Origin of the sequence: Campylobacter sp. (assembly GCF_052170435.1) — a bacterium.
In the GTDB taxonomy this organism is placed as follows: Bacteria; Campylobacterota; Campylobacteria; order Campylobacterales; family Campylobacteraceae; genus Campylobacter_A.
On sequence record NZ_JBQNAN010000002.1, the window covers coordinates 1 to 114433 of the forward strand.

112 protein-coding genes, 1 tRNA gene and 1 pseudogene are annotated in these 114433 nt (G+C 47.6%); 56 read left to right on the top strand and 58 right to left on the bottom strand.

Annotation, left to right across the window (positions count from 1 at the left end):
• Positions 1–236, top strand: a 236-nt coding sequence (locus ACTTJF_RS01450; RefSeq protein ID WP_442550445.1) for a hypothetical protein, incomplete at its 5' end; no start/stop codon positions are given.
• Positions 237–248: 12 nt separating this feature from the next.
• Here the strand turns inward: ACTTJF_RS01450 and ACTTJF_RS01455 are convergent.
• From ACTTJF_RS01455 to dapB, 3 genes are all read right to left on the bottom strand, one after another.
• Positions 249–325 (bottom strand) — tRNA-Met (locus ACTTJF_RS01455).
• A gap of 271 nt (positions 326–596) precedes the next feature.
• Positions 597–1934, bottom strand: coding sequence for an amidophosphoribosyltransferase (purF, locus tag ACTTJF_RS01460; protein ID WP_442550446.1), 1338 nt, complete (start codon positions 1932–1934; stop codon positions 597–599).
• Positions 1935–2242: 308 nt separating this feature from the next.
• Positions 2243–3010, bottom strand: coding sequence for a 4-hydroxy-tetrahydrodipicolinate reductase (gene dapB, locus ACTTJF_RS01465; RefSeq protein WP_442550447.1), 768 nt, complete (start codon positions 3008–3010; stop codon positions 2243–2245).
• A gap of 142 nt (positions 3011–3152) precedes the next feature.
• Between dapB and ACTTJF_RS01470 the strand changes: the two genes are divergently transcribed.
• A complete protein-coding gene (locus tag ACTTJF_RS01470) occupies positions 3153–5996 on the top strand; it encodes a M16 family metallopeptidase (protein WP_442550448.1) in 2844 nt (947 codons plus the stop codon).
• 175 nt (positions 5997–6171) lie between these two features.
• Here the strand turns inward: ACTTJF_RS01470 and ACTTJF_RS01475 are convergent, their stop codons facing one another.
• The 21 genes from ACTTJF_RS01475 to mqnP form a co-directional block, all read right to left on the bottom strand.
• Positions 6172–7473: an ankyrin repeat domain-containing protein gene (locus ACTTJF_RS01475; protein ID WP_442550449.1), complete on the bottom strand. Its 1302-nt coding sequence runs from the start codon at positions 7471–7473 to the stop codon at positions 6172–6174.
• 191 nt (positions 7474–7664) lie between these two features.
• Positions 7665–8603: an NAD(P)/FAD-dependent oxidoreductase gene (locus ACTTJF_RS01480; protein WP_442550450.1), complete on the bottom strand. Its 939-nt coding sequence runs from the start codon at positions 8601–8603 to the stop codon at positions 7665–7667.
• Between the two features lie 10 nt (positions 8604–8613).
• Complete coding sequence (locus tag ACTTJF_RS01485) at positions 8614–9063, bottom strand: hypothetical protein (protein ID WP_298086619.1); 450 nt, start codon at positions 9061–9063, stop codon at positions 8614–8616.
• Complete coding sequence (gene trxA, locus ACTTJF_RS01490; protein ID WP_009495082.1) at positions 9063–9377, bottom strand: thioredoxin; 315 nt, start codon at positions 9375–9377, stop codon at positions 9063–9065. Before trxA ends, ACTTJF_RS01485 begins: the two co-directional genes overlap by 1 nt.
• A 70-nt stretch (positions 9378–9447) precedes the next feature.
• Positions 9448–9786: a YraN family protein gene (locus ACTTJF_RS01495; protein WP_314991081.1), complete on the bottom strand. Its 339-nt coding sequence runs from the start codon at positions 9784–9786 to the stop codon at positions 9448–9450.
• Positions 9787–9789: 3 nt separating this feature from the next.
• Positions 9790–11052, bottom strand: a complete 1263-nt coding sequence (locus ACTTJF_RS01500) for a homoserine dehydrogenase (RefSeq protein WP_442550451.1) — start codon at positions 11050–11052, stop codon at positions 9790–9792.
• A complete protein-coding gene (locus tag ACTTJF_RS01505; RefSeq protein ID WP_442550452.1) occupies positions 11049–12257 on the bottom strand; it encodes an LL-diaminopimelate aminotransferase in 1209 nt (402 codons plus the stop codon). The genes ACTTJF_RS01500 and ACTTJF_RS01505 overlap by 4 nt, the downstream gene beginning before the upstream one ends.
• 10 nt (positions 12258–12267) lie before the next feature.
• Entirely contained in the window at positions 12268–13065 is a 798-nt protein-coding gene (locus tag ACTTJF_RS01510; RefSeq protein WP_442550453.1) for a hypothetical protein, read from the bottom strand.
• A complete protein-coding gene (locus ACTTJF_RS01515; protein WP_442550454.1) occupies positions 13059–14072 on the bottom strand; it encodes a phosphatidylglycerophosphate synthase in 1014 nt (337 codons plus the stop codon). The genes ACTTJF_RS01510 and ACTTJF_RS01515 overlap by 7 nt, the downstream gene beginning before the upstream one ends.
• Positions 14065–14745 carry a 23S rRNA (guanosine(2251)-2'-O)-methyltransferase RlmB gene (gene rlmB, locus ACTTJF_RS01520; protein ID WP_442550455.1) on the bottom strand — a complete coding sequence of 227 codons (681 nt, stop codon included), beginning with the start codon at positions 14743–14745 and terminating at the stop codon, positions 14065–14067. The genes ACTTJF_RS01515 and rlmB overlap by 8 nt, the downstream gene beginning before the upstream one ends.
• An 81-nt stretch (positions 14746–14826) precedes the next feature.
• Positions 14827–15639 carry a 16S rRNA (cytidine(1402)-2'-O)-methyltransferase gene (rsmI, locus tag ACTTJF_RS01525; RefSeq protein WP_442550456.1) on the bottom strand — a complete coding sequence of 271 codons (813 nt, stop codon included), beginning with the start codon at positions 15637–15639 and terminating at the stop codon, positions 14827–14829.
• Positions 15640–15643: 4 nt separating this feature from the next.
• A complete protein-coding gene (rpmE, locus tag ACTTJF_RS01530; protein WP_002947184.1) occupies positions 15644–15844 on the bottom strand; it encodes a 50S ribosomal protein L31 in 201 nt (66 codons plus the stop codon).
• 83 nt (positions 15845–15927) lie between these two features.
• Positions 15928–16584 (bottom strand): 16S rRNA (uracil(1498)-N(3))-methyltransferase, encoded by a 657-nt coding sequence (locus ACTTJF_RS01535; RefSeq protein WP_442550457.1) that lies wholly within the window; start codon positions 16582–16584, stop codon positions 15928–15930.
• On the bottom strand, positions 16581–16994 hold the full coding sequence (locus tag ACTTJF_RS01540; RefSeq protein ID WP_442550458.1) for a hypothetical protein: 414 nt from the start codon (positions 16992–16994) through the stop codon (positions 16581–16583). Before ACTTJF_RS01540 ends, ACTTJF_RS01535 begins: the two co-directional genes overlap by 4 nt.
• Positions 16991–17173: a hypothetical protein gene (locus tag ACTTJF_RS01545; protein ID WP_122872841.1), complete on the bottom strand. Its 183-nt coding sequence runs from the start codon at positions 17171–17173 to the stop codon at positions 16991–16993. Before ACTTJF_RS01545 ends, ACTTJF_RS01540 begins: the two co-directional genes overlap by 4 nt.
• Before the next feature lie 5 nt (positions 17174–17178).
• Positions 17179–17760, bottom strand: coding sequence for a 6-pyruvoyl trahydropterin synthase family protein (locus ACTTJF_RS01550; protein WP_442550459.1), 582 nt, complete (start codon positions 17758–17760; stop codon positions 17179–17181).
• A 71-nt stretch (positions 17761–17831) separates the two neighbouring features.
• Positions 17832–18596, bottom strand: coding sequence for a 7-carboxy-7-deazaguanine synthase QueE (locus ACTTJF_RS01555; protein ID WP_442550460.1), 765 nt, complete (start codon positions 18594–18596; stop codon positions 17832–17834).
• A 206-nt stretch (positions 18597–18802) separates the two neighbouring features.
• Positions 18803–19771 (bottom strand): GTP 3',8-cyclase MoaA, encoded by a 969-nt coding sequence (gene moaA, locus ACTTJF_RS01560; RefSeq protein WP_442550461.1) that lies wholly within the window; start codon positions 19769–19771, stop codon positions 18803–18805.
• A gap of 141 nt (positions 19772–19912) precedes the next feature.
• Positions 19913–20425, bottom strand: a complete 513-nt coding sequence (locus tag ACTTJF_RS01565; protein ID WP_442550462.1) for a DUF6115 domain-containing protein — start codon at positions 20423–20425, stop codon at positions 19913–19915.
• On the bottom strand, positions 20418–20936 hold the full coding sequence (locus ACTTJF_RS01570; RefSeq protein ID WP_314704012.1) for a hypothetical protein: 519 nt from the start codon (positions 20934–20936) through the stop codon (positions 20418–20420). The genes ACTTJF_RS01565 and ACTTJF_RS01570 overlap by 8 nt, the downstream gene beginning before the upstream one ends.
• Positions 20933–21799, bottom strand: a complete 867-nt coding sequence (gene mqnP, locus ACTTJF_RS01575) for a menaquinone biosynthesis prenyltransferase MqnP (RefSeq protein ID WP_442550463.1) — start codon at positions 21797–21799, stop codon at positions 20933–20935. The genes ACTTJF_RS01570 and mqnP overlap by 4 nt, the downstream gene beginning before the upstream one ends.
• A gap of 90 nt (positions 21800–21889) precedes the next feature.
• Here mqnP and miaA point away from each other — a divergent pair, with 90 nt between their 5' ends.
• The 9 genes from miaA (at position 21890) to ACTTJF_RS01620 (ending at position 32940) form a co-directional block, all read left to right on the top strand.
• On the top strand, positions 21890–22780 hold the full coding sequence (miaA, locus tag ACTTJF_RS01580; protein ID WP_442550464.1) for a tRNA (adenosine(37)-N6)-dimethylallyltransferase MiaA: 891 nt from the start codon (positions 21890–21892) through the stop codon (positions 22778–22780).
• A 530-nt stretch (positions 22781–23310) separates the two neighbouring features.
• Positions 23311–24387 carry an epoxyqueuosine reductase QueH gene (locus ACTTJF_RS01585; protein ID WP_442550465.1) on the top strand — a complete coding sequence of 359 codons (1077 nt, stop codon included), beginning with the start codon at positions 23311–23313 and terminating at the stop codon, positions 24385–24387.
• Positions 24388–24525: 138 nt separating this feature from the next.
• On the top strand, positions 24526–24972 hold the full coding sequence (fabZ, locus tag ACTTJF_RS01590; protein WP_122872832.1) for a 3-hydroxyacyl-ACP dehydratase FabZ: 447 nt from the start codon (positions 24526–24528) through the stop codon (positions 24970–24972).
• A gap of 10 nt (positions 24973–24982) precedes the next feature.
• Positions 24983–25771 (top strand): acyl-ACP--UDP-N-acetylglucosamine O-acyltransferase, encoded by a 789-nt coding sequence (gene lpxA / locus ACTTJF_RS01595; RefSeq protein WP_442550466.1) that lies wholly within the window; start codon positions 24983–24985, stop codon positions 25769–25771.
• Positions 25771–27003, top strand: a complete 1233-nt coding sequence (gene clpX, locus ACTTJF_RS01600) for an ATP-dependent Clp protease ATP-binding subunit ClpX (protein WP_442550467.1) — start codon at positions 25771–25773, stop codon at positions 27001–27003. Before lpxA ends, clpX begins: the two co-directional genes overlap by 1 nt.
• Before the next feature lie 8 nt (positions 27004–27011).
• Complete coding sequence (locus ACTTJF_RS01605) at positions 27012–28049, top strand: rod shape-determining protein (RefSeq protein WP_185898027.1); 1038 nt, start codon at positions 27012–27014, stop codon at positions 28047–28049.
• Positions 28039–28794, top strand: coding sequence for a rod shape-determining protein MreC (gene mreC, locus ACTTJF_RS01610; protein ID WP_442550468.1), 756 nt, complete (start codon positions 28039–28041; stop codon positions 28792–28794). The genes ACTTJF_RS01605 and mreC overlap by 11 nt, the downstream gene beginning before the upstream one ends.
• Positions 28794–32087: a carbamoyl-phosphate synthase large subunit gene (carB, locus tag ACTTJF_RS01615; RefSeq protein WP_442550469.1), complete on the top strand. Its 3294-nt coding sequence runs from the start codon at positions 28794–28796 to the stop codon at positions 32085–32087. Before mreC ends, carB begins: the two co-directional genes overlap by 1 nt.
• A gap of 220 nt (positions 32088–32307) precedes the next feature.
• Positions 32308–32940, top strand: coding sequence for a hypothetical protein (locus ACTTJF_RS01620; protein WP_442550470.1), 633 nt, complete (start codon positions 32308–32310; stop codon positions 32938–32940).
• 88 nt (positions 32941–33028) lie between these two features.
• Here the strand turns inward: ACTTJF_RS01620 and ACTTJF_RS01625 are convergent, their stop codons facing one another.
• Entirely contained in the window at positions 33029–33688 is a 660-nt protein-coding gene (locus ACTTJF_RS01625) for a hypothetical protein (RefSeq protein ID WP_442550471.1), read from the bottom strand.
• A gap of 148 nt (positions 33689–33836) precedes the next feature.
• Between ACTTJF_RS01625 and ACTTJF_RS01630 the strand changes: the two genes are divergently transcribed.
• Together ACTTJF_RS01630 and ACTTJF_RS01635 are read left to right on the top strand one after the other, a co-directional pair.
• Entirely contained in the window at positions 33837–34736 is a 900-nt protein-coding gene (locus tag ACTTJF_RS01630) for a DMT family transporter (protein WP_442550472.1), read from the top strand.
• 13 nt (positions 34737–34749) lie between these two features.
• The gene (locus ACTTJF_RS01635) at positions 34750–35172 is read left to right on the top strand and encodes a Sua5/YciO/YrdC/YwlC family protein (RefSeq protein WP_442550473.1); all 423 of its coding nucleotides are present in this window, start codon (positions 34750–34752) and stop codon (positions 35170–35172) included.
• A gap of 16 nt (positions 35173–35188) precedes the next feature.
• On the opposite strand, the gene ACTTJF_RS01640 is transcribed toward ACTTJF_RS01635, so the two are convergent.
• Positions 35189–35851 carry a tRNA threonylcarbamoyladenosine dehydratase gene (locus tag ACTTJF_RS01640; protein ID WP_442550474.1) on the bottom strand — a complete coding sequence of 221 codons (663 nt, stop codon included), beginning with the start codon at positions 35849–35851 and terminating at the stop codon, positions 35189–35191.
• A complete protein-coding gene (gene surE, locus ACTTJF_RS01645; RefSeq protein WP_442550475.1) occupies positions 35848–36630 on the bottom strand; it encodes a 5'/3'-nucleotidase SurE in 783 nt (260 codons plus the stop codon). The genes ACTTJF_RS01640 and surE overlap by 4 nt, the downstream gene beginning before the upstream one ends.
• A gap of 392 nt (positions 36631–37022) precedes the next feature.
• On the opposite strand from surE, the gene nrfH reads away from it, so the two are divergent.
• From nrfH to ACTTJF_RS01765, 24 genes are all read left to right on the top strand, one after another.
• The gene (gene nrfH, locus ACTTJF_RS01650) at positions 37023–37544 is read left to right on the top strand and encodes a cytochrome c nitrite reductase small subunit (RefSeq protein ID WP_442550476.1); all 522 of its coding nucleotides are present in this window, start codon (positions 37023–37025) and stop codon (positions 37542–37544) included.
• Between the two features lie 19 nt (positions 37545–37563).
• Positions 37564–39270, top strand: coding sequence for an ammonia-forming cytochrome c nitrite reductase subunit c552 (locus ACTTJF_RS01655; RefSeq protein ID WP_442550477.1), 1707 nt, complete (start codon positions 37564–37566; stop codon positions 39268–39270).
• Positions 39271–39422: 152 nt separating this feature from the next.
• Positions 39423–39869, top strand: a complete 447-nt coding sequence (locus tag ACTTJF_RS01660) for a lysozyme inhibitor LprI family protein (RefSeq protein ID WP_442550478.1) — start codon at positions 39423–39425, stop codon at positions 39867–39869.
• Entirely contained in the window at positions 39866–40897 is a 1032-nt protein-coding gene (gene lpxB, locus ACTTJF_RS01665) for a lipid-A-disaccharide synthase (protein ID WP_442550479.1), read from the top strand. Before ACTTJF_RS01660 ends, lpxB begins: the two co-directional genes overlap by 4 nt.
• 3 nt (positions 40898–40900) lie before the next feature.
• On the top strand, positions 40901–41383 hold the full coding sequence (gene greA / locus ACTTJF_RS01670) for a transcription elongation factor GreA (RefSeq protein WP_122868651.1): 483 nt from the start codon (positions 40901–40903) through the stop codon (positions 41381–41383).
• 5 nt (positions 41384–41388) lie between these two features.
• Positions 41389–41547 carry a hypothetical protein gene (locus tag ACTTJF_RS01675; protein ID WP_442550480.1) on the top strand — a complete coding sequence of 53 codons (159 nt, stop codon included), beginning with the start codon at positions 41389–41391 and terminating at the stop codon, positions 41545–41547.
• Positions 41540–42280, top strand: coding sequence for a UDP-2,3-diacylglucosamine diphosphatase (locus ACTTJF_RS01680; RefSeq protein ID WP_442550481.1), 741 nt, complete (start codon positions 41540–41542; stop codon positions 42278–42280). Before ACTTJF_RS01675 ends, ACTTJF_RS01680 begins: the two co-directional genes overlap by 8 nt.
• Position 42281: 1 nt before the next feature.
• Complete coding sequence (locus ACTTJF_RS01685) at positions 42282–43223, top strand: chemotaxis protein (protein WP_314071321.1); 942 nt, start codon at positions 42282–42284, stop codon at positions 43221–43223.
• Between the two features lie 10 nt (positions 43224–43233).
• Positions 43234–45594: a hybrid sensor histidine kinase/response regulator gene (locus tag ACTTJF_RS01690; RefSeq protein ID WP_442550482.1), complete on the top strand. Its 2361-nt coding sequence runs from the start codon at positions 43234–43236 to the stop codon at positions 45592–45594.
• 3 nt (positions 45595–45597) lie between these two features.
• A complete protein-coding gene (locus tag ACTTJF_RS01695; RefSeq protein WP_122863207.1) occupies positions 45598–46095 on the top strand; it encodes a chemotaxis protein CheW in 498 nt (165 codons plus the stop codon).
• 8 nt (positions 46096–46103) lie between these two features.
• The gene (gene serB, locus ACTTJF_RS01700; RefSeq protein ID WP_442550483.1) at positions 46104–46727 is read left to right on the top strand and encodes a phosphoserine phosphatase SerB; all 624 of its coding nucleotides are present in this window, start codon (positions 46104–46106) and stop codon (positions 46725–46727) included.
• A 13-nt stretch (positions 46728–46740) separates the two neighbouring features.
• Entirely contained in the window at positions 46741–47736 is a 996-nt protein-coding gene (locus tag ACTTJF_RS01705) for a transaldolase (RefSeq protein WP_442550484.1), read from the top strand.
• Between the two features lie 13 nt (positions 47737–47749).
• Positions 47750–50113, top strand: coding sequence for a type IV pilus twitching motility protein PilT (locus ACTTJF_RS01710; protein ID WP_442550485.1), 2364 nt, complete (start codon positions 47750–47752; stop codon positions 50111–50113).
• Positions 50114–50171: 58 nt separating this feature from the next.
• On the top strand, positions 50172–50708 hold the full coding sequence (locus tag ACTTJF_RS01715; protein WP_442550486.1) for a 50S ribosomal protein L25/general stress protein Ctc: 537 nt from the start codon (positions 50172–50174) through the stop codon (positions 50706–50708).
• A gap of 8 nt (positions 50709–50716) precedes the next feature.
• A complete protein-coding gene (gene pth / locus ACTTJF_RS01720; RefSeq protein ID WP_002947280.1) occupies positions 50717–51277 on the top strand; it encodes an aminoacyl-tRNA hydrolase in 561 nt (186 codons plus the stop codon).
• 331 nt (positions 51278–51608) lie between these two features.
• Positions 51609–52670, top strand: a complete 1062-nt coding sequence (locus ACTTJF_RS01725; RefSeq protein WP_442550487.1) for an LptF/LptG family permease — start codon at positions 51609–51611, stop codon at positions 52668–52670.
• 55 nt (positions 52671–52725) lie between these two features.
• Entirely contained in the window at positions 52726–53967 is a 1242-nt protein-coding gene (gene lysA, locus ACTTJF_RS01730; RefSeq protein WP_442550488.1) for a diaminopimelate decarboxylase, read from the top strand.
• 9 nt (positions 53968–53976) lie between these two features.
• Positions 53977–55053: a prephenate dehydratase gene (gene pheA / locus ACTTJF_RS01735; RefSeq protein WP_442550489.1), complete on the top strand. Its 1077-nt coding sequence runs from the start codon at positions 53977–53979 to the stop codon at positions 55051–55053.
• Between the two features lies 1 nt (position 55054).
• Positions 55055–56155: a histidinol-phosphate transaminase gene (gene hisC, locus ACTTJF_RS01740; protein ID WP_442550490.1), complete on the top strand. Its 1101-nt coding sequence runs from the start codon at positions 55055–55057 to the stop codon at positions 56153–56155.
• A complete protein-coding gene (fliF, locus tag ACTTJF_RS01745; protein ID WP_442550491.1) occupies positions 56156–57850 on the top strand; it encodes a flagellar basal-body MS-ring/collar protein FliF in 1695 nt (564 codons plus the stop codon).
• A complete protein-coding gene (gene fliG, locus ACTTJF_RS01750) occupies positions 57850–58881 on the top strand; it encodes a flagellar motor switch protein FliG (protein WP_002952357.1) in 1032 nt (343 codons plus the stop codon). The genes fliF and fliG overlap by 1 nt, the downstream gene beginning before the upstream one ends.
• Entirely contained in the window at positions 58878–59693 is an 816-nt protein-coding gene (gene fliH, locus ACTTJF_RS01755; protein WP_442550492.1) for a flagellar assembly protein FliH, read from the top strand. Before fliG ends, fliH begins: the two co-directional genes overlap by 4 nt.
• Entirely contained in the window at positions 59693–61540 is a 1848-nt protein-coding gene (gene dxs, locus ACTTJF_RS01760) for a 1-deoxy-D-xylulose-5-phosphate synthase (protein WP_442550531.1), read from the top strand. The genes fliH and dxs overlap by 1 nt, the downstream gene beginning before the upstream one ends.
• Before the next feature lie 853 nt (positions 61541–62393).
• Positions 62394–62804 (top strand): Fur family transcriptional regulator, encoded by a 411-nt coding sequence (locus ACTTJF_RS01765; protein WP_002952362.1) that lies wholly within the window; start codon positions 62394–62396, stop codon positions 62802–62804.
• Positions 62805–63019: 215 nt separating this feature from the next.
• On the opposite strand, the gene ACTTJF_RS01770 is transcribed toward ACTTJF_RS01765, so the two are convergent.
• From ACTTJF_RS01770 to ACTTJF_RS01805, 8 genes are all read right to left on the bottom strand, one after another.
• Positions 63020–63700 (bottom strand): tyrosine-protein phosphatase, encoded by a 681-nt coding sequence (locus ACTTJF_RS01770; protein ID WP_442550493.1) that lies wholly within the window; start codon positions 63698–63700, stop codon positions 63020–63022.
• Between the two features lie 391 nt (positions 63701–64091).
• Complete coding sequence (locus ACTTJF_RS01775) at positions 64092–64550, bottom strand: DIP1984 family protein (RefSeq protein WP_442550494.1); 459 nt, start codon at positions 64548–64550, stop codon at positions 64092–64094.
• Between the two features lie 18 nt (positions 64551–64568).
• Entirely contained in the window at positions 64569–65249 is a 681-nt protein-coding gene (locus ACTTJF_RS01780; RefSeq protein ID WP_442550495.1) for a DUF799 domain-containing protein, read from the bottom strand.
• The gene (locus tag ACTTJF_RS01785; protein ID WP_442550496.1) at positions 65239–65793 is read right to left on the bottom strand and encodes a DUF4810 domain-containing protein; all 555 of its coding nucleotides are present in this window, start codon (positions 65791–65793) and stop codon (positions 65239–65241) included. The genes ACTTJF_RS01780 and ACTTJF_RS01785 overlap by 11 nt, the downstream gene beginning before the upstream one ends.
• A gap of 9 nt (positions 65794–65802) precedes the next feature.
• A complete protein-coding gene (locus tag ACTTJF_RS01790; protein WP_346745557.1) occupies positions 65803–66471 on the bottom strand; it encodes a CsgG/HfaB family protein in 669 nt (222 codons plus the stop codon).
• Positions 66472–66576: 105 nt separating this feature from the next.
• Positions 66577–67740: an exodeoxyribonuclease VII large subunit gene (gene xseA / locus ACTTJF_RS01795; RefSeq protein ID WP_442550497.1), complete on the bottom strand. Its 1164-nt coding sequence runs from the start codon at positions 67738–67740 to the stop codon at positions 66577–66579.
• Positions 67734–68450, bottom strand: coding sequence for a bifunctional demethylmenaquinone methyltransferase/2-methoxy-6-polyprenyl-1,4-benzoquinol methylase UbiE (gene ubiE, locus ACTTJF_RS01800; RefSeq protein WP_442550498.1), 717 nt, complete (start codon positions 68448–68450; stop codon positions 67734–67736). Before ubiE ends, xseA begins: the two co-directional genes overlap by 7 nt.
• Before the next feature lie 9 nt (positions 68451–68459).
• A complete protein-coding gene (locus ACTTJF_RS01805; RefSeq protein WP_442550499.1) occupies positions 68460–69878 on the bottom strand; it encodes a CHAD domain-containing protein in 1419 nt (472 codons plus the stop codon).
• A gap of 143 nt (positions 69879–70021) precedes the next feature.
• Here ACTTJF_RS01805 and serC point away from each other — a divergent pair, with 143 nt between their 5' ends.
• Together serC and ACTTJF_RS01815 are read left to right on the top strand one after the other, a co-directional pair.
• Positions 70022–71098 carry a 3-phosphoserine/phosphohydroxythreonine transaminase gene (gene serC, locus ACTTJF_RS01810; RefSeq protein ID WP_442550500.1) on the top strand — a complete coding sequence of 359 codons (1077 nt, stop codon included), beginning with the start codon at positions 70022–70024 and terminating at the stop codon, positions 71096–71098.
• Positions 71099–71355: 257 nt separating this feature from the next.
• Positions 71356–72153 (top strand): hypothetical protein, encoded by a 798-nt coding sequence (locus ACTTJF_RS01815; protein WP_442550501.1) that lies wholly within the window; start codon positions 71356–71358, stop codon positions 72151–72153.
• Between the two features lie 134 nt (positions 72154–72287).
• Here ACTTJF_RS01815 and ACTTJF_RS01820 read toward each other — a convergent pair.
• From ACTTJF_RS01820 to ACTTJF_RS01850, 7 genes and pseudogenes are all read right to left on the bottom strand, one after another.
• A pseudogene (locus tag ACTTJF_RS01820) lies at positions 72288–73522 on the bottom strand (DUF2920 family protein).
• 143 nt (positions 73523–73665) lie between these two features.
• Complete coding sequence (locus ACTTJF_RS01825) at positions 73666–74625, bottom strand: beta-ketoacyl-ACP synthase III (protein ID WP_442550502.1); 960 nt, start codon at positions 74623–74625, stop codon at positions 73666–73668.
• A gap of 19 nt (positions 74626–74644) precedes the next feature.
• Positions 74645–75634, bottom strand: a complete 990-nt coding sequence (plsX, locus tag ACTTJF_RS01830) for a phosphate acyltransferase PlsX (protein WP_442550503.1) — start codon at positions 75632–75634, stop codon at positions 74645–74647.
• A gap of 5 nt (positions 75635–75639) precedes the next feature.
• Positions 75640–75786, bottom strand: coding sequence for a 50S ribosomal protein L32 (gene rpmF / locus ACTTJF_RS01835; protein WP_002943740.1), 147 nt, complete (start codon positions 75784–75786; stop codon positions 75640–75642).
• 11 nt (positions 75787–75797) lie between these two features.
• Positions 75798–76154 carry a YceD family protein gene (locus tag ACTTJF_RS01840; RefSeq protein WP_442550504.1) on the bottom strand — a complete coding sequence of 119 codons (357 nt, stop codon included), beginning with the start codon at positions 76152–76154 and terminating at the stop codon, positions 75798–75800.
• 14 nt (positions 76155–76168) lie between these two features.
• On the bottom strand, positions 76169–76582 hold the full coding sequence (gene ndk / locus ACTTJF_RS01845) for a nucleoside-diphosphate kinase (protein WP_122863180.1): 414 nt from the start codon (positions 76580–76582) through the stop codon (positions 76169–76171).
• Positions 76583–76677: 95 nt separating this feature from the next.
• On the bottom strand, positions 76678–76962 hold the full coding sequence (locus ACTTJF_RS01850) for a DUF362 domain-containing protein (RefSeq protein WP_442550505.1): 285 nt from the start codon (positions 76960–76962) through the stop codon (positions 76678–76680).
• A 165-nt stretch (positions 76963–77127) separates the two neighbouring features.
• Here ACTTJF_RS01850 and ACTTJF_RS01855 point away from each other — a divergent pair, with 165 nt between their 5' ends.
• From ACTTJF_RS01855 to ACTTJF_RS01890, 8 genes are all read left to right on the top strand, one after another.
• Positions 77128–77727, top strand: coding sequence for a peroxiredoxin (locus ACTTJF_RS01855; protein ID WP_002947343.1), 600 nt, complete (start codon positions 77128–77130; stop codon positions 77725–77727).
• 158 nt (positions 77728–77885) lie between these two features.
• Positions 77886–78608 (top strand): PilZ domain-containing protein, encoded by a 723-nt coding sequence (locus tag ACTTJF_RS01860; protein ID WP_442550506.1) that lies wholly within the window; start codon positions 77886–77888, stop codon positions 78606–78608.
• Positions 78609–78748: 140 nt separating this feature from the next.
• A complete protein-coding gene (locus ACTTJF_RS01865; RefSeq protein ID WP_442550507.1) occupies positions 78749–81058 on the top strand; it encodes an ATP-binding protein in 2310 nt (769 codons plus the stop codon).
• A 327-nt stretch (positions 81059–81385) separates the two neighbouring features.
• Complete coding sequence (gene plsY, locus ACTTJF_RS01870) at positions 81386–82000, top strand: glycerol-3-phosphate 1-O-acyltransferase PlsY (RefSeq protein ID WP_122872772.1); 615 nt, start codon at positions 81386–81388, stop codon at positions 81998–82000.
• Entirely contained in the window at positions 81997–82311 is a 315-nt protein-coding gene (locus tag ACTTJF_RS01875; protein WP_442550508.1) for a dihydroneopterin aldolase, read from the top strand. Before plsY ends, ACTTJF_RS01875 begins: the two co-directional genes overlap by 4 nt.
• Positions 82312–82384: 73 nt before the next feature.
• Positions 82385–83056 carry a homeostatic response regulator transcription factor HsrA gene (hsrA, locus tag ACTTJF_RS01880; RefSeq protein ID WP_002947350.1) on the top strand — a complete coding sequence of 224 codons (672 nt, stop codon included), beginning with the start codon at positions 82385–82387 and terminating at the stop codon, positions 83054–83056.
• Positions 83057–83094: 38 nt separating this feature from the next.
• Positions 83095–84324, top strand: coding sequence for a sensor histidine kinase (locus ACTTJF_RS01885; protein ID WP_442550532.1), 1230 nt, complete (start codon positions 83095–83097; stop codon positions 84322–84324).
• Positions 84325–85773, top strand: a complete 1449-nt coding sequence (locus tag ACTTJF_RS01890) for a Ppx/GppA phosphatase family protein (RefSeq protein WP_442550509.1) — start codon at positions 84325–84327, stop codon at positions 85771–85773.
• An 81-nt stretch (positions 85774–85854) separates the two neighbouring features.
• Here ACTTJF_RS01890 and ACTTJF_RS01895 read toward each other — a convergent pair whose 3' ends face one another.
• The 9 genes from ACTTJF_RS01895 to ACTTJF_RS01935 all read right to left on the bottom strand — a co-directional run bounded on the left by ACTTJF_RS01895 (position 85855) and on the right by ACTTJF_RS01935 (position 94665).
• Positions 85855–86793, bottom strand: a complete 939-nt coding sequence (locus tag ACTTJF_RS01895) for an excinuclease ABC subunit A (RefSeq protein ID WP_442550510.1) — start codon at positions 86791–86793, stop codon at positions 85855–85857.
• A complete protein-coding gene (fliN, locus tag ACTTJF_RS01900) occupies positions 86790–87086 on the bottom strand; it encodes a flagellar motor switch protein FliN (RefSeq protein WP_034957998.1) in 297 nt (98 codons plus the stop codon). Before fliN ends, ACTTJF_RS01895 begins: the two co-directional genes overlap by 4 nt.
• 56 nt (positions 87087–87142) lie before the next feature.
• Positions 87143–87556: a chemotaxis protein CheX gene (locus ACTTJF_RS01905; protein WP_442550533.1), complete on the bottom strand. Its 414-nt coding sequence runs from the start codon at positions 87554–87556 to the stop codon at positions 87143–87145.
• A 65-nt stretch (positions 87557–87621) separates the two neighbouring features.
• Positions 87622–88371, bottom strand: coding sequence for a tryptophan synthase subunit alpha (gene trpA, locus ACTTJF_RS01910; protein WP_442550511.1), 750 nt, complete (start codon positions 88369–88371; stop codon positions 87622–87624).
• On the bottom strand, positions 88364–89545 hold the full coding sequence (gene trpB, locus ACTTJF_RS01915) for a tryptophan synthase subunit beta (protein WP_295144072.1): 1182 nt from the start codon (positions 89543–89545) through the stop codon (positions 88364–88366). Before trpB ends, trpA begins: the two co-directional genes overlap by 8 nt.
• A gap of 176 nt (positions 89546–89721) precedes the next feature.
• Positions 89722–90321: a phosphoribosylanthranilate isomerase gene (locus tag ACTTJF_RS01920; RefSeq protein WP_442550512.1), complete on the bottom strand. Its 600-nt coding sequence runs from the start codon at positions 90319–90321 to the stop codon at positions 89722–89724.
• Positions 90318–91931 carry an anthranilate phosphoribosyltransferase gene (trpD, locus tag ACTTJF_RS01925; protein WP_442550513.1) on the bottom strand — a complete coding sequence of 538 codons (1614 nt, stop codon included), beginning with the start codon at positions 91929–91931 and terminating at the stop codon, positions 90318–90320. The genes ACTTJF_RS01920 and trpD overlap by 4 nt, the downstream gene beginning before the upstream one ends.
• Before the next feature lie 355 nt (positions 91932–92286).
• Positions 92287–93654 carry an anthranilate synthase component I family protein gene (locus tag ACTTJF_RS01930; RefSeq protein WP_442550514.1) on the bottom strand — a complete coding sequence of 456 codons (1368 nt, stop codon included), beginning with the start codon at positions 93652–93654 and terminating at the stop codon, positions 92287–92289.
• A gap of 570 nt (positions 93655–94224) precedes the next feature.
• A complete protein-coding gene (locus ACTTJF_RS01935; protein ID WP_442550515.1) occupies positions 94225–94665 on the bottom strand; it encodes a DUF302 domain-containing protein in 441 nt (146 codons plus the stop codon).
• 70 nt (positions 94666–94735) lie between these two features.
• On the opposite strand from ACTTJF_RS01935, the gene ACTTJF_RS01940 reads away from it, so the two are divergent.
• Positions 94736–94903: a hypothetical protein gene (locus ACTTJF_RS01940; protein WP_442550516.1), complete on the top strand. Its 168-nt coding sequence runs from the start codon at positions 94736–94738 to the stop codon at positions 94901–94903.
• 33 nt (positions 94904–94936) lie between these two features.
• Here ACTTJF_RS01940 and ACTTJF_RS01945 read toward each other — a convergent pair whose 3' ends face one another.
• Positions 94937–95098, bottom strand: coding sequence for a hypothetical protein (locus tag ACTTJF_RS01945; protein ID WP_442550517.1), 162 nt, complete (start codon positions 95096–95098; stop codon positions 94937–94939).
• Positions 95099–95175: 77 nt separating this feature from the next.
• Here ACTTJF_RS01945 and ACTTJF_RS01950 point away from each other — a divergent pair, with 77 nt between their 5' ends.
• A complete protein-coding gene (locus tag ACTTJF_RS01950) occupies positions 95176–95928 on the top strand; it encodes a sulfite exporter TauE/SafE family protein (RefSeq protein WP_442550518.1) in 753 nt (250 codons plus the stop codon).
• A gap of 171 nt (positions 95929–96099) precedes the next feature.
• Here ACTTJF_RS01950 and ACTTJF_RS01955 read toward each other — a convergent pair whose 3' ends face one another.
• Together ACTTJF_RS01955 and ACTTJF_RS01960 are read right to left on the bottom strand one after the other, a co-directional pair.
• Positions 96100–97686 (bottom strand): methyltransferase domain-containing protein, encoded by a 1587-nt coding sequence (locus ACTTJF_RS01955; protein ID WP_442550519.1) that lies wholly within the window; start codon positions 97684–97686, stop codon positions 96100–96102.
• Between the two features lie 92 nt (positions 97687–97778).
• Positions 97779–99437, bottom strand: a complete 1659-nt coding sequence (locus tag ACTTJF_RS01960) for an SLC13 family permease (protein WP_442550520.1) — start codon at positions 99435–99437, stop codon at positions 97779–97781.
• A 175-nt stretch (positions 99438–99612) separates the two neighbouring features.
• Here ACTTJF_RS01960 and uvrA point away from each other — a divergent pair, with 175 nt between their 5' ends.
• From uvrA to ACTTJF_RS01975, 3 genes are all read left to right on the top strand, one after another.
• Positions 99613–102468, top strand: coding sequence for an excinuclease ABC subunit UvrA (gene uvrA / locus ACTTJF_RS01965; protein WP_442550521.1), 2856 nt, complete (start codon positions 99613–99615; stop codon positions 102466–102468).
• Positions 102469–102541: 73 nt separating this feature from the next.
• Positions 102542–102820, top strand: coding sequence for a hypothetical protein (locus ACTTJF_RS01970; protein ID WP_442550522.1), 279 nt, complete (start codon positions 102542–102544; stop codon positions 102818–102820).
• A gap of 93 nt (positions 102821–102913) precedes the next feature.
• Entirely contained in the window at positions 102914–103354 is a 441-nt protein-coding gene (locus ACTTJF_RS01975; RefSeq protein ID WP_442550523.1) for a pyrimidine dimer DNA glycosylase/endonuclease V, read from the top strand.
• A gap of 445 nt (positions 103355–103799) precedes the next feature.
• Here the strand turns inward: ACTTJF_RS01975 and ACTTJF_RS01980 are convergent, their stop codons facing one another.
• On the bottom strand, positions 103800–105428 hold the full coding sequence (locus ACTTJF_RS01980) for a formate--tetrahydrofolate ligase (protein WP_442550524.1): 1629 nt from the start codon (positions 105426–105428) through the stop codon (positions 103800–103802).
• A 121-nt stretch (positions 105429–105549) separates the two neighbouring features.
• On the opposite strand from ACTTJF_RS01980, the gene ACTTJF_RS01985 reads away from it, so the two are divergent.
• Together ACTTJF_RS01985 and ACTTJF_RS01990 are read left to right on the top strand one after the other, a co-directional pair.
• On the top strand, positions 105550–105699 hold the full coding sequence (locus ACTTJF_RS01985) for a hypothetical protein (protein ID WP_442550525.1): 150 nt from the start codon (positions 105550–105552) through the stop codon (positions 105697–105699).
• Positions 105689–106147 (top strand): DJ-1/PfpI family protein, encoded by a 459-nt coding sequence (locus ACTTJF_RS01990; protein WP_442550526.1) that lies wholly within the window; start codon positions 105689–105691, stop codon positions 106145–106147. Before ACTTJF_RS01985 ends, ACTTJF_RS01990 begins: the two co-directional genes overlap by 11 nt.
• A gap of 117 nt (positions 106148–106264) precedes the next feature.
• On the opposite strand, the gene ACTTJF_RS01995 is transcribed toward ACTTJF_RS01990, so the two are convergent.
• Genes ACTTJF_RS01995 through ACTTJF_RS02005 form a run of 3 tightly spaced genes read right to left on the bottom strand, consistent with a single transcriptional unit; the run spans position 106265 to position 109145 of the window.
• The gene (locus ACTTJF_RS01995) at positions 106265–106600 is read right to left on the bottom strand and encodes a hypothetical protein (RefSeq protein ID WP_122863445.1); all 336 of its coding nucleotides are present in this window, start codon (positions 106598–106600) and stop codon (positions 106265–106267) included.
• 29 nt (positions 106601–106629) lie between these two features.
• Positions 106630–108555 (bottom strand): hypothetical protein, encoded by a 1926-nt coding sequence (locus ACTTJF_RS02000; protein WP_442550527.1) that lies wholly within the window; start codon positions 108553–108555, stop codon positions 106630–106632.
• A gap of 20 nt (positions 108556–108575) precedes the next feature.
• Positions 108576–109145, bottom strand: coding sequence for a YcxB family protein (locus ACTTJF_RS02005; protein ID WP_442550528.1), 570 nt, complete (start codon positions 109143–109145; stop codon positions 108576–108578).
• A gap of 225 nt (positions 109146–109370) precedes the next feature.
• Here ACTTJF_RS02005 and ACTTJF_RS02010 point away from each other — a divergent pair, with 225 nt between their 5' ends.
• Both ACTTJF_RS02010 and polA read left to right on the top strand, forming a co-directional pair.
• Complete coding sequence (locus tag ACTTJF_RS02010; protein WP_442550529.1) at positions 109371–111824, top strand: molybdopterin-dependent oxidoreductase; 2454 nt, start codon at positions 109371–109373, stop codon at positions 111822–111824.
• A 205-nt stretch (positions 111825–112029) separates the two neighbouring features.
• On the top strand, positions 112030–114433 hold a 2404-nt coding region (gene polA / locus ACTTJF_RS02015; protein WP_442550530.1), incomplete at its 3' end, for a DNA polymerase I.

Below are 114433 nucleotides of genomic sequence, written 5' to 3' on the forward strand. Positions count from 1 at the left end.
ATACCTCAATACCTCAATACCTCAATACCTCAATACCTCAATACCTCAATACCTCTCCCATACTAAATGTACCACTAAAAATGCAACAAAGAAAAACAAAAGCAATTTTATATGAATGTTTTTGTAAAATAGCAGGTTTTAAAAAACTGTACCACTTTTTATCAAAAGTGTACCATAGTTTAAGAAAAAATTCAAAGAAAGGGAAACTGCAAAAGAGGCGGTTTAAATACCGATAAATAGGGCATTTATGGTGTCACGGGGGAGACTTGAACTCCCGACCTCCGGCTTATGAGACCAGCGCTCTAACCAGCTGAGCTACCGTGACGTTAAAGTTCGCAATTATATTCAACGTTTGCTTATATATTGATAAAATATTTTCATTTTTGCGCAGTAGGGCGCCCAAAAGTCAAATTTTCAAATTTAAATTTGCGATTTTCGGGCACAAATTTGTCAAATTTAAATCAACAAAAATCCAAATTTGAGGCAAAAGTGCCAAAAACAAAAATTCGAATTTTCAAGGTGCGGGTTTTGCTGCTCAAATTTGGCGAGTTCAAATTCGCCAAAATATGTCAAATTTGAAACGGCAAAGGCCAATTTTACTTGATAAAATAATCCCCGTCAAAGCTAACCAGCGAGTACTTGCGCTCGCTACCGATGCTGCTAACTAGCTCGTTCACGTCCAAAAACTCGAGGCTGTCCGCGCCGATATATTCACACACCTCTTCGGGCGTTTTGTTTGCGCTGATGAGTTCCTCGAAGCTCGGAGTGTCGATGCCGTAGCGCTCGGGGTATTTTAGCTCGGGGCAAGCGACCTTAAAGTGTATTTCTCTCGCGCCCGCGTGACGTAGCAGCTCGACGATTTTTTTAGAGGTCGTGCCGCGCACGATGCTATCATCCACGACGACCACGCTTTTGCCTTTGAGCAGGCTCGCCATCGGGTTTAGTTTGAGTTTGACCTTGAGGTTGCGCATCTCTTGCGTCGGTTCGATGAAAGTGCGGCCAACGTAGTGGTTGCGCACGATAGCTAGCTCAAACGGTATCCCGCTGGCGTTTGAGTAGCCTAGCGCCGCCGGCGTGCCGCTATCTGGTACCGGCACGACGAAGTCCGCGTTGATTTTGCTTTTTTTGGCTAGCGTTTCGCCCATTTTTTTGCGTACTTCGTAGACGCTTTTGCCCTCGATGACGCTATCGGGGCGCGCGAAATAAATATACTCAAACGCGCAAACCCTAGGCTCGGCTTCAAAAAGGCGCACGCTCTCAAACTCGCTTTTGCCCTGTTCAAAAACCAGCATCTCGCCGGGCTCCACGTCGCGGACGAAGGTCGCTCCCACCAAATCAAACGCGCAAGTCTCACTAGCTACGATGTAGCCGCCTTCTTTTAGGCGTCCTAGCGAGAGCGGTCTCACGCCCCAGCGGTCGCGGATGGCGAAAATTTTATGGCGCGACTGGATGAGTAGGCAGTAGGCGCCTTTGATCTGCTTTAGCGCCGAGACAATGCGGTCTTGTAGGTGTTCGCTGTGGCTTCTAGCGATGAGATGGACGATGTTTTCGGTATCCATGTTGCTCTGAAATATCGCGCCCTCGGCGATCAGCGCCTCGCGGACTTCGTCTTTGTTTACGAGGTTGCCGTTGTGCACGACCGAGATCGAGCCTAGCGCGTAGTTTGCCGCGATTGGCTGGGCATCGGCGGCGGAGCTTTTGCCTGCGGTGGCGTAGCGGTTATGTCCGATCGCCATATCGCCTTTTAGCGTCTCAAAGCTCTTTTTATTAAAGACCTCCGTCACGAGCCCGCGACCCTTGACGGTTTCGATGTGCCCCTCGTCGCATGCGCTGATGCCGCTTGCTTCCTGGCCTCGGTGTTGCATCGCAAATAGCGCGTAGTATGCCGTTCGCGCAGCGTCTTTAGAATTTATTACTCCAACTATCGCACACATTTTAATTTTTCCTTTTTTAGGCTCGTCTCGCGAGTGCTTTTTGCGGAGCTTGAAATTTTCGCCCTGCGACAGACTACATGTCTAGTCTTGGACGAAAATTTCTGCGCAACCTCAAAAATCATCTCGCGATACTTTGCCTCTCATGCTAAAATTTAATTATCAAAAATTTGAACGCAAAATGATAAGGCGCAGGATTTTTCGCTTAATTAAGGCGAAATTTAATTTTTAAGCGTAGGCTAACCGTGCGGGTTGCCGAGCTTGAAAATTAAATTTCAACGCAAAGTAAGTAGAAAAAGCCAAGCCGCCTATCATAGCCCTAGGCAATCATCTATCCCGTACAACCCGCTTTGCTGTCCTGCAACCCAAATAGCCGCCTTTATCGCGCCTTTGGCAAAGGTCGCGCGGCTAGTTGCGGTGTGATTTAGCTCGATAAACTCGCTGTCGTTGTAAAATCCGACCGTATGCCTGCCCACGACATCGCCGCCTCGCACGGCTAGGATCGCGATCTCGTCCTTGCTGCGAGCTCCGACTAGCCCGTCTCTACCGGTCACCAAAACGTCTTTTAGATTTAGCCCTCTAGCCGCCGCTACGCGCTCGCCAAGCGTTAGCGCAGTGCCGCTTGGAGCGTCTTTTTTGTGTCTGTGGTGCTGCTCGACGATCTCGGCGTCAAATTCGCGCAAAGCCTTTGACGCAAGCGCCGTCAATCGGTTTAAAACCGCGACGCCAAGGCTCATGTTGGTAGCATAAAGTATCGGCATCGCCGCGCTTGCTAACTTTAGCAGGTTCGCGCCGTCCTCGCCAAGACCCGTCGTACCGATGACTAGCGGTTTTGGGTCGGTGCGGGCGTAGTTTAGCAGGTTTATCGCGCCCTCTTTGATCGTAAAGTCGATAACGACGTCGCAGTTTGCAAAAAGCTCGTCAAATTTATCCGTGAGGATGACGCCATCAGGCAACGCAAAATCAAGCGGCTCTATCGTATAAGCCGCGCTAAGCTTTGCGTTTGGCTCGTTTTTTAGGCACTCGATGATCATACGTCCCATTTTGCCGCTTGCGCCGTGGATTCCTATTTTTACCAAAATTTATCCTTTAAAATTTGGGCTAAATTTAGCATAAATTTTATAAAAAATAAATTTAGCACGGCCGCCGTCTTCGCCGCGCGCGGGCAAAAATATTAAAAATCGCGCTATATAATCGGCTTTTTAAATTTAAAGGACGACGATGAGGAAAATTTTATTTTTATTTCTAGCCGTTTTTGCGGCGAGCGTTTTTGCTAAACAAGCGCCGATAGCGCAGGCTGCCAAAACGCGGCAGGCGGACGCAAATTTGAGCGCGTTAAATTTGACGGCAAAAGATAAAAACGCGCAAAAGCTAAATTTGACCCAAGACCCCGCTATATCGAGCGGCGAGCTAGCCAACGGCCTAAAATACTACGTCAAAGAGAACAAGCAGCCCACAAATTCGGCATATTTTTACCTAGTCGTAAACATCGGCTCGACCGATGAGCGCGAAAACGAGCTTGGGCTTGCGCACTTTACCGAGCACATGGCGTTTAACGGCAGCCGCGAGTTTAACAAAAACGAGCTGGTTAAAAAGCTAGAGAGCCTCGGAGTGGCATTTGGCGCGGATCTAAACGCGCAGACTAGCTACGATCAGACTAGCTATCTGCTAGAAATCCACGTAAACGAGCAAAATTTAAAGGACGTTTTTCGCGTTTTTCGCGACTGGATCGACGGCGTGAGCTTTGATGCGGCAGAGCTAGATAAAGAGCGCGGCATCATCGTCGAGGAGGAGCGCGCCAGAAACACGCCCGCGTATAGATTTTACATCAAAAACCGCGTGCCCGAGCTTTACGGCGATAGCATCTACGCCAAAAGGTCGCCCATCGGCGATATGAATATCGTAAAAAACGTCGACGTAGCGACTATAAAGGGCTTTTATGACAGGACGTATCAGCCTAGATTTATGAAATTTATCGCGGTCGGAGACTTTGATAAAAAGCGCATCGAGGAGATGATAAGGCAAAGCTTTAGCTCGGCTAAAAACACGAACGACTATGCGAGCCCGGGTAAAACTATCCCTATAAAAAGCGGCTTTAGCGTAAATAACTACGACTCGGCAGAGATCGGGCTAAACTCGCTAAATTTGATCTTCGCGCAAAAGTACAAATTTGACGGCGAGATCCAAAGGCTCAGGCAAAATTTGCTCGTAAACTACATCTCAGACCTAGTCGCCATGATATACGAGCAGCGAAATTTAGCCCTGCGCGGGCGATTTTACTCGCCGATAATCGAAGACCAAAACGTGCTTTACGCCTTTGAGATAAACGCCGTCGAGGATGATTTTAGCGGCGCGCTTAGCGATCTGGCGAGCGTTTTAAAGGGCGTAGAAAAATTCGGCTTTAGCCGGGCTGACTTTGAAAGCGCGAAAAAAGATTTTATAAACTCGGCTAAAAACGCCTATCTGCAAGCGGGCAACAAGCGCTCGAGCGCGGTCGCGGCAAATATCGAGGAGACGACTAGGATCGGCGGCGTGCTGCTAGGCGACAAGGACTTGCGCGACCTTACTTTGGCGCTGCTTGAGGACATTAGCCTTGAGGACGTAAACGCCGAATTTAGGCGGATACTGGCCATCGACGCAAAAAATCTAAACGTAATTAGCGCCAAAGGGGCGAAGCTAAACGAGGCTAAATTTGATCAAATTTGGGCGGAGGCAAAGCCATACGATACGCTAGCCGCAAAGCAGGCAAAGAGCGAGCTTTTCGACTACGGCGCGCTAAATCCTAAAAATTTCGTCTCCAAAAAGCATAACGAGAAGCTTGATTTTTATATTTACGAGCTGCCAAACGGCGCGCGCGTGGCATTTAAGGAGATAAAAACCAAAAAAGACGTCGTCTGGCTAAGCGCGGTTAGTCGCGGCGGTACGTCGAATTTGCCAAAACCAAAGCAGGGCGCGCTAGCAGTAGAGGTCTCAAACGAGAGTGGGGCGGGGGAGTTTAGCAACTACGATCTGGCTAAAATCCTAAGCGGCAAGCAGCTAAGCTATAGCAAATTTATCGATCAGCTTTCGCAAGGATACAGCGCAAGCTCGGCTAGTGCGGACTTTGAGTGGCTTTTGCGCGCGCTATTTTTGGAGTTTAGCGAGCCTAGATTTGACGAAAATGCGCTAAAAAAGACGAAAATAAACGAGCTTGAAAAGCTGGAAAAAACCAAAAATCTGCCCGAGCGTAAATTTCGCGACGAATTTGCGAGATTTTTCTACGAAAACAACCCGCGAACGAACCCGCTCGAGGCCGCGGACATAAACGAGCTGCAGATGAACGACGTAAAAAAGATAGTGAAAGAGAAATTTACCAACGCGGCTTCGTATGATTTTATCGTGGTCGGCGATCTAAATTTGACTGCGGCCGAGCCGCTTTTGCAAAAATATCTGGCAAATTTACCCGCACGCGCACAGCGTGAAAGCTTCGTAGATGACGGCGTGAGGACGATCGCGGACGAGCGGGAGTTTAAACGAAACTACCAAACCACGCAGCGAAGCGACGCCGCGATGATAATGAAAAATGAAAACGTGAAGTATTCGCGCCCGGAGTTACTACGCGTAAATGCCCTATCTGCGGTGCTTTCGATGATGCTACGCGAGGACGTGCGCGAGGACCGCGGGCAGGTCTACGGCCTGGGCGTGCATATGAATCTCGCAAAATATCCGTACGAAAGCTTCACCGCGCATTTTGGTTTTACGGCTGCGCCTGATAACGTAAACGCCGTGCTGGGCGAGATAAAATCAAACGTCGCCGAGCTAAAAGGCGGCGCGGACGTCAAACGCTATCTGCAAAATTTCAAAAAATCTGCGCTCGTAAAGATGCGCCAATCCTACGTTCAGGGCGAGTTTTGGACGCGCGCGCTCATGCGCGAGCTGGTTTTTGGCGATGAGATTTTAAGCCTTGACGAGTACGAAAACGCGGTAAATGCGCTCACCGAGCAGGACGTGAAAGACGCGGCGAAGCTCTATCTGGACGAGAAAAACGTCGTGATAAGCGTGAATAATCCCGCCTCGGCGAAGTAAATTTAAGCCTCGGCGGCAAATTTGATTTGCTACCCGGGCGACGAGTAAAATTTGGCTTTAGATTCGGCTGGGAGCTGTTAAATTTGAAGCTAAATTTAACCCTCGCCAAACGAAATTTGAGTTAAACTCGCTCAAATTTAACTCAAATTTCCCCTGACATTTTATCTCCTTTTATCTATTTGCTTTGTAAATTTGAGTTTGAGTCTGATTTACTAGAGTTGCTATCTATGTAAATCACCTGAGCCATACCACTTTCGGCTCTACCTATGGCGCTCTTGATCCCGTCTTGCTTTTCCATTTCATTTGCCCATTTGATAAAAGCCCTAATGTCTTTAAACGTAGCATTTTGATCAGGGCAATGCGGATTATAGAAATTTATTTCTTTGTCAAATTCTTCTATCTTTTTCGGGTCTATCGGCTTTGGTTTGTATTGTAAAAGGCCGTCTTCATATAGTAACGAATAAGGAGCATATTTGTATTTATTATTGGTCCTTTGTATCTTTTCTTCGGCCTCTTCGTCTCTGCCTTGATTCATTTTATAGATATAGTTTTCTTTATAATCAATTAATCCCTTGCGCTTTTTATAGCACTCCTCATACGCCTTCTTTAGCTCCTCTTTAGTGGGCTGCCCTACGACGTCGTATTTTAAAAGAAGCTCTAGCATGGGTTCGTAGTTTGGTATAGTATCTAGCACGGCATAATACGAGTACTTAAAAGGCGAACTACCGTCTCTTAGACCGGGAAACGAGGATGGTCTATTTCGAAATTTCGGTTTATATCCGCTAGCAAGAGCAAGCTCTGCCATTTCTACGTAGCTATGACTTACTATATATCCCATAGGTTCGTCCGCATCTTTTGATTCCTTGTTAACTTGATAGTTGTCTTCGAATATTATCTTTACGTCGTCTCCGTCTATAATAAGCTTTTTGATGTTGTTATAAAACGGAGGATCTATGTAGTACTGTACCGCCTTTACTTCGTCAAATTTAACCCCACTATCAAGCAGCAGCTTAGCAGTCTTTGTAGAGTTGTTTTCTATAGCGTAGGCTAGGGGCGAGAGTTTGTAGTTATCTTTCGCGTGAGCGTTTGCGCCCATATCTATAAGCCTTTTTGCCGTGACTTCGTCGTCGTAAAAGCTAGCGTACATCAAAGGAGTAACGCCGTCTATTAGTGGAGAGTCTACGCTAATGTTATTATCTTGCATAAATTTTAAAATTTGATCCGTTTGCTTTGATTTTAAAAGCTTGCGGAAATTTTCAGCAAATGCGTCGTCCTTTATCTGCTTATCTATATCCCAGTATCTAAAAGCAAAATCGTCCACTTCTTCTTGCGTTACGTATTTGCTTAGCTCCGAACCCGGGATTATCTTAGTATCGGCGGTAACGACGAAGCGGGTGGGGCCGGATAGTTTTTCGTAAATAAAATTTACGAAAACGATGAGGCAAAGAGCGGTGAAGCTAAGTGCGAGTTTGTTCAAATTTATGCCTTAAGTCAAATTTGCGAAATATTAGCCAAAGGGCGGTTAAATTTGAGTGAAATTTGGATGGGAAATTTGGAAAATGCGGGGAAAATAAATCAAGGCAAATTCGGCTAAATTCGATAAATTTGGGAAAAATTTGAAGTAAAAGAAAAAATTTAGCCGAAAAACTCGGCTAAATTTGAGAAATCTTAGTGCAGGCTCTCGATGTAGCTAAGCGCGCTAAGGGCCGCTACTGCGCCGTCTCCTGCGGCCACGATGACTTGTTTTGGCGCGTCTTTTCTGATGTCGCCTGCGGCAAATAGTCCAGGCACGCTAGTTTGCATTTTTAGATCGACACTCACTTGGCCGCCTGCCTCCATATCGCACAAGAACTCGCCGTTTTCTTGGCGAAGGACGTCGTTGTTTACGTTAAGTCCGACGAATACGAAAACGCCCGGCACTTTTAGATCGCGCTCGCCCTCTTTCGTATTTATGATTAGGCCGGCAAGGCCCGCTTTGTCGCCGTAAGCTTGCTTGATCGTAGCGCTCGTGATAAACTCGATTTTGGCGTTAGCGCGAGCCTTTTGCAGCGTGACGGGAGCGGCGCGAAACTCGTCTCTGCGGTGGATGACGTAGACGCGCGAGCAGATGTTGGCTAGATATAGCGCCTCCTCGATCGCCGTGTCGCCGCCGCCTAGGACAGCTACTTCTTTGTTTTTATAGAAAAATCCGTCGCAAGTCGCGCAGGTGCTCACGCCTCTGCCGAAAAACTCGTCCTCGCCCGCAAAGCCCGCGCGGCGCGGAGTGGAGCCTGTGGCTACGATAACTGCTTTGGCCTGCTCTTCTTTGCCGCCTTCAAGCTTGACCGTGAAGCTACCGCCTGAATTTTTTACCACGCGCTCAACGCCCGCCATCTCGTGCTTTAGGCCAAAATGCGTGCACTGCGCGACCCACGTGCTCATGAAGTCGATGCCGCTCTCGCCCGGCGCTTTTTGGCCCGGATAGTTTTCTATCTCGGAGCTGCTCGTAATCTGGCCGCCGGGCATTCCTTTTTCAAACATTACGACGTTTTTTAATCCGCCTCTGGTGGCGTAAAGTCCCGCGCTAAGTCCGGCAGGACCGCCTCCGATGATCGCTAAATCTAACATATTTTTTCCTTTAAATTTTATTTATTTTCGAATCTTGTTTATAAATGCCGCCCTTTTGCGCCTTTAGCTCCACGCTAGCTGGCAAAGCCGTGATATTTAGGACGTGCATCAGCTTTAAAATCGTATTTATATCCGAAGCGACGAAATTTATATTTCCCTCGCTTGGCGCGCGTTTTTGGAGCAAGTCCACGGCTACGATTTTTAAATCCTTATTCGAAGTTTTTAAAATTTCTCTCCAGTTTGATTGGTTGGAGCTAAAAACCACGAGTAAAAATTTGTCGTCTTGCGGCGCGAAAATTTGAGCCTGCTCATAAAAAACCAGCTCGTTAAAATTTACGAATTTATACTGCGAAAATCTGTAATTATTGTAAGCAAATACGCCTGCTACCAGCGCTGCACCGATAAAAGACGCAAAAACGGAGGTGAGAGGAAGCAGGCTTCCTCCTCGTCTAAAAACCATTAAAGAAGCGAATTTATCTTATCGGCTATGGCTTGTTTTGATTGTGCGCCGACCATTTGCTCTACGACTTCGCCGTTTTTGAAAAATAGAAGCGTAGGGATCGAGCGGATGCCGAATTCTACGGCTAGGTCTTGCACCTCGTCGGTGTTTACTTTGCAAATTTTAGCTTTGCCCTCAAACTCCTCGGCTAGCTCGTCGATGACCGGAGCAAGCATGCGGCAAGGTCCGCACCAAGGCGCCCAAAAATCTACTAGCGCGACGCCCTCTTTAGCGACGTCGAAATTCGCAGTCGTTAGTTCTACGTATTTTCCCATTTTATTCTCCTTTTTAAAGATAGTTGTAATTATACACGAAAGTATTTAAATTTTAGCTAAATAAGAATTTTTACAAACTAATATTTTCTATCCACTTTATCTCGCTCTTTTTTATCGCGATCAAATCGACCTGAAAATCGGCATTTGCACCGTTTTGTAGCAGATAAAAGTCGATAGTTTTTAAAATTTTATTAAATTTAGCGGGCGTGAGACGGTACTCCGCCTCGTAGTCGCCTTGCGTAGCTTTGATTTCGACGAAGCGCAAAACGCCGTCTTTTTTAGCGATGACGTCGATCTCGCCGAATTTGGAACTAAAATTTCTAGCGAGTATCTCGCAGCCGTTTTTTAGCAAAAACTCGCAAGCCAATTCCTCCGAACTTTTGCCGAAAAGATACGCTCTAAGCCCCAAATTTTACTCTTCTATCCTCATCATAAAAGGCTTTTCTTTTACGAACTCTTGCTCTTGCAAAATTTCCATAGTGCGCCTCACGTCCTTTTCTACGCTCGTGTGCGTCGTAAAAAATAGCGTCGCATACGGACTTTCGTCCTTTGGTTTTTGTAGTAGGCTATCGATAGAGAGATTGTTTTCGCTCATTAAATTCGTGATTTTAGCCAGTACGCCGACCTTGTCCTCGACTCTAAGCCTAAAATAATACTTCGTGCAAATTTCGCTCGGATCTAGGAGTCCCAGCGCATTTATCTCAAACGGCGCTTTGTAGCCTAACATCGGAGATTTGCCGTCTCTAGCGATGTCGATCAGATCGCTGATGACCGAGCTTGCAGTCGCCGGACCGCCAGCACCCGGACCGTAAAACATCGTCTCTCCGACCGCGTCGCCCACTACGCTCACGGCGTTTGTCACGCCGTCTGTTTTAGCTATCATTTTATCTTTGGGCACTAGCGCCGGATGTACGCGCAGCTCGACCTTGTCGCCGGTTTTTTTGGCGATGGCGAGTAGTTTGATGACGTACTCGAAGTCGTTGGCGAAAAATATATCCTCGGGCGTTATGCCTTCGATGCCTTCTATCAGGATGTCTTCGGGGTTGCCGTGCACGCCGTATGCGATGCTAGCTAGGATCAGTAGCTTATGCGCCGCATCAAAGCCTCCGACGTCAAAGGTTGGATCGGCCTCGGCGTATCCTAGCTCTTGCGCTTTTTTTAGCGCGTCCGCGAAATTTGAACCCTTGCTCATCATTGAGGTTAAGATGTAGTTGCTCGTGCCGTTTAAAATCCCGTTGATGCTTAGGATGTGGTTGGCGCTAAGACCCTCGCGAAGAGCTCTGATGATAGGTATGCCGCCCGCGACGCTAGCTTCAAAACCAAACGGCGTGTTTTGCGCCAAATTTTGCAAGGCGTAACGGTGATAGGCTAGTAGCGCTTTGTTTGCCGTTACGACGGCTTTTTTACGCTCTAAAATTTTACTAACGATCCTAAACGGCTCCTCTACGCCGCCCATAAGTTCGACGAAAACGTCGATATCCTCACGCTCTAGGACGCTATCTATATCGTCCGTGAGAGGGATGGCGACGTCTCTTTTTTTGCTTAAATTTCTAACGACGCCGATAACCGGAACTATCTCCTCGCCGCATCTTGCCGCGATTAGTTTTTTGTTTTGGAGTAAAATTTTAGCTACGGCTTCTCCGACCGTGCCGACGCCTAAAATGGCTATATTCATGCAAATTCTTTCAGATATTTTTTGACGTTTCTCGCCGCTTGGCGGATACGGTTTTCGTTCTCTATAAGAGCAAGGCGCACGTAGTCGTTTCCGCCCTCGCCAAAGCCGATACCGGGACTCACCGCGACGCTTGCTTTGGTTAGTAGCTGCTTTGAAAACTCGAGGCTGCCGATGTTTCCTACTTGCGGCGGGATTTTCGCCCAGATAAACATACTAGCGCTTGGCTTATGCATTTCCCAGCCGGCGCTTGCAAAGGCTTCTAGCATCACGTCGCGGCGTTTTTCGTAAATTTGGCGGATGTCCTCGACGCAGCTTTGATCGCCGTCTAGCGCGACGGTTGCTGAGACTTGGATCGGGGTAAACATGCCGTAATCGACCCATGATTTTATCTTTTTAAGCGCGGCGCAAAGTCGCTTGTTTCCGCATAAAAATCCGACGCGCCAGCCGGCCATATTGTAGCTTTTTGATAGCGTGTAGCACTCGACGGCGACGTCTTTTGCGCCTTCTACTTCAAATATGCTCGGCGTCTTGTAGCCGTCAAAAGTAAGGTCCGCGTAGGCGATGTCGGAGATCACGTAAAAACGCTCTTGTTTACTCATCGCGACTAATCGCTCGTAGAAGCTCTTTTGCACGGTTACGGTCGTAGGATTGTGCGGGAAATTTACGACGACGTATTTAGGTTTCGGCGAGCTTGAGCGGATAGTATGAAGCAGGTCTTCGAAAAATTTATTTTCGTCAAGCTCAAATTTGTCGTTGTATTTTAGCGGCATCTTCGCCACGCTACCGCCCGCGAACAAAAACGCCTGCGTGTGGATCGGATATGCAGGATCCGGCACTACGGCTACGTCGCCCGGGTTTATCACGGCCTGAGCTAGGTGCACAAAGCCCTCTTTGCTGCCCATAACGGCGACGGCCTCGGTGTCTGGGTCCAAATTTACGCCGTATTTGCGCTTATACCAGTTGCAGATGGCTAGGCGAAGTTTGTAGATGCCTGCGCTCGCCGAGTAGCCGTGAGTTTTGTCTTTTTGCGCGCTTTCGCAGAGTTTATCGACGATGTGCTGAGGCGTGCGACCCTCCGGGTTTCCCATCGAAAAGTCGATGATATCTTCGCCCGCTCGGCGCGCGGCCATTTTTATGGCGTTTACCTCGGCAAATACGTAGTTTGGAAGTCGTTCTATCGTATTAAATCTAATCTCGTCAAACATGAATTTCTCCTTATTCTAGGTAAATTTTGAGTCCCCGTTTGATATTTTCTAGGCTAACCGCATCGTCGATCATTATGTATTTTGCATTTTGAGGGAGTGAGACTTTTAGGCTATTTACGGGCTTGCTAGTTTGCTTTTCGTCAAGCAAATTTAAATTTTTATCCAAAATTCTCACGACGGCAGACCAACGATCCTCTGCGCTAGCGCTTATGACCGCGCTTTTTGCGCCGCTAATGTCGATGAGATAGGGCTCAAGCGGCTTTGAGAGCTGGACTTCTTGCGAAAACTGTACCGGAGTTTGATTTATAGAGGATTTTGACGCGTCGATAACGTACTCGTAGGATAGCTCGCCGGGTTTGTTGATGTCGGTTATCTCGGTGCCGCTTTCTTTAAGCGCGGCGTAGAGCGAGCCTGGATCTGGGATAAATTTGGTGTCGATCGTCACGCCCCAAAGCACGCCGCCGGCGTTAGAAAATTCGCTCGTTAAGATATTGTTGTAGCCTAGTCCGTTTAGAGCGTCTTTGGCGATTTTCATGATAAGTAGCGGGTTGTTTTGGCGCGAGATAAATTTGATATTTACCTTGACGTTTTGTTTGTAGGATAGACGCAGGAGCGAATTTGACTTTAAAACGTTTGAAATTTTAGCGATATCGGGTTTGCCGCTTGCGTTTAGATACGCCGAACCGTCGCCAAAGAGCTGAGTCGCTTTTGCGCTATTTTGACCGAGCAGGCCGCCTGCTATATCCACCACGCTACCAGCAAGGCAAAGGGCCGCGCTAACGGCTAAAAGTAGGAGCTTTTTTACCACGATTTGCCCTTGTTTAGAGCTACGAATTCGTCGTATGTGAGCAGTGAAACCTTGTCTTTTTCTATTAAAAATCTTTTTGGCCTATCGTCGCCAAATTTGATCGTTTGTCCGTCTATTTCGAGGTTTATATTGCCATGCCCGGTTACTGCGAGCTGCTTTTTGCCTATTTCGATCGTGAAGCTATTTGTCGTATCTACGGAGCGCTTTTTATTTTCGTCCAAATTTATAACGCCCAGCCACGTTTTTTTGCGCGGTACGATTTTTATCTCCTTGGTACTTGCCGCTAGGTACCAAATTTTATCGTCTCTTGCTTGCTTTATCTCTTTAGAAGCATCGCTTGATGTATTTTGCTCTTGATTTTGCGTGATATTTTCTTCTTTATTTGTTTGCGTGGTTTCGTTTTTGTCGCTACTTGCGCTCAAATTTACTTCAGGTACGATAACGGCTACGGATGCATTTTCTTCGGTAGGTAAAATAGGTTCGAGATTTTTTATGGCGTATAGATTTTCGTCGTTTGTAGCGTTTTTACTCTCTTGTTTTGCTTCGTTTAGGCTTTTGGCCGCTTGTTGGACGGCGACGGCTCCAGTGTAGGTAACGCTTTTGTTCTTATCTTCGAAAATGTTTAAAACATTGCTAAGGTAATTACCTTCGTTAAGTACGTATATTACGCCGGCAACTGCTATAATGAGCGCTAATATAAGAAGTTTCACGCCTGTATTAGAGTGCCCGCCGTCCGCGGTGTATGCGGATATCTTAGGCGATACGGATATGCTTTTGTGTTCGTTCTTTTGATTGCGCTCGGACATAAACGCCTCATACTCGCTCATCCATTGCGAAAAGTCGATATTTAGCTCGCGCTCTAAAATTTTAATGAAGCCTTTAACGTTTAAACGTACCAATTTTTCAAAATTTTTATCAGCGATGTATCCTAGGTGCTCGGCCTCTATATGAGTTCTTCTCGAAACTTCGTTTAGTCCCAACTCTTTTATCAAACTTATATCATTCATTTATAATCCTATCGCAAAGTATGGCAAACGCAGCCGAGACGTTTAGGCTGTCCCAGTCGTTTTTCATTTTTATTCCTACTATTTCGTCGCTTTTGGCAAGGACTTTTTTATGCAAGCCTTCGCCCTCGCTGCCCATCACGAGCGCGACTTTTTGATCAAATTTGACCTCATGGGCGTTTTTGCCGCCGCTCGCCGTGGCGTAAATTTTAAAACCGACTTGTTTCAGTTCGTTTAGCAGGCTAAGACCGTCTTCTACGAGTGCGATATTTGCCTCGTATGCCGCTCCGCTACTAGCCCGCAACACGCCTTCCATCGCTAAATTTTTAGCTACTATTACGACTCCGCCGCAACCCAAAGCATGCGCCGTTCGGACGATGGCGCCGATGTTCCCGACGTCGCTAAGTCCGTATAAAATCGCTATAAAATTTTGTTTTTTTATCTCGTCGATACTCTTAAACTCAAACTCTTCGACCTCGGCTAAAAAACCTTGGTGATTGCCGCCGTGCGCGAGAGCTTGAGCTTTTTGATTATCCACGCGTTTTATCGGCGCACCGACGCCTACGATCTGCGAAAATAGCGCCTTGTCGCACTCCTTGGCGAGATAGACCGTTTTGACGCTTTTTTTATAGTTTTTTATGATGTGCAAAAATAGCTGTTTTCCGTATATTATCATCGCCTGATAATAGCTAAAAATCGGTAAAATTTAGCTAAATTTCGGATAAATTCGTCGCTTGTTTAAGCGCGCAATTGGGTTTTAGCGAGTGAGCTCTGAGTAAATTTCTTTGGCATTTCTGCCGGTGATTTTGGCTAGGAGTTTGGCCTTGGCTTTGGGCGAAATTTCAAGCTCTAAAATATCTTTTTGAGTGATTTTTTCTGAGGTAAAATTTGGATTTTTGTGCACGACGACGCACCACTCGCCGCTTAAATTTGCATTTTGCAGTTTTTTTGCCAACTCGCTTGCCGTGGCTCTAAATTTGGTTTCAAATTTTTTCGTAGCTTCTTTTACGGCAAAAATTTCTCTATCCGGCTCAAGCTTGGCAAAGTCTAAAATAAGCGAAAGTATACGTTTTGGGCTTTCGTAGATGACTGCCGGAAACGGCGAATTTAGCGCATTTTGCACCGCTGCGGCTCGCTCTTTGCCGTTGTTTGGCAAAAATCCTAGAAAGCAAAATTCTTTTTCGCAAAGGCCGCTTGCGACGACGGCTAAGAGCGCGGCGTTTGATCCGCTTAGCACTTCGTATACGATGTCGTTTTTTATAGCGAAATTTACGAGCGCGGCTCCAGGGTCGCTGATGCCTGGCATGCCCGCGTCGCTTAAAAACGCGACGTTTTTATCAAAAATCTCAAGCTCGATTTTGGATAAAATTTCATTTTCGTTGTGCGTGTGTAGCGGGATAAATTTTTGGATATTTATATTTGCGTCAAAACGCGTATTTAGCAGATTTATGAGGGATTTTGCGACTCTGGTATCTTCGCAAAAGAGTATCTCGCATTCGCGCAAAACGCTCAAAGCGCGAAGCGAGATATCGCTTAAATTTCCTATCGGCGTAGGAACGAAATATAGCAAAGGATTATTTTAAGTTATATTTTTTCTTAAATTTATCGACGCGGCCCGCGCTATCTACGATCTTTTCGCTGCCCGTGAAAAACGGATGGCACTCCGAGCAGATATCCACTCTGATCTCGTTTTTGTTTGACTTCGTAGTGAAGGTGTTGCCGCAAGCGCAAGTTACTTTGCACTCAACAAATTCCGGATGAATTTCTTTTTTCATTTTTTGTCCTTTTATCGTCTGATTTTTTAATTTTCATTTAAAGTAAGGCGAGATTATACAAAAAACTTCGTAAAAAATCAAATTTAAATTAAAATTTTAGCCGCTATGCCTAAAATCGCCGTTTGCGAGCGCAAAATATTTTTTGCTCTTAGTCCGTATTTTTTTGCGACCGCCTCTCGCTCGCTTCCGCTAAATCCCCCCTCGGGCCCGATCGCTAAAATTTCTTTGCCCGCATAGCCGTCTAGATTTTCGCCATCAAAGTCGACAAGAGCGACGTTTGAGTAAAATTTGATTAGCTCGTCCAGGCTTTTATAAATTTCAAATTTCATCAAATCGTTTCGTCCGCACTGCTCGCACGAGCTTATCAAAATGCGCTCTAGGCGCGAAAAATCGAGCTTAAAGTTTTTTTGCGAAAATTCGCCGTAAAAAAAGACGATTTTAGCTACGCCCATTTCGTTTAGGCCGGGCAGCGTTTTTTCGATCGTTTTTGGATCGACGACGGCCCAAGCTAGCGTTAGATCGCTATTTCGCGCTTCCACGTCGTGCGAAAATATCAAATTTAGCTCCGCGCCCCTTTTGTCTAAATTTACGATCTCATAGATGTGGTTTTGTCCGTCGGTCAAATTTCGCACGTCGATGCGCTCGCCTACCTTAGCGCGCCGCGCCTTTAGGTGTAAAAATGCCTCGCCCTCAAGCCTAATTTGCTCGTTTTTTGCCTCTTTTGAATATAAAAATTTCATCTCACCCCGCTTGCAATTAGTATCAAAACAAAATCGGTCACGATTTTTAGGCGCATTTTGGCTCTGAAATCGGCGAAATTTTTAGTTTTCATCGCCGTTTTTAGCCGCTTAAACTCCATCGCCCCAAGTCCGATAAGTAACGCCCAAGCCGCGATCATAACAAGAGCTTTGAGGCTCGGATAAAAGTAAAAAACACTCATCAAAAGTAGCCCCGTAAGCATCATTGCGGCCAAAAAAGCGTAGTAGGCAGGCAAAAACAGCCTGATGCGTTTAGTGTAGGCTGGCGAGTTTATGCCGAAATTTATCAGGCAAAAGTGCGCCGCGACTAACGCCAAAAGCGTAAAGGCAAGCCCGATGTGAATGGAGCGCGCTAGCTCGTAGAGCTCTGAGAGATGCTCGTTAAATTTCATTTTTCGGGCACCGGCTCTGGCGGCATATTTTCGTCGATACTTACGTTTGCGTCGCTTTGCGCGATGGGTACGTCGCTAGGCACCGTGCCTCCAAGATCCAGTGATGCGGGCTCCTTTTTCTCCTCGCAGCCGCTAAAAAACAGCGCCGCTAGCGTCAAAATCGCAAAAATTTTCCTCATTTGCGCTAGACCTCCTTTGGATTTACTATTTTTTTGCCTAGCTTGATCTTCTCAAACAGCTCCGCGTCCTCCCACTCGGCTCTCACACCCTCGGAAAAGACGATCTCGTTCAAATTTACCTCGCCCATTTTGGCGTTATACGCATCCTCTCTGAAGCACTGCGCGTAGCCCGTGTCGGTCTCGTGGACGATGACGCTGTGAAGCTTCACCTCGCGCTCGCCGTTTTGCATCTGCGTGGTTTTTAAAAGCCTATCGATCATCACGAAAAATATCCTACAAAACTGCTCTGCGGAGGGATTTAGTGGGATCTCGACCCAGCGCGCGGAGTGCTTTTTGAGGTCGTTTTTGTACTCGGCTCCGTCGCCGCTAAATATCGTCGTGCAGTGATCAAAACTATCGATGATGCAGCCGATGTCGCGCTTCATCAGGCCAAAATCATACACCATGCCCGCATTATCGAGAAAATTTGACTCGAGTAAAATTTCAGCCCTGTAAGAGTGCCCGTGGATACTGGTTTTGCAGCGTTTTGAGCTACAAAATCTAACGATGTGAGCGTTTTCAAATTTAAACATTTTTCTTATTATCATCTTAGCTCCGTTTATTAAATTTTACCGTTTCGCGCCGTAAAGATACGGGTAACGCCGCCTAAATTTACGCTTTAAACCCCTTCTTTTGCGCCCCAAAGCCTGATATGCAGGCGATCGGAGTAGTTAAAACCGTGCTTGATCGCAAACTGCGCGACGGATAGGGCGTTTTGCTCAAGGCTTATTTTATCATAACCTTGCGGCATACAAAAGACTTCCGCGTCGCAAATCTCTAAAATGCGCGAAATTTGCGCTATCGCCGAGCCGTCCTCTACGCTCTTTTTGTCAAGGACGAATTTATAAAAACTGCCAGCAGCGTTTGGCTTTATCGCTTTTAGAGCGCTAGCGTTGATACGTCTAGCCTCGCTCTCGCCGCTATTTTCGAGCTTGACGCTGACGGCGAAACGGCATCTTTTATAAATCTCAAATTTAGCAAAATCCACCTCGATAGTGCCGTTTGTTTCAAAATGCGGCTCGTATCCCTCGCTAGTCGCAAAATCCAAAAAATCTAGCAAAATTTGGTTTTTGTAATGTAGTAGCGGCTCGCCGCCGGTGATTACGATGATAGGCTTTTGGCGCAAATTTGCGCTCAAGCTTTGTGTTATTTTTATGAGTTCGTCCGAGCGCGAGATTTTTTGATACGAAAAATGCCCCGTAAAAACCGCGCGGATCGTGTCGCAGCCCACTAGCGTTTCGCCGGTTTTGGGCGAGACGGCGCGCACTCCAAAGCCGGCGCAGTTTAGGTTGCAGCCCGCAAACCGCAAGAAAATCGCCAGACAGCCGCTGCTTGCGCCTTCGCCTTGGATGCTTAGAAAACTCTCGACTAGGTTTAAACTCAAATTTCGCCTTTTAAATTTTGGTCGATTATAGCAAAATTTAAAGGGTAGTTTTATGGAGTTAGGCGGATTTTACGTCAAATTTGAGCGGGTTTTGTTAGAAAAACGGCGGTAAATTTACGGATAAAAATATAAAAATAAAGCGCGGTTAAATTTAATAAAAAGCAGGCTAAATCCACGCCAAATTTGACGTAAATTTAGCCCTAATTTCAGCCGCCCGTTTGGTAAAAGGCGCGGCTTGAGGTCTCGTTTTGAGCGCCGATCGCCCATTTGTTTTCTTTGGGTTTGTTCTGCAACACTTGGCGCAAGATCTCGCTAGCTCCCGCGATATCGCCCTTTCTTACGGCGTCTTTTATGCTCATCGCATCCTCGAAGTATAGGCACGGGATGAGATGCCCCTCGGCCGTGAGGCGTATGCGGTTGCAGCTCTCGCAAAAGTCGTGTTTGTGCGGGTCGATGATGCCGAAGGTATAGCCGTCCTCTAGCTTGTAGATGCTAGCCGGTCCTGTCGGGATCTTTTCGGCTGCTTCAAAGCGATATTTTTTTGCGATAACATCTAAAATTTCAGCCGATTTCATGCCTTTTAGCTCGTCATTGGCGTGGATGTTTTCCATATATTCGATAAAGCGAATTTGACAACCCATAGAGCGCGCAAACTCTAGCAAAGAGACGATCTCGTCGTCGTTTACGCCTCTTAGTGCGACGGTGTTTAGCTTGACTTTTAGCCCGGCTTCAAGCGCAGCGTCAAGACCCGCTAAAACCTCGTGCAGGACGCTTTTTTGCGCGAGAAATTTAGCTTTTTCGGTTTTTAAGCTATCAAGCGACATATTTATGCGCTTTAAGCCCGCGTTTTTTAGGGCTTTTGCGTAGTGTTTGAGCATAAAGCCGTTTGTCGTGATGGCTAGATCGACATCGGGACTGTGCTCGTTTATCATCGCGATAAATTTGTCCAAGTCCTTGCGCAGTAGCGGTTCGCCGCCCGTGATACGGATCTTTTTTACGCCTTCGTCCAGGCAGACTTTGACAAATAAAAACAGCTCCTCAAAGCTCAGTAAATTTTCTCTAGGTTCCCAGCTAAACGGAGTTTTAGGCATGCAGTATTTGCATCTAAAGTTGCATCTTTGCGTGACCGAAATACGCAGATAATCAACCGTCCGTCCGTGCCCGTCTATTAACATTTTTCCGCCCTTCAATTTTATCAAAACCATTTAATTTTGATTTGGTTAAAAGGCATTATAGGAAGTTAAGCTTTAAATTTTTTTAAAATTCACGTATGAAAATAATGTTATTTTTTTATATTTCGCGCCTAGGTTTTAACACTATATCAGCTCTCGCAGTTTTAGCGTTAGCTCGACCTTGCCGACGCCCACGCACAGCTCTTTTGCGATGCTTTCGACGCTTTTGCCTTCGCTATACATCTGCACTATGCGCTTTTCGTCGTCCTCGCCGTTTGGAGCGGAGATTTTGCTGATGCTTTTGGTGCGCTCTTCAAGCGTAAATAGCCTATCTTGTTGCTGGCTTTGGAAGCTATCTATCGAGCTTTCGATGCCTTGGAGGGCGTTTATTATCGGGGTAATTTTTTGATTTATTTTTTCATTTAGACGCTGTTCGAGGTTGCTTTCTAGCTGCACTACGTCAAATTCGGCCGGCTCGCTTCGGTCTAAACTCGCGACCTGTTTTTTTACCGCGTGAAGCTCTTGTATCAGGCTTTCGATCGCTTTTTCGTATCTTGAAAATTTTCTCGATGCCTCTAAATCTTTTATGAAAACCAGCACGAAAAGCACCGTCAAAATCAGCCCGAAAATGACAAATATTATCAAGTCGTTATTCATCGTTCATCTCCTTTAGTTCTCTTATCATAGCGCGCTCTCTGGCTGTCACGTAGCCGTTGTAGTCGCTCTCGTCGCTCTCGTTTATGCGCGTGATTTTGGCGGTTTTTTCATCTAGCGCTTCAAAAAATATCGCCACGTCTCGCTTCGGAAAAATAGGCATAAAAATGCGTCCGTAGTAGCCGGCGCCGTTTTTAAATTTAGCCTCTTTTATCCTAAAATTTTCAAAATTTATCCCGTCTAGCGCACTAGATTGCGCAAGCTCGAGTTTTACGAATTTCTCGTTTTTTATGTAGGCGTTTAGCTCGTCAAATTTGCGGTGAAGCTCGACCAGCAGCGTCAGTATCACCTGATCGCTCTCTTTCGTGTCGCCCTTTGCTTTGGCGCGCTTTATCCACGCTCCTAACGGATCGTCCTCGTTGCCGCTTAGCTTGTCGAATTCGCGTAAAAACTCGCTCTCGCGCTCGCCGACTTCCTCAAAAACTATGTCTAAATTTGCCGGAACCAGTCTCATAGGCTAGCCCAAACGAAAACGAAAAAAAGTATGCCAAGATAGCCGTTTAGCGTGAAAAACGCGCGGTCGATCTTGCTAAAATCTCGCCTAACGATGCGGTGTTCAGCCACCAAGATACCCCCGCAAAGCAAAATGCCCGCATATGCCGCCGCGCCGAGCCCTCCAGCCCACGCAAAAAGCAGCCAAAAGATCACGGCCGTAGCGTGAAAGATCGCCGAGATAAACATCGTAGCCTTTTCGCCGTAAACGCTGGGTATGCTAAAAAGCCCGTGTTCGCGGTCAAATTCGATATCTTGGAGCGAATAAAGCAGGTCAAATCCCGCCACCCAAAACATCACGCCAAGGCAGAGTAGTACGCTAAAAAGCGGTATCTCGCTGGTGACTGCTACGGCTCCGGCGATGGGCGCAAGGCCTAGCGAGAGGCCAAGGACGAGATGCGCTAGCTCGCTAAAACGCTTAAAAAGCGAATATCCGCCAAGCACCGCTAGGATCGGAAAGCTCAGCCAAAACGCAAGCTCGTTTACGAGATAGGCGACGAGCACGAAGATGGCGGCGTTTGCCGCGATAAAAATTTGCAAATTCGTCCTGCCGATACGCCCGTCCACGCTCGGGCGATTTGCCGTGCGCGGGTTTAGTTTGTCGATATCCTCGTCCTTGTAGCGGTTAAAAGCCATCGCGAAATTTCGCGCTGAAACTGCGCAAAGAACGCCCAAAATAAGCAACTTCCAGCCAAACCAAGCCGTGCCGTTTACCTGCGCGCTCGCCGTTATCATCGCGGTAAATATAAAAGGTAGCGCGAAAATCGAGTGCTTAAAGACGATCAGTTCGTTAATATCTTTTAAAATATTTATAAATTTTTGCATAATCTTCCTGAAATTTTTGCTTTATTTTATCTTATAAAAGCGTAAATTGTGATAAAATTTGAGCAGATTCACGAATTTTAAGGCATTTTTATGAAAGAACTCGCCATCATCGGCACCACGGCTAGCGGTAAAACGGCGCTCGCTCTAAAACTCGCAAGCGAATTTAACGGAGTGATTCTGAGTCTTGATTCGCTTTGCGTTTATAAATTTATCGATATCGCAAGCGCTAAACCCAGTGCGGACGAGCTAGCCTCGGTGCCGCATTTTGGGGTAAATTTGCTGATGCCGGACGAGCATTTTGACGTCGGTATGTTTTTTGAGGTTTATAAAACGGCTCACGAATTTGCGCAAAAAAACGGTAAAAATTTATTTATAACTGGCGGTAGCGGATTTTATCTAAAGGCCTTGCTATCGGGTCTCACGCCCAAATTTGAGCGGGTAGAGAGCGGTCTAAGCAACGCTCAAATCTATGGGCTCATTTCAAGCCTTGATCCCGAATTTGCCGCCAAATTTAGCGCAAACGACACCTACCGCTTGCAAAAGTGGTTTGATATCTACTCGTTTTTGCGCTCTAGCGGACGGGATGATGCCGTGAGCGCGTATCTGCGCGAAAATACCCTAGCTCCCGTTGCGTCAAATTTGGCGATTTTCGAGCTTAGCTGGGATAGGGACGAGCTGAGGGAACGTATCAAAGAGCGCACTAGGGCGATGTTTTGGCAGGGTTTGCTAGATGAGGCGCGGGAGCTTTTTGCGCGGTATCCGCAGCGACCAAAGCCGCTAAACTCGGTCGGTCTAAAAGAGTGTGGCGAGTTTTTGAGAGGCGAGATCAAAACCCAGACCGAGCTAGAGGAGCTCATCTGCACGCATACGGCGCAGCTGGCCAAGCGTCAGCGGACGTTTAATAGATCGCAGTTTGAGAGTAAATTTAGCGGTTCGGTTAAAGAGTGTGAAGAGAAAATCATAGAATTTTTGAGTGATTGATTCTGATTTGCGGCTTGTCTCTTGCGCGCTTTTAAATGATTTCGTAAATTTCGCCCTGCGACAGACTACATGTCTAGTCTTGGGACGAAATTTACTTCAAAACATTTAAAATCATCGCAAGATACTTCGCCTTATCGTTTTACGGTCAAATTTGCAAATTTAACTCGAAATTTTACGCACCGAGACCTGCATCTTGACGGCGCTAAATTTTGGTTTAGTCAAATTTAGCACGCTGCTAGCTTTAATAAAATTTGCAGTTAAATTTAGTAAAATCGGCAAAAATTATTTAGACACGATAGGCATAGTTTTAATAGATGTTTCTTACTTGCAAAATAGCGGATCGTGGTTGCTATGATAAAATAAAAGGCGAAGTATCGCGAGATGGATTTAAGGGCTTTGCTTCCCTTGCGGTGGCAACTGCAAGCAGAAGCGACGTAAAAATTTAGCAAAGATAAGACACGTAGTCTATCGAGATAAATTTTTACTAGCTCCGTTAAAGACGCTCGCGAGACGAGCCGTAGAAAGGTAAAATGTTAGTTCATATTTGCTGCTCCGTCGACAGCCACTATTTTCTGCAACGCCTGCGCGCCGACCGTCCGCATGAGCGTCTCATCGGCTATTTCTACGATCCCAACATCCATCCGTACAGCGAGTTTTTGATGAGGTTTCGCGACGTAAAAAGGAGCTGCGAAAAGCTAGGCGTCGAGCTTATTTGCGGCGAATACGAATTTGAAGGCTGGCTAGAGGGCACAAAGGGGCTTGAAAACGAGCCCGAAAAGGGCAAGCGCTGTGCGTATTGTTTTGATTTTCGCGTGGGAAATTCAGCCCAAAAAGCGCTCGAGCTGGGCGAAAAATCTATCACTACGACGCTGCTGATGAGCCCGAAAAAGGACTTCTCGCAGCTAGAAGCCGCGCTAAATAAGGCTGCGGGGAAATACGGCCTTGAAACCTTTGCCGTGGACTACCGCGCTGGCGGCGGCACTAACGCGCAGTTTGAGCTTGCCAAAAAAGATAAACTCTATCATCAAAACTACTGCGGCTGTATTTTTGGGCTCAGCAAACAGCGCGAGGCGCAAAAACTGCCGCTTAGCGAGCTTATGAGCGAGGTGGGCGGGCGCGTGATGCCCGGAGGTATCGAGGAGCGCCTGGAGCTTTATGAAAAGGTGCGCGAGTGCGAGGCTGCGGGCGTGAAATTTCATCTGTCGCGCAAGTATTTTCTAAACTACCGACTGCTACGCGCCTACGTCAAATTTGGCGGTGCCGCCCTGCCGTCGTATTTTTTGCTCTACTCGCATTTTAAGCGCGAAAACGTCAAATTTAGCGTGAGCGAGGCGGCTCAAATTTGCGACGATCTACGAGACGGCGTGACGTTACTAAATTTAGCCAAATTTAACGAGCTCTCGGGCATAAATTTCGCTAGCGTAAACGAGCTTTGCCGCCGGCCTATCGCGGTACCTCGTGAGCTAGAAATCCGCCGCGAGCTGTGCGGAGAATTTAGCCAAAATCCAATAATCGTGCTGGATGAAATTAGCGCGGGCAGATACGAAATATACGCCAAAGACGAGCTTTATAACGATAGCCGCGAGGTTTTGGTAGCGCAAATTTGAGCCAAATTAAACGCACTCGAGATAAAGAGGCGGGCGCGAAAATTTAGCCGCTAAATTTTGCCCCTGGCCAAATCAATAATCTTTTTCTTAGCAAAATTTGGCTAAAATCGGCTTTAAATTTTACTCACAAGGTTTAAAGTGATCGACATCGTTGAAATCCAAAAAATACTCCCGCACAGATATCCTTTTCTGCTAATCGACCGAGTTACCGAGCTCGAGCCAGCCAAGCACATCGTGGCGTATAAAAACGTAACGATCGGCGAGCCCGTATTTCAGGGACACTTCCCGGGCCACCCGATATATCCGGGCGTGATGATCATCGAGGGTATGGCGCAAGCCGGCGGCGTGCTAGCGTTTAAGAGCATGAGCGACGAGCATCAAGCAAATATCGAAAATAAGGTCGTTTATTTTATGAGTATCGACGGAGCGAAATTTCGCCATCCTATACGCCCCGGCGACAGGCTCGAATACCGCCTCGAAGTGCTAAAGCACAAAGGCAACATCTGGGTACTAAAAGGCGAAGCCTACGTGGACGGCACGCTATCGTGCGAAGCCGAGCTAAAAGCTATGATCGTAGATAAATAAGCGAGCCAAAATGAGAAATATCCATCCGCAAGCCGTCGTCGAGGACGGCGCGAAGATCGGTGAGGACGTAACGATCGAGGCCTACGCCTACGTCAGCAAAGACGCGGTACTGGGCGACGGCGTACTCGTAAAACAAGGCGCTAGGATCGTGGGCGACACGCATATCGGCGAAGGCGGTAAAATTTACAGCTACGCCATCGTGGGCGACATCCCGCAGGACGTGAGCTACCGCGCCGAGGAAAACACCGGCGTTCGTATCGGCAAAAACGCGACGATCCGCGAGTTTTGCACGATAAACTCGGGCACGCACAAAGGCGACGGGATCACGCGTATCGGCGATAACGCATTTATCATGGCCTACTGCCACGTCGCGCACGACTGCGTCGTCGGAAATAACGTCATCCTGGCAAATAACGCGACTCTAGCCGGTCACGTGGAGCTTGGCGACTACAGCGTCGTGGGCGGTATGACGCCGATACATCAGTTCGTGAGAGTCGGCGAGAGCTGCATGATCGCGGGCGCTAGCGCGCTATCTCAGGACGTCGTGCCGTTTTGCCTAGCCGAAGGCAACCGAGCCTACATCAGAAGCTTAAATTTAGTCGGTATCAGACGAAGATTCGATAAAGACACGGTCGAAGAGATAAACAGGGCGTATAAATTTTTATTTAGAAAAAGCGGGGATCTAAAGGCTGCGGCTAGCGAGCTTTTAGAGAGCGTGCAGATAGAGCAGGTGCGAAAAATGTGCGAATTTATCCTAAGCACCAAGCGCGGTATCCCATTGGCAAAAGGAAGAGAATAATGGCGAGAAAATGTAATTTTTGCGGCGAGATAGAGTCTGCCGAAAGGAGGCTACTGGCCGATATAAACGGGACTTCGTTTATATGCGAGCACTGCATCACTGCCGCTTACAAGGTGCTTTACGGCGAGGAGAGCCGCGAGCAAGAAAAAGAAGAGCGAACTAGAGACTATCAAAATTTGACGCCAAAAGAGCTAAAAGCGGTGCTCGATAACTACGTAATCGGTCAAGATAAAGCCAAAAAGGTCTTTAGCGTCGGCGTTTATAATCACTACAAAAGAATTTTTAGAAAAGGCGAGATCGAGGACGATACGGAGATCTCAAAATCAAATATCTTGCTAGTCGGCCCTACCGGTAGCGGCAAGACGCTGATGGCGCAGACGCTGGCTAAATTTCTAGACGTGCCTATCGCTATCTGCGACGCTACGAGCCTAACGGAGGCCGGCTACGTCGGCGAAGACGTGGAAAATATCCTGACTCGTCTTTTGCAGGCTGCGGACGGCGACGTAAAGCGCGCCGAGCAGGGCATAGTTTTCGTCGATGAGATAGATAAGATCGCCAGGATGAGCGAAAACCGCTCGATCACGCGCGACGTGAGCGGCGAGGGTGTGCAGCAGGCGCTTTTAAAAATCATCGAGGGTAGCCTCGTAAATATCCCTCCAAAAGGCGGCAGAAAGCACCCTAATCAGGAATTTATCCAGATAGATACTTCAAACATCCTCTTCGTCTGCGGGGGCGCGTTTGACGGCCTGGCCGACATCATCGAGCGCAGGATCGGTAAAAACGTGCTAGGTTTCGGTCAAGATAAACGCTCAAAAGACGATAAGGAAAATTTGCTAGACGCGCTTGAGAGCGACGATTTGGTGCATTTTGGACTAATCCCGGAGCTAATCGGTAGGCTTCACGTGGTCGCCACGTTAAATAAAATCACTGAGGATGATATGGTGCGAATTTTAACTGAGCCTAAAAACGCGATCTTGAAGCAATATCAAAAGCTTTTCGCGATAGATAGGGCAAATTTGAAATTTGACGATGAAGCCCTAAAAGAGGTCGCAAGGTTAGCTATCGAACGAAAAACGGGAGCCAGAGGGCTACGAAGCATAATGGAAGAGGTGATGACCGATATAATGTACGAACTGCCGGAGCTTGCGGGCTACGACGTGGTGATCACGAAAGAGGTCGTAAACGGCAAAGAAAAGCCGATTTTCGTAAAAAACAATAAAATAAGCGCATAAGGACACAGATGATTTTAGACCAATTAATAGGATTTTTTTCGAGCGATATGGGAATCGACCTAGGCACGGCAAATACGCTAGTTTTGGTAAAAGATAAGGGTATCATCATAAACGAGCCCTCCGTCGTTGCGGTACAACGCGAAAAATACGGCAAGCAAAAAATATTAGCCGTCGGCCACGAAGCAAAAGAGATGGTCGGTAAAACTCCCGGCGACATCGAAGCAATCCGCCCGATGAGAGACGGCGTTATCGCGGATTTTGACATGACTGAGAAGATGATCCGCTATTTCATCGAAAAAACTCACCGCAGAAAGAGCTTCCTGCGCCCTCGTATCATCATCTCAGTACCTTACGGCCTAACTCAAGTCGAGCGAAAAGCCGTACGCGAGAGTGCGCTAAGCGCCGGAGCTAGAGAGGTATTTTTGATTGAGGAGCCTATGGCTGCGGCTATCGGAGCAAATTTGCCGGTACGCGAACCGCAAGGAAACCTAGTCGTCGATATCGGCGGCGGCACGACTGAGATTGGCGTAGTATCTCTAGGCGGTTTAGTCATCAGCAAGTCTATCCGCACCGCGGGCGATAAAATCGACATGAGCATCGTAAACTACATAAAAGAAAAATACAACCTCCTAATCGGCGAGCGAGCGGGCGAGGATATCAAAATCTCCGTCGGCTCGGCGATTCAGTTACCAGAGGAGCTTAGCATAGTAGTAAAAGGTCGCGACCAAATCAGCGGCCTACTAAGCCGCGTGGAGCTAACGAGCGAGGACGTGCGCGAGGCTATGCGCGAACCTCTAAAAGAGATCGCAGATGCCCTAAAAACCGTGCTTGAGATGATGCCGCCCGATCTTGCCGGAGATATCGTGGAAAACGGTATCGTACTAACCGGAGGCGGCGCGCTGATCCGCGGTATCGACAAATATCTAAGCGATATCGTTAAGCTTCCTGTTTTCGTCGCGGACGAGCCGTTGCTAGCCGTGGCCACAGGTACGGGCAAAGCGCTTGAGGAGATTAAATTCCTGCAACAACTCGTAAATGAAGAGTAAGATTTTATTCGTCGCTCTCATCGGCGCGCTGATACTATTCTCGCTGGATAAGGGCGCGCTCATCTCGGGATACGTCGTAAATTTAAACAACCGCATAGTCGCCGCCTACGACGACGCGGTCAAATTTGTAAAAGACGGCGTAAACGAGCACTTTAGGCAGCGCGAGGAGATAAAGCAGCTTCGCGCTCAAAACGCCGAACTGGAAAAATCGGCGGCTTTGCTTTCAAGCTTCGCAAAGGAGCTAAATGAAATTTTGGTCGATAAAAACTCGACCGCCTACGAGCCTAGAGTGCAGCTCGTGCGAGCGCTAAGCTACGTAAATATCAGCGACTACGATAAGGTCTGGCTGGATAAATTTAGCGGCTATGACGAGTCTAAGATTTACGGGCTGATTTACCAAGGCAAGAGCGCGGGTATCGTCGTGAGCAAGGACGGCAACCCTATGGCCTTGCTGCAAAACGATCCAAAAAGTATATTCGCCGTATCAATCGGCGAGGAAAAAATCCCGGGCATAGCGCACGGGAGCAAAGACGGAATAACGGTGAAATTTATCCCCCAGTGGCTCAGTCCAAAAGAGGGCGATGAGGTCGTCACGAGCGGGCTTGACGGGATATTTTTCAGCGGGATTTCAGTGGGCAAGGTCACGGGCGTGATCCAAGAGAGCCTATATAAAAGCGCGGCCGTAAAGCCATACGTAAGCATAACTATCCCCTCATATCTATACGTCGTAACAAAGGAAAAATAATGCCAAAAAGAACCGACATCAACACCGTTTTACTCATCGGCAGCGGCCCTATCGTCATCGGGCAAGCGTGCGAATTCGACTACAGCGGCACGCAAGCTGCAAAAACGCTAAAGCAGCTGGGCTACCGCGTCGTACTCATTAACTCAAACCCCGCCACCATCATGACGGATCCTGATTTCGCCGATGCGACCTACGTCGAGCCGATAACCAAAGAGAGCATCAAGCGCATCATAGATAAAGAAAAGGTCGACGCCATACTGCCTACGATGGGCGGTCAGGTCGCGCTAAACGTCGCGATGCAGCTATATGAGGCGGACATGCTTGGCGGCGTCAAATTTCTAGGCGCGAACCCGCAAGCGATCAAAAAGGGCGAGGATAGGCAGGAGTTTAAAAAGGCTATGCAAAAGATCGGCATGGACTTGCCGCAAAGCCGGTACGCCTACGATATGGACGAGGCGCTAGCCGCAGCCGCAAACATCGGCTTCCCACTCATCATCCGCGCTAGCTATACGCTTGGCGGCGCGGGTAGCGGCGTGGCGTATAATATCGACGAATTCAAAGAACTGGCCCAAACCGGCCTAGACGCCAGCCCGATACGAGAAATTTTGGTCGAGGAGAGCCTGCTAGGTTGGAAAGAGTACGAGATGGAGGTCATCCGCGACCGCAACGACAACTGCATCATCGTCTGCTCGATCGAAAACTTTGATCCGATGGGCGTGCATACGGGCGACTCTATCACGGTTGCGCCCGCTCTTACGCTAACTGACAAAGAGTATCAGGCGATGCGCGACGCGAGTTTTAAAATTTTACGCGAGATCGGCGTGGATACGGGCGGCAGCAACGTGCAGTTTGCTATAAATCCAAAAACCGGCCGCATGATCGTGATCGAGATGAACCCGCGCGTTAGTCGCAGCTCCGCACTTGCCTCAAAGGCCACGGGCTACCCGATCGCCAAGGTCGCGACGTTGCTAGCGGTTGGCTTTAGCCTGGATGAGATCAAAAACGACATCACGGGCACGCCTGCTAGCTTTGAGCCCGTCATCGACTACATCGTGACTAAGATCCCGCGCTTTACGTTTGAGAAATTTCCGGGCGCAAACCCGTATCTAGGCACCGCGATGAAGAGCGTGGGCGAGGTGATGGCGATCGGCAGGACGTTTAAGGAAAGTATCCAAAAGGCGCTTTGCTCGATGGAAAAGGACTATTACGGATTTAACTTCGTAAATTTGGAGAAAAACGCGCTAATTTACGGCCTTAGAAACGCGAACGAAAGCCGCATTTTATACGTCGCGCAGGCGTTTCGCGACGGGCTCAGCGTAGCCGAAGTGCACGAGATGAGCAAGATTGATCCGTGGTTTTTGGATCAAATTTGGCAGATAGTTAAATTTGAAGAGCGTATCGACATGGACATCCTAAACGACGAGCCGCTACTTCGCGAAGCTAAAACGATGGGCTTTTCGGACAAGATGATCGCGCATCTGATAAATTTAAAAGACAACCTCGACCTCGGTCAAAACGATATATATTTTGCGCGCGAGAAAATGGGCATAAACCTCGAATACAACGAAGTAGATACTTGCGCGGGCGAGTTTAAGGCGCTCACGCCGTATCTTTACTCGACGACGAATATCACGAAGCTACCGCATCTTTCGTCAAATTTTGCGGAGTCAAATTTGAGCTCAAATTCGGCGCAAAAAGAGAAAAAAGTGATGATCATCGGCGGCGGCCCAAACCGCATAGGTCAGGGCATAGAGTTTGACTACTGTTGCGTGCATGCTAGCTACGCGCTGCGCGATATGGGCATCAAAACCATAATGTACAACTGCAACCCCGAAACCGTCAGTACCGACTACGACACGAGCGATATTTTGTACTTTGAGCCGATCGATTTCGAGCACGTTAGAGCCGTGATCGAGCATGAGAACCCAGACGGCGTGATCGTGCATTTTGGCGGCCAGACTCCGCTAAAATTCGCCAAACGCCTAAGCATAGCCGGCGCGAAAATCATCGGCACCAGCGCGCGCACGATCGACGTCGCCGAGGATAGAAAGAAATTTAGCGAATTTATCTCTAAAATCGGCGTCAAACAGCCGCGAAACGACACCGCTACAAGCGAAAAAGAGGCGCTAGAAAAGGCCGCCGCTATCGGCTATCCGGTACTCGTACGCCCTAGCTACGTGCTAGGCGGCCGCGCGATGAGACGCGTGCATAGCGACGAGGAGCTGCGCCTATACATGAGCGAGGCGGTCAAGGTCAGCAACCACTCGCCCGTACTAATCGATAAATTTTTACAAGACGCGGTGGAGCTCGACGTAGACGCGATCAGCGACGGCAAGGACGTCTATATCGGCGCCGTGATGCAGCACATCGAGGAGGCGGGCATCCACAGCGGCGACAGCGCATGCATACTGCCTCCACTAAATTTGACCGCGCAGATGATCGAAAAGGTAGAAAACCAAACTCGCGATATCGCGCTAAATTTAGGCGTCGTGGGGCTTATGAATATCCAGTTTGCCATCTACGAGAACGAACTTTTTATGATAGAGGTAAACCCGCGCGCTAGCCGCACGGTACCGTTTGTGAGCAAGGCGACGGGCGTGCCGATGGCAAAGGTCGCCACGCGCGTGATGTGGCAGGGAGATTTGCGCGAGGCGCTTAAATTTTACGATAACTACGGCGCGGTTTACGAGGAGCGCGGCATACTCAAGCCTCGAGTGAAAAATCACGTCTGCGTCAAAGAAGCGGTCTTTCCGTTTAACAAGCTCTCTGGCGCGGATCTAATCCTGGGGCCTGAGATGAAAAGTACGGGCGAGGTCATGGGCATATCAAGCGATTTTGCAAAGAGCTTTGCAAAAAGCCAGATCGCCGCTAGCAACTCGCTGCCTACAAGCGGGCTAGTCTTTTTGACCCTTGCCGACGCAGACAAAAAATACGCCGCAAATTTGGCGCGCGAGCTAATAAATCTCGGCTTTAAAATCATCGCCACCGGCGGAACGTATAAAATTTTAAATGACGCGGGCGTAGAGAGCGAGTTTGTCTACAAGATCAGCGAAGGCCGCCCAAATGTCGAGGATAGGCTCAAAAACGGCGACATCGCGCTTGTCATCAACACCAGCGACAGTAAGTCAAACAGCGAGGATGGCAAGAAAATCAGGCAAAACATCATGCGATTTAAGATTCCGTATTTCACGACGATGTCGGCGGCTCTAGCGGCGGCCAAATCGCTAAAAAGCGTACAAGACGGCAGCGCGCTGGAAGTAAGAAGCCTGCAGGAGTATCTGGGCGGCGAGTGAGGCTAAAACTAAAATCGTCAAATTTAGCATCGGCAAACTTAGCCGATAAATTTGACGTCCGTAAATTCAGCCAAATTTAGAGGCTAAATTTGAATTCTAAATTTGGCCGAGCGCTACCATAGACTCTGAAATTTCAAAATCTTACCGCATGGCGCACGGGATTAAAAACTCTTTAGATTCCCGCTTGCGTAGTTTGCGATCAAAAATATAAAGCAATGAAATGATAAGACTAAAAGCAAGATTAAGATTAACCGCAAGGAAGCTTAAAATCGCCTTTTTTATTAGCCTGATCGCTTATGCTTTGGCTGCTTTGAGCTTATTAGCCGTACCCGAAGACGTCTTGTCCGCTCACGCGGTTTTTAGAGAATTTACGACGTTTATGGCGGATTTTTATCCTGCTATAAACGCGGCGCAGACCAAAACCACCTTTGGCGACGTAGCGGCGTTTCATCTTAGTTATTTATGCTTTTTTATGCTAGTTTGTTTGGTGCTTGCGGGGCTTTGCGGCGCAGTTAGCGGCATTACCGATAGACTCAAAGGAAACAAAAGCAACGCCCAAGCGCTTTCGCAAGATATTATTTTATTTGCGCTTATCGTATGCTTTTTAGTCTTTGGCGGGCCGCTTGGTGATCTTTTCTCCGGCTATAGGATATGGCACACTTATCGCCTGACGCGAGAGTTTACGATGCAGATAAGATTTGAGCTATTTTTTTACTATGATATGATCGGCTTTGGTATTGCGAATTTTTGCGTGATGATGTCGGCGTATCTTATTATGCAGATTTGTAGGCAGCTGCGGGCGTTCATTTTGCTTAGGGCTCGCCAAACGGCTACGTTTTTCGGGCGTCGCTAGGCTAGGCGGTAAAGTTTGTTTGAAATAAAGTCAAATTTGACCGCTTTAATGCGAGAAACGCTAAATTTAAACGGCTAAAACCATAAATTTAAGCCGTGCGGCGTATTTGCTTCATTTTCATGCGGATAAGGTTTGCTTGTAGCAGCGTTTCCTCTTTGTCGTACGAGTTTGCGAGCCGCTCTAGCGCCTCTTTGGCAAGTTTTTCGGACTCGCTTAAATCATTTTTTGCGCTCAAATCATCTAGCAGCTTTGCGTTTGCTTTCGCCGCGCTCAGGCACAAAAAGTCAAAACATATGCAAAATACGAGCAAAATCTGTGCGCACGGGACGTAAATGCTAAAAATATCCCTTGAAATTATCGCCGTAATAAGCCCGCAAAGTAGCTCCAAAAGCGCCAAGCGAAACGAAAAAACGTAAAAATACCGTTCCTCTAGCCTTGCAATCAGCGAAAATCCAAAAAGTAGCGCATCTAAAAGCAACCCGGAAGCTAGCCCGCCGAAAACATTTGCCGACGCACCCCAAGTAAAATCAAAAATGATATTTTGCGAAACCAGCGCGATATAAAGTGATAAAATGCACGCGGGCGCGAACATGGCTAGGCTAAATTTAGGGTCCTGCAAGCAAAGGCGCGCGGCAAATTTGATAAAAGCATAAAATTTCGCCAAAACGCCGAAAGCAAAGTATCCGACCGCCGATAAAAACAGCACGCAAGCGCAGAAAAATACAATCGCAAAAGTCGTTTCGCTCAAATTTTCTCCTTTTTGTTTTTAAATTTTATAGTTTTTGTCGTTTAACTTTGTTTAATCGAATTTAGCTTTGCCTCGCCAGCTCTCGCTCAAATTTAACCCCAGCTTAAGCATAAGCTTATATACTTTGGCTTTAAATTTAAGGCGGCAAATGAGATCTCAGAGCGAATTTTTTGGCGTTTTCATCACGCTTCTTGGCGGCGTATTATGGGGCTTTAGTGGCGTTTGCGGGCAGTATCTGTTCACGCAAAAAGGCGTCAGCGCCGACTGGCTCGTGCCATACCGTTTGAGCCTTGCCGGGCTTGCGATGGTGGCGTACTATTTAGCGCGTTCGCCGCGCGCGGCCCTCGCACCGCTAAAAGATCGCGCGCTTTTGCCGCAGCTGCTCATCTATGCCGTATTTGGGCTCATGATGACGCAGTATGCGTATTTTTACAGCATCGAGCTCTCAAACGCCGCCGTCGCGACCGTGATCCAGTACTCCGCACCCGCGCTCATCCTCGCCGTCGTTTGCTTTTTAGAGCGGCGCGCGCCTAAAAAGGTCGAGCTTATCGCGCTCATTTTGGCGGTGCTGGGTGTCGTGCTGCTCGCCACCCACGGCGATCTGGGATCGCTCGTTATCAGCGCGGAGGCGCTGGTTTGGTGTCTCATTAGCGCGCTTGGTGTCGTGATTTATAGCCTCATCCCCACGAAGCTAAATCAAAAATACCCCGTCCCGTTAAATTTAGGCTGGGGCATGGCGATCGGCGGCGGCGCGCTCGCGCTTTATACGCGGGTTTGGCAACTAGGCGGCGTGAGCGACGCGGACGGCTTTGCGGCGCTTGCTGCAGTGGTGATTTTGGGCACGATATGCGCGTTTAGCTTTTACATGACGGGGCTAAAGATAATAGGTGCGAGCAGGGCGAGCATGATCGCGTGCATCGAGCCCGTTAGCGCGGCGGCGTTTGCCTATTTTTGGCTGGGGACGGAGTTCGTGTTTCTTGATTTTGCGGGCTTTACGCTCATTATCTCGTGCATATTTTTGCTGGCTAAAGATAGGAAAAAGGCGTAAATTTGGAGGAGAGATGATCTATTTGGCGCAGACCGATACGACGGCTGGATTTTTGAGTAAGGATTTTCGCGAGATAAACGCGCTAAAACGCCGCCCTCTTGACAAACCATGTCTCATAACCACAGCTAAATTTGGCGAGCTAAAAAATCTCGCTCGTGTGCCCGCTAAATTTAAAAATTTAGTGCGCCGTGCGAGGAAAACGACGTTTTTGTATCCGAACACTAGAGCCGTGCGCGTCGTAAAAGAGTGCGCTCACGAGGAGTTTTTGAGGCAATTTGACTGGCTCTACTCCAGCAGCGCAAATTTAAACGGACAAAACTTCGACGAAGCCTGGGCGAAAGCGGCGGCGGATCAGGTCGTGGATCAAAATTTCAGCCAAAACGCAAGCTCGAAAATATATAAAATTTCAAAAACGCGCCTAAAACGGCTGAGGTAGTTTGTCTAGGCCGCATCTAGCCGTTAATAATTTTCTTTACCGCTAAAGCCGCCAAATTTAACCCAAAACACGCCGTTACGCCCATAAAACTGCCCAGCTTCACGCACCTTGGCAGCTCGGTCGAAAACACGACGTCAAATTTACCTTTAAAGCCCGCTTTTTTAAGTTCGGTGCGTATTTTTTTGGCAAACGGGTCGTTGCAAGTCTGCCAGATGGAGGCGACCTTGATCTGCGTCGGATCTACGCGCTTTGCCCCGCCCATCGAACTGATGAGCTTTTCGTGCGTTTTTAGTGCGAGCGCGATCTTAGCCGGAACGTCGTCGATAGCGTCGATCACGAGATCAAAGGGTGAAAAGTCGAAATTTGCGATAAATTTGGGCGTCATCAGCTCTTGTAGCGCCGTTACGCACTCGTATCGTGCGGCAAATTCGCCGACTTTAACGGCGCCGACTGCTTCGCTGTAAATTTGACGGTTTTGATTGGTTATATCAAAAATATCTTTGTCTATAACGGTGATTTGACCCACGCCTGAGCGAGCTAGTGCGTCCGCACAGACTCCGCCCACGCCGCCCACGCCGCAGATTAGTACGTTTGCGTTTTGAAGCTTCTTAAAATCATCGCCGAACAGCCAGCGAGATCTCGTAAATCGGTCGTTTTGATCCAAAATTTCCTCGCTCAAATTTGATCCTTTAGCGCGGTTTTTAAGCCTTGCAAGCTCGCGTGCGCGGTCATATCGAGCATGATCGGAGTGAGCGAGGCGAAACTCTCGCTAAGCACGCTGATGTCGGACTCGCCGTTTTGTTCGTAGTCTAAATTTGACGGCTGTCCGAGCCAGTAGTACTCGACGCCGCGCGGGTTGCGGTGGAGCATGGCGTGCGTGGCGTAGCTGCGTCTGCCTGCGGGAACTATGCGGTAGCCTCTAAATTCGCGGACGGAGACGGCGGGGATATTTACGTTTAAAAACTGACGCGGCGGTAGGGAAATTTCACCGTTTAGTACGCGCGGAACGATAAATTTGACGGCTTGTTGCGCAAGAGAAAAGCCTAGTTTTTCGATGCTGTCGTTTTTATAAAACTGCGAAAACGCGATGCTAGGCACGCCCTGCAAAACGCCCTCCATAGCCGCTCCGCACGTGCCCGAGTAGGTGATGTCCTCGCCTACGTTGGCGCCGTGGTTTATGCCGCTCACGACTAGATTGGGCGGCCTTTTATAAAGCGCGTGAAGCGCGAGATAGACGCAATCAGCGGGCGTAGCGTCGTCGAGTTTGTAAAAATCGTCGTCGAGCTTGATGAAACGAAGAGGCCTAGTTAGCGTAAGAGAGTGCGCGCAAGCCGATTTTTCGCTGCTTGGGGCTACTATCGTGACGCGCGTGTCCGGTAGTTCGCGCAGCGCGCTAGCTAAAGCGTGCAAGCCGCTAGCCTCGAACCCGTCGTCGTTTGTGATTAAAATTTCTTTCAAATTTATTCCTTTTTATCACGATTAACTCAAATTTGACGAGCGCATAGCTTTCAAATTTTTAAAGAAATGATTTTAGCACAGCTTTTATTATTTAAATTTAAAGTTTTGGGCTATGTTGGATATTGTTTACTTTATATTTTAGTTTTTAAATTTTATTCAAATTTAAGATAGTAAATATATTATATTATATAATACCGAAATAGATTGAAATCAATCATAATAAATTGATAACAACTATTGTTATATTTACACAGTATAAAAATAAGCTTTAGATTTAATTTTAATTATATTAGGAAAATAAATGAGAATTTAAGCGAACTAATAATAGAATACCGGCTTATAAATAAAGTTAAGTTTTATTTAAATTTATAATGGAGGTTAGAAAGCCCGTCATGGAAAACACGAAGAAAAAAGCATCCATCTGGGTCATTCTTTTGTTGCTATCGTTTGGAGTGGTTATCGGTCACGGACTATACACTTTTTACTATGCCAAGGGATTTTCATACTTTAGTCCGGATCCCGCAGCCTGTAAAAATTGTCACGTGATGAATCAAGTCTACGAAAGCTGGTCAAGAGGCGGACACCAAAACGTTGCGACCTGTAACGACTGCCATTTGCCGCATGATTTTATAGGATATTGGATCATGAAGGCTCAAAGCGGCCTAGGACACGCGTATGCCGTTACTTTTAAAGATAATCCTTATGCATTTACCGCAAACGAAAAAACAAAAAGAGTCGTTCAGGAAAACTGCATGGACTGCCATAAAGAGTACGTCTCAAACGTTATCGATCCGCGCGCCATAGGAGTGGCAAAACCGTTTGATAAAAATCTCAAAGAGCATCAAGACAACTCTAACGAGCCTTTAAGATGTGTATCTTGCCACCGCGAAGCGGGACATGCGCATAACTTTTAAAATTTAACAGGAGGATAAAATGAAAAACAAAGTGTTGTATGTAGCTACTTTCTTAGTGGCTGTCGTACTCGGTGCGGCTATGTTCGCGCTTTTTACGGATATCGGCGCTAAAAAAGCCGAAGAAAAGATGTATCCGCTAATGCTCAATAAAGTAAGCGAACTTGAGCCTGATTTTGAAAAATGGGGCGCAAATTTCCCAAATCAGCTCGATGCTTACAAAAAAATGGAGCATAAAAGCGACGCAAATCCAAAAGGAAGCGAATTTGTAGAAACGGCTTTCGGTGGCGATTTACCTTATAGCAAGATTATTCGCTGGCCTGCGGCTACGGTGTTTTGGAACGGCTATGCGTTTGGCGTGGATTACAGCAAACCGCGAACCCACTACTATACCCAGATAGATCAGATCGAGACCAAAAGAAACGACAAAGAGTTTTTAAACTCTCACGGACTTCCAGCGTTTAAAGGCCAACCGGGCGCTTGCGTAAACTGCCACACCGGCTATCTAACCGCGCTTCAGCTAGATCCAGACTACAAACTAACCGAGGATCCGACTCCGGCAGCTAGCTTGCCTATGCCTTTCTTTGACGTAATGCCTAAAGAAGAGGGCGAAAAGAGAAAAGCAGCATGGACGAAGATGAACTCTATTCCGTATTTTGACGTCATGAAAAAAATCGCGGCTAAACACGGCGAGAGTATCCACGGATCGCATCTAGGCAGCACCTGTGCGGACTGCCACCACCCGGACGATATGAGCCTAAGGGTAACAAGACCGGGATTTGTAAACGCGATGGTAGGACGCGGCTACGAAGCTGACGCTAAAAGCGGCATAAAAGCTACTAGAGCGGAGATGAGAAACTATGTTTGTATGCAGTGCCACGTCGAGTATTATTTCGGTAAAGACCAAACCCTAACTTTCCCTTGGACTTTCTGGAAAAAAGATCAGCCGTTTAAGATCGAAAATTTCGACCAGTATTACGACGATCAGTTAGCCAAAGAGGATGGATTTAAATTTGACTACATCCACAAAGATACCGGCGCTAAAATCATCAAGATGCAGCACTCAGAGGCTGAGCTAAGCTCAACCGGTATCCACGGAAGAAGCGGTGTAACGTGCGCAGACTGCCACATGCCGTATAAACGCGCCGGAGCTCAAAAGATCACCGAGCATGAAATTTTAACTCCGCTTGCCGATATAAACGCGGCCTGCAAAACTTGCCACCCGCAAAGCGAACAAGTGCTAAAAGATAGAATTTCATTCGTACAAAATCGCCACGCTTACGAGCTAAGAAACTGCGAAAATGCGCTACTTTCTTTGATCCAAGACGTAAAAACGGCTAGAGCCGAGCTGGCTAAGCATGAGAAATTTGCTTCGATCGCCGATGAAAAAGAGAGAAAAGAAGCTATCAGTAAGGCTCTTGAAAAGACTCTTTACTTACACCGCAAAACCCATATCCGCTGGGACTTCGCATTTAGCGAAAACAGCTACGGCTTCCACGGAGACGAAGAGGCGGCTAGAATCCTCGGACAATGTAAAGAATTTGCTCGCCAAGGACAAATCGAGCTAGTTAACGAGCTTGCGCCTTACGGCATCAGCATCAAGCTAACTCAAGAGGCTACTCCGGTTCCTGCGCCTGCTTCTTTAGGACATAAATATCCTATCGGCGTAGCGCCTACCGAAGCTATGAAAAAAGCCGACGAAGACGTTAAGAACCTAAATTTTAAATAAACCCCAAAACCCAAGGCCTGCGGGCTTTGGGTTTTTAAATTTACGCATTTATCCTTCAAATTTCAAAATCCGAATTTTACTTATAAATTTAAATTTTATTGTTTATTTAGCCGTTTTAGGCGATAATCTTCATCAAATTTAAAGGAGAAAATATGCTTAAAAAATTTATTTTTGCTGCTCTTGCGGCTAGTCTGGTTTTCGGCGCGCAGGATCTTGCGATCAAGGCAAAACCGTCGTCGAATTTTGAGCAAAGCGCAGAAGAGGAATACGATGAATCGCAAGCGCGCGTAGATGAGTGCATGCAAAAAGATAGCTCGACTGCAGGCATGATTCAGTGCATAGACGCCGAATTTGCTATCCAAGATAAACTACTAAACCAAAATTACAAAAAAGCCATGAGCGTACTAAACGACGAAAATAAAAAGAAACTAAAAGACATCCAGCGTAAATGGGTGGCCTATAAAGAGGCCAAGTGCCCGTTTGTGCCGCCTATGGGTACGCTTTATGCCGTAACGGCTGCTGATTGTTACCTTCAGATGACTAAGGAGCGCGCCAGAGAGCTTGCAAACTTAGCCGAGGACTTTGAGGGCAATCAGTGAAGCTACTCGTCTCTTGTTTAGAGGCCTCTGCAAATTTGCACTTCGAGCAGGTTTTAGAGCATCTGCCAAAGTGCGAACTAAAGGGCATTTTTGACGAAAAATTCGGCGAGCCTTTTATGCGAAGCTCGGAGTTTTCCGCGATGGGCTTCGTGGAGGTTTTGCCGCTTTATTTTAAGGCAAAACGCGCGATAAAAGAGATGACTCGCCTTGCCGCAGAGTGCGACGCCGTGCTACTTATCGATAGTCCCGCCTTTAACCTTCCGCTGGCTAAAGCAATCAAAGAAGTAGGCATCAAAACGCCCGTGACCTACTACATCTTGCCGCAAGTGTGGGCGTGGAAGGCCGGACGCGTGGCGAAGGTTGAGGCCTACTGCGATCATTTGGCTTCGATTTTGCCGTTTGACGGGATGTACTACAACCGCTCGCGCTACGTCGGACACCCGCTGCTTGACGAGCTGCGAGTGCGAAAAAACGAGCTTTTGCAAAGCGGCAAGATCGCTTTTATGCCCGGATCCCGCCGCGCCGAAATTTCGCGCTTGATGCCGATTTTTCGCGAAGTAGCGAGCCGCATAAAGGACAAAGAAAAACTACTCGTCGTGCCGCCTTTTTTGGCAAACGAAATGCAAATTTACGGCGACGTTAGCGACTTTAGCGTGGTTACGGATGCGCCGCGCGCGCTTTTGCAAAGCGAGTTTGCCTTCATCTGCTCGGGCACCGCGACGCTGCAGGCCGCGCTCGTGGGCACGCCGTTCGTGCTAGCTTATAAAGCTAAAGCAATCGACATAATGATCGCGCGGATGTTTGTGAAGCTACGCCACATCGGGCTTGCAAATATAATGTTTGATTTTATGGGCGAAGCGGCGCTACATGAGGAGCTACTGCAAGAGGAAGTAACACCCGGCAATCTAATAAAAGCCTACGAGAGCTGCGATAAAGAGAAATTTATCAAAGGCTGCGAGAAGCTGCGAAAATACCTAAAACACGGCTCTGCGGCTAGCGTAGCGCAAATCATAACGAATAAAGGATAAAAAATGACCGAACCGATGACGCTTTTCGGATATGAAAAAATCACGAACGAACTAAAGAACCTAAAAACCGTCGAGCGCCCCAATATCGTTGAGGAGATCGACATCGCGCGCAGTCACGGCGACCTAAAAGAAAACGCCGAATACCACGCCGCGCGCGAAAAGCAGGCGTTTATCGAGAGCCGTATAGCGGAGCTTAGCGACATAGTAAGCCGCGCCAAGGTAATCGACCCCGCAGAATACGAGCACGATAAGGTAAAATTCGGCTCCACGGTCGTCATCATGGACGTAGAAACCGAGCTAGAAAAAACCTACACGCTAGTGGGCACGCCGGAGAGCAACCTAGAGCGCGGTCTCATCTCGATAAACTCGCCTCTAGCCAAACAGCTAATCGGCAAGAGCGAGGGCGACGAGGTCGCGCTAAATTTGCCAAACGGCAGAAGCGACGTCGAGATCGTATCCGTTAGCTATAAACCGATCAAATTTTAAAGCCGATGACCGCGTTTAAAACCGTTAAATTTATGCGCTGGGCAGCTAAATTTGAGCATTTAAATTTAACTACGGCGTTTGCCGAGTTTTTCAAATTCGGCTCGCTAAATTTAAAACCACTAGACGCTAATTCGGCGCTACAAAAAGTAAAATTTGATGCCTGAGCAAATCGTCATAAAAAGCGGCGCGATCTTTATCGCCGACTCGCACGAAAACGAAAATCGCGAAAATTTCTGGCATTTTTTGTGCGCGTTAAAAAGCGGCGAGATAAAGACGCCGCAGCTGTTTTTGATGGGCGATATGTTTGATTTTTTGGCTAGCGAGTGCGAGTTTTTCGTCAAATTTTACGAGCGATACGTCCGCGTGATCGACGAGCTGGGCGAGAAAATGGAAATTTATTATTTCGAGGGAAATCACGATTTTAACCTAGCAAGGCTTTTTAAAAACGTCAAAGCCTATCCTATCGGCGCCCAGCCGGTTAAATTTGCCACTGAGTGCGGACAGAGCGTGCTTATCGCGCATGGAGATATATTTTTGCCTTTTGTTGCAAAATACGCTTTGAGGTTTTTGCGTGTCAAAGTTTTTTTAAAAACGATGAATTTTTTCGATAAATTTTTAAATTTTAGGCTCTCGAAACGAATTTTAAACAAGCTTAAACGAAAAATTTTAGATTATAAAATACCGAATTTTAAGAATTTAGCCGAGGCGAAAATGCGCCGATATAACGTATTTTACGAGGCTGACGTCGTTATCGAGGGGCACTATCACCAAGGCGAACAGTACACGATAGGTAAACAAAAATATATAAATGTTCCATCTTTTGCATGCGAGCAAAGCTATTTTGTAGTAGAATACGGCCAAAATATTAAGTTTGCTCGAAAGAGCGTAAAGGTTTAGAATGCTTAACAACGGCACATTAAAAACCGGTTCAAACGAGATGGAGCTTGTTGATTTTCGTATCTTTAAGCAGGCGGGAGACAAGGTATATGAGGGCATATACGGCGTCAACGTCTCTAAGGTGCGCGAGATCATCAAGATGCCGAATTTGACCGAGCTTCCCGGAGTACCCGAGTATATCGAGGGGATTTTTGACCTGCGCGGCGTAGTTATACCCGTTATAAATTTAGCTAAATGGATGCAGATAAACGAGCCTAAAGACTCGGCAATCAAGCCTCGCGTCATCATCGCCGAATTTAGCGAGATTTTGATAGGTTTTATCGTCCATGAGGCAAAACGCATCAGGCGCATAAGCTGGGCGGATATCGAGGCGGCGACTTTCGCCTCAAATGCAGGAACGCTAGATAAAGGTAAGATCACGGGCGTAACCCGCATCGAAAACGACGAGGTCTTGCTCATACTTGATCTTGAAAGCGTCGTTGAAGAGCTTGGCATATATAGCCCGAAAATAGAAGTAGAGATCGATCAAAACAAGCTTTTAAATGGTCTAGCGCTCGTGCTAGACGATAGCTCGACGGCTAGAAAGCTCGTCAAAGATACGCTTGAGAAAATGGGGCTAAAAGTGGTTGAAGCAAAAGACGGCATAGAGGGGCTTGATAGAATGCAAGATCTTTACGAGATGTACGGCGATAAGCTTGATAGCCATCTAAAGGTGATTTTAAGCGATATCGAGATGCCGCAGATGGACGGATACCGCTTCGCATCGACGATAAAAGATGATCCAAGATATACGGGAATTCCTATTATATTTAACTCTTCTTTGAGCAAAGACTACACCGAAGCTCAAAGCAAAGAGGCTGGAGCCGCCGCGTATCTAACCAAATTTGACGCGACGCTATTTTACAACGAGGTGCTTCGCGTGATCGAAGCGAACAAGAAATAAGGGGGAAATCATGGATGATATGAAAGAAATAATGGAAGACTTCCTAGTTGAAGCCTTCGAACTGGTAGAACAAATAGACCATGACCTCATAGAACTTGAGTCAAATCCCGAAGATTTAGAGCTTTTAAATAGAATTTTCCGCGTCGCTCATACGGTTAAAGGATCATCTAGCTTTTTAAATTTCGACATCCTTACTAGGCTCACTCACCACATGGAGGACGTACTAAACAAAGCCCGCCGCGGCGAACTAAAGATAACTCCCGATATCATGGATGTGGTGCTAGAGTCAGTGGATATGATGAAAGGGCTACTACACGGCATCAGAGATAGCGGCAACGATACGGACGTAGGCATCGAGATAGAAGATATATGTAAAAGACTAACCGCGATATCCGAAGGCGAAGCCCCGAGCGCTGCCGCTAGCGAGCCTGTTCCTGCAGCGCCTGAGCCTGTAGTGGAGGCGCCGATAGAGCCCGAGCCAGAACCCGTTAGCGATGAAAATTTATCAAATTTAAGCGACGACGAAGTCGAAGCCGAGATAGAAAGGCTACTAAAAGTAAGAAAGGCTGAGGATCAAGCAAGACGCGCTCAAAAAGCGGCCGGAGGCGAAGCGCCAAAGCCTGCCGCACCGGCTGCGCCGCAAGCTCCTGCGCCGTCAAATTCGGCTCCTGCTCCAAAAGCAGCTCCCGCAAAGCCTGCCGATAAAAAAGAGGATAAAAAAGTTCCCGCTCCATCAAGCGGAGCTAACGCGGACGAGCAGACTATACGCGTCGAGGTTAAGCGCCTAGATCACCTGATGAATTTGATCGGCGAGCTGGTGCTTGGCAAAAACAGATTACTCAAAATTTACGACGACGTCGAGGAGAGGTACGAGGGCGAAAAATTCCTTGAGGAGCTAAATCAAGTAGTATCTAGCCTAAGCCTAGTGACTACCGACATCCAGCTAGCCGTTATGAAAACGAGGATGCTGCCTATCGCGAAGGTGTTTAATAAATTCCCTCGCATGATCCGCGATCTAAGCCGCGAGCTAAATAAGCAAATCGACCTTGAGATTACTGGTGAGGAGACGGAGCTTGATAAATCTATCGTCGAGCAAATCGGCGATCCGCTCGTGCATATGATAAGAAACTCGTGCGACCACGGTATCGAAGACGGCGCGACAAGACTGGCCGCGGGTAAACCGGAAAAAGGCACCATCCAGCTAAAAGCCTACAACGAAGGCAATCATATCGTAGTCGAGATCACCGACGACGGTAAGGGACTAGATGCCGATATGCTAAAATCTAGATCAATAGAAAAAGGCATCATCACCGAGCGCGAGGCCGATGCGATGAGCGATAAAGAGGCGTTTGGACTTATATTTAAACCTGGATTTTCGACTGCGGCGAAGGTAACTAACGTAAGCGGCCGCGGCGTGGGAATGGACGTCGTAAAAACCAATATCGAAAAGCTAAACGGTATAATCGATATCGAAAGCGAAGTGGGCAAGGGTACGACGATGAAGCTAAAGATCCCGCTCACGCTAGCGATCATACAGTCGCTTTTAGTCGGAGCTCAGGAGGAATTTTTCGCTATCCCTCTAGCAAGCGTCTTAGAGACCGTGCGCGTACCGATCGACGATATCTATACGATCGACGGCAAAAACGTACTCAGACTACGCGACGAAGTGCTATCGCTAGTTAAGCTCTCAGATATCTTCGGCGTCAAACAGGTCTTTGATGGCGGAGATCAGACCTATGTGGTCGTTATCGGCGTAGCGGAGGCGAAGCTTGGCATCATCGTAGATAGCCTCGTAGGACAAGAAGAGATCGTCATAAAATCAATGGGCGATTATCTCCAAAACATCCCGGGAATCGCAGGCGCCACGATAAGAGGCGATGGTCGTGTAACTCTAATCATCGACGTGGGTATGATGATGGAGATGGCAAAAGATATAAAAGTAGACATAAAAGCCAGTATGGAAGCCTCAAAGAGCGTCAAAGAAAAACCGAGCGATTATAAGGTGTTAATCGTCGACGACTCGAAGATGGATAGAACTATAATGCAAAAATCGCTAGCCCCTCTTGGCGTAACGGTTATAGAGGCTACTAACGGCGTCGAGGCTCTAGCTATAGTAAAATCGGGCGAACACGCGCTTGATGCGATGCTGATAGATATAGAGATGCCGAGAATGGACGGCTATACGCTGGCAGCTGAAATCAGAAAGTATTCAAAATATAGAAATTTGCCGCTCATAGCGGTAACTTCAAGGACCTCAAAGACCGACAGGCTAAGGGGCGTGGAGGTAGGAATGACCGAGTACATCACCAAGCCGTATTCGTCGGATTACCTTGAAAACGTAGTTAGAAAAAATATCAAACTAATAGGATAGAACATGAACGACAAATTAAATCAGGTTCTAAAAAAACAAAAAAGTCAGGTGATGGATCCGAGCGAAAAAGAGCGCGAGGAGATCGTCCAGCTAGTCGGTTTTATCGTGGGCGACGAGGAGTATGCGATACCTATTTTAAATATCCAAGAGATCATTAAGCCGATCGAATACACTCGCGTGCCTAGCGTGCCGGACTATGTTTTAGGCGTGTTTAACCTGCGCGGTAGCGTCATCCCGCTAATCGACTTGAGAAAGAAATTTTCTCTAAATGCCGCAAAACCTAGCCCAAGCACGAGGTATATCGTGATGAAAGAGGGCGATAACGTCGCGGGATTTGTGATCGATAGGCTAACGGAAGCCATCAGGATACAGCAAAACAGGATCGATCCGCCGCCTGAAACGCTTTTAAAAGACAAAGGCATGATTTACGGTATCGGCAAAAGAGATAACAATATCCTTACGATTTTAAAAGTCGAAACATTGCTAAAACGCGATTTTTAGGGTCAAATTTGATAAAGCTTTGCGTATTTGATTTTGATTCGACTCTGATGGACGGCGAAACGATAGATTTTCTAGCCGCGGCAAAGGGCGTTGGCGATGAAGTTAGCGAAATAACGGCAAAAGCGATGGCGGGCGAGCTTGATTTTTTCGAGAGCTTGACGCGCCGCGTATCGCTTTTAAAGGGGCTTGAGCTCGCTAAAGTAGATGAAATTTGCTCAAATTTGCCGCTAATGCCAGGAGCTGCCGAGCTAATCACCCATCTAAAAAGTAAAGGCGTCAAGGTCGTAGTTTTTAGCGGGGGATTTCACTCGGGCACCGATAGAGCGCAAGAGAAGCTCAAATTTGACGCTAGCTTTGCAAACATCCTGCACCACAAAGACGGCGTCTTAACCGGACTCGTGGGCGGCGAGATGATGTTTGGCTTTTCAAAGGGCGCGATGCTTGTAAATTTGCAAAAAATGCTCGGTATCTCAAAAGAGCAGACGATGAGCGTGGGCGACGGCGCCAACGACCTATCCATGTTTGAGCATTCAAATTTGAAAATCGCGTTTTGCGCGAAGCAAATTTTAAGGCAAGCGGCAACTTGTTGCGTGGATAAAAAAGATTTGCGCGAGATCATAAATTTGATATAAAAAGGCGAGAAAAATGTTTAATAACGATATAAATTTTTCACTGTGGTGTGACTTTATCGAGCGCGACTTTTTGCAAGACGAGTTTGAAAATTTACTTCAAATAGGCGCTATTAACGGCGTTACCTCAAATCCATCCATCTTTAAAGCCGCGTTTTTGTCGGACTCCTACAAAGACGTCATGGGCCAAATGGGCAAAAAATATCCAAAGGCGCTTTACGAGGCGCTCGCGGTGCAAGATATCAAGATAGCCGCGACCAAGCTTTTGAGGCATTATGCAAACGGCGACGACGGGTTTGTTAGCATCGAGGTCGATCCTAGCTTTTGCGATAACGCCGCAGCTACGGTGGACGAGGGCGCTAGGCTGCACGCGGAGATCGGCATGCCAAACGTCATGATCAAAATCCCTGCGACAAAAGCAGGCTTTGAAGCGATGAGCGCACTAAGCGCGCGCGGTATCGCGGTAAATGCGACGCTGATTTTCTCGCCGGAGCAAGCCGTAGCGTGTTTGGAGGCTTTTGAAGAGGGCGTGAAGGCTTATGAGAAGAAATTTCCGCTAACGCCACTGCCAAAAAGCGTGATTAGCATTTTTGTTAGCAGATTTGATCGCTTGCTAGATGAAAAAATGCGCGAAAACTCGCTACCGACGGGCCAAATCGGCATCATGAACGCGACTAAAATTTATAAAATCATAGAAAATAAAAGCTTGCCGACGACGCGCGCGCTTTTTGCTAGTACGGGCGTAAAGGGCGATGAGCTGGCAAAGGATTATTACGTAAAAGAGCTCATGTATCAAAATGCGGTAAATACGGCTCCGCTTGATACTATCAAAGCATTTATCGCGGGCAAAAACGAACCTAAAACCGCAGTTAGCGATGACAGTATAGAGAAATTTTTTGGCGTAGTAAAAAGAGCCGACATAGACATGGAAAAGGTTTACAAAGACTTGCTAAACGACGGTTTAAAGCAGTTCGTGACGGCATTTGAAGATATAATGAAAGCACTAAAATAACTAGGAAGCAGCCATGAAGCCTTTAAGATTTACTTCTGTGAACGAAGAGGACGTTAAAGACTACGAGCCCATCGGTTCTAGCATTAAATTTGATAGCCAAGACGATGTCCTAGAGAGTATTATTAAGCTCAACGCAAGTATTTTAAAAAGCGAAATAGAACATGGCAGGAATAAAAGATCGCACGAAGAGCAAGGGGTGGTGCCGCTAAAAGCGGACGACGCCGTGCGCGAAGAGGCTGCGGCGCAACCGGAGTCTAAATTTGAAGAGATCGGCGGGTTTGATGATTTGCCAAAGCTAAAGCCAATTGACGACGAGCTTGCAAAAGACGAGGAGCAAGAAGAGCCGGGTAAGATTGATAAATTTGATGCATTTAGCGAGTCTACCGAGCTCGAATCAAAAAGGCAAGAGCTAAGCGAAAATTTACAAGCTATCAACGAGGCTCTAAATGAAATAGACGCGCTAGACGAGATGCCTGCGCAAGAAGACGAAAACGACGAAGAGGCTATTTTTGTGGCATGGAAAGAGCCGCAAATAGAAAAAGATACGCAAGAAATAAGTGAATTTGACCAAGACGGCGAAAAATCGGACGTTTCTTGTTTTGAGCGTTTGCAAGAAACGGTAGTAATGAAGCAGATTTCTAACGAAAAAGATCAGCTTTTAGACTTTTTAAGGGATGAATTTGCTTCAGTAGAGCTTGATGGTGATGAAGAAGAAGCCACAGATAAATTTTGCGCAAGCCAAAGCGATCAGGATAAATTTGATACTGAGGAAGACGAGAATCTTGAGAGTAAATTTGACTCTATCAAAAACGAATTCGATATCGTTAAAAATGAGATAAATTCCGATAAAGCGCAGTCAAATTTAAACGCTGATTTTTGGGATGTGCCGCAAAGCAAAGAGTTAGAGGATAAAGGTTTTCTAAAGATTGATGAGTATGCGGATTCAAGCGTGCTTGAGGAGCAAATTTCAGAGTTAAATTTGACACAAACGCAAGAAGAAACTAGTAAAGGGGTGGACCAGGTGCAAACTATAGGCGATACGCAAGAAAGCCGAGCAAATACGGCAAAAGAGCCGGAAGCAAGACCCGTTAGGCGTAGAGATAGGGCTGCGCTTTTAGCCGAACTTGGCATCGGTATGGAAGATGAAACTTTCGGGACGCCGATTAGAACCACGGTGCCGCAGAGCGACGAAGAGAACGAAAAAAAAGCCGAAATGAAGGTTATACTGGATGGGTATCTAACAAAACTTATCGAGCTTGGCGGTAGCGACCTGCACGTAAAATCTAATAAAGCAATTCGCGGTAGGTTTAACGGCGAGATATTCACGATGGGTGATCAAATTTTAGATTATGACAGTTCTGTAATTCTTGCCAAGGAAATTTTAGGGGCAAATTATTACAATCTTATGAAAAAAAAGAGCGTGGATTTTACATATAAATTAAACGACGACTACCGTTTCCGCTCTAACGTCTTTTTGCAGATGGACGGCGTATCTTTCGTATTTAGAACGATTCCGACGAAAATTCCTACGATGTCGGAGCTTTTATTGCCGCCGGTTATTGAAAAGCTTTGCAATAAAGTAAATAGAGGTATCGTCCTAGTAACGGGACCTACCGGTAGCGGTAAAACGACGACGTTAGCTAGTATGATAAATCACCTAAATCACACGAAAAACTACCATATCGTCACTATCGAAGATCCGATCGAGTTTATATACAGCGACGATAAAAGCGTAATAAATCAGCGCGGTATCGGCCAAGACGTCGATAGTTTTGCCGACGCGTTAAGAGCATCTTTGCGCGAAGACCCGGATGTTATATTCGTAGGCGAGATGAGGGACCTAGAGACTGTTAGAACCGCGATAAATGCAGCAGAAACCGGCCACTTGGTACTTGCCACGCTACACACGCTTGATGCTAAAGAAACTATCGGTCGCGTCATAAACATGTTCCCTAAAGAGGAGCAAAACCGCATTAGGATGACCTTTGCTTCGGTTGCGGAGGCTATCATATCTCAGCGTCTAGTCGTAACTACGGGAAATAAACGCCGCGTCGCTTGCGAAATAATGATAAAAAACATAAGAATAAGGGATATGATCCTAGAGGATAGAGATAGCGAAATTTACGATGCAATAGAGCAGAGTAGAAACACCTATCAGATGCAGACTTTCGAGCAGCATCTGCTTGATATGTATACTTCGGGAATTATTACAAAAGAAGAGGCTCTAAAGAGTGCGGGTAGAAGAGAAAACCTTGATATTAAAATCAAGAGCGCCGATCTTGCTAAAAAGCGAGCTATGCTTGCTTCTATCGAAGAAGATGCTGCGCTTTTAAAAGAATTTCAAAGCGACGTTATCGCGCTTAAAGATATCAAGTAAGGCGAAATTTATATAAATTTGGGTATTATCGGCTTCTATTTTTCAAGAAAGGAAAACGATGTTAGAAGGTATCGTTAGAGAGAGTATCGGTAAAAAGGCGTCAAAAGCCTTGAGAAGAGATGGTTATCTAATCGCCAACATTTACGGCAAGGGATTAGAGAATGTGCAAGCCGCTTTTAAAATCAACGATTTTATAAAAGAGGTTCGCAAAAAAGAGAGCCTTGCGTTTGACGTAAAAGTAGGCGGAAAAACCTTAAAAGTCGTAGTAGTCGAATATCAAAAAGACCCTGTGACAAACGCGCTAAAACACGTTGATTTAAAGGTTGCGCTTCCAGGCGTCGTCTCAAAATACATGATCCCGGTTAAACCTTACGGAGCTCCGGTCGGTCTAAAAAATAAAGGCGTTTTGATCATCTCAAAAAGGCGCTTAGCCGTAAAATGCACGGCTGAAAATTTGCCGAATTCATTTGACATAGACGTTAGCGGTCTTGATATAGACGACACTGTCCTAGTGCGCGATATAACCGTTCCTGCGGGCGTTACTATGATCGATGCTGACCGCGTAGCGGTTCTAGGCGTAATAAAAGCTAAATAAGGCTAGCCTTGATACTCATAGTCGGACTGGGGAATCCCGGTCCCGAGTACTCCAAAACAAGACACAATGTCGGCTTTATGCTGATAGATAGACTCAAAAACTCAAATTTTACAGATGTAAGCTCGACCAAATTTCAAGGCGAGCTATTTAAAATTCAAAATTTACTTCTTTTAAAACCGACAACCTTTATGAACCTAAGCGGACGAAGCGTAAAAGCCGTTGTCGATTTTTACAAACCTGAGCGCGTTATCGTTATTCACGACGATCTTGATTTAAATTTCGGCGTTGTTAAATTTAAAAAGGGCGGCGGAAACGGCGGGCATAACGGGCTAAAATCAATCGACGCGTTAATGGGTGCAGACTACGAGCGCGTGCGTATCGGTATCGGTAGAAGCGCGCATAAAGGCGAAAGTGCGGTAACCGGCCACGTACTTGGCGAATTTAACGCAGAGGAAAAAGAGGGATTGGAAAAAATTTTGGACTACTGTGAAAACGCGCTAAATGAGCTTATAAAAACTGATATCGACGCCGTTTCGCAAAAATTCTCAACCAAAAAAGGTATTTTGTGAGAGGGTTAAATTTGGTATTTGCGACTTTTGCGGTTTCTCAAATTTTGCGGCTTTTTAAAGCGCTAAAAAATCGGTTAAATTTAAAGTCAAAATTTAAAACCGTACACCAAATTCTCTTTACAGCAAATTTTATAAATTTACTTAAAAATTTTACTATCAAATTTATAAAATTTACGAAAAATGCTGTTTTTTCGCAGGCTTGTCTTTTATCCAGAGCCGCATTTTTATTAAATTTAATGCAAAAAACAGAGCTGTTTAAATTTGGTATTTTTAAAAGTGTCACTCTTGTCCGCCGTCTCGCGTACGCAAAATTTGATTTAAAAGGCCATAAATGAATCTTTACGCGCGTTACGTCGGCTGGCTTTATTTTAAATATTTCGTGATTTTATTCATCGCGCTCACGCTTTTTTACGTCGGCATCGACATCCTAACCAACCTAAAAGACATGCCCGCAAGCGCGAACCTAAAGCTGCTTTACTTCGGCCTCACCTCGCTCACGGCGGTAAACTACGTCCTACCGCTCGCGCTCATTTTTGCGCTTATAACTAGCAAATTTAGCATGATCCGCAGTAACGAGCTGGTTAGTTTTTATGCGCTGGGTATCGATAAAAATCGCCTGATAAAACCGCCTTTTTATATCGCGCTTGCCATCACGCTCATTTACGTCGGGCTAAATTTCACGCCATTTGCCTACGCTTACGAGTATGGGCGAAATATCGTCAAACTCTCGAATTTATCGCGCACGAGCTCGGATATTTTCTTAAAATTCGAAGGCAAATTTGTCTACATGGACAGCCTAAATCCTATTAGCGGCGAGGCAAAAGACGTGCGGATATTTGACATAGACAGCAGCAACTTGCGCAGCGCTACCTTCGGCGAAAGCGGGAAGTTTATAGACGATGCGTGGCTTTTAAAAAACGCTAAAATCGTAAATTTGCCGCAAAATATTAAGCTTGGCGAAAAGGGACTTGATATCAAAACGCCAAGCGAGCTAAAAACGCTTGAAAATTTTAAACCAAAAACCATAGAAAGCGCGTCGGCGGAGAGCTCGGCGATCACGATTCCCGATGCGGTGGATTATATTTTGGCGTTTAAAGACGAAGGTATCGGGCTAAATTCGACCAAAACTACGCTTTATAACCTCACTTTTGCGCCTTTTTTTGCGCCGTTTATGGTGCTCATTATTTACTATTTTTTGCCGATTACCGGACGATTTTTTAATCTCGCCTTAAAAAGCTTTATCTTCACGATCGCCTCGCTTTGCGTCTGGGGTGCGCTTTTTGTGATGATGAGATTTGCTAGAAACGGCGTCGTCTCGCCCGAGGTCGGCGTGCTTTTACCGATTATTTTACTCGGTGCTTACGCTTTTTATCTGCGTTTTGGGAGTCGTTAAGAGAGATTTAGGCAAAATTTCTGTAAAATCTAACTATTTTTAAACAAGGTCGGTTATGGATTTTACGAATTTAGCGCAAAAATACGGCACCCCTCTTTACGTTTACGATTTTGACTACATGGCACACCGCTATGAAGCGCTAAAAAACGCGTTTCACGCAAGAAAATCTCTCGTATGCTACGCCGTTAAGGCAAACTCAAATTTAAGCGTTTTGAAATTTTTAGCCGGGCTTGGAGCCGGATTTGACTGCGTAAGCGTAGGCGAAGTTAGGCGCGCGCTACTAGCGGGGGCTAAAAGCTATCAGATAATCCTAAGCGGCGTGGGCAAGCGCGACGACGAGCTCAAATTTGCTTTAGAAAATGAAATCTTGATGATAAATTTAGAAAGCGAAGCTGAGATGAACCGCCTAGAGGCTATCGCAAAGCAGCTCGGCAAGTCCGCTCGCATCAGTATTCGCGTAAATCCAGACATCGACGCTAAGACTCACCCCTATATCTCGACTGGACTAAATGAAAATAAATTCGGCGTAGATCTGCAAACGGCAAAAAAAATGTACCTTCACGCCAAAAATTCGCCTCATCTAGAACCGGTCGGTATCCACAGTCACATCGGCTCGCAGATAACCGATATCAAGCCCGTTATCGAAGCGGCAAAGATCGTGGCAAATTTGACTAGAGAGCTAAAAGCCGCGCAAATCGACATCAAATTTTTTGACGTCGGCGGCGGCATAGGTATCGTTTACGGCGATGAAAGCGAGCCTGATCTATACGAATACGCGCAGGGTATCTTGGCAAATTTAAGCGGCCTGGACGTCACGGTAGTTTGCGAGCCGGGACGCTTTATCGTCGGCAATGCGGGATATTTTCTAACCAGCGTGATTTACGAGAAATTTAATAAAGAAAAGCGCTTTGTCGTCGTGGACGGCGCGATGAACGACCTTATCCGACCGAGTCTTTATCAAGCTAGGCATAAAATTTTTGCTCTTAGCGGCAGCAAGACTCTTTGCGAGTGCAAAAAAGAGCAGCTTCGCGAGCTCAAATTTGCCCCTTGCGACGTGGTCGGGCCGATCTGCGAGAGCGGCGATTTCCTCGCAAAAGACCGAAATTTACCGCCTCTAAACCCAGGCGATCTCGTCGTCATCAAATCAGCGGGCGCATACGGCTTTGCGATGAGCAGCAACTACAACACTCGCGGACGTGCCGCAGAGGTTGCGGTAAAAGGCGGCGAGGACTTTTTGATTAGGCGCCGCGAGAGTTTTGAGGACGTAGTGGCGCTGGAGCGCGAATTTCTAGACTAGGGAGCGAAAATGCAAAACATAAACGACCTTAGAAGCGAGATAGATAAGATCGACGACGAGGTGCTAAAGCGCCTAAATGAACGCATGAATTTCGTGCGAAAGATCGGCGAGTTAAAGCAAACCAGCGGCAGCGCGATCTACCGCCCCGAGCGCGAAAGAGCGATCCTAAACCGCCTCGAGGGGCAAGACTCCGCCTTTTTAAACAAGGCCGCGATCGAGGCGATCTATCTTGAGATTTTCGCCGTCAGTAGAAACCTTGAGATGCCCGAAAAGGTCGCCTATCTAGGGCCTGAGGGCACCTACACGCACCAAGCCGCGGAGAGTCGTTTCGGCGCGATGAGCGCGTATCTGCCGCTAGCTAGCATCGAGGCGGTTTTTACGAAACTAAAGCACAAAGAGGCCAAATACGGCGTCGTTCCGATAGAAAATAACACCGAAGGCGCGGTAGGCGCGACGCTAGACTGCCTCGGACGGTTTGATAGCGTCAAGGTCGTAGCCGAAATTTACATGGATATTCACCACATTTTTGCGAGCAAATGCGAAAATTTAAAAGACATTAAACGCATCTACTCGCACCCGCAAGGCTACAATCAGTGCCGCAAATTTTTAGACGATCACATGCTTTCATCAGTCGAGTTTATCCCGGCAAAATCGACCGCGCAGGCCGCGCAGCTAGCTAGCAGCGAGCCAAATTCGGCCGCCATCTGCTCTAAGATCGCAGCCAAGCTTTACGGCGTGCCGATCTTGTTTGAGACGATCGAGGACAACGCCGCAAACCGTACGAGATTTTTTATATTAAGCGATTTTAAAAACGAGCGAGCGCAAAAAAATAAAACATCCATCTTAGCAAAGACCGAGCACCGTCCGGGCGGGCTCGTGGAGCTGCTACTAGCCTTTAGAGACGAGGGTATAAACATAACCAAACTAGAGAGCCGCCCGATAAAACAGCGCGAATTTAAAGCGAATTTTTATATAGATTTCGAGGGGCACATCGACGACGACAACGTCCAAAAAGCGATACAAAAAGCGATAAGCTACGGCCATGAGATCGCATGGCTGGGAAGCTACGTCGCGTGGGAGGAATGAGATGAAATTTAACGAAAATTTGGCAAATCTAGTGAGCTACGAGGCGGGCAAGCCTATCGAGCTAGTCGTGCGCGAATACGGCATCGACGCCAAAGACGTCATCAAGCTAGCCAGCAACGAAAACCCGTACGGCACGAGCCCTGCGGTAGTAAAAGCAGTCAGCGAGATAGTAAATAAAATGCACCTTTATCCCGATGATAGTTACTTCGAGCTAAAGGCTGCGCTAGCGAGCAAATTCGGCGTCGGCGAAAAATCTATCGTAATAGGCTCTGGAAGCGATCAGATAATAGAATTTGCCGTGCATGCAAAAGCAAACTCGAACAAGGGAATTTTGACCGCGGGCATAACATTTGCTATGTATGAAATTTACGCTAAAGCAGCGGGCGCGAAGGTCTTTAAAACAAAGAGCAAAGAGCATGATCTAGGCGAGTTTTTGCAAATTTATAAGGCGAACAAAGACGAGATCGGCGTGATATTTTTATGCGTGCCAAATAACCCTCTCGGAGGCTGCCTAGACGCCGAGGAAATTTATAAATTTTTAGAGCAAATCGATGCCGACACGCTCGTGGTTGTCGACGGCGCGTATCAGGAGTTTGCTAAATTTAAAGACGCGAAAAAAGAGATAAAGCCTCGAGACCTCATAGCCAAATTTCCAAATGCGATATATCTAGGCACGTTTTCTAAGGCTTACGGCCTTGGCGGTATGCGCGTAGGATACGGTATCGGCGAGCAAAGCGTGATGAACGAGCTGGGAAAACTAAGGGCACCGTTTAATATAACGACGCTTAGCCTAAAAGCAGCCATAGAAGCTCTAAAAGACGAAGAATTCGTAAAAATGACGCTTGAGACGAACTTTGAGGAGATGAAAAAATACGAAAATTTTGCCGATAAGCACGGCATAAAGCGTCTGCCTAGCTTTACGAATTTTATCGTTTTTGAATTTGAGCGTCAAAACGCGAGCGAGCTTGCTCAAAATCTGTTAAAAAAAGGTATAATTTTACGTGATCTAAAAGGCTACGGATTAAACGCGGTTCGCATAACGATCGGGCTGCCGAATCAAAACGACGTAGTTTTAAAACAAATCGAGGAAAATTTAAAATAAATGGATTTTAAAACCGCAGTTCAGCAAATCGGCCAAGTCTATCACAACCTCTCGCTAAGGCAGCGCCTAGTCGCCGCGGGCTCGATCGTGCTCGTGGTCGGGTTTTTGGTGTTTTTGAGCATTTATAAAAGCTCAAACGAAAGCTACGACGGCTATAGCGTTCTTTTTGAAAACACCTCCGCTGCGGACTCTGCGCTGATAATCCAACAGCTTGAAAAAGATAAGGTAAAGTATAAAATTTTAAATGAGGGCACTATCTTGGTGCCAAACTCGGACGTTTACCGCGAGAGGATCTCGATCGCGTCGCTTGGTATTTTAAAAGACGGCAAGGTTGGATTTGAGATTTTCGATAAGCAAGAATTTGGCGCTACAGACGCCGAGCAGAAGGTTAAATTTCAGCGCGCTTTAGAGGGCGAGCTAGCCCGCACGATCGAAAGTTTAGCGCCGATAAATAAAGCCATCGTGCGCATCGCGATACCCAAAGAAACTCTCTTTACCGAGCGAGCCACTCCGCCAAGCGCCTCTATCGTATTAAATTTAAAAGACGGACAGAGCTTAAATTTAAAACAAATCACGGGTATTAAAAATTTGGTCGCGGCCGCGGTGGCAAATTTAAAGCCAGAGCAAGTCAAAATCGTGAGCCAGGACGGAGTACCGCTAGGCGAAGAGGACGGCGAATACGATAGCGATCAGATCACGCAACAGATCCGCTATAAACGCGACGCCGAGCACAATCTCGAAGAAAAAATCATAAATGTCCTATCGCCTATCGTGGGCGGCTCGGATAAGGTCGTAGCAAAGGTCACCATAGATTTTGACTTCGCGAGAAAAGATAGCCAAAGCGAGACCTTTGATCCAAACTCCGTAGCTAGAAGTGAGCAAAACGTCGAAGAAAAGCGCCAAGGTAGTAAAGAAGCCGAAGTACAAGGCGTGCCTGGAGCCGTGAGCAATATCGGTCCGGTCGAAGGCCTGCAGGATAATAAAATGAAAGAGCTTTACTCAAAAAGCTCATCCACGACAAACTATGAAATCTCAAAAAAAGTCGAGCGCGTCAAGGATCAGTTTGCTAAGATAAACCGCTTAAGCGCCGCTGTAGTCGTGGACGGAAAGTACGAAAATAAAAAAGACGAAAACGGAAATCTGACCAAAGAGGTAGCCTACGTGCCGCTTGATAAAGAGCAGCTGGCGCGCATCGACGCTCTCATTCGTCAGTCTATCGGCTTTGATCAAAATAGAGGCGACGAGGTTACGGTTAGCAACTTTGAGTTCCAGCGTCAAGACGGACAGACGCCTGCGGGCAAGGTTCAGTCCTTTTTCGATCTTTACGTAGTGCCGTTTTTGCCGATCCTAAAATACCTTTTTGCCGCAGTTTTACTCTATGTATTTTACAAAAAAGTCATCGTGCCGTTTATGGCTAAGATGCTTGAAGAGATCAAAGAAGAAGAGCCGGAAATCCCTGATAACGACATTCAGCTTGACGATAGCGAAGATACGCTGGAGAAATTTCAAGCCGCTAGGAAAAAGGTCGAGGAGCAGCTGGGTATCGGCGATAACTTTAACGAGGACGATCTACGCTACGACGTATTGCTAGAGAAGATGAAACTAATCGTGCAAGAGCGCAGCGAGGAGATCGCCGTCTTGCTACAAGACCTAGTCAAAAACGACTCGGATTTTAGCAACCGTAAGGACTTTTAATGGCAACAAAGCTAAACGAACAGCAAAAGATGGTGTATGACGATCTTTCTATGCCCGAAAAGATCGCTATTTTACTTATTCAGCTGGGCGAGGATGTCACGACTCTGCTCTTTTCTCATATGGAGGTTGACGTCATAACCGAAATTTCGCGCTATATCGCTACCGCAAAAAGTATGGATAAAAACGTAGCGGCTGCTGTTTTGGAAGAATTTTACGCTCTCATGCAGTCAAATCAATACATGAGAAGCGGCGGCTTAGAGTATGCAAAAGAAATTTTATACCGCACCTTTGGTCCGGAAACCGCGCAAAAGATCCTCGATAAGCTCGCAAAAAGTATGGAAAACTCAAAGAGCTTCGGCTATCTTACCAAGGTCAAGCCTCAGCAGCTTGCGGACTTTATCATGACCGAGCATCCGCAAACTATCGCGCTTATTTTGGCGCATATGGATTCAACCAGCGCAGCCGAGACACTTTCGTTTTTTAACGATGAGCTTAGAAGCGAGGTCGTCGTTAGGATGGCAAATTTAGGCGATATCAGCCCGTCCATCATCAAGCGCGTTTCAACCGTGCTCGAGGGCAAACTAGAGAGCCTCACGTCCTACAAGGTCGAGGTCGGCGGACCAAGAGCCGTGGCGGAGGTATTAAACCGCCTCGGTCAAAAAGCGTCAAAAGCCACAATCGAATACATCGAAGATATCGACGACAAGCTTGCTACGACGATCAAAGAGCTTATGTTTACGTTTGAGGATATCAACACCCTCAACCAAGCCGCTATCCGCGAGATACTTAAAAACGTCGATAAAAAAGACCTTATGGTCGCGCTAAAAGGCAGCGGAGACGCGCTCAAGGAGAAATTCCTCTCAAGTATGTCTCAGCGCGCTAGCGAAGCGTTTAAAGAGGAGATGCAGTTTTTGGGCGCGGTGCGCGTAAAAGACGTCGAAGAAGCGCAGCGCCGCATCGTAGAACAGGTTCAAGCCCTAGCCGAGGGTGGGGCATTCCAGATAGGCGAAGCCGATGAGATGATAGAATGAAAAGCAGCGTAATAACAAACGAGCGCTCAAAAGAGCACTTTGTAGAAAACTATCGGTTTAAAATTTTAGGCCAGGAAAAAAGAAGCGAGGATGTGCACACAGCTCACGAGAGCGAAACCCGCCGCGCGTCCGAACATCAACATGACCGTGCCTTAAACGGCGAGCAAGAGGGCTTAAATTTAAGCGAAGAAAGAGAGCAAAGCTTGCATTTTAAACCAGAACCTAGCTTTATCGAGGAGCTACTAAAGCGCACCGACGAGATGAGTGGCAGCATGATAAAGCTGCAAATGCAAATCGAACATCAAGAAAACGAATTCGCTAAACGCCTAGAGAGCGAGATTCAGCGTGCTAAAGAAGATGGCATAAAGCAGGGCAGAGACGATGCGGCGGCTAAATTTGACGAGGAGCTAAAAGCGCTTGAGAGCAGATATCTAGGCTCTATAAATAAGCTTGAAGAGCAGGCGGCTAAATTTGAAAGCCTCATCGCATCTAGCGAAGCGCAGCTGCCCGCTACCGCAGTTGATATAGCCAAAGAGGTCGTGAAAAAAGAGATTTCGATAAATTCGGCAAACATCGCGGCGGCTATCTGTAAGGAGCTTTTTAGCGAGATAAAAGACGCCAAAGAGGTGCAGGTCAAAGTAAATCCGAAAGATTACGAGTTTATCAAAGAAAATTTCTCCGGACAAAACGTCAAAATCTCCGCCGACGAGGCTATCAGCGCGGGCGGAGCGATCGTACTTAGCGACGTGGGCAACCTCGAGGGTACGATCGAAGCCAGACTAGAAAAAATCAAAAAGATAATAGGACAATGATAGACGTAAAATCTATGAATGTGCAGGAGCTCGAAGCGCTTTGCGGGAAGCTCCGAGATAAAATTTTACAAACCGTCAGCGCAAACGGCGGGCATCTGAGCTCAAACATCGGCGCAGTCGAGCTTATCGTCGCGATGCACTATGTTTTCGATGCCGCAAAAGATCCGTTTATATTTGACGTTAGCCACCAAAGCTACGCGCACAAGCTAATCACCGGACGCTGGGATAAATTTGACACGCTTAGAAAATTCGGCGGTATCAGCGGCTACACTAAGCCCTCCGAGAGCAAATACGACTACTTTATCGCCGGCCACAGCTCCACCTCTATCTCGCTAGCAGTGGGCGCGTCAAAGGCGATCAAACTAAAGGGCGAGGATCGCATCCCAGTGGCCTTTATCGGCGACGGCTCGATGAGCGCTGGTATCGCGTACGAGGCACTAAACGAGCTGGGCGATATCAAAAACCCTTGCGTAATCGTCCTAAACGACAACGAAATGAGCATTAGCAAACCCATCGGCGCCTTTAGCAACTACCTCTCGCAGATGATGGCCGGGCCGCTGTATCAGAAGTTTAAAAGCCGCGTAGAGAAATTTTTGAGCTATATGCCAGACGGCGCCGCGTATATGGCGCGCAGGATGGAGGAGGGTATCAGGATCTTTACGCCCGGGATGTTTTTCGAGGAGCTGGGGCTTGAGTATATCGGCCCCGTAAACGGACACGACGTGGGGGCGCTCATCGAGGCTTTTAGCGTCGCAAAAGGGATGAAAAAGCCCGTCGTCGTGCACGCGCAGACGCTAAAGGGCAAAGGCTACGAAAAGGCTGAGGGGCATCTAGCCAGCTGGCACGGCGTGAGTCCGTTTGATTTGCAAAGTGGCGAAGCTATCAAAAAATCAGCCGCCAAATCGGCCACCGCGCTCTTTGCGGAAAATTTGACCGAGCTAGCTAGTGAGCATAAAAATATCGTCGGAGTTACCGCCGCGATGCCTACGGGCACGGGCATAGACGCTTTGATGGAGAGATTTCCGGATAGGTTTTGGGACGTCGCGATCGCCGAGCAGCACGCCGTCGCCTCTATGGCCGCGATGGCCAAGGAGGGCTTTAAGCCGTTTATCGCGATTTATTCGACGTTTTTGCAGCGGGCGTTTGACCAGGTCGTGCACGACTGCGCGATCATGAATCTAAACGTCGTTTTTGCGATGGACCGCGCGGGCATCGTCGGCGAGGACGGCGAAACGCATCAGGGCGCCTTTGACGTGAGCTATTTAAATTTGATCCCGAATTTGACGATTTTCGCGCCTCGCTGTGCCGATAGTTTCAGGCTCGCGATGCGCTACGCTTACGCTCACGAGGGGCCTTGCGCTTTTCGCTATCCGCGCGGAGCTTTTGCGCTGGCGCAGGGCGAATTTGAGGCGCGAGAGCTAAGGCTCGGCAAGGGCGAAGTTTTAGTCGAAGGCAGCGGCGAAGCGGCCTTTATCGCTTACGGTAACGCCGCGGGTAAGGCAAACGCCGCGCGCAAAATTTTACTAGAAAAAACGGACGGCAAATTTGACCCGAGCCTTGTTGATCTAGTGTTTGTTAAGCCGCTTGACGGCGAACTTTTGCAAGAGCTCGCGCGCAAGCATAAAATTTGGTACGTCTTTTCCGATACCGCAAAAAAAGGCGGCGTAGGCGAGATTTTGGCTGCGTTTTTGCAGGAGCGGCGCATTTTTGACGTGCGCATCGTTAGCTTTGAGTTTGACGACGCGTTTATCCCGCACGGCGCTACGACCGACGTCGAAAGGGCTCTTGGTATCGATGCGGCAAGTATTTGCGATAAAATTTTAGCTGAGGCTGCGGATCAAATTTGAGCTGAAGCGTTTTTGCGCGTTTTGGCGAGCGTATTTGGGCGGAAAAGGCGAAAAATCTGAGCGAAACAAGCCTTTTTATACCCGCTCTTGCAGCTCTTACTTTGATTTACCGCCCCTAAACGGCACAGGCAAATTTGCACGCATCAAGCCGGTTTTATTTATTTTTATCTTCGTTTATTTTTTTGCGGGCTGGTTTTACTACGGATTTTGGGTTAAATTTGAGCCGCGATAGGTTTTTGGGCTAAGGTTTGTTTTGCTCGCTGCGCCCTAGGATAAAATCGCTAAAAAACATTGCAGACTTTCGTTTTTGCCGTTTACAAAATGCTTAAATTTGGCGCCGATGCTTGACTATATGCGGATTTTATCAAAAAGGTAAAATTTAAGCATATTTTTGATCGTAAATTTAGCCGTGCGGCAAGGCATAGAAATTTAAAATCGTAATTAGCGAAAACTAAAAAATGCGAAAAAACGTAGCCGTATCTAAAACGCTGCTGTATCGCCGCAACCGACAAAAAATAAATTTTACGGCGGCGATGATAAGCGGCGATCGGTCGCGACGATCGATAGCAAAATTTACGCCGTATTAAAAAGTCGGATTTTTATTTAAATTCGGCGAGCAAAGCGTCAAATTTATGTAGCCTTCAAATTTATGCCCCAAAATACTAAATTCGGCACGGTAAATTTGAGCCCAAACGTCTAAAATTTACCGTGAGTATAGCGCTTAAACTCGCAAAAAGCATAAATTTGACTACAAATGACACAAATTTTAGTAAATAATAATTTATATTACCAACTATAAAGAAGTTTTAAATAAAATTTTTGTATATTTAGCTAAAAAATATCAGGAAAAACGATGAATTATATGGAACTTCTCAAAAATCACGGCCTCAAAGCCACTCCGCAGCGCCTCAGCGTGCTCAAAATCCTCGATCGCCACACGCACCCGACGATCGATGAGCTTTACGAAGAGATCTGCGCCGAAAACCCGTCCGTATCGCTCGCGACGGTGTATAAAAACCTAAATATGCTCAAAGACGAAGGGCTCGTCGTCGAGGTCAATATGCCGAACCAAAAGGCGCGCTACGACATCTTTAGCTACCCGCACATCCACGTCGTATGCGAGAGCTGCGGACACGTCGAGGACTATAACTTCTGCGAGGCGCTGAGCGAGTACAAGGAAAGTTTGGAGAGAAAGCTCGGAAATTTCATCGAAAAGATGAATGTGCTAGTGACTGTAAAGGACTGCAAAAACTGCCGCCATTAGGCTTTTGGCTCGCTTTTTTGATCGGGCGAGCTAATTTTTATGTGCTACAAAGCTATCGCGAGCAAAGATTGCGTTTGGCTTGCTAAACCAAGATCATTTTTTGCTTGCGACTCTAAAATTTAATACCATCAATACGGCAAATTTGAAATAGATTTAAATCCGCAGCGCTTATTTTTATAAAATCTACATTGTTTGGCGGACGGACAAAATTTCGTCTAAATTCCAAGCTCGGCTCTTACGAGCGCTTCGTTTTGCGGCGTCAAAAAGCCTGCGATATCTTGCCACATGGAGTGAAAGCCGTATCCGCCGTCTATCATCTCGCTACGCGCGGCGTCCAGACTCCAGCCCTGATAGATCACGCGGTACATCGCCACCACAAGCCCCGTGCGATCGGCTCCGTGATAGCAGTGCACGAGCACGGCACCCTCCTTTTGGCGCTCGCGAATGGTGCGCAAGACGTCCGCGATCTGTGCGGGCTTTATCTCCCAGCTTTGAAGCGGCTTGCTTGCGAGCCAAAATTGATCCCCAAACGCCCTTTTGTCGCCGCCTCTGCTAAAATGGCGCAGATTTACGATGCTTTTGATGCCAAGCTCGCGCAGCTTTGCGGCGTAGCTTCCGTCAAGCTGTGCGCTGCGAAACAGCAGCTCGTCCACGCGGTAGAAATTTTTCGCTTCGTCGATGAGGGTTACTTTTTGCGATGAGTTTGTGCTGTGCGCCGCGGTATCTGCGCTTTTTAAATGCGCGTTTTTAAATTTGGAGTCTTTTGCGTCCGCGAGATTTTGCTCCGCGCCGCTCGTTTTTCTAAAATTTATGGAATTCGCTTCTGTCGCAAGATCCGCATTTATGTCGGTCGCAAAGAAAAACGCGACCGCTAGCGCAAGGGTTTTAAATTTCAAATTTCATCCTTTAAATTTGGCTAAATTTTATGATTTTTGTAAAATTTGACGCTCGCAGTTAAAATGCAAAATTTGCAAGCGCGCCTTAATTTAACGCAAAATTTGAGCGTCAAATCCGCCCAAATCGCCGCTAGATTTCGCCGCAAGCCCGCAAATCGCGCCGTTAAAATCAAAATTTCGTTTTAAATTTCCCCGTTCCCGCCCTCGGTATCGCTAGATCAGTACGCGGTAGTTACATTGCGTAGTTACATTGCCCCTGTAAATTTACTGAAAATAAATCGTAAAAGGGGTGCGCCCGTTTCCGCGAGCGCTGCCATAAACCTGCTTTGCAGGTGAGTTTCGTACTCGCCTCTTGCGATACTTACCCGAAATTTTTCTAAATTTTACGCTTTTAGCTTTCGATCAGATCGGTCTGCCAGTTCGCGCCTTGCAGCGTCGTATCAAGCTGTCTGATCTGCTTAGCCAGCTCGTCCACCTGCTTTTGCAGCGCCGCGACATCGACCGTGCTTAGGATTTTAATCTCGCTGCGTGAATAAACATCCACTTTTTGCGCGGCGACTTGCGCGAAAGTCCGCAATGCGCCCGCTTTTAGCGTGAGTACGTCGCGCTTGGCGATCAGCTCGGTTAGGCTCTTGCCGTCCGCTTTTGCGGTGCAGTTGGTTAAATTTATCCGAACGATTAGCCGCTCAAGCTCGCTTGTGAGTGCGTCCAGCTCGGCTAGCAGCGCCTTTGGCTCTTCGCTAGGATTCTCGCCCTCTTGCACCTTTGCGTTGTCCGCGAGTCTTGATTTTAGCTGCTCGATGCGTTTTTGTATGTCGGCGCGCAGTATCAGCGCCTCGGCTAGTTTCATTTTCGTCCTTTTTAAAATTTATTTTCCGCCGCCAAGCTGCCTATCCCGGCCGTAATGCGGCGAATACGGGCCGTATAGCAAGCAGTCTCGGCAGTCGGTGCTAAACAAAATCGCGTCTGCGCGCGCCGAGAGGTCAAAGCTCGCGTCCGAGACCGAGTCGGCGATCTGTTTAACTAGCGCAGAGACTAGCATGCCGATGAGGTTGCCGCCGCCGTCACCCGAGTCGTTTGCCGCGGTGGCGCTTTTTTGCCAGAGTACGGCGCCCGTGTTTAGATCCACTAGAGTCGCCGCTACGCTCACGCGCGTAACGCTGCTAATCAGCATATACGATGTGCCGTAGTCCGCGACGTTGAGGTAGAGCGCGGCGTCGGCGCCGAATATCTGCTTTAGCTTGTACGTAGAGATCTGTGCGATCTCTCCAGCGTCGTAGATGCCGTTGTTTTTAAAGGTCTCGTTTACGAGCGCGGGCGAAAATACGTAATACCCCGCCTCGCTAAGCGGATAGAGCGCGTTTGCCAGCACCGCCGCGGAGGCCTTTATCTCGGCCGAGTCGCTGGTGGGCATCATGACGACGATCGAGCGAGGCTTGGTCTGTAAAAACGCCGAATAGTCGTAAACCTCGGGCTGCGAGCCTGCGCACGCTCCAAGAAACAGCGCCGCAAATGCGCAAAGAAGCGCTGATTTTATTTTATTTTTCATTTTGGCTTCCTTTTGCGGTTTTGCTCGTTTTGGCTGGTTTTGCTTGCTTGTTTTTTAAATTTTGCTTGCTCGTCTGCTCGCCTAAATTTGAGCCTTTGCCCTTTAAATTCGGCTCGCTTGCGCCTGGTTTTTCCCTCGTCTGCTCGCTTAAATTTGCCGCAGATTTGCCCGCCGCGCCTTTAGTTTTGCTATTTTGATTTAGCAAAAACATTGCGTAGTCGTGCGACTCGGGGTAAAGCTCGGCTTCTTTTTCGACGTAGGCTTTAAATTTAGCCCCGTTTCCCTGCGAAAGATAGAGTAAGCCTAGATGCGCGTGTAGTCCGGGCGGAGCTTTGGCGGCTCTTTGATAGGCTTTTTGCAGGCTCTGCTCGAGTGCGGCGATTTGCGCGCCCGCGTCGCCCTCTTCGGTTAGGTACTCGTAGACTGAGCTCGTGTAGGCGCCGTCCCAGTAGTATAGCTGTCTAGGCGAGTCGTCCGCGCAGCCAGAGAGTAGCAGGGCGGCGGCGGAGGCGAGCGCGAAATTTGCTAGAGTTTTAAAGCGCAAAATTTATCCTTATTTCGCGTTAAAGGCGCCGCTTTCAAGCCCGCGCGTTAGGTTATTTACGGCCTCGATTATGGCTAGGCTTAGCACCTTGCCGTTTAGCGTCGAATCATACCCCGCGCTACCGCCAAAGCCCAGTACTTCGCGGTTTGAGAGCTCGTACTCGCCGGCACCCTGAGTGGAGTAGATCACCTCGGAGTTTTTCACGTCCACGACGTTAAGATTTACCTTCGCGTAGGCGGTTTGGGTTTTGCCTTTGCCAAGTATCCCAAAAAGCTGGTGATCGCCCGTAGTTTTGCGGCCAAACTCCGTCACGTCGCCCGTGATGACGTATCTTGCGCCCTTGATGTTTTGCGCCTCTTTGTTTAGCGCGCTTTCTTCTTTGATGGCGCGCATGTTGCTGCGGTCAAGCACCGAAAAGCGCCCGCTTTGCTGTAAATTTGAGATGAGGATAGTTTGCGCTTGGTTGCCTAGCCTGTCCTCGCCGTCTGAAAATACGCCGTTTTGGTATGAGGACTGGTTGCTAAAGCGGCCGATCGAGACGGCGATCTTTTGTCCTTGATAGGCGGCGCTTGGGGTTTGAACTTTGGGCGTTTCGACTACGCGAGATCGCTCAGTCGCGCAGCCAGTTATCAGCATCGCGGCGCACGCAGCTAGTAAAAATTTTACGTTCGTTTTCATATCGCTCCTTTAAATTTTGATTTGCGTTATTATCTTACTATTTTTAGCTTAAAATTTTTAACCCGCCCAAAAACTTAAGCCGCTACGTCCGCGGATCAAATTTGGCTATAAAATTTCCGCCTCTTTGCTTGCGTTTACCGAGCTTAGCGCGATGCGGTCGCCGGGTTTTAGCTCGCTTAGATTTACGGTTTTGCCGTCCTTTTGTACTCGGACGAAATTTGAAATCTGCGCGAAAAACGACTCTTGCTGTGCGTATGCGGCGCGAGCTAGTTTTAGCGCGTTTTCAAATTTGAGCAGCTTAGTTTGTACGGCGGCGTCTAAAACCTGCCTTAAATTTAGCAAAATTTGCTCTTTGCGAGCGATCTTTTGCTCTAAACTCGCCTGTGAAAATCTCGCTCTCATCATCGCTAGAGCGTTAAATTTACGCTCCCAAACACGCAAGTAAGCCGCATCCATAGCCTCTACGGCTCGGTCGATGCTTTGCATTAGCTCGCCTGCATCTGGCAGTAGCGTAGCCATCGCCGCACTTGGGGTCGGAGCGCGAAAATCAGCCGCAAAGTCGCTGATCACGTAATCAATCTCGTGTCCGACGGCCGATATCACGGGCGTGCGCGCCGCGTAGATCTCGCGGGCTAGATTTTCGTCGTTAAAGCACCACAGATCCTCTCTGCTGCCGCCGCCGCGCGCCAGCACGATCGCATCCGCGCCGCTTGCATCTGCTCTTTTTAGGGCGCGTATTAGCGAGGCGGGCGCGGCTTCGCCCTGCGTTAGCGAGTCAAAAACTAAAATTTCAGCCAGCGCCCAGCGCTGCGAAGCGATACGCAGCATATCTTGCAAGGCGGCGGAGGTTTTTGACGTCACTAGCGAGATCTTGCGGGGAAATTTAGGCAGCGGTTTTTTGCGCGATATGTCAAAAAGCCCTTCGCTCTCAAGTCTGGCTTTTAGCTGTTTAAATGCAAGCTCGAGCTCGCCTTCGCCGCTTGGTCGTATGAGTGTTGCTATAAACTGATAGCTGCCGCTTGGCGAGTAGAGCGAAATTTTGCCGTAGAGAGCGACTTTCATGCCGTCTGCGACGTCAAATTTGAGCTTAGCGGCGTTAAATTTATAAATGACCGCCGAGATCGCGGCCTTTTCGTCTTTTAGCGTGAAATACCAGTGGCCCGAGCCGTGTTTAACGAGCCGCGAGATCTCGCCCTCTACCTCAACGTAGGAAAACGTCGTCTCAAGTAGCGTTTTGGCCTGCTCGTTTAGCTCGCTGACGCTTAGCATTCACGCGCCTTTTGCGCGATGAAAAGGGTAGAAATATCCATCGAAAAGCCCTTGCAAAGGCGCATCTCAAAGCCAGCGCTAGCGAGCTCGTCCGCAAAGCTTTTGGCGTCTAAAAAGCCCTCGATCGAGTTTGGCAGGTACTCGTAGGCTTCTTTATTTTTGGAGATAAAGCCGCCTATTTTAGGCAAAATTTTACCTAGATAAAAGTCGCGAACGCCGGTTAAAAGTCCGCTTTTTTTGCGTTTGGTAAACTCTAGCACTACGACGTATCCGCCCGTTTTTAGCACTCTGTTAAACTCTCTTAGCGCGGCCTCGCGCTCGACTACGTTTCTGATGCCGTAGCTGATGCTTAGCACGTCCACCGAGCCGCTATCAAGCGTCGTTTGCGTCGCTAGCGCCTCGATAAATTTAAACTCGGGGAATTTTTGCTTGGCGACTGCTAGCATGCCGCTTGATGGATCGACGCCTATTAGATTTTCGATTTTTGCGTTAAACTCGCCCGCCGTCTTTTGCCAAAAGCCCATCATATCGCCCGTGCCGCATGCAACGTCTACGATATTTACGCTTGAATCTTTGAAATTTGACAGAACCGTCTTGCATGCGATCTTGCGCCAGCTCACGTCCGCGCCCATGCTCAGCACGCGGTTTGCTAGGTCGTAGGTAGGCGCGATGTCGTTAAACATCTGAACTATTTTTTCTTGTTTTTCCATTTTTTCTCTTTAGATATAGTAGATTTTTAAGCCGTGCGAAAGCTTTGTGAGGCTTTTTAAAATTTTAGGCTTCGAGTCCAAAATTTCGCTTCGCAGCTCATAGATTTTTTTGTAAATTTTAGCTTGGAGTTTGTCTATGCGCTTTTGCTCGGCGCCGCTTTTTACGTGTGCGAGCAGGCCTAGCCAGACATCGGCGTCTTGCAACGAGCCAAAAACTTCTTGTAAAATTTTGGTCTTTTTAAAGCATTTTTTAGCCGCAGGGAAGCCAAAACCGCCGCCGAAAATCTCGCTTAGATACCTTAGTCTTTTTATCTCGATGCGACACTTGTGAAACTGCGCGTTTTGGGTGGTTTGGCTCAAATTTGAGAGAGATTTTTTAAGGCGTAAAATTTGAGCTCGCGTGGATTTTGCGACGAGTTTTTTTATCGGCGCGTCTCCTAGCTCGCCTTTAAAAAAGTCGCTTCCCTCGCGTAAAAATACCTCCCAGTCGCGCAAAATTTCGTTCACTTCGTCGCTTTGTAGCTCTGCTTGGACGCTCTTGGCTAGAGTTTTGCTTAAATTTTCTAGCTCGCTAACTAGAGCTTCAAAGCCTTTTTGCTTTTGTAAAAACTCGCAAAATACGTCTATATCGCGCTTTTGGTTAGTTAGCTCGGCTAGTTTTTTAAAATTTAGCAAAAAATAACAAGCCGTTTTTCGGTCGAAAACGGGAGTGAAAATTTTGAGCAAAGAGCGCGTTTTGCGTAGATTTATGCGGATCTGATGCAGCGCCTCGGCATCGCTAGAGCTTGCGTACTCGTTTAGGTACTTGCCAAGCAGCGTAAAGATCTGAAAAAACACCGTCCGCATCCCGTCCATCGCGCCGATGTAGCTTGGTAAATTTAGCTCTAGCCCCGGGCTGTTTCGTAAAATTTCGATACTCTTTTGCGCGTCGAAACTGCCTTGCGGCAGGCCAAAAAGCGCTAAATTTTTATTTTTATAGCGCTCATCCTCCGTAACTTCTCTAGCTATGTGCGCGGTGATAAAATCAGGCGGGTTAAACTCCGTCGCCTCGCGCTCGCCGCTAAACTCGGCCTCTAAAGTCACAAGCCCCTCTAAAGCGCCGTGAAAAATATCGACGTTGCAAGCAGTGCCGTCAAGCCGAAATAAAAATCTCGTCTTTTTTATTGGAGCGGCGACTGCGTTTTTTAGGGCTTTTTTAAAGCTTTTGGCGTCCGTTTCGCTCTCATTTTCCTCGCGCGCTAGACCGATGCCAGATTTTTGCGTGATAGTAAAAACGCCAGAAGCTTCGCGAAATCTAATCTCCTCAAGCGGAGTGATTTTGACGTAAATTTGCGTCACCTCTTTTTGCTCGGTACCGATGTCGCGGGCCTTTAGCTCGTTTATGACGGCGGCGTCACGCAGGATAAATTTACGCTCGATCTCTATCAAATTTCGCTCCTTAATATGAAAAATTGTATCAAAAGGTAGCTTAAAGTGTAAAATTTGCGAGCTTTTGCCGCCGACCTTGCGACGCGAAATGATTTTTTAACGCAAATAACGCTAAAATCAGCTCAAATTTGAAAGGAGTTTTGATGAATAGAAAGCTAAATTTTAGCGCGGGACCTTCGGCTCTGCCTCTTAGCGTACTTGAGCGCGCGCAAAACGAGCTCACCGACTATCAGGGCAAGGGCTTTTCGATAATGGAAATCAGCCACCGAAGCAAGATTTTTGAAGAGGTGCACTACGGCGCGATGGCAAAGGCGCGCGAACTATACGGTATCGGCGAGGAATTTGACGTGCTATTTTTGCAAGGCGGCGCGCATTTGCAGTTTGCGATGATACCGCTAAATTTAGCCGCCAATGGCGTCGCGCAGTATGCCGACACGGGCGTCTGGACGAGCAAAGCGATCAAAGAGGCCGCAAACGTCGGCGCAAGATACGAAGTGGTCGCTAGCAGCAAAGAGACCTCATACGACCGCATCCCCGAGGTTAAATTTAGTGATGACGCCGCATACGGCTACGTCTGCACGAACAACACCATCTACGGCACGCAGTACCGCGCGCTGCCTCGCTCCAAAGCCCCGCTAGTCGTCGATGCGTCGAGCGATTTTTTCTCGCGGCCGGTTGATTTCACGGACGTGGGGCTACTCTACGGCGGCGCGCAGAAAAATGCCGGCCCAAGCGGCGTAACCGTCGTCATAATCCGCAAGGACCTGCTAGAGCGAGCCTGCATGGAACGCACTCCGACGATGCTTCGCTACGACACGCACGCCGGTGCCGCGTCGCTATACAACACGCCGCCGACGTTTGGTATCTATCTGCTAAATTTGACGCTAGGCTGGGTACAAGAGCAGGGTGGTCTAGCAGCGATAAACCGGATCAACGAGCAAAAGGCGGCGCTGCTTTACGGCGCGATCGACGGTTCGGGCGGTTTTTATAAAGGTCACGCGCAAAAAGATAGCCGCTCGCTGATGAACGTTAGCTTTACCATCGCAAACCGCGAGCTGGAGGCGGCCTTTATCTCCGAGTCCGAAAGTGCGGGCATGCTGGGCCTAAAAGGACACCGTCACGTAGGCGGCATCAGAGCCTCGATATATAACGCCGTGAGTATCGAAAACGTGCGGACTTTGGCTGAGTTTATGAAAGAATTTGCTAGGAAAAACGGGTAAGTCGGAGTAAATTTGACGAGGCGTGCCGCGCCAGTTTGACTTTTTTCTGGTAAATTTAAGCCCACTGCTAAATTCTGCGGTGCGTCAAATTTTGCTTTTTACGCAAATTTAAGCGGCTTTGTCATGGGAGCGGCCGCTTAAATTTCTTTGGCTTTACGGCGAGCTGATTTTAAATTTACCTAGTTAAAATTTAGCTCGCGCTTGTCTTTTGTTATGCATTTTAAATTTGACCGCGTGAAGCGAAATTTGGAGAAAATTTGAGAAACTACGACAAAAATCCGATAATCATAAACGATTATGGCGCGCTGTTTTTGGCGGGATGGTATATTATTCTTTACTCGATTCTCGTTTTTGTATTTGCTTTTAGCGACTATGAGCTTTTATACCGCATTTATCTTATTGCTTTGCCCGCATCTTTTTTATTATTCTGCCTATACAATACATACGTTTTCGCGCCGCGAGTTTTTAAACAAAAACCGAGCTTTTTTAGATTTTCTAGCGAGCAAATTTATCATATAGAGTATGTCTACGTAAACAAAGTAGAGAGCGAGGAGAAAATCGTCCTCGTAAAAGACGTGGAAAAGGTCTATTTTTGCGTTATCAGCGAGCTTGATAGCAGATACGGCAGATTTCACTTTTTTACCCCGTATCAGCTCTATAAAAAGTCCTCTATCGGCGTGCATTTTAATAAAACGAAGGACTTTATAAGATATCTTTTAGTTTATTTGATATTTGCGCTGCCGTTTAAAATCTATAAACTCAAAAAATCCGGCGAACCGCTATGGCTACTGCGTAAAAATTTCGTCATAAGGATGAAAAATAGAAATTATTTTTTGGTAAATTGCTATAGCAGAGATGATTATTTTGAGCTGTTGCGGTATTTTGGGGCAAACAAAATCCCCGTGGAGGACAAGACGAAATTTATGCCGCAAGCTCAAAGGTCTGCGATATTTTTCGAGGACAAACACGAGGTCTGGAGCGACGATCCAAACGATACTGAAATACCAAAAGACGACTGGAAGCGCAAGATGAGGCGGTTTTTTAGTTTGGAGTAAATTAGGTTTAAGCTTTTTGTTAAATTTTCATATAAATTTGCTTTTAGTTGCCGCACAGCTTTTGCCTCTTAAATTTTTTATCAAATTTTGCCGCTCGAATTAGCCCCTAGCAAACGCAAATTTTACAAATAAAATTATCTTTTTATCTCCAAATTTATCTTGCCGTTCGCCTCTGAAAATTTATATTCCAGCCCGTCCGAGCGATAGGTTATGCTTTTATTCTCGCAAATTTGCTTCTCGCGGGAGGCTATCTTTTCTAACATCGGCGGCAGCTCCTTGGCGATCAAAAGCTTGATGGACATCTCTAGGCCGTGCGTTAGCTTTTTGAGAAATATACCGTCAAGCTAGCTCTCGTCTTTTATCATATGCAAGGTTGCGTCAAAGCCGAGCTTTCCTAGCTCCTCGTAGAACTGTGCCTTTTCCTCGGGCGGCGAGCAGTGATCGTTTACGGCGCAGTGGTAGCCTACGTAGATAGGCTTTGGATACTCGCTTTGGACTTTTAGGTGCGCGGCGTCCAAAATGTTTCGTATATCCTCGCGTGCCTGCGAGAAATATCGAGGCGAGGACTTATCCAGTAGCGTCCACATCGTTTTGGTAAAGACGTAAATTTTGATATTTTTAAAATATATATATCGGTCGAGTATTCACGAAATTTGATATAGTCCGCCTCTTTGCCTAGGCCTATGAGCTCCCAGTTTAGCTTCGCGTAGCTGCTGCTGTCGATGAGACCGTCCACGAGTCACGGAGCAAATTTGGCCGCCAAGGCGTTTATGTATGCGCCGTGCGAACTGCCGACTAGGACAACTGGCAGCTCGTCTATATCGGTCGCGGATTTAAACGGCGGATTTGCCTTGATGAAAAGCGCGGCATTTATCACGTCTTGAGCCTGCATAACGCCGAAATTTTGATACTCGTTTTTGGTCGGTTGCAGCGTTACGGATATTTCTAATTTAAAATCGCTCGGTAAACCGCCGCTTGATTTTACCTTGCCTAGATAGACATCTAGTACGGAAAGCTCGCCGTAGCTGGTATCGTTTGGGATTTCTATACCGATTTTCGAGCATTTATTTTTAAGGATTATTTTATCTGAATCGTTTAAAAAATACGTCGCTCCCGTTTGCGGCCTGTTGCCGATACAGTGATAATTCACACTCGCTACGGCCACGTCAAATTTGCTAGCTACGAACTGCGCTAAATGCTCTCTATAGTTTTCGTTCGCATCGTCGCCAAGACCCGGCACTATGAAAACTAGGTCTCTAGCTGGCTTTTTGTCGTCGTAGCAGAGCTTAAACTCGAGTAACGAATCTCGCTTTAGGCCAAGCTCTACATCGTCGCAGGATGGGATCTCGTATGTTTTATTTATTATCATAATTTGGCCTTGGAAATAATGCGTTTATTATACGAACACTTGGCTAAATTTGATAAATTTTAATGTCCGATTGACGTTTTTGTATTGATTGTTGTTGGGTTATGAAATTGATTTAAATTTTGATAGCAATCTATCTGTTAAAATTATTTTTCGTAGCTTTCGCCGCCGAATTTTAAGAGCGCTGAGCCCCACGTAAAGCCTCCGCCGAATGCGTCCAGTAAAAGCAAATCGCCTTTTTTAAGTCTGCCCGCTTCGTATGCGTCATTCATCGCCATAGGTATAGAGGCTGAGCTTGTGTTGCCGTATTTTCCGACGGTTACGACGCACTGTTCGTTTGTAAAATTTAAGCGTTGCTTGACTGCTTCGATGATGCGTAAATTTGCCTGATGAGGTATAAAAAGATCGATTTTATCGCTTGAAATTTGATTTTTTTCTAGGATATCTACGACGTCTTTGGTTAGAGTCTGGACTGCGACTTTAAAGACTTCGTTGCCCGACATTTTGATAAATTTTTCTTCTCCGCCAGGAGTTATGAGTAGGTTTGCGTAGTTGCCGTCGGCTGCGGTATGAACGTCGATGATCTCGTTTTCTTCGCCTGCGCTTACGACCGCCGAACCCGCTCCGTCGCCAAATAGTATGCAAGTTGTTCTATCGGTCCAATCGACGATTTTACTTAGCTTTTCGGCTCCGATTATCAATACGTTTTTTTTGCTTCCGCTTTCAATTAATGATTTTGCAAGCTCAAGCAGATAAATAAAACCCGTACACGCCGCGCTTATATCAAATGCCGTAATAGCATTTATGCCTAAATTTTTAGCGATTTTACACGCCGTCGAAGGCATACAAAAGTGATCGGGCGAGATAGTCGCGCAGATAACCGCGTCGATATCTTTTGCCGCTAAATTTGCTCTTTCAAGCGCTAATTGTGCCGCTTTCGTGCCAAGATCGCTCGTATCTTCACCATGCGCTATGCGTCTTTGGCTAATGCCGGTGCGTTTAACTATCCATTCGTCGTTTGTCTCCACCATTTTTTCAAGGTCGAAATTTGTTAAAATTTTAGGTGGAGCGTATGCGGCTATGGATATTAGCGAGGCTTTTGGCATTAAATTTGTCTTTGTAATTTCATTTTGCGAAGTGCGAAAGCTCGTCTTCGATAACTTTATTTATATCGGAGTTTGCGAATTTTAGAGCTTGAAATATCGCATTTTTGATTGCTTTTGGAGTGCTTTTACCGTGGCTTATTATGACGCAACCGTTCACGCCAAGTAACGGTGCGCCGCCGTATTCGTCGTAATCGACTTGCTGTTTTAGCGTTTTAAAAACTTTTTTCATTAGAAGCGAACCTGCTATAGCGACCGGGGATTTTTTAACGTGTTTTTTGATTATTTTGGTTATCGCGTCGGCTACGCCTTCGCTTGTTTTTAGCAGGATATTTCCGACGAAACCATCGCAAATAACGACATCGACGCTTCCGTCAAAAACCTGATTTCCTTCGGCGTTGCCTACGAAGCTATCAAGTTTTGAGATCATTTCAAAAGCTTCTTTCGTCGCCTCGTTACCCTTACTACTCTCTTCGCCGTTAGACAAAAGTCCTAGTTTAGGGGATTTTATTTTTAGAATTTCTTTTGCGTAGGCTTCGCCCATTATCGCAAATTGAAATAGATGCTCCGGCCTACAGTCCACGTTTGCGCCGACGTCCAAAACTAGCGTGTTGCCACCGATTACGTTTGGCATCAGCGTCGCTATCGCCGGGCGAGAGACGTTTTTGAGCCGTCCGACGCGAAGCGTGGCAAGGCTCATCGTGGCTCCGCTGTGTCCTGCCGAAACTACGGCCTTTGTTTGTTTATTTTTAAGTAGCTCGATAGCCTTAAAAATACTGCTTTCTTTTCGCTTTAACGCATCGGTGGCGCCGTCGCTCATAGAGACGACCTCGTCGGCTTGAATAAATTTTACGTATTGTTTTAAATTTTGCGGAACGAGGCTTTCTAAAATTTTCGTATCGCCTACCAAAACGGCTTCAAATTTTACTTCTTTTAAAGCCTCGATCACGCCGCCGATAATAGGTTGCGGACCGAAGTCGCCGCCCATCGCGTCAATGCAAATGCTGGTCATTTGTATTAATACTCTCCGGTAGTTTTATTTACGCGGTGAGGCATTTTCCATGAGCCGTCTTTATCTTTTACGGGAACGGGAAGCGTTACTTTGTAGTGCGTTCTTCTCTTTGCCGCGCGAGTGTGACTTACTCTTCGTTTAGGTACTGCCATTTTATTCTCCTTTATAGATTTTTACATTTTTCACAATAAAAATAATCGCTCTTAAAAGCTTCTATTTCGCTTGTTAGTACTTCTTCTAAATTTATAAAACCGTCGAAAAACTCAACCGCATCGTCGAGGTTTTCTTCTTTATCTTTATAAATTCCGTCGCTTAATATCAAATTTACATCTTCATCAAGCTTTAAATTTATATCTTCGCCGCATCGGTCGCAGTTGTGAGCTATCTCGCCTACGATTTTGCCTTTGCAGCTAACTAAATTTTGGCTTATTCTTTTGAGTTCGCCGTTAAAATTTACCCCGTCCAAGCCTAGCTCGAACGGTATTTGATTGTTTGCGATTTTGGCGAAAGATATTTTCAAAATTTAACCTAAAATTAGCAAATTTCTCTTGTTGCAAAGAAAAATGCAATCTCGTTTTTAGCGTTTTCTAGGCTGTCGCTACCGTGAACGGCGTTTGCGTCGATACTCTCGGCAAAATCGGCTCTGATAGTACCGGGCTTTGCTTCTTTCGGGTTAGTTGCACCCATTAGATCGCGGTTTTTAGCTACCGCATCGTCGCCCTCAAGAACCATAACTACGACCGGTCCGCTCACCATAAAATCAACCAAATCGTTGAAGAAAGGTCTGTCTTTGTGAACTGCGTAGAAAGCTTTTGCGTCGCATTTGCTTAGTTTGACTTTTTTCATAGCGGCGATTCTTAGTCCGTTGCTTTCGAATCTATCCACGATTTTTCCGATAACGCCCTTTTTTACGGCATCAGGCTTAATAATAGAAAGCGTTTGCTGCATAAAATTTCCTTTTTGTGGTTTTTATAAGGCGGTGATTATATCAAAAAAAAATTAAATTTCAAAATAAGCCCCGCAAAAGGGCTTAAGTGCGGAGTTTACGAGATGACGGCCGTAGCGCCCGTTCTCATATCTGCTGTTATCTCGGCGCGAGAAGGCTGTCCTGAATAAGGAGCGTCCCAAACGATGCAGCCGTCGGTCGGACAGGCTGAAGCGCATGCAGGCTCGTCGTTAAATCCTACGCACTCGACGCATTTATCGGCATAAACGTAGTATGCGTCCTCGCCGGTCGGGTTATCCGCGTCGTCTACGATAGCGTTCGTCGGGCACTCGTCGATACAAGAGCCGCAGCTTATGCAGATGTCTGTTATTTTTACTGCCATTTTTTATCCTTTTTGGTCAAATTTTTCGCAAGAATATCAAAAACTAAGTAAATTTGATATTAAATTTTTGCGTTAAATTTTGAAGCGAAAACGTAAAATTTTTAGCTCTTTTTAATTTTTAGATGATATAATTTCGCTACAAATAAAAATTATTAAGGAGAAAAAATGTTAGTAACAAAAAAAGCGCCTGACTTTACAGCTGCAGCGGTTTTAGGAAGCAATCAGATCGTAAATGATTTCAACCTATATAAAAATATCGGCGAAAAAGGCGCGGTGGTGTTTTTCTACCCTATGGACTTCACTTTCGTTTGCCCTAGCGAGATTATTGCATTTGATAAGAGATACGATGAGTTTAAAGCTCGCGGTATCGAAGTCATCGGAGTTTCAACGGATAACCAATTCTCTCACTTTGCGTGGAAAGAAACTCCGGTAAACAAAGGCGGCATCGGCCAAGTTCGCTTCCCGCTAGTAGCCGATATGACGAAGTCTATCGCTCGCGGTTTTGACGTACTTTTAGAGGATGCGGGCGTCGCACTTCGCGGCTCATTCCTGCTAGACAAAGACGGCACGGTTCGTCACGCGGTTATCAACGACCTTCCGCTTGGAAGAAACATCGACGAGATGATAAGAATGGTCGATACAATGCTATTTACTAACGAGCACGGAGAGGTTTGCCCTGCCGGTTGGAACAAAGGCGATAAAGGCATGAAAGCCGATACGGCAGGCGTCGCAGACTATCTATCTCACAACGCGGATAAGCTATAATAATCTAAATTTAAGGGCGAACTCTCGCCCTTTTCTTCCCTTTTTTTACCCACTTCACAAAATTTTTAACGAAATACGCAAAAAATTTAAACTAAAAACAAAATAAATTTACTATAATAGAGGCAATTTCTAAAATCTCGCAGAAGGGAAACCTCTAAATGATCAACACTGATAACAGCGGTTCTATGATCTTAGAAGGCGCTATTAGCGTATTTTCAAGGGCTCTAAAAGACAACCATCAAATTCATTTTTTAAATTTATACAACGGCGTAAAGGTCGAGTGTCAAGGTAGCGTTATAGCAGTCGAGGATGAGACCGTGGTTTGCAAGGTAACGCTAGAGCAGATTTTGGCCATGAAAGAGGAAAAAAACGCCTACATCGTGCGCGATGAGTATTTTGCCGAAAATTTAAGAGCCGATATCGCGGGATTTGATTTGTCGAATTTGACCGTGACGCTTAGAGATTTTATCTACATGCACAACCTGCATGCAAATTTGCGAAAATATCAACGCGTCTATCCAAACCGCTATACTAAGGTCTCTCTTGCTCAAAACGGCAGCGCAGTGCAGGGGAATTTATACGATATCTCCGAGGGCGGACTCGGCGTCGTTAGCGCCGATGACGGAGAGTTTAGGGACGGCGAGCAGGTAAACGCTAAATTTGAGCTCGGACTTTCCGACTGCGAAAGCGGATCTTGCGAAAAAGTGGACGTCGATATCGATCTAAAGCTAGTTACGGCGCTAAAATATAAAGGCGCCATGAGATACTGCTGCCAAGTGATGAACAAGCAAAACGCGCATCAAAATATCGTAAAATTTACCGACAAGCGCGTAAAAGAAACCCTCGAAGAGCTCAAAGAGCAGCTAAAAACCTACCAATAAATTTAACGCAAAATTAAAAGGCGAGCCTCGCGCTTGCCTTATTTTAATTCTACCCGCCTCGCTTTCAAATTTATCCTCCCGGCTTCACCCGAAATTTAATCAAAAATCAGTAAAATAGCCCAAAATTTACAAGGAAGCACATGAAAACCATCCAAGAAAATTTAAAGCTATTTTACGTCGGCCTCAAAAACAAAGAGCCGTTTTTTTACAAAAACAAGGACCTCACGACGCACGCAGCCATCATCGGAATGACCGGTAGCGGTAAAACGGGCCTTGGTATCAGCATCCTAGAAGAAGCCTGCATCGATAATATCCCGACCTTTATAATCGACCCCAAAGGCGATATGACCAACCTCGCTTTGGCGTTCCCGCAGATGCGCGCGCAGGATTTTGCGCCCTACGTCGATGAAAACGAAGCGCAGAACAAGGGCATGAGCGCGGATGAGTTTGCCGCTGGCGAAGCGCAGACGTGGAAAAACGGCATCGAGGGCTCGTTTCAGAGCTTAGAGCGCGTAGGGCTTTTTAAAAATAGCGCCGAGCTAAAAATTTACACGCCAAAGAGCAGTAGCGGCGTGGGCGTGGCGCTGCTTGGGGATTTTGCCCGTCCGAGTTTAGACGCAGGCAGCGAGGAGTTTAGCGAGTACGTAGGCTCTCTGGCTAGCTCCGTGCTCTCGCTTGTGGGCATAGAAAACGACGTAAACTCAAAAGAACACCTGCTCATTTCAAACATTTTTATTGATAAATTTAGCCAGGGCGCGGACGTGAGTCTAGAGGAGCTCATCGGCTTTATCGCGACGCCTCCATTTACTAAGATCGGCGTGTTTGACGTGGAGAAATTTTATCCAAGCTCCGAGCGCATGAAGCTAGCCGTCAAGATCAACACGCTGCTTGCAAGCCCCGATTTTCGCGCGTGGCTAAGCGGCGAGCGACTCGACATCTCAAAGATGCTTTTTAACGCAAACGGCAAAGCAAAGTGCAATATCTTTACGATCTCGCACCTAAAAGACAGCGAGAGGATGTTTTTCGTGACGCTACTGCTAAACGAGATCATCGCGTGGATGCGCAAGACCGAGGGCACGAGCTCGCTTCGCGCGGTGCTTTATATGGACGAGATTTTCGGATTTTTCCCGCCAAACGGCAACCCGCCTAGCAAAACTCCGATGCTAACTCTACTCAAGCAAGCCCGTGCGCACGGCCTTGGCGTGATACTGAGCACCCAAAACCCGGTCGATCTTGACTACAAAGGCCTTAGTAACATCGGCACGTGGTTTATCGGGCGCTTGCAAACCGCGCAGGATAAGGCGCGCGTGATCGACGGTATGACGGGGCTTGCGGGCTCTGCGATGGATAAAGGCGAGATAGAAAATCTCATCTCAAATTTGCAAAAGCGCAATTTCCTACTAAAAAACATCCACGAGGACGGGCTGTCCGTCATCTCGACGCGCTGGGCTCTGAGCTACCTAAAAGGACCGCTTAGCCGCGAGCAGATTTCAAATTTGATGAAAGAGCAAAAGAGCGGGTCAAATTTGAGCGGATCAAGCCCGGCAAAAAGCTCAAATTTTGCCGCCAAGCCGGTTCTGTCGCCGGACATCGCTCAAATTTACGCCGCAAGCTCAAATTTGCAGGAGGGCGGCGAGCTGGAGGGGTATCTTTACGGTGAAGCCAAAGTGCGATTTTACGACGCTAAAAAGGGGCTTGACGAGGTTCGCGAGGTAAATTTCACGCTAAGGTTGGATGAAGCTCAAAAAAGCGCCGACTGGAGCGAGGCTAGCGAAAATATGCATTTTACCGCGGTTGCAGAGCCAAATTTCAAGCTCTCATACGCACCGCTGCCGGGCTTTGTCGCGGGAGCTAAAAATTTCAAAGAGCTAACCAAAAATTTCAAAGAATTTATCTATAGAAACTACAAACTTAGGCTCTTTAGCGCGCTAAATTTAAGCTCGGCGCCGGGTGAGAGCAAGGAGGAGTTTTACGTCCATTTGGCCGATAAATGCAATGAAATTTTAGAGGCGCAAACGGCCAAGCTTACGGCGGAATTTGACAAACAAAAAGCGCGCCTAGAGGAGAAACTAAACCGCTCGGTGGCAAAGCTAGAAAAAGAGCAGCGAGACTTTAAAAGCAAGGGGATCGAGACGGCGATCTCGGTGGGAGCTAGCATTTTGGGCGCGATTTTCGGCAAGGGGCTGCTAAGTAGCGGCAACATCGGCAAGGTCGCGACCTCCGCGCGCTCGGCAAACAGCGTGCTAAAAGAGCGCAGCGACGTCAAACTAAGCGAGCAAGAAGTCGCCCAGCTAAACGCGCAGATCGAGGAACTGATGGCGAAATTTGAAGAAGACGCCAGCGCGCTAAAAGCCAAAAACGATGTGCAAAACGTGGAGGTTACGGAGGTGGAAGTGGCACCGAAAAGTAGCGATATATACGACGAAAAGCTCTATCTTTTGTGGAAATAACGGCTCGTCTCGCGAGTGCTTTTCCGAGATTTCACAAAATTTTCGCTCCGCAGGCTATATGCCTAGCGCACGCTCAATTTTGCTTCAAAACTCGAAAAATCATTTCGCGATACTTCGCCTTATCGTTTTACGGTCAAATTTGGCATTAAATTTACAAATTTGGGTCACAGAGACCCGTATCTTGAAGGTTCAAATTTAGCATCTTAAAGTTTCGGGTTTACTCAAGTGAAATTTACAAATTTACCGCCCTTTAAAACGACCGATTTATCAAAAAATCAGCCGAATTTAATTAATATTGCGAAATCGAAACAAAAATCAGGATAAAAAATGAACGAAAATTTGATAGCTTACGCCGCGGCGTATCTGCTAGGCGGCATCCCCTCGGGCGTGATTTTGGCTTATATCTTCGGCGGAGTGAACATCAGAAGCGAAGGTAGCGGCAGCATCGGCGCGACCAACGTCTTGCGCGTGCTAAAGCAAAAAGACCCCAAACTCGCCAAAAAAATCGCGATTTTAACCGTCGTTTGCGACGTTTTAAAGGGCGTTTTGCCGATACTGATCGCGAAATTTTTAGGCCTTGCTCCCGCGACGCTTTGGGCGATGGCTGTACTTTCGGTGCTCGGACACTGCTATTCGCCGTTTTTGAAATTTGAAGGCGGTAAGGGCATAGCCACGGGAGCGGGCGTTTTGGCGGTTTTTTTACCGCTTGAGATCGCTATCGCGCTTGGGGTTTGGTTTGTCGTGGGCAAACTGCTTAAAATCTCATCGCTTGCCTCGCTAGCCGCGCTCGTGGCGTTTATCGTAGCGACTTTTGCGTTGCAGCCGCAGATTCCCGACATCGACTCCTATGCGCCGATATTTTTGATCGCGTTTTTGGTCGTTTATAAGCACCTGCCAAACATCAAACGCCTGATAACCGGGCAAGAAAAGCGCGTTATTTGACGACGATTATCAGAGATTACGAATTTAGCACGATCATCGGGCTGCTTGATTTTGAGCGCGTGACGCCGCAGAAGGTAAGAGTGAGCGCGGAATTTGAAAGCGGCGAGTTTATAGACTACGTGGAAATGATAAATTTTATCGAGGAAATTTACGCGCGGGAGAAATTTAGCACTGTGGAGAGCTCGCTTGAAATTTGCGCGAAAAAGTTGAAGGAAAAATTTAGCTCGCTTAGCTTTTTAAAAATGGAAATTTTAAAAATCGAGATCGTCAAAAATGCGACGGTTGGCGCAAGAGCTGAGTTTAAATATTAAATTTTTTTTAAAGTATCTTGAAATCTTGCTTAATTTATGCTACAATCCCATCAAATTTCACTGAAGGGAAAAAATGAGAATTTTAATAGTTGAAGATGAGGTAACTCTAAACAAAACCATCGCCGAGGGCTTGCAAGAGTTCGGCTATCAGACCGACAGCTCGGAGAATTTCAAGGATGCCGAATACTACATCGGTATTAGAAATTACGACTTGGTTTTGACTGACTGGATGCTCCCGGACGGCGACGGCGTGGATCTAATCAACATCATCAAGCACAAATCTCCGCGCACTGCAGTCGTCGTGCTATCTGCTAAAGACGATAAAGACAGCGAAGTTAAGGCATTTAGAGCGGGTGCGGACGACTATATCAAAAAGCCGTTTGATTTCGACGTTTTGGTAGCTAGAATCGAGGCTCGTTTGCGCTTTGGCGGCACCAACGTTATCAAGATAGACGACCTTATCATCGATCCGGACGAGGAGAAAATCACATATCTAGGTCAAGATATCGAGCTAAAAGGTAAGCCGTTTGAGGTACTAACTCACCTTGCGCGCCACAGCGATCAGATCGTCAGCAAAGAGCAGCTACTAGACGCGATCTGGGAGGAGCCTGAGCTCGTAACTCCAAACGTAATCGAAGTAGCAATCAATCAAATCCGCCAAAAAATGGATAAACCGTTAAATATATCGACTATCGAGACGGTCAGAAGACGCGGGTATAGGTTTTGCTTTCCCAAAAAAGCCTAAGATTTAGGTTTATAGTGCAATTAGCATCGGCTTCTACGATGCTAATTCTCATCATCTCCGTTCTTTTATATCAGTATATCAAGGTCACGATATACGAGGGCATCTCGCAATCGCTCGCATACGAAGCTAAAATTTTATCCACGAGCGCAAATTTATCTAAAGTAGAAAAACCGTTTGAGTACTTCACGCTAAACGATAGTCCCACTAGAGCAAAGCTAGTCGAGGGCAAAACCGTATCGCCTTATTTCGTCACGGAAAGGGTGGGGCAAAAGACTCATTTGACGTTATTTTATCCGTATATGGACGACACGAGCATCGCTCTAACCAAAGACACAACTCATCAAAGCAAACTCGTAGATCAAATTCTAATCGATATCATCATGGTAAACGCTACGTCGATACTCCTGATTATTTTTTACGTGCTGTTTTTGTCGCGGATGCTACTTGTGCCGATTAAAATTTTAAGCAGAAAAATGACGAATTTAAACGAGCGATTTTTACAGACGGTGAGCCTTGACGAGCTACCGCCCGAGTTTAAGCCGCTGGGCAGAAGTCTAAACCGCTTAATCGAGCGTATTCAGACGTTCGTACTCTATCAAAAAGAGCTTTTCGTCGGCGTCGCGCACGAGCTAAAAACGCCGCTAGCGGTGATGAAAACCAAAAACGAAGTCACGCTAATAAAGCCGCGCGAGAGCGAAAAATACATCGAAGCGCTCAAAAACAACAACGAAGCCATCAATCAGATGAACAAAATGATAAGCTCGATCCTAGAGATCGGGCGGCAGGAGGGCGCGCAGTTTGAGGAGGCTGTGCGCATCGATATCATCGAGTTTTTAAATCAATATGCGAATAATTTTAAAATTTTAGCTCGCGGCGAGGGCAAGGATATCTCGACCGATTTTACTCCGAGCAGCCTTGAGATGACGCTACAAACGACGCTTTTAACACACGTTATTCAAAATTTCGTCCAAAATGCGATCAAATTTTCTCCTCGCGGCGCCGTGGTTACGCTGCGCTCGCGCCTTAGCGAAAACGAATTTATCATCGAGGTCGTAGACGAGGGCTGCGGCATCGACGAGAGCAAGGACCTTTTTGCGCCGTTTAAGCGTTTTGGCGATAAGGGCGGAGCGGGACTCGGGCTATTTCTAGCTAAGGGCGCGGCTCAGGCTCTGGGCGGCTCGGTGTCTATCAAAAACCGAACCGACGGGCACAGCGGCGCGATCTCGACCCTCACTCTAGCGATAAATAAAAATAATAAAGGCAAATAAATGGCAAAACGAACCGCCGTCATAGATCTAGGCTCAAATTCGATGCGAATGGCGATTTTTGAGAAAACTTCGCGTTACGCGTTTCACATCATCGGCGAATTTAAGATGAAGGTGCGTCTGGGCGAGGGCGCGTACGAGCACGGCGGCGAGATCTCGGAAAAGTCGATGCAAAAGGCTTGCGAGGCGCTTAGCGAGTTTAAAAATATCGCACAAAACTACAAATGCTCGAAAATTTTCGCCATGGGCACCTCGGCTCTGCGCGACGCTCCGAATGCCGGCGAGCTCATAAGCATGGCGCGCAAGGAGCTTGGGATAAATTTAAAAGTCGTTAGCGGCAAGGATGAGGCGACGTTTGGCGGCGTAGCGGCGTTAAATTTGCTTGAGCCGCTAGAGGAGTTTGTCACGCTTGATATCGGCGGAGGCTCTGCGGAGCTAGCTCTTGTTAGCGGCGGCAAGATAGTAGACGCCATGTCGTTAAATTTGGGCACGGTGCGGCTAAAGGAGCTATTTTTCGATAAGAAAAATTTAAACGCCGCAGCGCCTTTTATCAAAGAGGCGTTTAAAAGTTTGCCTAAAAATTTTAAAAGCAAAAACCTAGTCGCTATCGGCGGCAGCCTGCGCGCGATATCTTCTGCTATTATGTCGGCGCAAGACTACCCGCTAAAAACGGTGCACAACTTTGCCTATAAATTTCAAAGCCACAAAAATTTCATCGAAAATTTAGCCCGGGCGAGCGTACTAGAGCTTGGAAAATTCGGCATCAAAAAGGACCGATTCGATACGATCAGAGAGGGCGCGCTTATATTTTTAGGCGCAGTGGATGCTGTGGGCGCACAAAACATCTATACTAGCGGCGCGGGCTTTAGAGAGGGCGTATTTTTGAGCGATATCTTGCGCCCGACGCGCAAATTTCCGCCAAATTTTAACCCGAGCGTGAGGAGCTTGCAGGATAGATTTTTGCTGGATGACAATAAAACTATCGTAAAATACGCAAAAGACCTCTTTGCCGCGCTAGAGCCGCTGCACGGGCTTGATGGGCGCTACGAGAGCGAGCTAGCCGTGGCTGCGAGGCTACATAGCGTGGCGCAGTGCTTGGGATTTTACGGCGAGCACGCTAGCTCGGCGTTTTTTGTGTTAAATGCCCTAAACTACGGCTTTTCGCATGCGCAAAAATGCCTAGTTGCCGCGATCATCGCGCAAAACGGCAAAAAAAGCTCGAGCGAATTTGAACGATTTAAAAACCTGCTGCCTAGCGAAGAGGTCGTGCGCTGGTTGAGTTTTATCCTTGCGCTTGCTAAAAATCTCGATGCAAACTGCGCGCATAAGAAGCTAGAGTTTGAGTTTATTAACCATACTTTGCAAATTTACGGCGCTAAGGAGTTGTTTATGGCGAAGGAAAATATCAAAAAGATGACCAAACCGGATACTTTTGCGATCTGTTTTGCGTGAAATTTGATGGAGGGATTTGATGAAATTTGCGGTAAATTTCATCAAATTTTATAAAATTAGTTTTTACTAGGCGCCAGACGATTAGTCTATGCTCGCCTTATCCTTGTATGCGTCCAGCGTTTGGCGGTTTTCGATGTAGGCGTTTAACTTTTTTTGATTTTCTTCAAAAAAACTCTGAAAATCTTGCTCGCTCGTCATCTTTTCTTCGCCGAATTTATCCAAAAGCACGTTTGACGTGCCAGTCAGCACGAGATAGCGTCTATCAAGGTGCTGAAAAAGCACTACTTTATTCGTATCGTCAAGCGGTTTTTCGTAGATTATCTCCACACCATCGTCGCTTTTTACCTTTTCAAACCAGCCGTTTTCGCGCTTTGTTTTTATCGTTTTTTGCTTGTTTTTTAGCTTTGCCTTGACGAACAAAAGCACGACTAAAAGCAGCGCCAAAACGCCCAAAACCGAGTAATATCTATAATCGATCATATCGCTCATGCCCTGCGTCATAAAATTTACGTCGCCGCTTTGCATGCCTAAATTTAGGCCTGTGTTTTGAGCGGACGAGGTCAAATTTGATACGTTTTGATCGCCGGATAAATTCGTCGCTTCGGTTATATTTTCTCTAGTTTCTTGCGGCGAGAGCGCGGTTGCGGCAGCTGAGTTTGCCGCATTTTCAGGCGTCACGCGTATGCGCAGGCCAAAGCCGTCGGTGGTTTTTGAGGCGCTAACGGCTACCTGAGCGTCGCTTTTTATCACGAGGGCTAAATTTTGGCCCCTAGGCTCAAACAAAAGCTCTTGTAGTATGCTTGAATTTACGCTTTTTTCGATACTTTGGTCGTTTTGTAGGTCTTTAAAAAGTAGGGTTATCACGCCGTCTTTGCGCTCTTGCAGGATCGCTCCGCTATAAGGTGCGTCAAAGCTAAGCATGATATCGACGCGGTCGCTACGCTCGTAAATGTTGTAAGTAGATAAATTTGACCCCCAAAGCGCGGCAAAAAACAACAAAAGAGTGGCGAAAATCCTCATAACTGCTCTCGTTTAAAGTACTGGATGACGGATTTTGAGTCTAGGATTTCATTTATCCTGATGGCGAGGTTTTTTTCGTAAACCATCACTTCGCCCTTGCCGAAAATTCGGTTGTTTATAAAAAGCTCCACGCTCTCACCGGCAGGCTTTTCTAGATCGATTACCGAGCCAACCTCAAGCTTTAAAAGCTGCTTTACGCTAATAGTCGTGGTACCGAGCTCCGAGATAAAATCCACTCCGATATCCATCAGCTCGTCGTAGCTTTTAAAAAGCCCGCCGCGCTCTTGCAACATCTCCTGAACCCCTTGGAGCGCCGTTTCTACGGCGGTTACTTCTTGTAGTTCTTCGCTCATCCTTTTTTATATCCTATTTGAAATGTTCTATTTTTGATTTTATAGACGCGCTTATCTTCTAGTTTGATGCGGAAATTCGTCCTGCCTAGATACTCCGGAGTGCCTAGTTTGTAGGCGTTTGCTTCGCGTTCGTTTAGTAGATTTTTGGCGTAGCCGATTGCGAGGTTGGCTACCTCTTTACAGATATCGCTTAGCTCGTCTTCGGCTAGTTTATCGACGCCAAGAAGCACGCTAGCAAAGCGATTTAGCGTATCTTTTTTAAAATAAAGATAAAAGTGAAACTCCTCTTTGCCCTTAAAAATCGGCAAGCTCGAGCCGTAAAATTCGCCCTCCGCGCTCTTTGCGCTCTCTACCTTGTAGCCCAGGGTATCCTCGCATAGATGCTTGATCCCAAGCTCCGCAACGTCCATCATCGCGCCGTCCTTTAAACGAAATTTTTTGATTATACTTAAATTTAACGCAAACGCGGCTAAATTTAAAAAAGTTTATTGATTTGCTTTATCAGCTCTTCGCCCTCAAATTTGGCCGTGAGCTTTACTATCTCGGTGCCGATTATCGCGCCGTCGGCATAGGTTTTTACCTCATCGGCGTCGTTTTTATTTTTCACGCCAAAGCCCACCGCGACAGGCAGATTGCTTCTTTTTTTTAGACCCTCTACGAGCGCTTTTAGTCTCTCCTCGCTGGCTCGCTGCGATCCGCTCACGCCGATAGCGCCAAGCGCATAGATAAAGCCCGAGCCGAATTTTAAAATTTTATCCGCTCTGTTTTGCGACGTGACACTGATTAGCGGGATGAGATCAAGATCAAATTTAGCGCACAGCTCCGCTACCTCCTCGCTCTCCTCAAACGGCAGATCGGGGATGATGAAGCCTGCGATACCGACCTCTTTTGAGCGGGCGATAAACCTCTCTACGCCGTAAGCAAACACGATGTTAAAATACACGAGAAAAACGACGGGTTTATTTATCTTGCCTTTGCACTCTTCTAGCATGGCAAATATTGCACCCGTGTTTACGCCCTTTGCGGCGGTTTCAAAGCTAGCCTGCGCGATGAGCTTACCGTCTGCGAGCGGATCGGAGTAGGGGATACCAAGCTCTAGTAGATCCAGGCAGCTGCCGTCTAAATTTAGTAAAAACTCCTTCGTCGCCTTGGCGCTAGGATATCCGGCCACGACGTAGCCGATGTTTGCTTTTTTGCCCGCGAACGCGTCTTTTACCTTAGCCATAAATTTTTCCTTTCTCGTAGCTCATCACGGTGTTTATGTCTTTGTCGCCGCGCCCCGAGACGTTTACGACGATGACGCTTTTTTTCGTCAAATTCGGACATAGCTTTTCTAGATAAGCTAACGCGTGCGAGCTCTCGATCGCGGGGATGATGCCCTCTAGGCGGCTGGTTAGATATAGCGCGTTTATGCATTCATCATCAGTGACGCCGTAGTAGGCGGCTCGCTTGCTCTCGTGCAGGTGCGCGTGCTCTGGGCCTACTCCAGGATAGTCAAGCCCCGCCGAGATGCTGTGAACGGGCTCGATCATGCCGTATTCGTCTTGAAGCACGATCGTTTTCATACCGTGGATGATGCCTGTGCGGCCCTTTGTTAGCGTCGCAGCGTGATACGGAGTGTGCGCGCCTAGGCCTGCAGCCTCGACTCCGATCAAATTTACGTCCGCGTCGCCCAAAAATGCGCTAAAGATACCGATGGCGTTGCTGCCGCCGCCGACGCAGGCGATGACGTAGTCCGGATGTACGCCGTATTCTTTTAGCTGAGCCTTGGTCTCGCGGCCGATGATGCTCTGGAAGTCGCGCACGATCCTAGGATAGGGGTGCGGGCCGACTGCCGAGCCGATGACGTAAAAGGCGCTTTCTATCTCGTTTACCCACGCTTGGATCGCTGCGGTGGTGGCTTCTTTTAGAGTTTTTAGACCCTCTTCTACGCTCACTACTCTGGCGCCTAAAAGCTGCATGCGAAATGCGTTTAGCTGCTGACGCTCGACGTCTGTCGCGCCCATATACACGTCGCACTCAAGACCGAGCAGTGCCGCCGCCGTCGCAGTCGCCACGCCGTGCTGACCCGCACCCGTCTCTGCTAAAACCTTCTTTTTGCCCATTTTTTTGGCTAGAAGCGCCTGGGCTAGGGCGTTATTTATCTTATGCGCGCCGGTATGGTTTAGATCCTCGCGCTTGAGGTAAATTTCATGCCCGTAGTGCTCGCTTAGGCGTTTTGCGTGATATAGCGGGCTAGGGCGTCCGACGTAGTTTTTTAGTAGGTCGTCTAGTTCGGCCTCAAATTCAGCCGTTTTTACTATGCGCTCGTAAGCAGCCTCGAGTTCGTCTAGCGCGAACATAACGGTTTCCGGCACGAACTGGCCGCCGAATTTGCCGAAATATGCTTTGGTATTCATCGGTATCCTTTAAATTTTCGTTTATTTTAGCATTTTAAGTTTTTATTAGGCTTATTTTGTGTGCGATATGGCAGCGTTAGCCGGCAAGCTGGTAAAATGAGTAAATTTAAAACATGCCATATTTTATTTAGGCAAGGCGGCAAAGGCGTAAATTTTGCCTCCGTCGCAAGCAAAATTTACGCCTTTAAAAGCTCCAAAATTTTCTTTATTTTTTCGGCCGATTTTATACCGTTTTCGTCCTCGACTTTTGAGTTTAGATCGAGCACTCGCGGGTTAAATTTGATCGCTTCGCGCACGTTATGTTCGCCGATACCGCCCGCCATACCGAAGTCAAATTTGACCTCTCGCAAAATCTCCCAATCAAAGCTGATGCCGTTGCCGCCGGCGTTTTGCCCCTTGCAGTCAAAAAGCGGCATATCGCAAAGCGCGGTATCGACGGCTGGTAGTGCATCTAGCACGCTATAAACGCGCCAAACCTCTAGCCCCACCGCCTTTAAATTTGCGTATAAATTTGAGCTAACCTCGCCGTGGATCTGCGCAACGTCAAGAGTAGCAAATTCGCAGATTTCCATTATCTCGCAGTCACTTTGCCCGGCAAAAACGCCGACGCATTTTTTACCAGCCGCATGCGCGATGTGAGCTATCTCACGCGCCGTCTGTGCGCTCACCCGCCGTTTGCTTTTGGCAAATATCACGCCCAAAAAATCAACGTCCAAACTCGCCACGTCGCGCGCCTCCGCAGGCGTTTTGATACCGCAAATTTTAACCAGCGTCACGCTTCGCCTCGCACGTAGTCTTCAAAATAGCGATAAACTTTACCGCTTTTTATCGCGTCCAGGATGACCTCTTTGGCCTGCGCGGGGCTGTCCGCGACGCCCGCTGTGTAGAGCGCAAACATAGCGTTTAGCACGACTACGTCAAATTTCGGTCCGTCCAACTCGCCTTTTAAAATTTGCTTTAAAAATTCGGCGTTTTGCTCAGGCGTGCCGCCCTCGATCTCGCTGTGAAATGCTCGTCTGAAGCCAAACTGCTCGGGCGTGATGCTGTACTCGCTGATCTGGCCGCCGCGTAGCTCCACGACGCGCGTCTCGTCACACAAGCTGATCTCGTCTAGTCCGTCCTCGCCGCGAACCACCAGCGCACGCTCGCGTCCAAGCAGCTGCAGCGTCTCGGCGTATAGGCGCAAAACGGGCTTGTGATAGACGCCTACCAGCTGATTTTTGAGAGCCAAATTTGGATTTAGCAGCGGGCCTAACACGTTAAAAACCGTGCGGATGCCTAGGCGCTGGCGCACCTCGCGCACCTCGCCTACTAGCGGGTGGAAAAACGGCGCGTGGAAAAAGGCTAAGTTTTTGTCGTTTAGCAGCTCGCGCTGTCGCAGGAGCGAATTTGAACTCTGAACACCTAAAATCTCAAGCACGTCCGAGCTGCCCGATTTGCTAGAAACGGCCTTATTGCCGTGCTTTGCGACTTTGACGCCAAGGCTTGCGAGGATAAACGCGACGGTGGTTGAGATATTTATCGTCTTAAAGCCGTCGCCGCCCGTGCCGCAAAGATCGATCATCGGCGAGGGATCGCGGTAGGTCTGCGAGTATTTTAGGATGTTTTTAGCCAGGCTTGCTAGGCTTTGTGGATAGAGGCTTTTTTCGCTGATTAGCACCAAAAGTGCTGCTAGCTGCGTGATCTCGCACTCTTTGCTCGCGATGATTTCGCAAATTTGCTCAAAGTCGCGGTCGTCTAGGCGTTCGTTTTCTTGTAGTTTGATTAGAAACGGCTTTAGCGGGCGAATTTTAGGCTCTTTGGCGACCTCGGCCGCAGGCGCTGCTTCGTAGTCGATGAAATTTTCGATGATTTTTTTGCCGTACTGCGTGAAGTAGCTCTCGGGGTGAAACTGGATGCCGAAAATCGGCCTGTCTTTCACGCTAAGCGCCATCACTACTCCATCCTCGCTCACGGCCGTGGCCTCTAAATTTGACGGTAGCTCGTCCACGTAAAGCGAGTGGTAGCGCATGACCTCAAATTCGTCCGGTAGTCCCGTAAACAGCGGCTCTTTGCGGCTAACTTTTATGAGCGAGGTTTTGCCGTGATACGGCTTTTCTAGGCGTTTGATCTTTGCGCCCTGCACCAGGCCGATCGCTTGATGCCCAAGGCAGATACCAAGGATCGGGGCGGCGATGTCGCTTCGTAAAATCTCTAAACAAATGCCGCTATCTTGCGGGTGTTTTGGCCCAGGGCTTAGCACGATTTTGCTAGGATTTAGCCTACGGATTTCATCCAGGGTGATTTTGTCGTTGCGCACGCAGCGTACTTCTTCGGAAGTTAGTTCGCGTAGATACTGTTCCACGTTGAAAACAAAGCTGTCGTAGTTGTCGATCAATAAAATCAAAATTTTCTCCTTTTTGGAGGCTTGTCTTTTTGCTCTATACTTCGTTGGATTTAAATTTTACTCGGTCACTACCGACGAGGTAGCTCCCGTCGTAAAATTTAAATCCGCCTCGCCTAGAACAAAAATACTTCGCCTTAACTTTTTACGTTCAAATTTGAAGTCAAATTTGGTTAAATTTGCAAATTTTACTTACCGAGACCCGCATCTTGAAAATATCAAAATTTGAAAAACTTACTTTCTGTAAAACTGAATTTTTGGGAGAGGAAGGGGGTTCTACTTACGAAGCGTCGCCCCTTCCTCTCCCAAGCCCTCTCTAACCCCACTGCACGTGAGAAGTTGCTGCACTGCGTGCAGGCTAAATCTCCCTTGCGTTTTTCGCAAACACGTTTAGCACCGACGCGCGTTTTTTGCAAATTTCTTTATATTCGTATTCAGGAATGCTATCAATCACGATTCCGGCTCCGGCCTGCACGAAAATTTCGGCGAAATTTTCCCCGAGCTCTCCGCTTTTTAAATTTGACTCGTTTGCGCCGTCAAGGTGCGGGTCATGCCCGCCAGCGTCAAATTTGCCGTCAAATTTGCGCGCAAATATCGCGCTTCTAATCAAAATCGCCATTTGCGCGTCGCCGTTAAAGTGGAAAAATCCGATGCCGCCGCCGTAGGCGTTGCGCCTATATGACTCAAGCTCGGCGATGATCTCCATGGCGCGGATTTTGGGCGTACCGCTGAGCGTGCCTGCGGGGAAGATGCTACCGACCGCGTCAAATGCGTCTATATCGTCCGCCTTAGCGCCGTAGACGTCGCTTACGATATGCATCACGCTCTCGTAGCGCACGATGCGCATGGCGTTTTTGACCGCGACGCTTTTTGGCTTGCTGACGCGGCCGATGTCGTTGCGGGCGAGGTCGATGAGCATTTTGTGCTCGGCTAGCTCTTTTTCGTCGCTTAGCAGTTCGCGCTCGAGCGCGGCGTCCTCCATCGCGTCCTTACCGCGGCCGCGCGTGCCGGCTATGGGCGCGACGTAGATTTTGCCCTCTTTGATCTCGCAGACTAGCTCGGGGCTAGAGCCCGCGACGTCGCCGTAAGGGGTCGGAAAGTGAAACATATAGGGGCTCGGATTTGCCTCGCTTAAGGCTCGGTAGAAGTCAAGGCTATCCATATCCGAGGCTAGTTTTAGCTGCTCGCTTAGCACGACTTGAAAGACGTCGCCGCTTTTTAGATACTCTTTGGCGCGCTTTGCGATGTTTAGAAAATGCTCTTTTTCGCCTTCTAAATCGGTTAAAATTTTATATTCGCTCTGCCGTTTTGCGCGGTCCTGGGCAGCTTTTACTTCGTCCTCCGCGCTAAATTCAACTAAAAAATCGTAATACCGCTCGCTATCGCCGTAAAAGCTGTAAATTTTGCTATTTTTATCAAAGTGTAGATAGGCGCGGGCGTTGGCGTAGAAAAAGTCCGGGAAATCGTACTGCGAGGCGTTAAATTCGGGGATTTTTTCAAAATATTTTATCCCGCCGTAGCCCAGTACTCCAAACAGTCCCGCAAAAGGCGCATCAAATTTTTGAGCTTTAAAATAGCTCTTAAGCCCCGCAAAATCGGTTTGCTCGCTGCTTATATACTCGCAGTCGATGCCGACTATGGTCTGCGTCGTGTCCTCGGCGAGGTAGGAGTTAGCAAATCTCTCGCGGATCTTTTCGTAATAAAAAACTGGGCTCAAAAGTAGCATAAAATATCCTTTAATGAGCGTAGATTATATAAAAATTAAGCTTAATTTTCATTTGACGGCGGCGTCAAAAAGCTCGCGCTCTAGCCTCTGTGCCGCGTCTAGGGCGGGGCAGTCCGAGGCGCCGTATCTAGCTGCGACACTTTTTGGCTTTTTAGTACACAATAGATGTAGGCGCGGATGCGAAATTGATGGATGTTTTGCGTTTGGCTTGTTTTTTTCGCCGAGTAAATCGCTATTAAGTGCAGTATATTTATAGCGTTCTCGCTGTGGACGTGGCGTAGATTTTTCTTCTTTGATCTCGGCAGATCGGCTCGAGACTATAGAGCCCGCTACGTCGCCGTAGTGGGCCGAAAATAGGGGCGCATGCGGGTCTTGTAGCCAAACTTGGTCGTTTGGTAGAAGTTGGGACTATTCGCATCCGAAGCCGGTTTTAACTACTCGGCGATCACGATTTGAAAAATGTTGTCGATTTTAGATAATTTTGTCATCTATAAATCAGCTAAAATTTTTTGCGCATTGCTCACGATACGCGCCTTGCGAAAACAGGCTACCAAGATAGCTAGAAAAGATTCACTTTGTCATATCGTTTAGTAGATTTGCTTGCGCTGCGCTTAGTTTGCCCACCGCTTCGCACTCCTGCGCACCGTATCTAGTAGCGATATCTTTTACGTCCTCGTACGCGATCACGGTTTTGTCGCCATCTTTGTAAAACAAAAATTTAAGCGGCATCTCAAGCGCAATCTTGGGCTCACACTGCATCAAAAGCGTGCCGACTTTTGGCGAGCCTACTATCACCACCGTTGTATCGGCCATCTTAAGCCCCACTTTATCCGCTAGTTTTGAGTGTTCAATCACGTCAAATACCGTTATATTGCGAGACGCTACGACTTTTTCAAATTTTTTCACCGCTTCGTCCACGCTAAGATCGCTTTGCGCGGTGGTCAGGTGGGACGCGTTTAGTGCGCCAGCCAGTGCGGTAGCGGCCGCGAATGTAACTATAGATTTCTTCATATTTTATCCTTTAAAAAACGATAATTATAAATTAAAACAGTAAATGTTAAAGTCATGGCAAGGAAATAAAATGCAAGAAATGATCTCTTTTTTGAGTTTACAATACATTCTTATTGGTGTGGCCGCAGGTTTTGTCAGCGGATTTTTCGGTATCGGCGGCGGCACCGTCGTAGTGCCTTTGATGATGTTTTTGGCTACGATATCAAATATGTTATCGGCGCTAGTATCATTCAGATGATCCTTGGTTTGATATTTGGTTCGTTCGTAAATTTTAAAAACAAAATTCTAGATGTCGCGCCTGCGCCTGCACTGGGGGCTTTTTGCCTGCGGCGCGCTTAGTAGCGGCTTCTAGCTCCAGCTCGCTTTGGCCTTCCGTGACGCCTGCAAAGGCTAAATTTAACCCCGCAAAAATCATCAAAATCAATCTTTTCAATAATTTCCCTTTTTTAAATTTTAAAATTAATTTTACCCAAAAACGGCTAAAATCGGATTTTACTTTAAGGCGAGATTATGGAAATTTTATCGGTTGCGTCGGTCGGTTACGTTTGTTTGGGGCTATTTGTGGGCTTTTTGTCCGGATTTTTGGGTATCGGAGGCGGCGCGGCAGCCGTGCCGATACTCGTATTTTTGGGCTTTGACGTCAAATACGCAATCGGCGTAAGCGTCCTTCAGATGGTATTTAGCTCCGTTTACGGCTCGCTTTTAAACATAAAAAACAAAAACGTCGATTTAAAGCCCGCTTTGGTGCTTGGTATCGGCGGCTTTTGCGGGGCGAGCGCGAGCGGCTTTATCGTGGCGAGCGTTCCGTCTAAAATTTTGCTTCTTGGGCTTATTTGTATTCAAATTTTTAACATTATTAAGCTATTTTTTAAAAATCCGGAGCCAAAAGGCGCGCACAATCCTTCCCTTACTCCGTTATTTTTCCTCGGACTTTTCGTAGGCGCGGTAGCGATCAGCGTGGGTATCGGAGGCTCGGTCATCATCATGCCGGTTTTGATAAATTTTCTTAATTACGACATCAAAAAGGCTGTTAGTACGGGGCTATTTTTCGTGATATTTTCGTCGATTTCTGGCTTTATCAGCCTTGCCTCGCAGGGGCTCGTGCAGTACGAGGTCGGCGTTTTGGTCGGTATCGGCTCGCTTATAAGCGTGAGATTTGGCGTGGCTTTGGCACAAAAGATCGACCGCACCGTCCAAAAAAGATGCCTACTTGCGCTTATCTCTACGACGCTAATTATAATGATAAATAAGCTTTTTGCTTAAATTTGGCGCCTGCTAACTGGCGGGATAGGGCTGAAACTACTTGTCCAAATTTTACAAATTCATGTCAAATTTCGGCGGGTTCAGAAACTCGCATAAATTTAAAACAATGCGGTCAAATTTACTGGAAGCGCGGGAGCGAGGTAAATTTATCGCATTCGCTCCCAAGAAAAATCAGAAATTTTCTAAAAATCCGCCGTCGCTTAGCTTTAGCTCGAGGTCTTTTACGTAGTCTTCAGCCGCTTTTTGGTATTCGTTTTTGCTGATGGTTTTTATTGTCGCACCGTTTTTGCCGGCAAACTCCAGGTTTCTCTCTTTGGCAAATTTTACCGTCTGTTTTACGATATTTTCAAGAGAATTTTCTCCGTTAAATTTGAGTGCGATAAAGGCGTCAAACTGCGAAAAATTTGCCGGAACGTTTAGCTCGTCTGCGATTTTTATCACGGGCTCGTCTGTAGCAGAGAAATACTCAAAATATCCGCGTACTCGCTCTTTTATACGGCTTTTACCTGCTTCGTAAACGACTTTCGGACGTTCGTAGGTCGTTAGCTTCGCGCAGTTTGCGGCTAAAATTTCCATAAAACCTAAATATGCCGATTTTACAGCGCTTTCATCGTCTTTTAAGAGCGCCGCGACATCGGCAAAGTTTATGCTTGCCGGATAAACGTCGGTAAAGACTTGATAAAGCCAGTTGTATTGCGGTTTCATAAAGCTACCCCTTATGCTTTTATATCTATCGTCTTCTTTTGTAAAGCCTACTGATATATGAAGCTTACAAAGCTCTTCCATGCCGATATCTACTTGGAAGTTTTCGCCCAAAAGCTCCTTGTGTACTATTAGGCTTGCTCTAAAAATTTTACCTGTTAAAAAGTCCAAAGCTTGCTCTTTTTCTACCCTGGATTTGAAATTTGAGTCAATGAATTTATCAAATTTTTCTAATCCTAAATTTGATTCAAAAACATCATTTAGACTAACTTCAGATAGGTACATTAGTCCGTTTTTGTCGAGGTTTTCTGCAAAATCTTTAAAGTAAACCGGGTTATTAAAAACATCTAAATATTCGTGCATTATGTATGAATCGTCTGTTTTTAATGTCCCCTCTGCGTAATATTCTAGTGCATTATGATTGATTAAAATTGTACTTAGGCCATTATCTCCGGTTTTGTAAAATTTAGCGTATTCTCCAAGCGTTTTTAGGATTTCTCTTGCTTTGGCTACCTTTGCGGCTTCTCCTTTTATATCCTTAGTGCCGAACATTAAAAAATCTCTGATCGTATCCTTGATCTTCCAGCCAGGATAGACGTTATAGCTCACGTATGCCACGCCGTTTGGGCTCAAAAATCGCTTGATTGTTTTTAGGATCGCGTCCTTTACGACATCGGGCACCCAGCTATAAACGCCGTGGCAGATGATATAGTCGAATTTACCGTAATCGCTCACGTCCGCATCCGTAAAATCGCAGATATCTTTTGCCATAAATTTTATATTATCCACGCGCATTTGCTCGGCTAGCTCTTTGGCCTTATTTATCTGTACCTCGCTTAGATCTATGCCTAGTACCTTTGCCTGCGGATTTGCGATAGCAAAAGGAAATAAATTTCCGCCGTAGCTGCAACCTATTTCCAGCACTTTAGCCGTTTTTGACGGCGACGGCGTTAGTGACAAAAAAGAAGCCAAAGCCTCAAGTCGCGCAGGCGAAGTTTCTGAGAAAGCCGATGAAATATATGGAAGATTATTGTATGATTCTTGAATTTCGTTCATTTTGTGGCCTTAGGTTAAAATATTTTTACGATGATACAGCAACGCCTATTAAATAAGGGTAAATTTAAGCGGTCAAAGCCGCTCAAATTTACTTAAAATTTAAGTCCGAAAACAGCCGAAGCGATAAAAACGACGGTCGCCGTGATGAGAAAAATTCCGATGATGTTTAGCCAGATTCCGGCCTTTATCATCGAGCTGATTTTTACGTAGCCAGAGCCGTATGCGATGGCGTTTGGCGGCGTGGCGACGGGTAGCATAAAGGCAAAGGTAGCAGCCATAGCGACCGGGATCGTAAATAGCATAACGTTTGCGCCGGTATAGCCAAGCCCCGCGCTAACGCCTGCGATCACGGGTAAAAAGGCTGCCGCGGTGGCGGTATTTGACGTGATCTCGGTAAGGAAAATAACGAGCGCTACGACTGCCATGATGATCGCCGAGGTAGGCAGCGCGCCGAGCGCCGATACCTGATGACCGATCCAAAGCGATAGCCCGCTGCTACTAAACTGCGCCGAGAGCGACAGTCCGCCGCCAAAGAGTATGAGGATATCCCACGGCAGCTTTTTGGCGCTATCCCAGTCGATGAGACGCTCGCCGCTTTTGTTTGCGGGCACGACAAAGAGTAAAATCGCCGTACTCATCGCGATTATGGCGTCTAGGCTAGCGATTTTTATATCAAAGGATTTTAGTACAAAGCCTAGCGATATCCAGCACGTGGCGGCGGCTACGAAGATAACGCCCACTAGCTTTTCGGGTACGGTTATGGGGCCGAGCTTATCTAGCTCGTCTTGGATTACTTTTTTACCGTTTGGGATCTCGCCGATTTCGGGCTTAAAGAGCACGTAGGTGAGCAAAAACCAGCACGCCGCAAGCATAACGACGCTAAGTGGCACGCCCACTAGCATCCAATCAAAAAAGCCGATCTCGATGCTAAATTCGTTTTTCATATATGCCACTAGCAGGGCGTTTGGCGGGGTGCCGATGATGGTGCCCACCGAACCGATAGAGGCGGCGTAGGCGATGCCTAGCATCAGCGAGATGCCGAAATTTGAGCTAAAGGAGCTCGTTTTTTCTTTTATCTCTTTTGCGATGTCGCGGCCTTTGTGAAATATCGTATTCATCACGCCGCCTTGCACGCCTTTTCGCGAAATTTCGTCCAAATTCGCCACGTCCTCGACCGCCGTAAACGTCCATTTTTGAGTCGTTAGGCGTCCTACTAGATGCAGTACGCTAAGGCCCACGGGTAGCATCATTATAGCGGTTGCGGTGTTGCTCACCCACATGGATAAAAATCCCGTCGCCACCATAAACCCCGCCACCAGCCGCCTAGGACTGGTGCCGACTAAAAGCACGATGGCAAGGGCGATTCTGGTGTGCAGATTCCACCTTTGCATAGCAAGGGCTAGCACGAAGCCACCCATAAAAAGATATATCGTGTCCGAAGCATACGGCGCGGCGACTACCTTAAACGCGTCGACGCCTAGCACCGGAAACGCCACCATCGGCACCAGGGCGGTCGCGGGCAGGGCGATGGCCTCAGTCATCCACCACACCGCCATCAGCGCGGCTACGGCGGCAACGACGGGCATGGCTTCTACGTGCAGTTTTTTGCCCTTTGCCGCAGCTAGAGCGATATCTCCGGCATTTGCGGGGAAAATTTTATAAACCGCAATCGCTAGCAAAACGCCTAGTACCAGTCCGATTAGCTCGACTCGGTTTGTTCTTCTGTCGATAGGAATATGCGGGTTTGCCATGATAACTCCTATGCTTGGGATAATTTATAATACACCCAAAAAGCTTATAGCTTAAAAAATTCTTTTGCCTTAAAATTGATTTTTTACTAAAGTGTTGATAAAAGTAACAGAGATTTTAGTTAAAGCGATTTTGGGTATAATTACGGGTTAAAAATTTAAAATCACGGAAGCAAAAATGAACGCAAACGACACCATAAAAATCACGGGCGCGCGCGAGCACAACCTAAAAAATTTAAACCTCGAAATTCCGAAAAACAAGCTCGTAGTTTTCACCGGACTTAGCGGCAGCGGCAAGAGCACGCTAGCCTTTGACACGCTTTATGCCGAGGGACAGCGCAGGTATATGGAGAGCCTTAGTAGCTACGCTAGGCAGTTTTTAGACCGCGTGGGTAAGCCAGACGTCGATAAGATCGAGGGTCTAACGCCCGCTATCGCGATAGATCAAAAAACCACGTCCAAGAACCCGCGCTCGACCGTGGGCACGATAACGGAAATTTACGACTACCTGCGCCTTTTATACGCTCGCATCGGCATCCAGCACTGCCACAAGTGCGGCAAACCGATCTCTAAAATGTCGGCTAGCGATATCATAAACGAGATCCAAAAGCTGCCCGAGGGTGCCAAAGTCGTCATCTACGCTCCGCTCGTGCGCGAGAAAAAGGGCACGTGGGCGGATTTGATCGAAAATTTACGCGGTAAAGGCTACGTGCGCGCTCAGATAGACGGCGTGCAGGTGCGCTTAGACGAGGAGATCGAGCTAGCTAAAACCAAAAAACACACGATAAAGCTCATCGTAGACCGCATCGTTATAGACGCGGATAACGCGCAGCGCCTAGCCCAGGACGTAGAAAAAGCGCTTAATGAAAGCTACGGCGAGGTCGAGATCGAGATAGCAAACGCCGAAGAACTCGGGCTAAAAGAGAGCTTTATACATTACAGCGAGCATTCGGCGTGTTTTGATTGTAAAATTTCATTTACGCCGCTTGAGCCGCTTAGTTTTAGTTTTAACTCCCCAAAAGGCGCGTGCGAGAGGTGCGACGGACTTGGCATTCGTTACAGCCTTGACCTTAGCAAAATAATCGACGAAGAAAAAAGCATCGAAGGCGGCGCGATAAAGCTTCTTTACGGCTACAACATGAGCTATTATTATAAATTTTTGCTAGCTTTTTGCGAGCAAAACGGTATCGACGTAAAGCGCCCCTACTGCGAGCTTAGCGAGGACGAAAAGCGCCTCGTACTCTACGGCAACGTAAAAGAGGTCGAGTTTTTCTGGAAGCGAAACAAGCTGCTGCGTAAATTTGAAGGCGCGCTAAAAATCACGCACGGACTGCTAAAAGACTACAAGGACTTTGATGAATACATGAGCGAGAAGGTCTGCGACGACTGCGGCGGACACAGGCTAAAGCCTCAAAGCCTAGCCGTCAAGGTCGCAGGGCGCGGTATCGGCGAAATTTTAGACATGAGTATCGAAAACTGCACCGCATTTTTCTCGGACGAGTCAAATTTTAGCTACCTTAGCGAATACGATAAAACGATCGCAAAGCCTATATTTAAGGAGATAAACGAGAGGCTGTTTTTCCTCTACGACGTGGGGCTTGGCTATCTATCGCTCGGACGCGACGCGCGCACGATCAGCGGCGGCGAAGCGCAGCGTATCAGGATCGCAAGCCAGATCGGATCGGGCCTTAGCGGCGTGATGTACGTGCTAGACGAGCCTAGTATCGGTCTGCACGAACGCGATACGCTAAAGCTCATCAAAACCCTGCGAAATTTGCAAGCCAAAGGCAACTCGGTTATCGTCGTCGAACACGATAAAAAAACGATCGAGGAGGCCGACTACGTCGTGGATATCGGGCCTGGAGCGGGAAAATTCGGCGGGCAGATAGTTTTTGCCGGCGACGTGCAAAGCCTGCTTGGCTCAAGTACGCAAACCGCGCTTTACATAAACGGCGAAAAGGAAATCGACTACCAAAAAAACCGAAAAATCGACACGTGGCTTGAAATCTCAAACGTAAATATCAACAACATATCAAATTTAAGCGCACGCTTTCCGCTGCGAAATTTGGTCGGTATCACGGGAGTTTCGGGCTCAGGCAAAAGCTCGCTCGTGCTGCAAACACTGCTGCCTGAAGCCCAGGAGCAGCTAAACCGAGCTAAAAAAGTAAAAAAGGTCGCTGGGGTAAATTTGAGCGGACTAGAAAATCTAGACAAAGTGATCTACCTCGATCAAAGCCCGATCGGCCGCACTCCGCGCAGTAATCCAGCCACCTACACGGGCGTGATGGACGAGATCAGAGGGCTTTTTGCGCAGACTAAAGAAGCCAAACTGCGAGGTTACAAGATCGGCAGGTTTAGCTTTAACGTCAAGGGCGGACGCTGCGAAAAGTGCCAAGGCGAGGGCGAAATAACGATCGAGATGCACTTTTTGCCCGACGTAAACGTCGTTTGCGACTCATGCGGCGGCACCCGCTACAACGCGCAAACGCTAGAAATCCTCTACAAAGGCAAAAGTATCGCCGACGTGCTAAATATGAGCATCGACGAGGCGGTAGAGTTTTTTAAATCCGTGCCTAAAATCGCTAGCAAACTAACGACGCTGCAAGACGTGGGCCTAGGCTACATCACGCTGGGACAAAACGCCGTGACGCTAAGCGGCGGCGAAGCGCAGCGCGTAAAGCTGGCAAAAGAGCTCAGTCGCTCGGACACGGGAAATACGCTCTATATCCTTGATGAGCCGACTACGGGGCTGCATTTTGCCGACGTCGATAGGCTCGTGCGCGTGCTACATCATTTGGTCGATCTTGGCAACTCGGTCTTTGTCATCGAGCACAACATGGACGTCATCAAAAACTGCGACTACATCGTCGATATGGGGCCTGAAGGCGGCGCAAAAGGCGGTAAAATCATCGCGCAGGGCAGCGTAAAAGAGGTCGCTAAAAATCACGCAAAAACGGGCAGCTATACGGGTAAATTTTTAGCCGAGGAGCTGGAAAATATGAAAAACGCGGCAAAAAAGGCGAAGAAAAAATAAACGGCGAAGCAGATCGGTAAAATTTAAAAAGTTATGTCGGCGTAAATTTACGCGAGATCTAAACAAAGCCGTTATGCAGCTATCAAGGGGGCTTGAGGAGGGCGGCGTACAGAGCCTAAAGGACGCGCTTAAAAGCGATGGCGACGAGGTAAGCAAGGTGCAAGCTAGCGTGATTTTAGGCGAATATTTCGTGATGAAGGGCGAATTTGCGCAGGCTAGGCGACATCTCGAAGCAGTAGTCGAAAACTCTAGCGAGTTAGAAGAAGAATACGACGACTTACTAAACGATGAGATCTACAAAGCCGATCTGCTCCTAGATATGATCGATCGCTTCGGATTTTTAGCGAAATGACAGGCAAATTTGCAATATAAATTTGACAGTTTGCGGGCTTAACCGCGCCAAATTTAGCCCGCAAAACGTCTGTAAATTTAATGAAAGGCAAAAATGAGACTTTGGACGATAAGCTTTAAATACCTCGACGCAAAGGGGCTTGTGGCGCTTTGGCGGGAGGCACTACTGGCTAAAAACGTACTGGCCGGACTAACTAAGGGCTACAAAAATCACTCGCAGCTTGACCGCTTTTACGCCCATGAAAATGCGCTAGAGGCGATAAATTCATATCTGGCGGGGGTTTATAAGGAGGCGTGCGCTCGCGGGTATAAATTTGACGCCGCGAAGGTGGGCGAATTTGACGAGCGAAATTTAGCCAAAATAGCCGTCTCTAGGGGGCAGATAGAGTATGAATTCGCCTTTTTGCAAGAGAAGCTAAAATCGCGTGACGTCAAGGCATACGAGCGAAATTTGAGCGTAAAAAATATAGAAATCGCGAGCATTTTTAAAGAGGTCGAGGGCGGAATCGAGCCGTGGGAAAAAGTAAAAATTTAGCGCCGTTTTTGCGCGTAAATTTTTGAGCTTGTTTGGACAAATTTGATTAAAAACTCCAAAATATATTACGCCGATTTTGCCGTAAATTACGGCAAATTTAGAGCGTTAAATTTATATATTCAAAATGCCGTAAAATAGCGCAAATTTAGCGCTAGAATAACAAGCGGCTTTGAGTGGGTAAATTTGATTTTGCGTTTCGGCGATGTATGGGCGGTAGATAAAAATCTCGCATGAATAGCGTTGCGATAAAATCTAAAATTTATGAGCTAGAGCGGACCTTTGCTAAATTTAGCGTTTTAAATTTGACGGCAAATTTAAAGGACGAAATAGTCAAATTTAAAAAGGCGAACCCGGCGTTATTTCCGCCAAATTCGCCTTTGTTTTTCAAAAAAACTTCGCCGACCGATCAAATTTTACGCTCAAATTTGACGGATCATAGCTCGTTTTACTCCGCTCTCATATGCTCGGCGGCAGGTACTTTTGGCAGTCCCGGCATCAGCATAGTCGATCCACTAACCGCCACGATAAAGCCAGCTCCGCCGCGGATCTCAAGCGCGCTAACCTCAAAGCTAAAGCCCTTCGGCCGTCCTAGCAGCTTAGCGTCCGAGCTAAAGCTATACTGCGTCTTTGCGACGCAAACTGGCATACTCTCAAAGCCTAGGCGCGAAATCTCGGCCAGATCCTCCTGCGCGCGCGGGCTAAAGACGACGTCTTTGGCGCCGTAAATTTTAGTCGCGATCTTTTCGATCTTGGTTTTGACGGGGTCGGCGGGCTCATACGTGAAGTTTATCTCGCGAGCCGGTTTTTCGCAGATTTGCGCGACTTTTTTAGCTAGATCCTCCGTGCCGGCGCTTCCTTTTAAAAAGCCCTCGCACACGCTAAACTCGGCTCCCGACTCCTTGCAAAGAGCGCGCACGTGGGCGATCTCGTCGTCCGTGTCGGTCGCAAATTTATTTAGCGCGACGATGACGTTTTGGTTAAAGTTTTTGAGATTTTCTATATGGGCTTTTAGGTTTTCGCCGCCTAGCTTTAGCGCGTCTAAATTCGGCTGCGAGATGCCGTCTTTATCGCATCCGCCGTTATATTTTAGCGAGCGGATGGTGCTTACTAGCACGACGCATTTTGGCGCGAGATTTGCGGTTCGGCACTTTATGTCGAGGAATTTTTGCGCTCCAAGCTCAGCGCCAAATCCCGCCTCGGTCACGACGTAATCCGCTAAATTTAGCGCCGTTTTGGTCGCGATCACGCTGTTGCAGCCGTGCGCGATATTTGCAAACGGTCCGCCGTGGATGAGCACGGGCGTGCCCTCAAGCGTCTGCACAAGGTTTGGTTTTATTGCCTCTTTTAGCAGTACGCAGACGGCATCCGCGCAGTTTAGGGATTTTGCGCGCACGAGGCCGCCCTCTTTATCGTAGGCGACGACGATGTTTTCGACGCGCTCTTTTAGATTTTTTAGGTCGGTCGCTAGGCATAGGATCGCCATTATTTCGCTAGCGGCGGTGATTACGAAGCCGTCCTTGCGAGTAAATTTATTGCTCTTTTCAAGGCCGATTTCGATCTCTCTTAGCGAGCGGTCGTTCATATCCATGCAGCGCTTGAAAACGACGCGCGCAGGGTCGATATTTAGGGCGTTGCCGTGATGGATGTGGTTATCTAGCATCGCAGCGATGAGGTTATTTGCCGAGGTGATAGCGTGAAAGTCGCCGTTAAAGTGCAGGTTGATATCTTCGCTCGGCGTCACCTGCGAGTAGCCGCCGCCCGTCGCTCCGCCCTTTATACCGAAAACCGGCCCCAGGCTCGGCTCTCTAAGCGCGGCACACACGCGTTTGCCGATACGCGCTAAGCCGTCTGATAGCCCGACAGTCACGGTCGTTTTGCCCTCGCCGTACGGGGTCGGATTGGTCGCGGTAACTAGGATGAGGTTTGCGCCGGACGCGCTGCCTAGTCGCGGCTCGATCTTGGCTTTTAGCTTGCCGAAGGTGTCTAGCGCCTCCTCGCCTAGCCCCAGTTTTGCGCCGATTTTTACGATATTTTGCGGCTTTGCGCTCGCTTCTATTTCTCTGTCGCTTAGCATCGTCTTTCCTTAAAAAATTGATTTAAAATGATTTTGTAATTTTACCTTGCAAACGCGAAAAGTCTCATTAATTTTTAACCGCCGGCAATCAAATTTGGGCTAAATTTGACAAAGGATCGCTATGAAGGCGCTAAACGTTTTGCTTTTTGACGGATTTACCGCGATCGACGCGCTGGGGCCTGCCGAGACGCCTGTCCCTGGCGCGAGAAGGCGAGCGAAAATGCTACGAGATAGAGTACTTTTCGGTTACGGGCGGGCTCGTGGGCAGTAGTACGAGCGCTAAAATCTTGACGCGAAAGCTAGATGAGATGGCTAAATTTGATATTTTGCTGGTGCCGGGCGGTTTTGCGGCTAGAGAGCTTGCGCACGATAACAAGTTTATCGCTATTTTGGGCGAGCTAGCGCGCAGACACGATCACGTGATCGCGGTGTGCACGGGCTCGGTTTTGCTAGCTAAAACGGGACTTTTGGACGGCATGGAGGCCACGAGCAACAAACTATCGTGGCAGTGGGCGACCTCAGAGGCTCCTGGCGTGCGCTGGGTGCGTGCGGCCAGGTGGTGCGTTAGCGGGAAATTTTACACTAGCTCGGGCGTGAGTGCGGGTATCGACGCGGCTCTGGGTTTTATCGCGGATATGCACGGTCGGGACGAGGCGCAGCGTATCGCTCGGGCGATGGAGTACGTCTGGAATAGCGACAAAAACGCGGATCTGTTTTAAATTTTAGTTTGCGGCGGACGCGGGAATTTGACGGCTAAATTTAATCCGAGTCAAATTTACCGCACCGCGCGCCAAAACCGTAAGTTTTAAAACAAACGGCTCGTATCTTGTCTCGCGCTACCACAGTTTTAGGCAGACTTGCCCTATGATGACGGCGATAGGAGCTCCGTTTATGTCGTAAGTGTTGCTTGAGTTTGAACCAAAATCGGGCTTGACGACGTTGCCTTGTATCACCCAAGTGTTGCTTGAGTTTGCGCCATATTTGGGTTTTATTTTTTTGCCGTCAAACTCAAATGTGTTAGAAGAGTTGGCTCCTGTTTTGGGCTTTAGCACGCCGCCGTCAAATTCAAAGGTATTGTGCGTGGTTGCGCCGTATTTGGGCTTTAGCTCGTTGCCCTCGTATACCCAAGCGCCGTTGCCCGCAGACCTTCCGTCCCAGTTGATTTTCGGCATTTCGTCCTCCTAAAATGAGATACAAGCAATCACTTTGCGCGGCTTGCTTCTTTTGCTTCTTTTGCTTTTATCGCTTCGTAAATTTCATCCGCGTTCGTCAAATTTGCGTCCAAAAACTCCTGCGCCTTTTTGAGAGTGCGCGCGCCCATGATGCCGTCGGCTTTGACGCCGATAGCCTTTTGCACGTATAAAATTTTCTCTTTTTGCGTCATATTCGGAGCGGTTTTGGCGGTAGCAGTGGAGTTTGTTTCGCGTGCCGTCTCGTTTGAGCCGTCAAATTTAGCCGTCATCTCGCGAAATTTGGCCTCCAGGCCGCGCGACGCCTCAAATCGCTCGTCAAGCTGCACAAGAGTCGGAGCGTAACCGAAGCTCGATATCGCGCCGTAGATCGCGCCGAGGGCTCCAAAGCCCGCTAAAATTTTAAAAAACAGCGAAAAAGCCTCTTTGTTTCGCATGCTTTGGCGGTACTCTTTTGGCACGGAGCTGCGGCGAATCAACGTAACCAGCGCGCTAAGCGGCGCTAAGACGCACCAAGCCATGCCCGCGCAAATAGCCAAAAATATAAGCGTATAAATAGGCGCCATGATGTAGCGATCGGCTAAATTTTCGCCCAAAAATCCTGCCGTAAAAACTAGCGCAAGTAGCCAAAATAGCGAACCTAGCCCAAACCAAACCGCAGGCGAATAAACGGGAGAGATTTTGTTTAGGCACTTTTTCATCGTTTCGCCCAGTTTGCTCGCCGCGCCTCTTGAGACGTAGCCGTCGCAGGCCTCTATCACGGCGTTTGCGGCCTCGTTTTGCGCGCCGTCCGTCTTAGCGATACGCTTTAGCGCGGAGTCTAGAGCGGGCTGCGAGCAGTAGCGCGTGAAAAATTTAAATGCCTCGCGCCTAGTTATCTTGCCGTCGGCGTCGATCTTTTCTAGCATCATTATCTCGTCCGCGAAAAGATCGTCGAAAAAGGGCGGCCTGATAAAGGCGTAGGGCGGGTTGCTAAAGCCCACCGCCTCGTATTCCTTGCCTAGCAGTATAAAATTTAGCCTCGTTATCGCGCTAGAACCTACGTAAGAAAACAGGTGCGAATCCTCCCCGCCGCTCTCTTCGTCTTGATAAAAAGGTATCGTCTGCGAGAGAAATTTACAGCTGCGAGCGCACAAGAAGTCCAAAAGCTCGTCGGCGTAGGCGCGCGATTTTATGCGTAAATTTACGCCGGGTTTCGCGTAGGCGCCGATGTTTGCTACCGTGGTAAAGTATCCGTGTCCGCTACACTGGGCGCACTGCACGTAGCCCGACCCGCCGCAGCCGCCGCACCTTACCGTACCCGATCCCGAGCAGCCGTAGCAGGTGCTTGAGCCGCTACCGCCGCACGATGAACAGCTCTCGTAGCGATATGTCACGTAGGTGCTGCCGTCGGAGTTATACTGGGTGTGAGGGCGATTTACGCCGCCGCTGCCGCCGCACGTAGAGCAGCTTTGTCGTCCGCGTCCGCCGCAGCTGGAGCAGGTTTTTTTGCCTCGTCCGCCGCACTCGCCGCATCGCGTCTGCCCGTCGCCGCCGCAGTTGTCGCAGCGTTCGCTCATGCTAAATGGCTTAAAATCGTAATACCTAACCGTGCCGCCTGATTTTGCGACGGCTTCTTTTGCGTCTTGGCGTAGCTCGGCGAGTAAAATCTCGTGCAAATCGGCGCTATCTCTAGCCTGCAATAAGCACTCTCTGGCGTGATTTTCGTAGCCGCGCGCGTCGCCTCCGAAATGTATCTGCTCCTTTGCGCCGCCTGCGGTTTTGCTCTCTTCGCGCTTACCGTAAAACTCCCACGTCACGGTCGCCATCGCTTCAAAATCAAAAATTTCGTGCGAAATTTCTACCAAATCTTCAGGCTTAGCTTGGTTGCCGCTTACTAGATTTCGTAGCCCTTTTAAAAACGGCTCGTGTAAATTTAACTCGTCAAATTCGCTCATTTTAAATCCTAAATTTTATTTTACGCGTCTAGTCCCGCGCGCTTTTTTATCTCGCTTAAAAACTCCGCCCCGCCGTCTGCGAAGGCCTCGCGCGGCACGGTACAAAACATGGAGTTTGCGATGATAACGACGACGAAGTTACCGACGTAGCGGGCGTCGCTGATGACGTTATAAAAATATCTGCCCTCGCCGAATTTGCTTTTTTGCACGAAAAACTCATCCTCTAAGATCACGCTTTTTGGTCCGAATTCGCCGTAGTTTGCCCTGCTTAGCATGGTGCGAATCAGCAGCCAAGGTCGCAGCCCCGTGGCGTAAAGCACCGTCAAAAACGCGCCTATCCACGCAAGATAGGGCAAGATCGCCGCGCTTTCATAACCGTAATCTTCAAGCAAGCAACCAAGGTCGTTGATGTAAAATTTGACGCACAAAAGCGTGATAAAAATCATCCCGATAATGATCGCCGCAAAGTCGCAAAGGCTGATATAGCGCATAAATTTATCGCCCTTATAAACGATCTTGCCCACCTCGCGCGCCGTCTTTTTATACTCGGCGCTAGGCTTTAGCTCAAAGTCGGCTTTCAAATTTGACATTTACTTCCTTTAAATTTTGATGAAATATTATCAAATTTGGCCTAAATTTACGCTATTTTTAAAACAGCGGCTAAAACGAGAATTAAGCCTAAATTTCGTAAAATCACCGCTAAGACGCGAGGTCGCGTAATACGTTTAAAGGCAAACGATGCAAAGTTCAACCTCATAAATCCCGCTAAATTTAAACCAAATCAACCACCAAATTTAAATTTAACGGAGGCAACCATGAAAAGACGAGATTTTCTAAAACTAGGCGCGCTGGCGGCGGCATCAGCGCAGGCAAAACAATTTGACGCGGCGGCGCAGGCGATATTTGACGAGCAGATGGGGCTTTGCGCGAATAAATTTGGCGCGTTTTACGTCCAAACCATCGGCGGTAGGGTCGTTGGTACCGAGCTCTTTGAGGGCGACGCGATGCCAACGGTGCTAAACAACGCCCTAAGCGATCATATCCAAAACGAAACGCGCGTGAAATACCCCTACGTGCGCAAAAGCTTCCTTGCTGGTCCCTCAAATCCAAAGCCCGAGCTTCGCGGCAAAGAGCCCTTCGTGCGCGTTAGCTGGGACGAGGCGATAAAGCTAAGCGCTAAAATTTTAAAAGAAAACTTCGATAAATACGGCTCGGAGGCCATTTACGGGCAGCTTTATCAGTGGGGCAGCCTAGGCAAGGTCGGCCACTCGCAGCGCACCGCAAAGCGCATGCTAAACGCGCTAGGAGGCTACGTGAGCGAGCTTGGCGGCTACTCATACGGCGCGGCGACGGCGTTTTTGCCTCACGTGACCGGTTCTATCGATCCGACGCATAATCCTACGCGCTGGGAGGGCGTGGTAAAGGAGGCTAAAACGATCGTGTTTTGGGGCACGAACCCCGTCGTCTCAAACAAGATCGCCATCGGCGTGCCGATGCATAACTCCTACGCCTACTATGAGATTATGAAAGAGAAATTTAAAAAAGGCGAGATGAAAATTTACAGCATAGACGTCTACCACAATGAAACGGCGGAGTATTTCGGCGCACACTATCTCGCCGTGCGCCCTTGCACCGACACGGCGATGCTGATCGGGCTTTGCGATTATCTCTACGAAAACGGCCTTTACGACAAGGAATTTATAGAGCGCTACACGGTCGGGTTTAATAAATTTAAAGAGTATTTCACCGGCGCGAAAGACGGCGTGAAAAAGGATCTTGCGTGGGCGAGTAAAATTTGCGGCGTGAGCGAAAAGGAGCTAAAAGAGCTAGCGGGTACGCTAGCTAAAAAGGACACGCTTATAGTTACAGGCTACGCGATACAGCGCCAGCACCACGGCGAGATGGCGTACTGGGCGCTCATCGCGCTGGCTGCGATGCTAGGCGACATCGGCAAGACGGGGCGCGGCTACGTGATGAATGATCAGATGCATAAAAACGCAGATATTAGCTTCATCGCGCCAAAGCTTCAGGCCTTTAACCCCGCGGTAAACGAAAAATACATCGCCCCGCAAGGCAAGCTAGCTAAGGCTAAATATCACGAGATACCAAACAGCAGGCTCATAGACGCGATCATGGAGCCCGGCAAGCAGATCGAGCGCAACGGCAAAAAGTACGTCATGCCGCACATTAGAGTGATGTTTAACGCCAACGGTTCGACCTTCACCCGCCACCCAGACACCAACCGCGCGGTCGAAGCGATGAAAAAGATCGAAGCGATCATCACCACCGAGCCCTTTTGGACGAGTACGGCGAGGCTCAGCGACATCGTGCTGCCGGCAGCACTAGAGTGCGAGCGCACGGATATTGAGTTCGCAAACTCCACTAGCGAATACCTTTTTGCCATTAAGCCGCTAGTAAAGCCTGCGGGCGAGAGCAAGAGCGACTTTGAGATCGCGCGGCTCATCTGCGCGCAGTGGGGCGAGGAGTACGAGCAGGCCTTTAGCGAGGGCAAAACGGAGCTTGAGTGGGTGAAGGAAATCTACGAAAACGCCGCAAAGCAAGCCGAAGGTATGGGCATAGCGATGCCTAAATTTGAGGAGTTTTGGCAAAAAGGATATGTTAAATTTGATAAGATCGACGAGAAAAAGCGCTACTTCACAAACTACGCGGACTTCCGCGCCGATCCCGAGAAAAACGCGCTAAAAACGCCGTCGGGCAAGATCGAACTCTACTCCGAAGCGGTCGAAAAGCTAGGCTATGCCGACTGCCCGCCGCACGCGACGTGGATGGAGCCCTTTGAGTGGCTGGGCGGCGACGTGAGCAAGTATCCTATCGCCATCAGCGGTGCGCACTCTAAATTTAGGCTCCACTCGCAGCTAAACAGCTCGCTCATCCGCAACTACGCCGAGATCGCAAACCGCGAACCGGCACTCATCAGCCCCGCCACGGCAAAGGCGCGCGGCATAAAAACTGGCGACGTGGTGAGGATATACAACGACCGAGGCGAGATCCTCTGCGGCGCGCTGGTGAGCGACACGGCGCAAGATAACGTCGTGATCGTAAGCGAAGGCGCATGGTACGACCCGGCCGTCTGGGGCGAGAAAAGTCTTTGCAAACACGGCAACATAAACGTGCTAACCAAGGACGTGCCTAGCTCGCAGCTCTCGCAAAGCAACACCGCGCACACGAGCATGGTGCAGATCGAGAAATTTAAAGGCGAACTGCCGAGCGTAACGGCGTTTGATAGGCCTGTGACGATAGAAGCTTAGGCTTTGTGATTTAAATTTGAGCGGTTAAATTTGGTCGCTCAAATTTGACTACTTTTTAAACTTACCCGCTCAAATTTAGCGTCAAATTTAACTCAAATTTGACCGCTTCAGCGCTTGCTCCGCGCCGCTAAATTTTAAATTTGCTTTCAAATCAGCCGTTTTTTTGCCTAAAATTTGTAAAATTAGCCCAAAAAAAGGATAAAAAATGAGCCAAAAAACGCTAACGATCATCGACACTTTCGGATTTTTTTTCAGACTTTACTACGCGATGAGCGGACTAAAAAACCGCGAAGGCAAGCCAAGCGGCATGGTGAGCGGATTTGCGAATTTTATTATGAATCTGCAAAACGAATTCGCAAGCGACTATATCATTTTCGCGCTAGATAGCAAGGGCAAAACGCTGCGCCACGAGATCCTGGGCGAGTATAAAGCCAACCGCTCCGAGCCGCCCGCCGCGCTAAAAGAGCAGCTGCCGGTGTGTATAGAAATGATAGAAAAAATGGGCCTAGCCGCCGTGAGCCGCGAAGGCTACGAGGCCGACGACATCATCGCTAGCGTCGTAAAGGAGTGCAAGCAGCGGGATATATTCGTACGCATAGTGACGCACGATAAAGACCTCTATCAACTCATCGAGGACGGCAAAGTAAGTATCTACAGCCCGCAAAGCAAGATCGACCACGATAGCGCTAGCTGCATAGAAAAATACGGCGTTCCGCCAAGCTGCATACGAGATTTTCTCGCGATCGCGGGCGATAGCTCGGATAATATCCCCGGCGTCAAAGGCATCGGCGCGGTGGGTGCCAAAAAGCTGCTAAACGAATTTGGCAATCTAGAAAACATCTACGAAAACCTGCCGCTAGTGCGAAACGAACGTATCCGCGGTATGCTGGCAGAAGGCCGAGAGAGCGCGTTTTTGAGCAAGCGCCTAACATCGCTCTTTGACGACGTGCCTGACGTGCTAGATCTAAAAAGGGCGGAATTTCCCGAGCAAAATCCGCTCGTAAAGGTCGCCGATACTCTGCGCGAATACGATCTAAACCGCCTTTTAAAAGCGTTGCAAAATAGCGAAAACGCGGGCGAAAACGCGGAATTTAAGCTCGGCTTTAATGCGCGGCTTTTAACGGACGAGGGCGAGATCGAGCGACTGCTGGCAAATATAGACGCGGATACGCTCGTGGCCTTTGACACCGAGACCACGGACGTCGATACGCAAAACGCCCGCCTGGTCGGCTTTAGCTTTTGCTTTAACGACGAAGAGGCCTACTACGTGCCCGTGTCGCACGAGTATCTGGGCGCGCCGAAGCAGGTAAGCGAGAAATTTGCCGCCTGGGCGATAGGGCAAATTTACAAAGGCTGCGTGATCGGGCAAAATTTAAAGTACGATTTTAAGGTCGTAAAGCGAAATCTAGGGCTCGAGCCGCCCGTAAATTTTAAAGACACGATGATACTAGCGTGGCTCATGGATCCGGGCTCAAGCGTCGGTATGGACGCGCTAGCCAAGCGGCTCTACGACTACGACACGATCAAATTTGAAGACGTGGTAAAGCGCGGCGAGACCTTCGCGTCCGTAGCTCTTGAAAACGCCGCAAAATACGCCGCCGAGGACGCGTGGATAACGCTGAAATTTTACAAAAGCTTTTTAAATTTGCTTGACCCTGAGCTGCTCGCGCTTGCCGATACGCACGAGTTTGCGTTCATCCTCACGCTTTTTGATATGGAGCGCGAGGGCATCGCGATAAACCAAGGGAAAATGCAAAATTTGATCCTGCGAAACGACGCCAAGATCAAAGCCTTGACCGCTGAAATTTACGATCTAACGGGTGAAAATTTTAATATCAACTCCGTTAAACAGCTAGGCTCGGTGCTGTTTGAACATCTAAAACTACCCGTAAAGAAAAAGACCAAAACGGGCTACAGCACCGATGAGGCCGTGCTAGCCGAGCTCATCGAGGAGCACCCCGTCATCCCTAAACTACTTGAGTACCGCGAGCTATATAAGCTGCAAAGCACCTACTGCGAACCGCTGCTAAATTTGGTCAAAAAAGACGCCGACAGCAGGATATACACGAACTTTATCCAGACGGGAACTAGCACCGGCAGGCTCTCGTCTAAAAACCCGAATCTGCAAAATATCCCCGCTCGCGGTGCGCTGGCAAAGGACGTGCGAGGCTGCTTTGAGGCCAAAAGCGGCTTTAGCTTCGTAGGTCTTGACTACTCGCAGATCGAGCTGCGACTGCTTGCGCATTTTAGCCGCGACGAGGCGCTTTTGCGGGCGTTTGCGAACGACGAGGACATCCACGCGCGCACGGCGATTAGTATATTCGGCAGCGCCGAGGGGCAAAACCGCGCGGTGGCCAAGAGTATAAATTTCGGCCTCATCTACGGCATGGGCTCGAGCAAGTTAGCGGGGCAAGTAGGCATCACGCGCGCCGAGGCCAAGGAGTATATCGAGCGCTATTTTAAAGCTTTCCCTACGATAAAGGGCTTTTTGGAAGGGATAAAAACCGCAGCCAAAAACGAGGGCTTCGTGCGCACGCTGCTGGGTAGGAAGCGACTGTTTGACTTTACTACCGCGACGCCGATGCAAACTGCGATGTACGAGCGCGAGG

Excerpts from the sequence above, each read along its gene's own strand:
- fliF (WP_442550491.1), top strand. The coding sequence starts at position 56,156 with ATGGATTTTAAAACCGCAGTTCAGCAAATCGGCCAAGTCTATCACAAC.
- ACTTJF_RS01895 (WP_442550510.1), bottom strand. The coding sequence starts at position 86,793 with ATGAGGATTTTCGCCACTCTTTTGTTGTTTTTTGCCGCGCTTTGGGGG.
- greA (WP_122868651.1), top strand. The coding sequence starts at position 40,901 with ATGACCGAACCGATGACGCTTTTCGGATATGAAAAAATCACGAACGAA.
- ACTTJF_RS01935 (WP_442550515.1), bottom strand. The coding sequence starts at position 94,665 with ATGAAGAAATCTATAGTTACATTCGCGGCCGCTACCGCACTGGCTGGC.
- ACTTJF_RS01535 (WP_442550457.1), bottom strand. The coding sequence starts at position 16,584 with ATGAAATTTTTATATTCAAAAGAGGCAAAAAACGAGCAAATTAGGCTT.
- rlmB (WP_442550455.1), bottom strand. The coding sequence starts at position 14,745 with ATGATAATATACGGAAAACAGCTATTTTTGCACATCATAAAAAACTAT.
- ACTTJF_RS01715 (WP_442550486.1), top strand. The coding sequence starts at position 50,172 with ATGTTAGAAGGTATCGTTAGAGAGAGTATCGGTAAAAAGGCGTCAAAA.
- pheA (WP_442550489.1), top strand. The coding sequence starts at position 53,977 with ATGCAAAACATAAACGACCTTAGAAGCGAGATAGATAAGATCGACGAC.
- ndk (WP_122863180.1), bottom strand. The coding sequence starts at position 76,582 with ATGCAGCAAACGCTTTCTATTATTAAGCCTGATGCCGTAAAAAAGGGC.
- ACTTJF_RS01690 (WP_442550482.1), top strand. The coding sequence starts at position 43,234 with ATGGATGATATGAAAGAAATAATGGAAGACTTCCTAGTTGAAGCCTTC.
- hisC (WP_442550490.1), top strand. The coding sequence starts at position 55,055 with ATGAAATTTAACGAAAATTTGGCAAATCTAGTGAGCTACGAGGCGGGC.
- ACTTJF_RS01790 (WP_346745557.1), bottom strand. The coding sequence starts at position 66,471 with ATGAAAACGAACGTAAAATTTTTACTAGCTGCGTGCGCCGCGATGCTG.
- fliG (WP_002952357.1), top strand. The coding sequence starts at position 57,850 with ATGGCAACAAAGCTAAACGAACAGCAAAAGATGGTGTATGACGATCTT.
- ACTTJF_RS01565 (WP_442550462.1), bottom strand. The coding sequence starts at position 20,425 with ATGAATAACGACTTGATAATATTTGTCATTTTCGGGCTGATTTTGACG.
- ACTTJF_RS01540 (WP_442550458.1), bottom strand. The coding sequence starts at position 16,994 with ATGAAATTTAACGAGCATCTCTCAGAGCTCTACGAGCTAGCGCGCTCC.
- ACTTJF_RS01705 (WP_442550484.1), top strand. The coding sequence starts at position 46,741 with ATGTTTAATAACGATATAAATTTTTCACTGTGGTGTGACTTTATCGAG.
- ACTTJF_RS01825 (WP_442550502.1), bottom strand. The coding sequence starts at position 74,625 with ATGCCAAAAGCCTCGCTAATATCCATAGCCGCATACGCTCCACCTAAA.
- ACTTJF_RS02000 (WP_442550527.1), bottom strand. The coding sequence starts at position 108,555 with ATGAGCGAATTTGACGAGTTAAATTTACACGAGCCGTTTTTAAAAGGG.
- ACTTJF_RS01485 (WP_298086619.1), bottom strand. The coding sequence starts at position 9,063 with ATGGTTTTTAGACGAGGAGGAAGCCTGCTTCCTCTCACCTCCGTTTTT.
- plsX (WP_442550503.1), bottom strand. The coding sequence starts at position 75,634 with ATGACCAGCATTTGCATTGACGCGATGGGCGGCGACTTCGGTCCGCAA.
- ACTTJF_RS01985 (WP_442550525.1), top strand. The coding sequence starts at position 105,550 with ATGAAGGCGCTAAACGTTTTGCTTTTTGACGGATTTACCGCGATCGAC.
- ACTTJF_RS01725 (WP_442550487.1), top strand. The coding sequence starts at position 51,609 with ATGAATCTTTACGCGCGTTACGTCGGCTGGCTTTATTTTAAATATTTC.
- ACTTJF_RS01515 (WP_442550454.1), bottom strand. The coding sequence starts at position 14,072 with ATGAATGATATAAGTTTGATAAAAGAGTTGGGACTAAACGAAGTTTCG.
- ACTTJF_RS01980 (WP_442550524.1), bottom strand. The coding sequence starts at position 105,428 with ATGCTAAGCGACAGAGAAATAGAAGCGAGCGCAAAGCCGCAAAATATC.
- ACTTJF_RS01660 (WP_442550478.1), top strand. The coding sequence starts at position 39,423 with ATGCTTAAAAAATTTATTTTTGCTGCTCTTGCGGCTAGTCTGGTTTTC.
- nrfH (WP_442550476.1), top strand. The coding sequence starts at position 37,023 with ATGGAAAACACGAAGAAAAAAGCATCCATCTGGGTCATTCTTTTGTTG.
- ACTTJF_RS01685 (WP_314071321.1), top strand. The coding sequence starts at position 42,282 with ATGCTTAACAACGGCACATTAAAAACCGGTTCAAACGAGATGGAGCTT.
- ACTTJF_RS01480 (WP_442550450.1), bottom strand. The coding sequence starts at position 8,603 with ATGTTAGATTTAGCGATCATCGGAGGCGGTCCTGCCGGACTTAGCGCG.
- mreC (WP_442550468.1), top strand. The coding sequence starts at position 28,039 with ATGAAGAGTAAGATTTTATTCGTCGCTCTCATCGGCGCGCTGATACTA.
- ACTTJF_RS02005 (WP_442550528.1), bottom strand. The coding sequence starts at position 109,145 with ATGTCAAATTTGAAAGCCGACTTTGAGCTAAAGCCTAGCGCCGAGTAT.
- ACTTJF_RS01865 (WP_442550507.1), top strand. The coding sequence starts at position 78,749 with ATGAAAACCATCCAAGAAAATTTAAAGCTATTTTACGTCGGCCTCAAA.
- mqnP (WP_442550463.1), bottom strand. The coding sequence starts at position 21,799 with ATGCAAAAATTTATAAATATTTTAAAAGATATTAACGAACTGATCGTC.
- lysA (WP_442550488.1), top strand. The coding sequence starts at position 52,726 with ATGGATTTTACGAATTTAGCGCAAAAATACGGCACCCCTCTTTACGTT.
- ACTTJF_RS01850 (WP_442550505.1), bottom strand. The coding sequence starts at position 76,962 with ATGGCAGTAAAAATAACAGACATCTGCATAAGCTGCGGCTCTTGTATC.
- trpB (WP_295144072.1), bottom strand. The coding sequence starts at position 89,545 with ATGAATACCAAAGCATATTTCGGCAAATTCGGCGGCCAGTTCGTGCCG.
- ACTTJF_RS01780 (WP_442550495.1), bottom strand. The coding sequence starts at position 65,249 with ATGAAAAATAAAATAAAATCAGCGCTTCTTTGCGCATTTGCGGCGCTG.
- ACTTJF_RS01950 (WP_442550518.1), top strand. The coding sequence starts at position 95,176 with ATGGAAATTTTATCGGTTGCGTCGGTCGGTTACGTTTGTTTGGGGCTA.
- ACTTJF_RS01955 (WP_442550519.1), bottom strand. The coding sequence starts at position 97,686 with ATGAACGAAATTCAAGAATCATACAATAATCTTCCATATATTTCATCG.
- uvrA (WP_442550521.1), top strand. The coding sequence starts at position 99,613 with ATGAACGCAAACGACACCATAAAAATCACGGGCGCGCGCGAGCACAAC.
- fliH (WP_442550492.1), top strand. The coding sequence starts at position 58,878 with ATGAAAAGCAGCGTAATAACAAACGAGCGCTCAAAAGAGCACTTTGTA.
- ACTTJF_RS01765 (WP_002952362.1), top strand. The coding sequence starts at position 62,394 with ATGAATTATATGGAACTTCTCAAAAATCACGGCCTCAAAGCCACTCCG.
- ACTTJF_RS01570 (WP_314704012.1), bottom strand. The coding sequence starts at position 20,936 with ATGAGACTGGTTCCGGCAAATTTAGACATAGTTTTTGAGGAAGTCGGC.
- ACTTJF_RS01545 (WP_122872841.1), bottom strand. The coding sequence starts at position 17,173 with ATGAGGAAAATTTTTGCGATTTTGACGCTAGCGGCGCTGTTTTTTAGC.
- ACTTJF_RS01470 (WP_442550448.1), top strand. The coding sequence starts at position 3,153 with ATGAGGAAAATTTTATTTTTATTTCTAGCCGTTTTTGCGGCGAGCGTT.
- purF (WP_442550446.1), bottom strand. The coding sequence starts at position 1,934 with ATGTGTGCGATAGTTGGAGTAATAAATTCTAAAGACGCTGCGCGAACG.
- ACTTJF_RS01885 (WP_442550532.1), top strand. The coding sequence starts at position 83,095 with ATGCTAATTCTCATCATCTCCGTTCTTTTATATCAGTATATCAAGGTC.
- ACTTJF_RS01500 (WP_442550451.1), bottom strand. The coding sequence starts at position 11,052 with ATGAATATAGCCATTTTAGGCGTCGGCACGGTCGGAGAAGCCGTAGCT.
- ACTTJF_RS01605 (WP_185898027.1), top strand. The coding sequence starts at position 27,012 with ATGATTTTAGACCAATTAATAGGATTTTTTTCGAGCGATATGGGAATC.
- hsrA (WP_002947350.1), top strand. The coding sequence starts at position 82,385 with ATGAGAATTTTAATAGTTGAAGATGAGGTAACTCTAAACAAAACCATC.
- clpX (WP_442550467.1), top strand. The coding sequence starts at position 25,771 with ATGGCGAGAAAATGTAATTTTTGCGGCGAGATAGAGTCTGCCGAAAGG.
- plsY (WP_122872772.1), top strand. The coding sequence starts at position 81,386 with ATGAACGAAAATTTGATAGCTTACGCCGCGGCGTATCTGCTAGGCGGC.
- ACTTJF_RS01890 (WP_442550509.1), top strand. The coding sequence starts at position 84,325 with ATGGCAAAACGAACCGCCGTCATAGATCTAGGCTCAAATTCGATGCGA.
- ACTTJF_RS01855 (WP_002947343.1), top strand. The coding sequence starts at position 77,128 with ATGTTAGTAACAAAAAAAGCGCCTGACTTTACAGCTGCAGCGGTTTTA.
- ACTTJF_RS01930 (WP_442550514.1), bottom strand. The coding sequence starts at position 93,654 with ATGCTACTTTTGAGCCCAGTTTTTTATTACGAAAAGATCCGCGAGAGA.
- ACTTJF_RS01995 (WP_122863445.1), bottom strand. The coding sequence starts at position 106,600 with ATGCCGAAAATCAACTGGGACGGAAGGTCTGCGGGCAACGGCGCTTGG.
- ACTTJF_RS01550 (WP_442550459.1), bottom strand. The coding sequence starts at position 17,760 with ATGATAATAAGAAAAATGTTTAAATTTGAAAACGCTCACATCGTTAGA.
- ACTTJF_RS01505 (WP_442550452.1), bottom strand. The coding sequence starts at position 12,257 with ATGTTTGACGAGATTAGATTTAATACGATAGAACGACTTCCAAACTAC.
- fliN (WP_034957998.1), bottom strand. The coding sequence starts at position 87,086 with ATGTTGCAAGAGCGCGGCGGGCTTTTTAAAAGCTACGACGAGCTGATG.
- ACTTJF_RS01585 (WP_442550465.1), top strand. The coding sequence starts at position 23,311 with ATGTTAGTTCATATTTGCTGCTCCGTCGACAGCCACTATTTTCTGCAA.
- rpmF (WP_002943740.1), bottom strand. The coding sequence starts at position 75,786 with ATGGCAGTACCTAAACGAAGAGTAAGTCACACTCGCGCGGCAAAGAGA.
- moaA (WP_442550461.1), bottom strand. The coding sequence starts at position 19,771 with ATGTTAATAGACGGGCACGGACGGACGGTTGATTATCTGCGTATTTCG.
- ACTTJF_RS01620 (WP_442550470.1), top strand. The coding sequence starts at position 32,308 with ATGATAAGACTAAAAGCAAGATTAAGATTAACCGCAAGGAAGCTTAAA.
- ACTTJF_RS01675 (WP_442550480.1), top strand. The coding sequence starts at position 41,389 with ATGACCGCGTTTAAAACCGTTAAATTTATGCGCTGGGCAGCTAAATTT.
- trxA (WP_009495082.1), bottom strand. The coding sequence starts at position 9,377 with ATGGGAAAATACGTAGAACTAACGACTGCGAATTTCGACGTCGCTAAA.
- ACTTJF_RS01695 (WP_122863207.1), top strand. The coding sequence starts at position 45,598 with ATGAACGACAAATTAAATCAGGTTCTAAAAAAACAAAAAAGTCAGGTG.
- ACTTJF_RS01710 (WP_442550485.1), top strand. The coding sequence starts at position 47,750 with ATGAAGCCTTTAAGATTTACTTCTGTGAACGAAGAGGACGTTAAAGAC.
- ACTTJF_RS02010 (WP_442550529.1), top strand. The coding sequence starts at position 109,371 with ATGAAAAGACGAGATTTTCTAAAACTAGGCGCGCTGGCGGCGGCATCA.
- rpmE (WP_002947184.1), bottom strand. The coding sequence starts at position 15,844 with ATGAAAAAAGAAATTCATCCGGAATTTGTTGAGTGCAAAGTAACTTGC.
- ACTTJF_RS01655 (WP_442550477.1), top strand. The coding sequence starts at position 37,564 with ATGAAAAACAAAGTGTTGTATGTAGCTACTTTCTTAGTGGCTGTCGTA.
- ACTTJF_RS01975 (WP_442550523.1), top strand. The coding sequence starts at position 102,914 with ATGAGACTTTGGACGATAAGCTTTAAATACCTCGACGCAAAGGGGCTT.
- lpxA (WP_442550466.1), top strand. The coding sequence starts at position 24,983 with ATGAGAAATATCCATCCGCAAGCCGTCGTCGAGGACGGCGCGAAGATC.
- ACTTJF_RS01860 (WP_442550506.1), top strand. The coding sequence starts at position 77,886 with ATGATCAACACTGATAACAGCGGTTCTATGATCTTAGAAGGCGCTATT.
- trpA (WP_442550511.1), bottom strand. The coding sequence starts at position 88,371 with ATGGCTAAGGTAAAAGACGCGTTCGCGGGCAAAAAAGCAAACATCGGC.
- ACTTJF_RS01960 (WP_442550520.1), bottom strand. The coding sequence starts at position 99,437 with ATGGCAAACCCGCATATTCCTATCGACAGAAGAACAAACCGAGTCGAG.
- carB (WP_442550469.1), top strand. The coding sequence starts at position 28,794 with ATGCCAAAAAGAACCGACATCAACACCGTTTTACTCATCGGCAGCGGC.
- ACTTJF_RS01680 (WP_442550481.1), top strand. The coding sequence starts at position 41,540 with ATGCCTGAGCAAATCGTCATAAAAAGCGGCGCGATCTTTATCGCCGAC.
- ACTTJF_RS01775 (WP_442550494.1), bottom strand. The coding sequence starts at position 64,550 with ATGAAACTAGCCGAGGCGCTGATACTGCGCGCCGACATACAAAAACGC.
- miaA (WP_442550464.1), top strand. The coding sequence starts at position 21,890 with ATGAAAGAACTCGCCATCATCGGCACCACGGCTAGCGGTAAAACGGCG.
- serC (WP_442550500.1), top strand. The coding sequence starts at position 70,022 with ATGAATAGAAAGCTAAATTTTAGCGCGGGACCTTCGGCTCTGCCTCTT.
- ACTTJF_RS01940 (WP_442550516.1), top strand. The coding sequence starts at position 94,736 with ATGCAAGAAATGATCTCTTTTTTGAGTTTACAATACATTCTTATTGGT.
- ACTTJF_RS01635 (WP_442550473.1), top strand. The coding sequence starts at position 34,750 with ATGATCTATTTGGCGCAGACCGATACGACGGCTGGATTTTTGAGTAAG.
- ACTTJF_RS01630 (WP_442550472.1), top strand. The coding sequence starts at position 33,837 with ATGAGATCTCAGAGCGAATTTTTTGGCGTTTTCATCACGCTTCTTGGC.
- ubiE (WP_442550498.1), bottom strand. The coding sequence starts at position 68,450 with ATGGAAAAACAAGAAAAAATAGTTCAGATGTTTAACGACATCGCGCCT.
- ACTTJF_RS01905 (WP_442550533.1), bottom strand. The coding sequence starts at position 87,556 with ATGGACGTTGCGGAGCTTGGGATCAAGCATCTATGCGAGGATACCCTG.
- ACTTJF_RS01970 (WP_442550522.1), top strand. The coding sequence starts at position 102,542 with ATGCAGCTATCAAGGGGGCTTGAGGAGGGCGGCGTACAGAGCCTAAAG.
- xseA (WP_442550497.1), bottom strand. The coding sequence starts at position 67,740 with ATGCTAAGCGTCAGCGAGCTAAACGAGCAGGCCAAAACGCTACTTGAG.